We start from the raw sequence: 115,343 nt of genomic DNA, 5'->3' as shown, positions 1-115,343 counted from the left end.
CTCACCCTCTACCTCTACTGAGATTGTTTCTCCAGCCTCTAGCTTGGGCACAACTGCCGAAGCGTCTAGGGCCGCCAGCACCTTACCTAATGATTTAACTTTAGCCCCAAAGATGGAACCTGCCACTTTGAAATTAGGCTTTAAGCTAAAGTTTAAATACTGGTTCAAATCCTTGGCAAACACAACCTCCTTAACATTTAATTCCTCTTGAATTAAGGGAAGCATGTATGCTATTAGTTGTTCATATTTACCGTCAATCAATATCTTTTGGACAGGTTGTCGCACCTTGATTTTCACCTGTTCCCTTGCCGCCCGGCCTAAACCAACTAGGTTCCTCACCAAATCCATTCTATATTCCAATTCCTCGTCGATTAGCCCTAAATCGGCAACAGGATAATCTGCCAGATGAACTGATAGCTCATCTGTCAAACTTCGATAGAGTTCTTCAGCAATATATGGTGCAAAGGGAGCTACTAATTTAGATAGTCCCACAAGTATTTCATAGGTTGTATTGTTGACAGCTTTCTTATCGTCAGTTAACTCTGACTCCCAGAAACGTCTGCGCGAACGTCTAATGTACCAATTGGAAAGATCTTCATTAACAAACTCCTGAATCTTTCTCACCGCTTTGGTCAGATCAAAAACACTCAGATCTGACTCAACCCCTTGGAGAAGGCTGTTATACTTTGACAATACCCAGCGGTCAAGCTCTGGTCTGTCTGAGTGGGCAATAAAGAAATCCCGGGGATCCAGCTTATCCGTCGAAGCGTATAAGGAAAAGAACGCGTAGACATTTCTCAAAGTGCCAAAAAACTTACTTTGTACTTCCTTAAGCCCTTCAATATCAAATTTAGTCGGAATCCAGGCTGGTGAAACATGAAGTAAATACCACCTTAAGGCATCTGCTCCGTATTGATCAAAGAGCTCAAAAGGATTTACTGTATTTCCTTTAGACTTAGACATTTTGTGTCCGTCTTTATCCAGAATTAAGTCGTTAACCAATACTCGCTTATAGGGAGCTACTCCTTTAATAAAGGTAGAGATAACGAGTAGAGAATAGAACCATCCTCTCGTCTGATCAATTCCTTCACAAATGAAATCCGCCGGGAAGAGTTGATCAAAGTTTTGGCTGTTTTCAAAGGGATAATGGTGCTGAGCAAAAGGCATTGAGCCACTGTCAAACCAGCAGTCAATAACGTCCGTCACTCTAGTCATTGTCCCGCCACATTTTGTACATTTAAGGTGAATATCATCTACAAAGGGCCGGTGTAATTCGATGGTCGTTTCATCCAGTGCCTCCACGGCATTATCAACTAGTTCTCTTCTTGAGCCTATTGATGTGGTGTGTCCGCAAGCGCATCTCCAGATGTTAAGGGGCGTTCCCCAATATCGGCTTCTCGACAAAGCCCAGTCATTAGCGTTTTCTAACCAGTTGCCAAATCTTTTTTCACCGACATAATCCGGATACCACTCAACACTGTTATTGTTTTCTACCAATTTGTCTTTGAACTTAGTCACTTCAATGTACCAGCTGGGTTTAGCATAATACAGGAGTGGGGTCTGACATCTCCAGCAGTGTGGATAATTATGCTCCATCTTTTCTTTTTTAAATAGCTTTCCTTCAGCATGTAACCACTTGATAATTTCTAAATCTGCCTCCATAACAAAGTTCCCTGCCCAAGGTGTGGTCACAAACTTTCCAGTTTCATCCACAGGCTGAAGCACCGGCAAATTATATCGGCGTCCGGTATTATAATCATCCTCCCCAAAGGCTGGAGCGGTATGAACAATTCCGGTACCGTCTTCAGTTGTTACATAATCCCCTACGGTGACAAAAAAGGCTTTCTTATCTGCCTTTACAAAAGGCATCAATTGCTCATATTCCACATACTCCAGGTCTTTTCCCTTGATCTCTTCTATTACTTCAAACTCTTCACCCAAGACCTTATGGGACAGAGTCTTAGAAACATAATAGATCTCCTTATTCTGTCTAACCTTTAGGTATACCTCTTCAGGATTTACGGTTAGTGCCACATTGGAGGGAAGAGTCCAGGGCGTTGTTGTCCAGACCAGAAAATATTCCTGAACATCTTTGCGCTTAAATTTTACTACAACTGTGTTACTCTTAATTACTTTATAGCCTTGGGCTACTTCGTGAGAAGCTAATCCCGTTCCGCAGCGGGAGCAATAGGGCAAAATCTTATGTCCTTCGTAAATCAAACCTGCTTTAAAAAATTGATCTAAGATCCACCACACACTCTCAATATAATTATTATCCAAGGTAACATAGGGATGATCTAAATCAATGGAGTATCCCATGCGCTTGGTCATCTCTCGCCATTGCTTCTCATAGCTAAACACAGATTCTCGACACTTTTGATTAAAATCAGCAATTCCATAGGCTTCAATTTCCTGCTTGTTAGAAAGCTTGAGCTGCTTTTCAACCTCTATTTCCACAGGAAGACCATGAGTATCCCAGCCAGCTTTACGCTTGACTTGATAACCCTGCATCGTCTTGTACCTACAAACGGAATCCTTTAACGTTCTGGCGATAACGTGGTGTATCCCTGGTTTGCCATTGGCCGTAGGAGGACCTTCGTAAAAAACGAAAGGTGTTTTTCCTTCCCTGATTTGAATACTTTTACTTAGTATCTCCTGTTCATCCCAAGAATTTGCAATTTCGCTTTCCCTTTTAGCCACCGTCAGATCCGAAAGAGGTTTAAAATTAGACATCATCATCTTCCCTTCTTATTTGAACAATGTGTTGACCTAGTCATGCTGGATAAAAACATCAAAAAGTCCCTAAGTCAATGACTTAGGGACGGATTATCCGCGGTACCACCCTTTTTATTAACAGATATAGTTAACTACCTATTAATCGCTTAAAACATGTAACGCATGCCTACGGAGCAGCTTAGATTCCTTCAGCCACCCAACTCCAAGGTGATCTTCACAAAAACCCTTCGTCATAATCTTTCAGCCTAGGATTATGTCTCTAAAAACCCAGTTTTTTTGTTACTATCCTTTTCATCATTGTTGTTAATATTTTTCCCAATATCCAAGTGATTAAACCTAATATTGTTTTATAATATTCCAGCTACATGAATATTGTCAAGAGCTTTCAATGTCCAATCCCCTTTTACTTCCGCCTTTTAAGAAGTTCTCTGCTAACCTCAGCTACGCTGACCCCTCGCTCTTCCAGCATCACTAAGACATGATAGAACAAATCCGAAACTTCACACCTTATCTCATCCGGATCAGAATTTTTAGCAGCAATAATCACTTCTGCACTTTCTTCTCCAACCTTTTTGAGGATTTTGTCAATTCCCTTTTCAAACAAATAGGTGGTATAAGCCCCTTCAGGACGTTCTAAGTTCCTAGAGTGAATAACATCCGTTAAAAGTTCTAGAGTCCTTCCCAGTGTTAGCTCAGGTCTTACCTCCGGTTCCCCGATCTCTTTAAACCCTTCGTTAGTTAAATCATAGTGGAAACACGAGAAGTAATTTTCATGGCAAGCCATACCTGTCTGCTTCACAGTGAGGAGTAATGTGTCCTTATCACAGTCAAATTTGATGTCGACGATCTCCTGAAAATGCCCAGATGTTTCCCCTTTCAGCCACAAGGATTGTCGGCTTCTACTATAATAGCAAGCCTTCCTCTCTAGTAGGGTTCGCCGTAAAGACTCTTCATTCATATATGCCAGCATTAAGACTTCTTTAGTCTCTACATCCTGGACAATGGCAGGCACAAGGCCCTGAGCATCCCAGCGGATCTTCGATAAGTCTAAAGCTTGAATTATATTTCTATCCATAGGGATCTTCCTTTCTCCATTTATAATTAACCACTTAAGCTTGTTAGTTACTTATGACTAAGTATCAAATTATATCATTTAGTCCTGAATCAGGATCGACTAATCTACTTTTCTTATCGGAAGTATCTATGGGTTTATAAATTACACAAGTTTTCGAAAATCGAGTTCCATGTCAGGCAAGGCCACGAACAAGGATTCCCCGTTCCGCCAAAAACCGTTTAACCTCCTGAATACTGTACTCCTTATAATGGAAGATAGAAGCGGCTAAGACTGCGTCGGCTTCCCCTAAAGTCAAGCCTTCTGCTAAATGTTCTAAGGTTCCAACCCCGCCGCTGGCAATAACGGGCAGGGATACAGCTCTGCTAACAGCACGAGTTAATTCTAATTCGTAACCAATCTTAGTCCCGTCACGATCCATGGAGGTTAAAAGGATTTCCCCCGCCCCTAGAGCTTCTACCTCAGCAGCCCACTCTAAAACATCCTTACCTGTCGCTGTTCTACCTCCGTGTATGTACACCTCCCATTGACCCTGTGCTGTTTTTCGTGCGTCAATAGCTACAACAATACACTGACTTCCGAAGGCATGAGCACCTTCCTGAATGAGTCTGGGAGTTTTTACTGCAGATGTGTTTAAAGCTATTTTATCTGCTCCTGCCCTGAGCATGCGGCGAATATCCTCAATAGTACGCAAGCCTCCTCCGATGGTAAAGGGTATAAAAACTTCCTCGGCGGTACGACGTACTACATCTACCATGGTTTCTCGATTATCTGAAGAAGCGGTTATATCCAAAAATATCAGCTCATCGGCACCTTCTCGATCATACAAAGCTGCGAGTTCTACGGGATCTCCTGCGTCACGCAATTGTACAAAATTCGTTCCCTTGACTACACGCCCGTCATGGACATCTAAACAGGGAATGATACGCTTACTTAACATGCCATTCCCCTCCTTAGCTATCTTTAGCAACAATTGTTTGTGCTATATCTTTAATCTTCTCATCATTAGCTTTTCCGGCGGCAGCCGCTAAAGCTTCCTTTAAGGTAAAAGCCCCACTGTAGAGAGCTTTTCCAGTAATGGCCCCCTCGATGGAAACTCCCTTGAGCACCTGGGCCTGTAAGTTGCTCAGATCGGCTAACGTAGAAATTCCACCGGAGGCAATCACGGATAATCCAGTCTCCATGGCCATTTGTACTGTACTCTCAATATTCGGACCCTGGAGCATTCCGTCTCGTGAGATATCCGTAAAAACGACACTCTGAATTCCCACTGCTTTCATAGCCTTTCCTAAATCGACAGCTCGCATTTCGGTTGTTTCAGCCCAGCCTTGAACCGCGACTAAACCATCTTTAGCATCGATCCCTACAATGACTCTTTTTCCATAGCGATTTGCTGCTTCCGCCACCAACTCCGGATTTTTGACAGCAATGGTCCCAAGAATAACCCGCTCAACACCCAGCTCTAACAGTTCTGTGATCCGCTCCATGGTGCGGATTCCACCGCCTACCTGTATTCTCATAGAAACACTTCTGACAATGTTCCTTATGGTTTCGTCATTCATTGGCTTTCCGGAAAAGGCACCATTCAAATCCACCATATGTAAATACTCGGCACCTTGACGTTCAAATTCCTTAGCGACATCCACAGGGTTATCTGCATAAACCGTTGAATCTTCCATCCTCCCTTGTAAGAGGCGCACCGCTTTTCCCTCTTTCAAATCAATGGCTGGAAAGAGTATCATCTTCATTCACCCACTTTCCAAAATTCGTAAGGAGCTGAAGTCCCCAAGGACTTGATTTTTCCGGATGGAATTGCGCTCCCCAGACATTGGCCTTACCTACAACGGCGGGAAAAATAACCCCATAATCACTTGTGGCAATAATATCCCCCTGATCGGCAGGCTCTGCATAGTAGGAATGTACAAAATAAAAGTAGGATTCATTGGGAATCCCTTCTAGTAATCGGGAGGATTGTTCCAGCTCTAAACTATTCCAGCCCATGTGAGGAACTTTCCTTCCCGCTGGAAATCTTACCACTCGGCCAGCTAAAAGTCCAAGTCCTGCGTACTCCCCATGCTCCTCCCCAACCTCAAACAGAATCTGCATCCCTAAACAGATTCCTAAGAAAGGGCGCCCAGAGCGGGCGAACTCGATTAATGGCTCAATCCACCCTCCGACTTTTAAGGCCTCCATGGCATCGGCAAAGGCCCCTACTCCCGGCAGGATAAGTCCTTTTACTTTGCTTAGCTCGTTTGGCGAAGCCATAATAACTGCTTCGAAGCCAACTTTCTCCAAAGCCTTTTCAACGCTCCTTAAGTTGCCTCGACCATAATCCACAATTCCAATCATCTATAAAACTCCTTTGGTTGAAAGGATTCCGCTATATCTATTGTTCTGACGCAGAGCTAGTCCCAGTGCTCTCCCCACACCTTTAAAAGCTGCCTCAAGAATATGATGCCGGTTTTTCCCTGATAGTTTAATGACATGGAGTGTAAGGCCGCTATGTACCGCTAGTGCTCTGAAAAACTCTTCAGCCATCTCGACGGGAAACTCTCCTACCATGCCATCGGAACAATCCACATCCCAAACCAAGAAAGGTCGATTGGAAAGATCTAAGGCCACTTGAACGAGGGCTTCATCCATAGGAAGGAGAGCTTCACCAAGGCGTTCAATCCCCACTTTTTCGCCGCAGGCCTCTCTAAGTGCTTGCCCCATTACGATCCCGCAATCTTCGATGGTATGGTGAGCATCCACCTCTAAATCACCCTTGGCTTCTATGCTTAAATCTAAATAGGCAAATCTGGCAAACGCCGTCAGCATATGATCGAAAAACCCAATCCCTGTCTTAATATGGGACTCTCCAGTCCCATCTAAATTCAGCCGTACAAGGATTTCTGTTTCCTTAGTTTTACGTTCAACACAAGCTTCTCGCATTTTTCTCTCCTTTCTGCTACGTCAATCTTCGCACATAATAATCTACTTTAGTCCCTCGTTAATCTCCCGAATTACTCGTATAAACCTCTCATTCTCCTCCGGCAGCCCTGCACTGATCCGCAGACACTTACCTAGAATAGGGAGGGAACCCATGTTTCGAATCAGAAAACCTCTTTTCAGCAAATCTGTTGCCCATCTATCCGGATCTGCAGGTTTAAAAAGAATAAAATTCGCCTGGGTAGGATACACAGTTAAGCCAGTAAGCTGATCCAAAGCTTCATACAATTTTTTAGTTTCTTCCTTAATCAGTTGAATTTGAAGTTTATATTCCCTTAAATAATCCAGCGCTAAAATACCCGCTCTCTGGCTGAACAAATTGACATTAAACGGCGGTCTCACTTTCTCAATTAAAGCAATGGTTTTAGGTTGCCCAAGTAAATATCCTAGACGCAGACCTGCCATTCCAAAGGCCTTCGAAAATGTCCGCATGATCACTAAGTTAGGATAGTTTTCAATCTCTGGAATCAGAGTTTGCTCTGAAAACTCTGCGTAAGCCTCATCGACCACGACAATTTTACCGCTTTCTTTGACCAGTCTGAGAATATCTTCCCTCGGAAAAAGCGAGCCTGTTGGGTTATTAGGATTGCAAACAATGATAACTTGAGCACCCGGAGCCTCTGCTGCTTTTAACATTTGCTCAGCATCTAAATCAAGGCCGTTTAACAAAGGCACAGGCACAACAGCGGTCTCTGTTAAGCGAGCATATATTTGATACATGCCAAAGGTCGGAGGATGGATAATCAAAGATTTGTCTGCGCCACCAAATGTAAGTAGTATCATTTGAATTAACTCATCCGAGCCATTGCCAATCATTACACTTTCCGGAGCGGTTGACGTATACTGAGCAATATGCGTCTTAAGCTCCTGACCCATTCCATCCGGATAACGGTTAAAAGCAAATTTCTCAGAGAGCAGTGCTTCCCTCATTTTGGCTGGCCACGGAAATGGGTTTTCATTCGCATCTAGCTTTATACACTCCGGTAGATATTTCGTTTCATAGGGAACGAGCTCTCGGACTGCTGGCCGAACATATATATCAAGGTTGTTTAACCGGGATTCCATTGAACACATCTCCTTCGGTTCTTAGTCTTTAAACCTAGCTTCTACGGCACGAGCATGGGCTTCCAGGCCTTCGCTGCGAGCGAGTAAGGCGATCTGCTGAGCGTCTCTCTTTAAGGCCGCTTCAGAATATCCAATGACACTTACTTTCTTCATAAACATATCCACATTTAATGGAGAATAAAAGCGCGCGGAACCTCCCGTTGGCAGGACATGGTTTGGGCCTGCAAAGTAATCTCCAACGGGTTCCGGAGAATACCTCCCCAGAAAGACGGCACCGACATTACGGACTTGCCCTAACCAAGAAAATGGCTCCTCTACTACGAGTTCAAAATGCTCTGGCGCAATTTTATTGGCCAAATCCATCCCCTCTTGGAGATTGGAGACCAGAACCGCAGCACCATATGCCTCCCAGGACGCTCGGGCAATCTCTGCACGAGGTAATTCTTCAAGCTGCCTCTCCACAGCAGCGATAGTTTTTTCCAGTATTTCTTGACTGGATGAAACTAAAATTGCTGAGGCGAGCCTATCGTGTTCCGCCTGAGAGAGTAAATCTGCCGCTAATTCTTCCGGACGTCCGGTCTCATCCACTAGGATTAAAATTTCGCTTGGCCCCGCCAGCATGTCAATATCCACTGTTCCGAAAACTTGCTTTTTGGCCAAAGTCACGTAAATATTCCCTGGTCCTGTTATTTTATCCACCGGAAAGATAGTCTCAGTACCATAGGCTAAAGCAGCAATCCCTTGAGCTCCACCGACTTTGTATACTTCAGTCACCCCTGCTTCCGCCGCAGCGACTAAGACCTCCGGCAGAAGAGTTCCGTCCGTCCTTGGAGGACTTACCATTACGATTTCTTCAACTCCGGCTACAACAGCTGGCAGTGCATTCATCAAAACTGACGATGGGTAGGAAGCTGTACCTCCGGGAACATAAATACCCACTCGCTTGAGCGGGAGTAAGAGTTGACCAAGCACGCTTCCATCTGAATTCGGCTCCAGCCAGGAGGTTCTTTTTTGCTTTTCATGATAGCTCAGAATATTTGTCTTGGCAGTACGAAGGGCCCGTAAAAAATCCTCACTCACGTCTTTATAGGCCTCTTGAATCTCCTCAGCTGTGACCCGCAAACCACGCTGCCGCAAGTTCACATGATCAAATTCCTCGGTCAGTTTATAGATTGCCTCTTCCCCATCCTTCTGAACCAGCTTGATTATTTCTGCAACACGTTGCTCAAGTGTTTCATCATCTCCATAGGATTTTCGGGTAAGTCGGTTTAAATCAAGTTCATTTAGATTCTCAATCTTCATTAAATATTCATACCTCCCTTAATCAATGAACCAGGGCCCTATTTTGCCGAAACTTCAGCTTGCAGACATCCCCTTAAAGCTGCTACTAAATCTCTAATTCGCTCGTATTTCATTCGATAGGCCACACGATTAGCAATTAAGCGAGTAGTTGCTTCAAGAATCGGAGCCACTTCAACCAAGTGGTTTTCCCGCAGAGTTTTTCCTGTGGAAACGATATCAACAATCATTTCTGACAAATCAACACAGGGCGCTAGTTCCATATTGCCATGCAGTTTAATTGGAGTTACCTGCATACCAATACTACTAAAAAATGACTCTGTTACCCGAGGAAACTTTGTAGCTACCCTTTGATGATTCAATAGACTTAAATCATACTCTCCGCTGGGGAGTTTTGGAGGGACACTTGTCTCCAACATTGCGACTACAAAACGACAGTAACCAAATCTTAGGTCTAATAATTCCGCTACGTCCTTGTTTTCCTCAAGTAAAGTATCCTTGCCCACGAATCCAAGGTCTGCAGCCCCATATTCAACATAAGTAGGAATATCTGTTGGCCGGCAGATTATTATCTTAACTTTATTGTCTGGCAAATCATAGAAGAGCTTTCGTGAATCCTCGTTAACATGACTACACTCTATCCCAACTTTACTCAACAATTGAGTCGAATCAATTAACAACTTTCCTTTTGGTAAAGCGATCGTTAAAAAATCTTTATCCACCAAGGTATCCCCTCTCAAAATCCAGTAGCATAAGAACCAATGCATTATTTTAACGCTTTAGTTAGTTAAAGTGTTAATATATTAATTATATCAATCTCTCTTTGCTCTGGCAACCCCTTTGGTACAAATAATAAAAGTTTAAATCCTCAGATATCTTTGTAATCAATTATGAAAACACAAGGACAGAGGCTCTGTTCGTAAAAACAGCCGCCCCTGTCCTCTGGACAATTTACATTTTTACTGAATAATTCAGAAAGCCAAGTGATCATCCGCCAAGTTAATTTCCTCAAAACGCCTCATTAGTTCAGCTAGAATCTCATTAGTAATGTATCTTTCGCCTGTTTCTGTGGTCTTCATAAAATCAATAGTGTTCAAGAGACCCAGGCAGCCTCGATTCTTATCATCTATCTCTGCAAAAGTTTTCATTAAATACGAACCTAAGTCCTGCTTTTCTTGTTTTACTACATCCCAACGCGCCATAGTCGGTACAAACAAACGATAGGATTCTCGTTGCTCTAAATCTTCACCTATTTGACTCTCTGACAATCCTTTTAGCACAAGTTTTTCACGCCTTATTTCTCGGTCCAAATTAAATCGATCATTTAAGCGCTTCAAAAAAAGAATTGCCAGTACATATTCTTTGAATTCCTCAGCATCCTTATCCCCTCTTAAAAAGTCGCAGGTTTCATCAATGAACCCTTCAAGCTGATCTAAAGATAGTTTATCACTCATGCTTTATTCTCCCCTCTTCGAAAAGATTAATCTCCCATTTCCATTCCAAGAGTGCGTGCCGCCAGCAATAATGGATCATTAAGTGGGACAAGTTTAATTTGGTTGACAGCCTCCTGAAGGGGAACCTGCACAATCTCTCTTCCTTGAAGCGCAACCATAATTCCAAATTTCCCTTCCAGGGCGGCGTCAACCGCCGCCGCACCATAGCGAGTTGAAAGAACTCTGTCATAGGCATTAGGGGACCCTCCTCGTTGGAGATGTCCAAGAACCGTCACCCGGGTTTCCATTCCATAATGCTCTTCAAGATCATGGCCTATTTTGGCGCCAATCCCTCCCAATTTTATGGGGTCAACTCGTCCCTCCATCAGGCGTTCGAGTACCATTTCGCCCCCCAATGGCTTAACACCTTCCGCTACGACGATAATACTAAATTTTTTACCTTGCTTAGCCCTTTGTTGAATACTTAAGGCAACTCGGTTAAGGTTATAGGGAATCTCCGGAATGAGGATGACATCTGCACCTCCCGCGACCCCGGCATACAAGGCGATCCAACCTGCGTAACGACCCATGACTTCAAGTACCATGACCCTATGATGGGATTCCGCAGTGGTATGTAACCGATCTAAAGCTTCTTGGGCTGTATCCACTGCTGTTTGAAAGCCAAAGGTTTGATCTGTAGCCATTAAATCGTTGTCAATGGTCTTAGGAATTCCGATCACTTTAAGGCCCTTATGCACAAATTTCAAAGCGATATTCAAACTCCCATCCCCGCCGATGGCTAACAAGGCATCAATCTCTTGTTTCTGAAAATTACGAATCACATCATCTGAACGATCTACAGCTTGATTGACTCCATTTAGTTTGGTTTGATAAGCAAAAGGATTGTCTCTATTCGTAGTACCCAGAATCGTACCTCCTCTAGGCAAAATCCCTGAAACATCCTTCAACCCAAGAGGCATAAAATCCCCCTCTACAGCACCTCGAAAACCATCCCTAATTCCTAATACTTCTACTCCATATCCCTGAGCGCTTTTAGCAATTGCCCGAATCACCGCATTAAGTCCGGGGCAGTCTCCTCCACCTGTAAGGACTGCAAGTTTTCGCACTGTTACACCCCATTTTCTAGTGTATTCCTATTACAAACTATTATATATCATTCCTGCCTAATAGTATTCTCTAGACAGGGACTATTCTTCTATCGTCTAAGAAAGTACGGAGTAAATTGCCCGTTCACACCCATATTAAACGCACGAAATTTCCTTAATACTCTTTTGGAGAGCCATCGACTTTGCCTTCTCCTCCCCCAAGACTCCCAGAGCCATCTCCACTCGTTTGCCCTGAGCTCTTAGTTCCCGGCACCGACGAATAATTTCCTTAGCATCAGATCCATAAACTAATATATCTGCTCCCTCTACCACCGGAATTGGAAATTGTTCTAACAAATTACCGAGGTGTATAGCAAAACCGGTTGCCGGTTGTGGAACGCCAAAGTCAGCGTATAAATCATCGTAACGTCCCCCTTCTACCACAGGAAAACCTATTCCCGGTACATACCCTTCAAAAACGGCTCCGGTGTAATATGAGAAGCCTCGTAAAATACCTAAATCTAAGGATACATTTGCTTGAACACCAAAATCATCCAAATATTGGTAGATCTTTCTTAAGCTTTCTACAGCGTGCTGAATTGCTGGTTGCTCACTCCAACCCAGGACTTCATCGAGAATCTCCTCCCCTCCACGAAAATGGGGCAGGCGAAGTAATAGCTCCTGAACACGTTCCGGTAAACCACTTTGTCTCACACAGCTTTCCACACCAACCATATCTTTACGAGCCAACACCTCTTCCAGCTTAGCCTGCAGCTCTTTCTCAATTCCCGTTTCCAGCATAAGTCCAGCAAAGATACCCATATGTCCCAGGTTAAACTGGTAATTTTTCAGACCTAAGCCAGCCATCGCCTCAACTGCCAGAGCAATCACTTCTGCATCGGCAAGCTCTTGGTCAGACCCCACAAGTTCAACTCCTACTTGTCGAAATTCCCTGTGTCTGACGTTAGAGTTCCGATAAACATCTGCACCATAACATAAGCGTAATGGAAATTCGCCGCCACGCATGCGTGTGCTTACAAGTCGCGCAATAGGTATCGTTAGCTCTGGTCGAAGAGTCAGTATATGCCCTTCGCGGTCAAAGAATTTATATAATGAATCCTCTTGTTCAACATCTGGTTGAACACAAGCAGAATACTCTAGGGTAGGGGTTAAGACCTTTTGATACGACCATTGCTTAAATAGCTCTAGACTTCTTTCCTCTAAACCCTCTTGGACTGAGATTTCTTCAGGAAGCAAATCCCGCATCCCTTTTGGAATACGCAAACCTAAATTTGTTCTAAGCATTATGATTCTCCTTCACTTGCACCTATTTTTTCACTTTGTTCCTTTAAACGTCGTAATATAAGTTGATATCCGTCTGCTCCAAAATTCAAGCAACGTTTTACCCGGCTTATTGTCGCGGTACTTGCTCCCGTCACTTCCGTAATTGCAGTATAGGTCTCGTTCTTTTGCAGCATCTTAGCAACTTCAAGGCGTTGGGCCAGGGCTTTAATCTCTGCAACTGTTGCAATATCTTCAAAGAACCGATAACACTCTTCTTTGTTTTTTAATAGCAGAACTGCTTCAACTAAAGCATCGTTTAAGGGATTCTGTAAACGCTCATCACTTGACACGGCATACCCCTCCTCAGTAAAACAGTAATCACTGTTCTCCTTTAATCTATTAAAGCGTTGCCATATTGTCAAGTTCTTTTCAAGAATTTCCTCCAATATACCTATTGCAAACCTCATCTTCTCTATGCTAATATATAGACATTCCATGGTACACTAATGTAATAAAACCTCATAGAAGACTCTTATTCAGAGTAGGTGGAGGGACTGGCCCGATGAAACCCGGCAACCGGCTTAGATGCACGGTGCTAACTCCTGCAGAGAAATCTGGGAGATAAGAGGAAAACCGAATGGCACTCCGCGGGTTTTCTTCGCGGAGTTTTGTTATGTATAAATACCAGTGAATAAGCGTCCAGCAAGATTGAGGAGGTGCACATGTGATTCAGATTAAACAACTAGTTAAGAAATACTCGTCCCCTCAGGGACAAGTCATGGCTCTTGATGATGTATCTTTAAACATATTACCCGGAACGATTTATGGCATAATCGGATTGAGCGGCGCCGGAAAAAGCACCCTTGTCCGTTGCTTAAATCTACTTGAGAAACCTTCAAGCGGCCAAATCATTGTTGCCGGGCAAGAATTGACCGCTCTTTCAAGCAAAGAACTTCGGAAAGCGCGCCAAAATATCGGTATGATTTTTCAACACTTCTATCTCCTTCAATCTCGAACAGTATCGGAAAACATTGCCTTCCCTTTAGAAATTGCCGGAGTTCCCAAAACAGAGATCTCTATGCGCGTTAAAGAGCTTCTTAATCTAGTAGGTCTGGAAGAAAAAGCAACAGCTTACCCCGGGCAGTTAAGCGGTGGTCAAAAACAACGAGTCGGTATTGCTCGAGCTCTCGCCACAAAGCCACAAGTTCTTTTGTGCGACGAGGCAACTTCTGCCTTAGACCCGCAAACCACCCTTTCCATCTTGAACCTGCTTCGTGATATTAATCAGAAACTTGGTTTAACGATCGTTATGATTACTCACGAAATGAAAGTTGTCAAGGAAATCTGTACCCATGTAGCAGTTATTCACGCAGCTCATATTGTGGAAAATGGCCCTGTCGAGTCTGTCTTTATAAAACCTCAGTCGGACATCGCTCGTCAATTTGTCTCGACAGTTTTTCCAAATGACCTTCCAGCCGACCTATTGAAAGAACTGGCAACTCACCGAGACTCAGAAATTGTTCGCATTCAATTCCTTGGCACACGTGCTTCTGATCCAATTATCACTGATTTGCTTAGAACCTGTGAAGTTCGAGCTAACATCCTCTATGGAAGCATCGATCATTTAAGATCCACACTTTTTGGCACATTAACCCTTGAACTTCAAGGCAGCCCTGAACAGCTCAAGGAAGCTCAACACTATTTAACATCCAGAGATTTAAAAGTGGAGGTGATTAAACGTGAGCTTTGATATAGGAAGTCTTCTCCACGGTTCTGGTTCAGTTGGGGATCTTCTTCAGCTGATTATACCTGCTACAGGGGAAACCCTTTATATGGTCTTCGCCTCTACAGTTCTCGCTTACCTGATTGGACTACCTTTAGGCATTATCTTAGTCGTCTCGTCGCCAGGCCATATTTTACCTAACCCATGGGTAGAGCGCACTTTAGGAACCATCATCAACATTTTCCGTTCCGCTCCATTCATTATTCTATTGGTAGCTTTAATCCCCTTTACCCGCTCAATAATCGGAACTTCTGTTGGCACAACAGCCGCTATCGTTCCACTTGTGATCTCCGCCGCCCCTTTTGTCGCACGTGTAGTGGAAACCTCTCTCAAAGAAGTTCCTTACGGTGTGATTGAGGCAGCACTGTCAATGGGGGCCTCTCCTAAACAAATCATTCAAAAGGTTCTTCTTCCTGAAGCGAAGGCTTCACTGATTCTAGGCGTCGCCATCACGACGATTAGTGTCATCGGTTACACCGCAATGGCCGGTACTGTTGGCGGAGGCGGGTTAGGGGACTTGGCCATACAATATGGCTACAACCGTTTTCGAACCGATGTCATGATTGTCACGGTCATCATTCTCGTCGTGATTGTTCAGATTATACAATCCCTAGGAACGACTCTGGCACGCAAGCTTACTCATTAGGTTCAAGACTACCCAAGTTATCCGGATTCAAGCAACAAGATCTCTGTCATCCCAAGCAATGGCAAAAACCAAACAAATTGGAGGAGAAAAAAATGTCAAGAATTAAGAACCACCGCTATTTGACCCTTTTAGCCACTGTTTTAGTCACCTTTTCACTTATACTCTCAGGCTGCGGCAGTAAAACTGAAGCTCCCAAAACCGGATCTGATACACCTACTGCCAAAATACTTAAAGTTGGTGCAACTCCAATTCCTCATGCTGAAATCCTCGAATTTATCAAGCCCGCACTGCTCAAAGAAGGTGTCGAACTACAGATCGTTAGTTACACAGATTATGTCCGCCCTAACTTAGATTTAGATTCTGGAGATATCGACGCAAACTTCTTCCAACACACTCCTTATCTGGACTCTTTTAATGCCGACCATTCCTTAAAGAATGTCTCAATTGCCAACGTCCACATTGAACCGATGGGTGTCTACTCTAAAAAAATAGCCAAACTTGATGAGCTGAAAAACGGCGATACCATTGCCATTCCTAATGACCCCTCAAACGGTGGCCGCGCTCTTGCTCTACTTTCCAAAGCAGGTATTATCAAACTAAAAGACGGAGTTGGGATTAAAGGAACAGTCAATGATATTCAAGACAACCCAAAACAGCTGAAAGTCACTCCTCTTGATGCCCCACAGCTTCCCAGAGTACTCCAAGATCCTAAGATTATTGCAGCAGTAATTAATACAAATTATGCTTTAGAAGGCGGGCTCAACCCTCTTAATGATTCCATCATTATGGAAGACAAAGAATCTCCCTATGCAAATATCCTTGTTGTCAAAGACAGCCGCAAAGACGATCCTGCTTTACAAAAGCTTGCTAAAGCGCTCACCTCCCCTGACGTCAAAAAGTTCATTGAAGACAAATACAAAGGTTCTATTGTTCCAGCATTTTAAATGAGCTTTCCCTGTTCATGCAGGGACAGGAACGACTCCTGACTCACATATTAAAGCCACCCCATCTGGGGTGGCTTTAATAGTTAATTGGGAATTTCACTATTACAGTTGTACCTGTATCCTGTGAATCAAAATTAATGAGGGCTTTATGACGAACAGCTATACTTTGGCATATTGCAAGGCCTAATCCGGTGCCACCTTCTTTAGTAGTTAGGAATGGGGTACCCAGCCTATCAAGTATTTCCGGATCAACTCCACGACCCTGATCTCTAACTTTAAGCACAATGCACTTTTCTTGAACCGAAGAACTGATGGTCAGAGTTGTGCCTGCCGGAGTGGCTTCCAATCCATTCCTGGCCAAGTTCAAAATCAGCTGCCTCAGCTCATTCCCATTGCCAAGAAGGTCGGGAACCTCTTCTAATTCAAGGACTATTGTTTTATCTTGATTAAACGCATCTGAGTTCAAAAGAGGAGCCAGGGTTCTCACGATATTGGAGACATTAATAGGCTCAAATGCCACCGACTTATCTCTGGCCAAACTCAAGAAATCAGTTAGGATCAAATTCGCTCGATCTAGTTCATCGGTCATCAGCTGAAAGTAATCGTGATAAGCTGAGGTTTCTGCTTTAGATTGGAGCAACTGTAAAAAACCACGCACTGTCGTGAGGGGATTCCTAACCTCATGAGCAATGCCGGCAGCCATTTCGCCGACCATATTAAGTCTTTCTAAACGTGCCAATTCACGATCGGCATTCCTTCTGTCAGTAACATCAATAAGCACTTTAAAAACTAACCTCGATCCATCAGCATCAATAAAGGGTTGAGAATAAACCTCATATATGCGACTATCAGACACCATTTCTCTCCACATTGGGGTAAGATTCTTTAAAATTACCGCAGACATGCAATCATGGCATGGATCCGGCAACCCTACTATTACTTCATAGCAGAGCTTGTCAATACATGAACCAAACTTTGCTTGAAAGCTATGGTTGGCATAGCGTATTTTATGATTTTCTTCTTGAAGATAGATTAAACCAGGAAAACTGTTAAATAGTGAATAAAGACGGCGATGTTCGTCCTCGATAGCCTTTTCCATCTTTCGTCTTTCCTCAATATTCCGAAGAAAGATTGAGATTCCGCTTGCTGTTGGATAAATGCTGACTTCTGTCCATTTTCCTGTTGTATAAGCATAGGTCTCAAACCTAGTCGGAACCCCATCATTCATAACTTTTAAACAAGCTTCGTTAATTCTTCGATTGGATTCTTTATGAACTTCCCAGTAATCAGCACCGACAAGATTGCCATCAAAGCCATTGGTTTCCCGAGCTTTAACCATAGCCTGATTAGCATAGGTTATAACCCAGTCGCGATTTACTGCTTTAAAACAATCGCCGATGCTCTCTAAAATATTAAACATTTCTTGATTTGCTCTGGCTAATTCGTTTTCAGCATTTTCCTTCTGTCTAATCTCGCTTCGAAGTTGCTCATTGATCCTTTCCAATTCATCGGCACGAAATTTAACTAATTCCTCTAAGCTTTCACGATACTGACTCAATTCTCTTTGTTTTAGCTCACTATCTGTAATATCCCAGGTTGAGATAATCCGAAAACGCCGAGATTTCACTTTCACTTCGTGATTATTAATTCGCACCGGAAAATGACTTCCATCTTTCTTAACGTGCACCGAATTGTAGTCGTATCGATCATCGTTATATATCCTCGGGCCAACTTCTAAGAGATCATTCTTGCGCCCCGGTGCACAAACTAAACCATACATGGATTTGCCAATTAATTCAGCTGGGCTATATCCATGCATTTCTGCATAACTTTTATTTACTTTGAGAAGTTTTCCACTTTTAACATCGACAACTGCCATTCCCCAATTAACTTCTAGAAAGAGACGATTCCAAATCTCATTTTCCCATTTAAGATCCGCTAAAGTCGCTTCTAAAAGGGCGATTCTTTGTTTCAATTCCATGATTTGGTCATTTGACATTATTCATACCACTCTTCTGATTTAGATTGATGGTCAGTCCATGGAAACTGTTTTGGCATATTCGCACTCGCCATTATGTCTTTCTTCGACAAATATCCCCTATTTTCCTTCTTTTTAATATATTCAAATATATTAAAAGCTAAAATCTAATTAATTTTTAAAATCCTGATTGTTTACCTGTCATAGTATTTACCTTTAATTTATAAAGAGTGATCCCTTCCAACATTGTATCTGAGGGAAAGGGCTTGTCATTTGCATAGTGCTCCATAATGATTTTCATACTTTCTCGCTTACTGATTATATCATCAATGAACTCTACCTCTCCGAAACCAATGACACTTTGATATCGCATAGTCCATTCACACCCCTTTTCACTGGGAACTATTTGGGTGTCAATCTCAACTTCAAAACAAGCCTGTGGATTTTCACGTAGAATCGAAAGCTTTAGTCCATCATTTGCAGAATGAAAATACAATACCTTGTCTAGATAACCGAAGTTTATCGGAATAATATAGGGCATGTCCTTATAGGATACAGCTAATCTACAGACTTGTGCCTTCTTTATGATTTCATCCATCAAATTTTGGTCAGTTATTTCTTTATCACTTCTTCGCATTTCTTACCTCTTCTCCAATATTATACACTTTTCCAGACTGTTAGGGCTGTAGCAAGTTCTTGAAGGTCATCATTCTCAAGGATAACATGCTGATAAATAGGAGTATTAGCTTTTGATTCCGCTTCATGGCATTTGGAGCGAATACTCGAACCATAGGTTGCTGCTTTTCGATAAGTGATCTTCATAGCTGCAAGATAAGCATTTTGATAAACATCTTCAGGAACAACCTCTAACATCCACTGAAGATAATTTGCATTATTGACATGACCATTGGTATCGATATCACTCCTTCGGACAGTAAATATCTGTTCATTATCTACAGCTTGAGCTTGATCACCTACTTCATGAATTTGAAACTGATTTGCAGCGTCTTCAATTACTCGAATTGGATCAATTCCATAAGCTTCTTGAAACTCCTGGGGTATTCTGGAAGGACGCTTACTTTCAGTATTATAGAAAATCCACAAGGATGTTGCCTTCCCAAGGATTTCTTGATTGTTATCCTTTATTAAAAAATCTCTATTTGCATAAAACCTTTCGAATCCTGAAGACCATGTTTCAATCATAACCTTTTCACCTAAAACCGGATAACGGTTCATCTGAAGAATCCATTGATTTAAAATCCAGGCTTGCTTTTTAGCCTGTAACTGTTTTATTCCCTGTCCAATTGATTCCGAATGGGAAATTGCAGCATCTTCTAAATAATGCAGTATTGCTAAGGGTGCGGCCTGCTCCTTTGGATTTACTTCATGATAGTGAACTTCAAATTCCATATTAAATCGTTGATTTATCATTTCTTTACCCACCTCGTTTAGCCTTTTCTAACTTCTAAAGGAGTCGAACTTGGGCAGAAGTTAGTTATAACTATCCCCTTTGAATTGTGTCTTATAAATCTGTTGATAGAGACCCTCTTTGCGAATTAATTCTTCATGGTTCCCGCTTTCAGCAATAGCCCCATTTTCAATAACAAAGATCTGATCCGCTGCTAAGACAGTTGATAATCTGTGGGCAATGACAAAGCTTGTCCTATCTTTCAGCAAGGGAATCATAGCCTTTTGAATGTACATTTCCGATATTGAATCTAATGAGGATGTAGCTTCATCAAGAATGATAATTCTCGGGTCTCTTAATATAACCCTTGCAATAGATACCCTTTGCTTTTCTCCACCGGATAACTTAACCCCTCTATTTCCGACGATTGTTTTATAGCAATTAGGCAGAGTCATAATGAAGTCATGAATATAAGCTGCTTTACAAGCCTCGACTATTTCTCCTTCGGTGGCATCTTTCTTACCATACCTTAAATTTTCCTCGATAGTATCATTGAATAAGTAAGGTTCCTGGATCACTATCCCAATCTGCTTCCTAAGCGACTCTAACGTGACATCTCTGATATCATGTCCGTCAATTTCTATACTTCCTTTATTCACATCGTATAACCTTGGAATAAGATTTGTAATGGTGGTTTTCCCAACTCCACTTGAACCAACTAAGGCTACCATTGTACCTGGCTTTACAGAAAAACTAATATCTTCGAGGACCTTAACCTTACTGTTATAGGAAAAATATACATTCTTAAATTGTACTTTACCGCTAATCACCTTCAGTTCATAGGCTCCGAGCTTATTTTTAATTTCTTGTTCAAGATCTAGATACTCAAAAATTCTCTGGAATAAGGCTAATGATCTTGTGATATCGATGTGTATATTGGATAGTTGGGAAACAGGTGCATAAAGCCTCCCCAGCAAGGCTACAAAAGCAATAATACTTCCGATGGATATCTCACCTTTAATAAACAAGTATCCGCCATAAAAATAAATCAGCATCGGCCCGACGGCAATAAAAGTTGTAATTGTCATTCTAAACCAGCGTCCTACAACGGACTCTTTTATTTGTAGACTAATAACCTCATTATTAATTTTTGTAAATCTTTCTAATTCATCCTTTTCCTTGGTGAAAAGCTTTGTGAGTAGTGCCCCACTAATACTGAAAGCCTCTTGAATAATCTGATTAAGATCGCTAATTTTTTCTTGGCTCTTAGTAGCTAACTTCCAGCGAAGTTTGCCTACTTTCCTGGTTGGGATGATAAAAGTAGGCAGAATAATCATTCCGACAATTGCCAGCTTCCAATTCATCAATGTCAGTGCGGCGGCAGTCGAGATAAGTACAACTATACTGGTTATAGCATTGATAACGGTTGAGTTAAAAATATCCTGGATTCCCTCTATATCACTTGTTATTCTGGTAATAATCTCCCCGGGCCTTGCTGCAGTGTAGAAATTCAAAGACATATTCTGCAAATGACCATACATTTGATTTTTCATAGTTAAGATTATATGTTTAGAAATCCAAATACTGAGATATGACTGAGCTACTTGCAAAAGTCCTAAAATCACCGTAACCCCAATGGATACCAGAATCAACAAACTTAAGTGAAACAGATCTTTCTGCGGCAAAGCAATGTCAATAATATTTCTGATTAATATTGGGGGCACAAGACCTAGTATTGAACTAGTAAAAATTATACTAATTACAAGCAGCATGTTTTTCCAATAAGGCAAAAAGTAACTCAATATTCTGGTCAGCATTTTCCTTGTAACTTTGGGCATCTGTATTTCTTCATCTGCAAATCTTAATTTGCCGATCCCTTGTCTCATATATCAACAACTCCTAAGTAATCACCACCGACAGTATTCTATAATTATAGCATAGTTTTCCCATTGCAAAGGCACCTCAGCCTCAAACATACTATGTCCTTCAATTCTAAAACTCAATGACTAAAATCAAGGCGCCATTTGCCTTACGTTTGTAAACGTGCAATGGCTCCTTGATCAAATTAGTATAAGCTTTCGGGGGAACAAAAGAGACCTCTTAACATAATCTATTCAAAATGAACTTTTAACTGAAAGTTAGCCGCGGCTAACCTCTAACTGAGAAAGAAGATTAGCCAGATTTGAAAAAAGGGGGTACATGGGTGTGAAAAATGCAGAACGAATCAATTCATTATCAGATTTATCTCTAGGTTCGGCCTGTCAAATAGTTTCCTTAGAGTTAAGCGGACTTTTACGGCGCCGTATACTTGACTTAGGAATCGTCCCTGGAACCTTGATCCGCAGTATACGCAGAGGGCCATCAGGTGATCCAACCGCTTATCTGGTAAGGGGGACACTTATTGCACTACGAAGTGAAGACGCTTCCCAAATTCTGGTAAAAAAGCTATCGAACGGAGAGGAATGTGTATGATTCTGTCTGCAGAAAAAAAGAGCCTACTATGGCAAAATTATTTTGGAGTTCCAATTAGAAACGATCAATTAAGCATTGCCTTAGCCGGTAATCCAAATGTAGGAAAAAGTACAATTTTTAACGCCTTAACTGGGCTCCACCAACATACCGGTAATTGGCCAGGAAAAACGGTGAATAATGCTCATGGCAGTTACCAATATCAAAAAAAACCCTTTTTAATCGTCGACTTGCCGGGTACTTATTCTCTATTAGCTCATACGGTTGAGGAACAGATTGCCCGAGATTTCCTGTGCTTTGCGAACCCTGATGTTACAGTAGTAGTTTTGGATGCTACTTCCCTAGAAAGAAATCTAAATTTAGCTCTTCAAGTTTTTGAGATAACACCTAAGGTTATTGTGTGTTTGAATCTAATGGATGAGGCTAAAAAGAAAAATTTAGTCATTGATGTTCCTTCGTTAGAACGTGAATTAGGGGTGCCTGTCGTTGCAACCGCTGCTCGGCAAGGAAAAGGCCTTGCAGAACTCCGCGAGAAGATATTACAAGTTGCTACCGGATTACTACAACCGACTCCTCGACAGATAAAATATTCTTCAGATGTTGAAAGCGCTCTAAAAGAGTTGCTGCCGTTGGTGGAAAACATTACCAATAATAGCTTGTCCCCGCGTTGGATAGCCTTAAGGCTTTTAGACGGAGATCAGAACTTCCTGGAGAGTCTAAGCAACTATCTGGATATTGATCAAGTCTCATTTCAGGATTGGGAGGAATCCAAATGTGCGCAATAAGTTCTTCTAGAAATCTTAGTGAGGCTTATGGTCAAGCTGAATATGTTCGCAAAACCTATCGAAATTCCTTCAGCGATCAGATTGTTGCAGATATTTATGGAAATGCAGAGCAAATTACCAAGCATGTTCTTACAAACAAAGGACGCCACCGAATTGGCTTTGATCAAATCATTGATAATCTGGTCACTTCTAAATGGTTCGGATACCCTCTCATGATCCTGCTATTGGTGGGTGTCTTTTGGATAACTATAGAAGGTGCGAATATACCCTCAGGGCTCCTTGCCAGCGTGCTCTTTGCCTTTCAGGATCAACTAACTCTTTGGTTTCAGTGGTTAGGTGCCCCGGATTGGGTACATGGAGTTCTTGTTCTAGGAGTTTACCGTACTTTAGCCTGGGTTGTTGCAGTTATGCTGCCTCCTATGGCCATCTTTTTTCCCTTATTTACCTTATTAGAAGATTCCGGTTATCTACCGCGAATAGCTTTCAACCTGGATCATATCTTTAAAAAAGCCAAAGCCTGTGGCAAACAGAGTCTGACCATGTGCATGGGATTCGGATGCAATGCGGCTGGAGTCACTTCATGCAGAATAATAGACTCTCCTCGTGAGCGCTTAATCGCAATTCTGACCAATAATTTTGTTCCCTGCAATGGTAGATTTCCGACATTGATTGCCATCACTTCAATTTTTATAGGTGGGGCTATTGCCTCCTATTCGGGAATAATCAATGCCTTGGTGATATCAGGAATAATTTTGCTGGGTATAGCTGTTACATTAACTGTCTCCTGGTTACTATCAATGACAATATTAAAAGGTGAACCTTCTTCTCTTGTCTTGGAATTACCCTCATACCGTCGTCCGAAAATTGGAGCAGTGATCTATCGTTCAGTGATTGACCGTACCTTATTTGTACTAAGACGCGCAATCATCATAGCAGCTCCCGCAGGCGCCGTGATTTGGATTCTGGCTAATGTCTATATTGGAGAACTGAGTATTCTTTCTACTGTGGCTCATGCCCTAAACCCATTAGGAAAACTTATTGGCTTAGATGGATTCATCCTCATGGCCTTTATACTTGGACTACCTGCAAACGAGATTGTCCTGCCGATTCTCATCATGAGCTATCTTTCCACTGGCTCTTTACAGGATTTTTCAAGCTTAGAGGAGCTTAGGAATGTTTTGGTTAGTAACGGCTGGACCTGGCTTACAGCAGTTAACGTCATGTTGTTTTCCCTATTGCATTGGCCTTGTGCTACTACTCTCCTCACTACCTACAAGGAAACCGGCAGTAAGAAATGGGCCTTCCTATCCTTTCTAATTCCAACACTCATCGGATTTTCCGCTTGTTTTATTCTAACTCAAGTGGTTCGTTTGTTCGGTTTAGCCTAGAACTTACTCTTTGGTTTTACTGGAAGACGTGATGTATTCCAGTAAAACCTCATACCATTTGGGATTTTCATTTAGGAAGGTGACAATAGCTTGAATAGATCGAATGGTGGCTTCTGATAGATAATGTTCCATGGCCTCAGCCTCTGCCGCAATATCACAATCAGTATTAATAAGTACTAGGAATTCCTGTAATAATTGGTTGCGCTTAACCAAGAAATTCCCCAGCTTTTTCCCTTTTTCGGATAGATTTATTTCTCCATAGCGTTGATAGTAAATATACTGACCGCTTCTTAATTTACGTAAAGCTTTAGTTACAGACGGCAAAGAAACCCCTAGTTTAATGCTAAGATCAGTTACTCGAACTGTATCTGTGGAAAGAGAGAATCGATAAATTTCTTCAAGATAGTCTTCTAAGCTAGGGGTAAGAGTTCCCATCTTTGCTCCTTTTCAACGGTATGTTTATTATCATACTTATGCAAGATCAGCTCGAAACTTTCCATCCTAGGATCCCAATAGCCAGCACATACTAAAACAAAATCTTAGGATTCTTCCGTCATTATTGTCTGACTCTTCTGCTTCTAATTAGGACAAGTTAAATTCCTTGGATAGAACCCAATAAAAAACACACAATAAACGACAGAACTAATTAGATAATAATCTACGGAGGAGGCACCTTCGATGAATGACTCAGATAATAAGACCTTAGTTCATCCTGGATTTCGCCGAATTTTACTCACAAACCCCACTGAAGAATCTTTAAATACAATTATCCAATACGAACTTTTTGATCAGATTACCCCCCCATTGAAAGAAGATATCCTTTGTCTCTTACCTGCTTGGGAACAACAAGCCTCTGACGGGAATGAGGTTCTTGCCGCCCTCATTCTCCACATGACCCAAAAAACCCATAATTTTATGGCTAACGAAAAAATGATTCAGTCAAATCTTTTGCGCATCCGAATTTTAGCTTCTACTCCGGGCTGTATCTCTTTTCCAATTCTTGAAGTCCAAGAACACCTTGGGCAATTCTTGAAATCAGCAGATATTCTAGCTGATCTACCGGAATTTAATGTGGTATCGTTTTCCGCAAGCGAAATTAAGCCTCTTTCCACAGATTTGACTCGTTTTGCCCTTGCTCCTCACAGCCGCCGTTACATACAAAATCTGTTTTACTCTGAACGCTGTGAAGCTATCCTTTCTGTTTTAGCACATATTGCTAAGAATTACCCTATCCTATCTATCTGTCGTCAAGCTTATGCACTTATGCTTTCACTGGATAACCTCGACACCTGGGGTAACCATCCCTTTTGTGTTCGCCTTATAGCAAATCGCTTTTGGGATACCAAATTAAAAAAGCTGGCTAAAGCCTGAGTACTATCTTATTTTGATCTTGAAAATATTTAGATAGGCCCTAGTTTTGGAAGGAAGTGAATTAATGGAATTAATCAAAGAGCTTCTCGTCGTGGTGGGACGGATCTTTACAATAATACCTTTGCTTTTGATTGTTACTCTATATATGGGAAAGCGTGCTATAGGGGAACTTCCAGTTTTCGACTTTCTGGTTATTATTACTTTGGGAGCAATAACAGGTGCTGACCTAGCTGACCCCAGCATTTCTCACATCCATACTGCAGTAGCAATTATTATAATCGGTCTTTTTCAAAAGGTCATAACCAACTCAGTAATTAAGCATCGAAAATTTGGACACTTAATTACCTTTGAGCCTACAATTGTAATTCAAGACGGACAATTGATTATGAGCAACCTTAAAAAAATTCGATTTTCCATCGACAATATTCTGCAGATGCTTCGTGAGAAGGATGTCTTTAATATAAGTGATGTACAGATAGGCATTATAGAGGCAAACGGTAATTTATCTGTTTTAAAACATGCAAATAAAGATTTAGTTACCCTTGAAGATATGAATCTAACAAAAGTAGGCTCTTCTCTTTCCTACCCTATCATTATCGACGGTGAAATCTATGGAAATGTCTTAAAGAAGCTTGATCTTTCCGAAGACTGGCTAGAGCAGCAATTAGCCACGCTGAACATTAAAACTCCCGCAGATATTTTCTTTGCCTCTGTAAATAATGATAACGAACTTCACGTTTCTTTAAAAAGCTTTATGGAAGACAAACAAAATATTGTTCCCATTACAAACTAACTAGCCCTTAAGCATAATTACTCAGAGTTTCATAAATTCTTTTCAACAATTTTTACAAATTTCACGTTGGCGTGGGATCTTATCTAAACTTGCCCCCCAATCTCTTGCAAGCAAAGACAAAAATGATAGAATAAGGTATGGCAACATCAAGGAGGTGAATCCACGTTGGATCCTAACCTTATAACAAGTAAGAATATGATTATTAACATTACACAAAACGCCTTAAAATTCCTCCAGAAGGCCAAAAAAAATAACCTTTACATAAAACGTCTGGTTGTCACACAATGCTGTATCCCCCTTTCCACTCCTCCTACTGTACGAAAAGGAAGTCCCAGAAAGCCTGAAAACTACTACCAGTTTTCTACAGATGGGATTACTGTTTTCTACGATCGTGACCTAATTCACAAATCACAACTTACTATCGATACTGAAGGATTTGGTTTTTCCGAACGATTAATGATTTCTGATTGGATTATTAAATACTAAAGTCGGCTTTATCAGCCGACTTTTTTCATCCTATTACTGGATCTATCTAAATTTAATGTTTCATTTCAGAACTTGCAAACTCATTTTATAGTCATAGATAAGCTCATTAAACTCCTCTGGAGTTCCGCTTTCCCGAACTAACCTTTGGGCCTTTTTCAATAAGTATTTATGTACATCTTCTCTGCCAATCAGAAACTTAATCATTTTCTTCATGTTTACATCATTAGTTAATTCCAGATGTTGCTTATATAAGCGAATCGCTCTTGTTTCTGCCTGTATATCCATTTGCAAAAGTTTATTGAGATCAAAACTCTGATCGATGTGCTTAATTTCCCTCAGAGCATCTTGAGCATTCAGTAAGGTTAATGGTGGCCCTCCTAATTTACTTACGGCTACCGAAATTAACTCCATATGCCCAAATTCTTCCGCAGTGATAATGCCTAACAACTCACGGATATGCCGGTTAGATATAAAAGATCTTTGGTGAAAGTATTGTAGGGCAGAAGATAATTCACCATCTATCCCTGAATAATGTTCTATGAGCAATTTGGCAAATGCCGGATCTTCTCGTTCAACATGAATCGGATAAAACAAACGCTTACTATAATTAAACATTCCCTTCTCACCTTCTTATTAAGAGTCCTGCCTTTATTATATGGTGATAGACTTGGCGAGGTCACACTTTCCTTAAGGTGTTCATACACTAATCTCGAGGAAGTGAAGACGAGTGTGGTTAAGTTGTCCTAATTGTCAGAGCCTGGATCACTTGAGTAAATGGATTCAATATACGGCTCAAACCCTAAAGATCAACATAATACCGGCGGCAAAAAGTCCAATTTATGTGTGTCCAAAATGTTTTAATACCTCACCGAGTAGAATCTTACCCCGGATCAGCCATTAAGCAGCAGTTAAACCCATTACAACATATCTAAGAAATTCCCAGTAGCTATGCTAGCCCCAAGACAGTTAAATTTCGGGCAAAGAAAAAGGATCTTACCTTCGTTAACAGGCAAGATCCTTTTTCTCTGTAATTTTTCCATATAGGCAAGGACCAGAAAAGATCTTCGGAAATCAAGTAACGAAAGGTCATACATCCGAACAATAAAAATCCCCTCCATTTCGATAGAGGGGAAAAGAAAGAAGGGGAGAAAAATGAGAAGAATTTATATTAACCGCTAAAAAACGGATAATCATTGTCTACTGAGTTTAGTATAGATGATCACTGTTACATTACCATGAACTTTGTGTGAAGAATGTGTTAAACATAAAAATGGAAATTTTAGTTCAACCCTTTAACTCCAATATCTCTGCGAAAATGGGCTTTGGGAAAATCGATTTTATTAATCACAGAATAAGCTTTTTCACGAGCCTCTTGCAAGGTTTTACCCTCCGATGTTATGCCTAAAACCCGGCCCCCATTACTTACAAGCTGGCCTTCATTAATTCCGGTTCCTGCATGAAAGACTACTACATCCGGATCATTTTCTTCAGGTAATCTGATCGGTATTCCTTTTGTGTAAGTTGCTGGATAACCCTCCGCAGCCATTACAACACAAACTGCAACCTCTTCTTTCCAATCTAATTGAACCTTAGAGAGATTTGTTTCTGTACATGACCAAAGAATAGGCAGAAGATCTGATTTAAGTCGTTTCATTACGACTTGAGTTTCTGGATCCCCAAAACGAACGTTGTATTCCAGAAGTTTAGGTCCCTGCTTCGTTAACATAAGCCCTAAAAATAATACACCTACAAATGGGGTTCCTTGCTCTTGCATAATCTTGAGGGATGGCAAAACAAGATCGTGCATAACTGTTGCTTCAAGTTCTGTCGTCCAGATTGGTGGTGGGCTGTAAGTCCCCATACCTCCTGTGTTCAGTCCTAGGTCACCATCTAAAGCTCGTTTGTGATCCTGAACAGGAACCATCGGCAAAGCTGTGACTCCATCTGAAAAACATAGCAAACTTACTTCCTGTCCTTCTAGAAACTCTTCAACCAGCAGTTTTTTGCCGGCAGAACCAAAATTGCCATCCATTATTTCATCCACTGCTTGAAGAGCAGTTATCAAATCCATTGCCACTATAACTCCCTTGCCGGCGGCTAATCCATCTGCTTTTAAGACACAAGGAGCCCCAATGGTTTCGATATACTGTTTGGCCTGGATTGGATCTTCAAAAACTTGACACTGTGCTGTTGGGATATTAGCACTTTGCATAATCATCTTTGCAAAGGATTTACTGCCTTCCAACTGAGCGGCAGCCTTTGAGGGGCCGAAAATTCGCAGACCTGCCTCCTGAAAAGCATCTACTACGCCTATACTCAAAGGATCCTCCGGACCAACAACCGTTAGATCAATCTTCTCATTAACTGCAAATTCCACTAGTGCCCCAATGTCATGTGCGGAAATTGGAACATTCCAGTACTCAGTGCCGGCATTTCCCGGAGCCACATATAAACGTTCAAGTTCAGGGCTTTGGGCCAACTTCCAAGCCAGTGCATGTTCACGACCACCGCCGCCGATAATTAATACCCGATGCTTCTTCACCGTTTCACCCCACTTGTCATTTAGCAGAAACTATCGTTCCCAAAACAAGACTGAACTAAATCAATTGAAAATGTCAACTAATGCTGAAAATGTCTGCGATGGGTAAAGACCATGATCATATTTAAACGATTTGCTGCTTCAATTACTGCCTCATCCCTAACAGATCCTCCAGGCTGAACAATTGCGCGAATCCCGGCACGAGCAGCCTCTTCAATAGAATCCGGGAACGGAAAGAATGCATCTGAGGCTAAATAAGCTCCGTTAGCGGCATCTCCGGCTTGATCAAGAGCTATCTTAACAGAGCCCACCCGGTTCATCTGCCCGGCTCCAACTCCCAGAGTATGCTTGTGATCAGCTACAACGATAGCGTTTGACTTAACATGCTTGACAATGCGCCAGGCAAAATCAAGGGCGATCAAATCTTCTTCCGTAGGTTTTTGTTCTGTCACAAACTCCCATTCAGATACCGGAGTTGTCCCTCGATCAATCTCTTGCACAAGGTAACCGCCTTCAACACTTCTATAAACCCAACCGGACATAACTTTGCCCAATTCTCCTCTACCTACCACAAAGAGTCGTAGATTTGTTTTAGAGCTAAGAATCTCTTGTGCTTCAGGACTAAAGTCCGGCGCAATAATAACTTCATAGAATCGTTCTTTAAGTGCTTCAGCACAAGCTGTATCTACTACACGATTAAAAGCGATAATCCCGCCAAAAGCAGAGACAGGGTCTGCGGCAAAGGCACTTTCATAAGCCTCAAGAGGGGTCTTGCCCATTGCCACTCCACAAGGATTCGTATGTTTAATGATTGCAGCTGAACAAGTTTCAAATTCCCGCACGAGCTTCCAGGCAGCGTTCATATCGATCCAATTATTATAGGATAGTTCTTTCCCTTGAAGTTGTTTTCCGTTGGCAAGTGTCCCTACCCCAGCCTCAGCATTGATATAGAAGGCAGCCTTTTGCTGTGGATTTTCACCGTAACGAAGTTCTTGAACTTTTTGTGCAGTTATACGCAGTGTCTCCGGAAATGTATCCGGTGGTTCAAGTTGCCGCTCTAAGTACCCGGCAATTAGACGATCATATTCAGCAGTATGGGAAAAGGCTTCAGCAGCCAGTCTCTTCCTCATACCCGCGGGAACTGTTCCTGCTTCTCGAAGCACACTTAATACTTCTTCGTAAGATTCTGGATTGACGATAACCGTAACCCGTCCGTGATTCTTAGCTGCAGCGCGCACCATCGTTGGCCCACCAACATCAATGTTTTCTATAGCTTCCTCAAAACTAACTCCAGGCTTAGCTATAGTCTCCCGAAATGGATAAAGATTAACAACTACTAAATCAATATATTTAATTCCGTTTTTTTCCATTTGCTCCATGTGTTTGACACTATCGCGAGCCAAGATTCCCCCGTGAATTAACGGGTGGAGGGTCTTAACTCTGCCATCTAGAACTTCAGGAAATCCAGTGACCTCACTCACATATTTGACGGGAATATTAGCCTCATCTAATGCTTTATAAGTTCCTCCGGTAGATATTAACTCAAAGCCGATATCTACAAGTTCACGGGCAAAGGAAACAATACCCGTTTTGTCTGAAACACTTATGATTGCTCTTCGCTTCATCTCAATTCCTCCTGTTGCAAAATCTGTACTCTTCGTCCAGACCGTTTCACTTGTCCTAAGGCTAGCAAGCGAACGACTTCCGGATAGAGACGGTGTTCCACCGCTAAAATTCTCTGAGACAAGCTCTCTTCCGTATCCTCTTGGAGCACAGGTACGGCTTCTTGTAAAATAATCGGACCACTATCCAAGCCTTCATCTACAAAGTGTACAGTACAACCACTTACTTTAACCCCATATTCAAGTGCCTGGCGTTGAGCATGCAGACCAGGAAAAGCAGGTAATAAGGAAGGATGGATATTAAGGACGGGAAAAGAAACTTCCCTCATAAACGAGGGACTCAGAACCCTCATATACCCAGCCAAGAGTAAAAGTTCCACCTCATTTTCACCCATCCAATTTAAGATATCTGCCTCTTGGGCTTGACGATGGAGGTACTGATTGCTGGGAAAAACACGACTTGGGATTCCCGCCTCTTCAGCGCGCATAAGTGCGCCGGCCCCTGGAGAGTCCGATCCAACTGCCACAATCTGGATAGGCAGACTGCCACTTTGATAGGCTTTGATTAGTGCTTGGAGATTACTCCCTCGGCCCGATGCCAGTATTGCCGTCCTCATAAGCCACCCCTTCTCCCATTATGACACTCCCTAAAACAAAGCTGTTTTCACCCAATTCATCGAGTTTCTGTCGCACCAGACTCTCATCTTCCGCACGTACAACAAGGACAAAACCAACTCCCATATTGAACGTCCGATACATTTCTGGCCAGGCAACATCTCCTAAACGTTGAATCAGCGAAAAGATTGAAGGACGCGCCCATTTTGTAGTATCAATTTTAGCCCCCAGACCTGCCGGCAAAACCCGTGGAACGTTATCTGTTAACCCACCTCCAGTAATATGAGCCATTCCAAGTATCTCTACTCCAGAAAGAAGGGATAAAATCGATTTAACATAAATTCGGGTTGGGCGCAGTAAGGCATCTCCCAGAGATTCCCCTAACTCAGGGAATTTTTCATCTAAGGAATAGGGGGCAAAGATTTTTCGGGCTAGGGAGTACCCATTGCTATGTAGACCGGAAGAAGGCAAACCGATAAGGATATCTCCTACACGAATTTTTGAGCCGTCTATTAACTTATCTTCATTCACCACTCCCACCGAAAATCCTGCTATGTCATATTCATCTTCTGCATAGAAACCAGGCATTTCCGCAGTTTCTCCTCCAATTAAGGCACAACCAGCCATTTCACACCCTCTGGCAATCCCCTCAACAACCTGGGACAGCCTTTGCGGCTCGACTTTACCTACGGCTAGATAATCAAGAAAGTATAAAGGCTCCGCCCCTTGTACTAAGATATCATTGACGCACATAGCGACTGCATCTTGCCCAATCGTATCATGTCGATTCATTTGAAAAGCGAGGCGCAGCTTCGTACCTACTCCGTCGGTTCCTGAAACGAGGACTGGATTTGGGTATTTAGCCAAATCCAGTTTAAAAAGCCCGCCAAAACCGCCTAATCCGCCGAGAACCTCTGGCCGAAGAGTCCGAGCAACCGCTGGCTTTATACGTTCTACTACTTCATTCCCAGCTTCAATATCAACACCCGCATCTCGGTAAGAATATCCCAAGATTAATTCCTCCTACCCTTAATGTGTCAGAGCTTATAGCATTAACTATACTCTACCATAGTAAGTTAAATAATTAGTCCAAAGGACTTTCAGTCTTAGGATCAGTCTCTTAATCCCCGAGACTGGCCATTCCCTTCAGAATATGTTCTGAGATTCAAAGTTCTTTTTACCTCTGTTTAAGTTGGAAACGGGGATAGGATAGGATCCATTAAAACATGCCAAACAGACAGACTCTGTCCCTAAAGCGCGAAGCAAGCCCTCCTCAGAAATATAGTGCAATGAATCGGCTCCAACATACTTTCGAATACCTTCAACATCTAATTTGTTGGCAATAAGCTTTTCCCTTTCTGCGGTGTCAATACCATAGAAGCAAGGGTAAGCAACCGGAGGAGAACTGATTAAAAAGTGTACCTCTTTGGCACCTGCATTCTTGACCATTTCAACCAACTTGAAACTAGTAGTTCCTCGGACAATAGAATCATCGATCATTACAACTCGTTTATCTTTAAGCACGCTGGTATTGGCATTGAGCTTAAGACGAACCGCTACTTCTCTCATAGCCTGTGTGGGCTGAATAAATGTTCTGCCCACATAACGATTTTTAATAAGTCCCTCTCCAAAGGGTATTCCCAGGGCTGTAGCATACCCTAGAGCTGAAGCGGTGCCAGAGTCTGGAACTGCAATTACAAGGTCTGCATCTATAGGACATTCACGTGCCAATTCGATACCCATCTGCCGCCGACTTTCGGCAATATTTAACTGATCCATCGTACTATCAGGTCGAGCAAAATATATATATTCAAAGGCACAGGACGCCTGCTTAGTTTTTAACAGGCCTGGGCGTGAGTGCAAGCCTTCTTCATCGATTATTATAATTTCACCGGGTTCCACATCTCTCACAAACTCTGCCCCTATTGTATCCAGAGCACAACTTTCCGAAGCAAGGCAATACCGCCCCCCCAGCCGTCCAATGCATAAAGGACGAACACCTAGCGGATCACGGATTCCAAAGAGTTTATCCTCAGCCAAAATAACCAAGGCATATGCTCCGCGTAGATCCATCATAGTCTTAATCAAGGCATCTTCTAAGGAATCCCGACGGTAGCGGGTTATAAGATTAATAATCACTTCACTATCAACTGTTGTTTGAAAGACTGCACCATTTTTACCCAGTTCTTCTCTTAGATCTGAGGCATTAGTCAGATTCCCGTTATGCGCTAAGGCCATCATCCCTTTTTGATAGTGAACCACTAAAGGTTGAGCATTAGCCAACAAACTTGATCCTGTCGTGGAATAGCGTACATGTCCAATTGCCATTTTTCCCTTCAGACCATCCACTATTCTATCGGAAAACACTTCCGATACCAGGCCCATTCCTTTATGCACGTTAATGCTCCGTCCGTTCGAAACTGCGATTCCGGCACTTTCCTGCCCGCGGTGCTGTAAGGCGTAAAGCCCATAATAGGTAAGACGGGCAACCTCCTGATCAGGAGCATAGATTCCAAAGACTCCACATTCCTCTTTCGGTTTGTCCTCTCCAAATTCGAACATTTTCGGCCCCTCTCTCCTCCTTAGTTCGAGCATGCGGCGAGGTACCTTAGAGTATTTCCTAAGCGAGTACTTCACCGCGTTATTCTCAGGGATGAAACCTTCCTAAATCCAACTTGACTTCTAAAGCTTTATTTTATACCGTCTTTTAGTCTAAGCAAGAACAGCCTTTACTCGGCGGTAAACTTCCTGATACGCTTCTTCAACCTTTCCTAAATCACGACGGAAGCGATCCTTATCCAGCTTTTCGCGGGTTTCAATATCCCAATACCGACAGGTATCCGGGGAAATTTCATCTCCAAGGTATACTTTTCCATCGCGGATCCCGAATTCAAGCTTAAAGTCAATTAACTCAATGCCTGCTTTTACTAGAATAGACTGTAGGATTGAGTTTACTTTTAAGCCTAATGCTTGAATTTCTGTAGCAATATCCCTACTCGCCCAGCCCATTGCCTCAACATGGGATTCATTAACCAACGGATCCCCTAGGGCATCATCTTTGTAATATAACTCAACTACCGGATGGGGAAGCACGAAACCTTCCTCTACTCCTAAACGCTTTGACAAACTTCCGGCAACAATATTGCGAACAACTACTTCTAGGGGAATCATTTGTAAACGGTGAACAAGCATATCTCTATCACTCAATAAATTAACAAAGTGGGTTGGAATGCCGGCCTTTTCTAATTCTACAAAGAATAACGCAGATAGCTGGTTGTTAACTAACCCCTTGTCCATGATTTGACCCTTTTTTTCACCGTTGAAGGCTGTCGCATCATCTTTATAGGCTACCCAGAAGTATTCATTTTGATCAGTATCATAAACCCGCTTAGCTTTTCCCTCATAACGCAATTCTAACTTTTCCATAATAGTTACCCCTCTCTTAGTCGTCAGTTATCTAAATTTCAACCTTTAGTTCATCGTTGTTTGCTTGCTCTTTAACTCCATTTTGATTCTATCTCCGTTTGTCTAAATAAGCTCTAAACGCTGGAAAATGTCGGCTACATGCTTGGTATGATACCCATAATCAAAGAGTTCGTTAATTTCCTTTTCATCTAAATATTCCCGTATCTTCGTGTCTTTACTTATTAGGTTCTGAAACTGCTCTTTAGTATTCCAGGCTTCCATAGCATTGGTTTGTACCAAAGCATAGGCTGCTTCGCGACTAACCCCTTTATCAACTAAGGCCAACATGACACGTTGAGAAAAAATCAGTCCACAGCCCTTATCAATATTGACCTTCATTTGCTCTGGGAATACATTCAGTCGATCTATAAGCTGCGTCATCTTGTGGAGCATATAATCTAAGGCAATTGTGCTGTCCGGTAAAATCATGCGCTCCGCTGAGGAATGAGAAATATCTCGCTCATGCCATAAGGCTACATTTTCTAGTGCTACTTGAGCATTGGCACGAATGACTCTTGCCATGCCACAAATACGCTCAGGAGTAATCGGGTTTTTCTTATGCGGCATTGCCGAAGATCCCTTCTGTCCTTTTCCAAAGGCCTCTTCTACCTCATGGACATCCGTTCTCTGTAAATTACGAAGTTCCGTTGCTATTTTATCTAGAGTACTTGCAATGCCAGCAAGGGTTGTCATAAAAAAGGCATGTCGATCACGTTGGATGATTTGTGTCGAAATCAAGGCCGGCTTTAGGTTAAGTGCCTGACAAACATGGGCTTCTACTTGTGGATCAACATTAGCGAATGTCCCTACTGCACCGGAGATTTTACCCACTCTGATTTCCTCCCGGGCAAAGGCTAAGCGCTGCTTCTGACGTCTGATTTCATCGTACCACAAAGCAAATTTCAACCCTAGAGTGATGGGTTCAGCATGAATTCCATGAGTACGGCCCATCATAAGTGTATCCCGATGTTCAATGGCTCTACGGCGCAGAACCGCTTCCAGCCCTTCAAGTTTTGTCAGCAAAATCTCGGAGGCTTCAACTAATTGCAGGGAGAGAGCTGTATCAAGGATATCCGAAGAAGTTAGACCAAGATGAATATGTTTAGCTTCATCTCCCACGTGCTCTGCAACATTGGTCAAAAATGCTAAGACATCATGCTGAGTAACTTCCTCGATCTCTTGTACCCTTTCCCAAGAGAATGCAGCCCTCTTTCGAATGATTTCAACCGCCTCATTCGGAATCTTCCCTAACTTAGCCCATCCTTCGCAAGCGGCAATCTCGATTTTCAGCCACAATTCAAGACGATGCTCATCTGTCCAGATCCCTCCCATTTCCGGAAGAGTATAGCGTTCAATCATATTACTGTCCCCTTTATCCCTTCGCTTACCATCTTCTGCAATGCTTCGTCCTTGGCCTCAATGTCTATCATCATTTTTGCCCGATAGTTTTTCACCTTGTCATTTAGAGGTTTATCCTGAGAGGCTAGAATTTGGACAGCGAGCAAAGCAGCATTTTTGGCAGCACCAATACCAACCGTTGCAACGGGAATCCCAGGGGGCATCTGAACGATAGAGTAAAGGGCATCTATACCCTGCAGGGATCCGCTACTTAGTGGGACACCTATTACAGGCAATGTAGTGGCTCCTGCAATAACCCCAGGCAAATGAGCGGCTAATCCTGCTGCCGCGATAATTATTTTTCCACCTTGAGTTTCAAAAGCTTTTACCCAGGCTACGGTTCTCTCCAATGTCCTGTGGGCAGAGGAAATCTTAACTTCGAAATCAACTTCAAACTCACGGAGAACTTTTAAGGCATCTTCCATGACTTTGTAATCCGAATCACTACCCATAACAACCCCAATTTGGCTCATTTCTTTCGCCTCTTTCATAGTATGTTTTTCAAATTGCAAAAAAGCCCAGGCCTAAGGCAGATCCCCCCTTTTAAACAGAGTGAAACCTACCCGCCTGGGCTTTTATCCCTTCGGTGTAATTTGATCGCAATCAAACCTGTACCACTCGGACAATGCAAATCATAGCCCTAGGTACACTTTCGCTCATAGTCAGGTCATTTACGGCGGCCTGGTAGAAACTTGCGGACCATATCTCCGCGGATATATGAACTCCTTATGAAATTTTCTAAGTTCATTTTACAAGAAGGTTATCTATAGGTCAATAGAAATTCCGAACAATATTAAATGTTTTTCAAAAAACGTTCGACAGGGTGAGGGGCATGAGATTAAATAACCATCTCTATTTACACCATAAACTTGGTTTACGAGCACATAATGCCACAGCTTTAGTAATGATGTTCAAATCATCACAAGTTGTGGCATTTTGGAGACATTTTCGAGTTAGACCAATAGACTTTTTCAAGCAATGAAAGTTGTCTGAAATCAGTGTTTTTCCAACTCCTTTTAAAGTTTTTGAGAGTCTGCTGATTCTTCTGTTTTATAGATCGAATCCTTGGAAGTAATCCTATACTCCCCATTACCATTTTGAGTGATCCGGGAAATATGGCGAACCGGCAGCTTACAATTATCACAATAACTATGAGCAAAGTATTTTTTTGCTTTTGTCATTTCTCTAGTTTTTGGCAAGATATTATCACATTCAGGACAATGTATGCTCACTTTTGCTAATAAGGCTTTGAGCTCTCGAATCTTTTCCTCATTTTCTTTTTGTACTTTTCCCCAATCAATTATTGAATTAGATTCATCAAACACTTCCTTGAAAATTTCTGCTGTATAAAATGCATCACTCAAAGCATCATGAAATGGTGATGTTTTTTCAATCTTTAAGCTTTCAACAGCACTTTCCAGGCTCGGTTGCATTGTTAGACCTTCACGCTTCATATAGATCTGTTGGATATTTATGTATTTATCAAAAGACAGCGAATCTATGCCAAAAAACAAGCAATTATCTCTTAAACCCAGCATATCATCATGCCCCCATGAGCATAAAACCGGATCCTTATCAACCCAATCACAAAAGCTCTTAATTGCTTCATTAAAAGATTTGCCTTTAATAACCATGTGTGAATTAATATTTGTTTTTTTCTTAACATAGGGATTAATTCTTTTATAAACTACAGGTCGAATAATTGAATTGAACTCCCCAATGGCCTCCAGATTTTCGTTTAGCTTTACCGCTCCAATCTGGATAATTTCACTTTTCAAAGAAGGATTTGCGTAGTCTCCTTCGTTAAACTTGAAAAACATATTAAATTCAAGGTCAAATACAATATAGTTCATTTTGCCCTCCTCTGCTAGTCTATTATAATCCCTTTAAGAGATAAAAGCACTTAACTAGTCCTTATTTCCATAATATATCCAGTATTATTGCAATAAAAGTACAGCTACCGTACTTATGAATTGGAAATAAACAAGCCCAGTTTATCTGAACATAAAATATTGAACCACGTACAAAGCCTAAACTTTAGAACATATGATCTACCTTTTGATTGGCAGCAAAAAAAAGGACACCTGCAAGATTGGATTCTCTTGTGGTATCCCTTTGTAACTATATTCTTGTTTACCAAAAGCTTAATTGTTGATAAGAAACAACCCTTTGGTATTGATTAAGCAGCTTGTCTAATTGTTGACTAACCTCAACGACTTCACTATCAACAAGGTTACGAGTAAGTTCGAATTTATTGAGTTTCTGACGTAATGCCTCAATTCTTTTCAAAAGTTTCTTTTCCACACGGATTCCTCCTGAAAATCTCTTCTCAAGAAGATTTTATTGCTTTAAAGATGAATTAGCAAGAATAAATTATCCATTAATAGGTAATCATTTGTCGTAATATGGTATTCCTTCCACATTAATTCCATAATATCAGATACTAAGCTATAATCTATATTTTATGCCTGTCGAAACCCAGACAAGGGCAGTTTAATGATGAATGTTGTGCTCTCGGGCCCGGTTTCCAGGCTAATTGTTCCTCCATGTCGATAATAGTGTTATGTTCGACACAGGCTTAATTCAAGTCAACCCATCTCACCTGATAATTGAACAACCAAATACTTAAAGCACCCTCAGGGTGCTTAGTAACTTCATATGGTTATACTCACGTTTTGCCTTTTGACCATCTCTCAACTATTGCGTAGAATTTTTCGGAATCAATTGGTTTTGCTAGATAATCATCCATCCCTACATCAATACATTTTTCCCTGTCACCAACTAAAGCGAAAGCAGTAGTAGCAATAATCGGAGTATGCTTATTAACTTCCCGCTCCATATCCCTAATAATTCTTGTAGTCTCATAACCACTTATATCAGGCATCTGAATATCCATGAATATGATATCAAAACATTCCTTTTTCATTATTTCTATGGCTTGTTTGCCATTAGTTACTATTGTTAAGGCAATATTTCTCCTTTCACAGAGTTTCTTCATAACTACTCCACTTACGTAATCATCTTCAACAAGTAAGGCCGTTGAAGAAGTTGCAGTCACGTTAAGAGTATCTTCATTGTTAGTATTATTGATCTCTGTGTTATCCATTGCCGCCTTAAAGATTGCACTAAAAGAAAAGCAGCTACCAACTCCTAGCTTACTCTCCACACTTATTTCTCCATCCATCATGTTAATAAGTTGTTTCGATATCGCTAGACCTAACCCTGTTCCTCCATACTTCTTGGTTACAGAATCATCACCCTGTGTGAAGTAGGTAAACAGCTGCCCCACTTTATCGTCTGCAATGCCTATCCCTGAATCATTTACCGAGAATACTAATTGCAATTTATCCTCAAATACTTTGCCCTTAGCTATTGATAATTCGATGCTTCCCTGTTCCGTGAACTTTATAGCATTTCCTAAAAGATTAAATAACACTTGTTTAAGTCTATCAGGATCGCCTATCAGGCGATTGACTATTGTTCTCTCAATATAGGATTTATATGAAATCCCTTTTTGCTTTACAAGAGTTTCCATTACTTTGTTAACATGATTAACTAACATATTAATATCAAATTCTTCCTGACTTAACCTAAGCTTACCCGCCTCGATTCTTGATAAATCAAGGATATCATCGATGATCTTTAATAGGTCATCGCCACTAGCTTTTATAATAGTAGCCATTTCCTTTTCCTCATCTTTTAGATTCATTACAAGTAGTTGAGCCATCCCCAGAATACCATTCATTGGGGTTCTAATCTCATGGCTCATATTTGCAAGGAACTGGCTTTTTGTTTTATTGGAAGCCTCTGCTTTTTCCATTGCTTCTCTTAGTGATTCTTCATATTCTTTGAGTTTGGTTATGTTATTAGCAATACCAACTCTCTTTATAATTTCACCGTTTTCGTCACGAATTGGAAAAGACCTCGTCCAAACCCAGCGAATATTTCCATCAGGTTGGATAATTCTATACTGTTCATCAAACAACCCTTTTGAAATGTATTTGTCCTCCAAACGTACTTTTACAATTCTATCTTTATCTTCAGGGTGTATAGAGTCTATATAAGAAAGAGGGTTTTCATACATACTTTGGCATGTTTTACCCGTTACTCTCTCGTACGCCGAACTAATATAAACGAACTGCCCATTCTGCTGAATATAAATAACTTCACCAAGGTTTTCGGCAAGTTCTTTGAATTTTTCTTCACTTTCTTTTAGCTTGAGTTCACTCAATTTCCGCTGGGTTATATCTTGGATTACTCCGTAACTGCGAACTGGTAATCCAGAAGCGTCAAACTCATGCCTTACTTTTTCATGAACCCATATTATCTCGTTATCCTGTCTAATTAACCTAAAATCAAATTCGCATTCACTCCCGTTTAATAGCACTTGCATGATATTTATAACAAACTCTTTGTCATCAGGATGAATTGACAACAAGAAGTCATTAATGGTGGGTATAAATTCCTGTGGCTCAAAGCCACCTATTCGAAACATTTCATCAGACCAAAGACAGTCCCCAGTCATAGTATCAAATTCCCAATATCCTAATTGTGCAAATTCCTGTGCTTCTAGTAATCTCTCCCTTAATTTTAAGCAATCTTGTTCCATTTTTCTCTTTTCTGTGATGTCTCGTCCTGCCGAATAAACTAGACCTTCAGTCCAGTCAACCCTGGTATTCCATGATAACCATTTATAAGTCCCATCTTTACATCTATGATGCAGTTCAAAACTTGAGGAATCATTTTTTTCATTGAATAAGGTTTGCATTGTATTTTTAATGGCTATTACGTCTTCATCGTGTAAAAAGACATGAAGAGTTAAGCCGACAATTTCTTCGCTACTGTAACCTATTACATTCTCAAACGCGGGGTTTACGTACTTAAATACCCCTTCCATATTGGTTATACATAATAGTTCAGGGGTTAAATTCACCATATTCTCATAGTTCTTGTTACTCAAGCTAGAGTTGTCCAATCTAGTTCCTCCAATTCTCTGACAGGGTTTAAGCTCTTAACTAAATCAGAAAAGCAATACAACTCCACTTTACTGCCCATTTACAAGTCTTATTTTAAGAATATAATTCGACACGATTCCCCATAAAACCTTCCTTTACTCCCTTCAATCTAATTTTATTGAAGTATCAGAATGCAGCAATCATCACTGCCCTTTCGCTAATTTATCTTTTAGCTTTCAAGTGTCTTGTAAGCCGGTAACAACAAAACAGGTGGCTATGATGACGCCAAAAACTGACTGAAATCATAACCACCTGCCAAATACTCATACACCCATTAAACCCTTGAAAATCTAGTGTTTATGCTACATCTACCCTACTCCCACTCAATGGTTCCAGGGGGCTTTGAGGTGATATCATAAACCACACGGTTGACACCTTCGACTTCGTTGACAATCCTTGAGGATATGTTATGCAGAAGCTCATAAGGGAGTCTGGCCCAATCTGCCGTCATGGCATCTTCGCTGGTAACTGCTCGGAAAATGATAGGATACTCATAGGTTCGACCGTCTCCCATGACACCGACACTTTTGATGGAAGGGAGAACAGCGAAGCTTTGCCATAAATCACGGTACATGCCCGAACGGCGAATTTCTTCAAGAATGACTGCATCTGCTTCACGCAAAATATCTAACTTTTCACGTGTTACTTCTCCAAGAATTCGGATTGCCAGGCCAGGCCCTGGGAATGGTTGCCGCCAGACAATCTCCTCACTCATCCCTAATTCAATACCTAACTCACGAACTTCATCTTTAAAAAGCATGCGTAATGGCTCAATAAGTTCAAATTTCATATCTTCCGGCAAGCCGCCAACGTTATGATGACTCTTAATTGTTTCAGCTGTATCCGTTCCACTTTCCACAATATCCGGATAAAGGGTACCTTGAACCAAGAAATCTACTTGCCCCAACTTCGCTGCCTCTACTTCAAAAACACGAATAAACTCATTGCCAATAGCTTTACGCTTAGTTTCCGGGTCAGACACCCCTTCAAGCTTTTTCAGGAAACGCTCGTGGACATCTATAAAAACTAAGTTAAGCTTAAACTGCTCTGTAAAAATCTTTTTTACCTGTTCAGCTTCATTTTTACGCATAAACCCATGATCAACAAACACACAGGTTAGCTGATCGCCAACTGCACGATGTACTAAGGCTGCAGCTACGGAAGAGTCTACTCCACCACTCAAAGCACAAAGAACCCTTCCCTTTCCAACCTTAGCTCGTATCTCGGCAACCTGCAGCTCGATGAAAGATTCCATCGTCCAGTCTCCGGTACATTTACAAATATCAAAGAGAAACTTCTCTAACATCGCTTGTCCATCCGGGGTATGCTTAACTTCCGGATGAAACTGAACACCATAGAAATGACGCTGTTCATTCATCATGGCTGCAACTGGAGTATGATTAGTATGAGCAGCAACACTAAAGCCCTCCGGCAAGGTTTGGACAGAATCTCCGTGGCTCATCCAACAAGGACGTTCTCCTCCCAAGTCCTGCCAAAGGTCTGTTGCCTTATCGACTGTAAGCATTGTTTTCCCATATTCTTTTACTTCGGGGTGTTCAACACTACCTCCTAATTGTACGGTCATTAACTGCATTCCGTAGCAAATCCCCAGTATGGGAATCCCTAGTGAATATATTTCTAAATCGACTGTAGGGGAATTCGGCTGATTGACACTTGCCGGTCCGCCGGAAAAAATTATCCCCTTAGGCCGACGAGCCTTTATTTCATCGATAGGGGTTTTATATGAAATCATTTCAGAATATACATGTGCCTCTCGCACTCGCCGAGCTATTAATTGATTATATTGTCCTCCAAAATCCAATACCAAAATGACTTCTTCTGTCACGATTATTCAACACCATTCTTGTTTATTTAAATTAATTAAATGATCTCATACGCTTCTTGTTTTAATACTCCAACATAAGGCAAATTGCGATATTCCTCATTAAAGTCCAAGCCATACCCTACAACAAATTCATCAGGAATTGAAAAACCATTGTAATCAGGGGTAACATCTGCCTGTCTGCGCGCAGCCTTATCAAGAAGTGTAACCACTTTGACACTTAAAGGATTTCTTGCTTTAAGATTTGCTTTTAAGTATTTTAGGGTTAGTCCGGTATCAACAATATCTTCAATAATTAAAATATGGACATCGTCAACGCTTCGTTCTAAATCCTTAAGAATCCTTACTACTCCAGACGATTGAGTGGACGCGCCATAGCTTGATAATGCCATAAAATCATAGGCCAACGGCAATTTAATCTCTCGAATAAGGTCCGACATAAAGGGCACTGCCCCTTTCAAAATCCCTAGAACTAAAAGATTCTTGCCTTCATAATCTCTAGTAATTTCTGCCCCTAATTCTGCTACACGTTTTCCCAATTCTTCCCTTGATATCAGCACTTTCGCAATATATTCTTCCATTTAAGGCACCTCCACTATCCTATAAATTCAACAACTGAAAAACTCATGCCAAAACTATACCAGAGGCTTGCCCATTGTGCAAACGCTTTTATTACTTTAATGTTATTTAATTTAAAGAAAACTACAGGATTTAACGTTATTTAAGTTTTTGATCAGTCAAAAAAACATAGCAAGCAGTATGCTTAAATATTTGCATACTGCTTGCTATTAAACTTAGAACTCCTTTTTAAATGTTAGGTGCCTGAATATCTATCTTCTTACCAATATCTTTAAACTCGAGTGTCATCGTCATGGGGTCGGACTTGGCTTTATTTTTCGCTTCAATAGCCGCTTTGACTATTGTTTTATCTGATTTGCGAATGTAAAGCGTATACTGAAAATCCGTCCAAAATACCTCCATCATTTGATTCTGTACACTAGGTTTTAATTGGCATACCCATACTCTATCACCATTTACTTTCTCTTGACCTCTAAGCATCACCTCTCCAATCTCTTTCATCTGAAGCGAAGATAAGGGATTGAGCTCCGCCAGAAAGACTTCCTGGGCTGCAGGAGCGTTAGCAAAACGAACCCACTTTTTACTGAAAGGATCTTTACTATAGGTAGAATCACCAATTTTTATCATCTCTACCTCGCTCCCGACTAGCTGACCCATGATTCGAATGTTCCCACCGTCCTTCTCCCCTTGAATCTGAGTAAGTACGCGATCTTTCCCCTCGACCCATTGGTGCTGGGTTAAACTGTAGCGAAAAGAGGGCGCTGCGTTTAGTCGTTCTAAGCCGTGCGTGACCATATCGATGGGTTCTGGCTGCCAAAAAAAGCGTCCTAGAAATACCCCTATCAGCACGATGCTGATTCCGATGAGTAACCAAATTCCTCTTTTCTTCATCACATGCCCCCCTGGCGGAGTTCTTACCCTACTTATATGTGTACTTAGCTTGCCCTATTCCAACATAAGTACGAAGGGCATTCACATTTACAATACTGCACTGTATTAATAAAAGTACCTAAGCCACAGAGAAAGGGCTTAAGTACTTTGTTAAATCCTATTGCATTATCAAATGTGAGAACAGCTTATGATTGTTATACGCTTAAGTCAACATGTTGAATTGTTCCTGCACTACCATTTTCCCTAAGAAAAATTCCTGTTTTTTGAATTTGGGCATCGAGCTGGTTACTGGTATTTTTTAAGGCAAAGCTCGTATTGACATTTCCCAGATAGATAGCTCCAATTCCCTTTTCGCCAAGAGCTAATAATTGATCATTACCCTCAGCATCCTTTGTCGAGATACGCAGTTTTTCGTAAATAGCATCATTCTCATCGATCCAGCCATTTTCGTCTAAATCATAATTAGCTAGATCAGAAAACCCATCTCCGCTGTTGGGCCCAAAAAGCTCCTTGCCATCGTTGATAATTCCATCTTGATTAAGGTCTAAGGCTAAAAACCCGCTGCCAGGTCCGACGAAGGATATTTGATCCAATGCTCCATCGGCATCAATATCAAACGCATATTTTTTCTGTGTAACTGATGCGCTTGCTGAACCATAGTTGATAACTAGCGGGTCAATTAAGGCATCACCTGCACGGACACTAATGTCATTCCTAGACATAAAATCTCGGCTAAGGTTTAATTGCAGATCTAGTTTGATTTCTTTGCCATCTTCAGTTTTTACCGCTACATGAGCTCTAAAGGATGTACTTTCCGTCTCATAATGAGTCGTACTTTTATTATAAATAAGTCCCCACCCTACGCTCTGCGGCAGCTGTAAGCGCTGGATTGTCATAACCTTTGGGTCTTGGATGTTAAGGAATAGATTGGGATCCTTAAGCTCAACCTTTTGGGGTATCACAAACTTAATCCTTTTGCCTGTTAAGGCTTTAAATAACCTTTGGATAAGCTCAATCCTTCGTTCATCCGACTCGCTAAGCTGAAAAAGAGAATCTGCTTCACTATGGGATTTGCTCACCTCAGTTTCCTCAGACATCTGAAGATATTTAGCCTGTTCAGATATTTCTACCGTATCGCTCTCCAGCTTGGTAAAGTCAACTTGGTTAATCGTATTCCCTCTGTTATCCCATGTTTTAAGGGACTCTAGACTCACAGTTGCTTCAGAATAACTATGCTGGCTGCTCATAGCTACATCTGAGCTTGCAATTCTCATAAACCCACCTCCTGCCAATCATCATTAAAGTCTAAACTGCCATTTTAGTTCTTATCGGCACATAAATGCTGTGAATTTATAGTAAATATTAATGTTTTGTTGCTTTCGACACAACATATCATGTAAGCAGAATTATCGACATCTCCTATCAATTAAACCATGTTTATTAATGATTGTATTCAGAATCATAACATGTAACCTTAGTTCAACAAGTTTCAATACTAACTGTTCGATTTTCATTATTTAGACAGCATCGAAAAAAAACCAGTTACCATAAAACGTCAGACATCATTCCTTAAATTCAGGAAATACTGGTGTTTAATAGTTAAATATTCAAGGAGGAGTTCATGTTGAGCCACAAAGATCAGGCAACAAGAGAAGCTTTAGCAAGTGAATTAGGAGAACTTAAAGCTAAATACTCTCAATTGGAAAAAGCATACACAGAGTTAAGGAACCAGACTTTAACGCCACAAAACATGAAACCTGACAATACAGTTTACCAGGAGGCAAATATAGCGGCCTTGAGCGAACTAGGACATTCTTGATGAATGGAAATAGTCGTTACAACGACGGAAAGAGGCTCCACAATAATTCGCAAATTATTGTGGAGCCTCTTATTTTGGATTCAAATGTGGTCAAAACATAAGCCTTCTAGGGACTGATACTGTAGACTGGCTGATACCAAAGGTTTCAGGACAATCTTACATCATGCCGCCCATGCCACCCATACCACCCATACCACCAGGCATAGCACCTGCTCCGCCATCTTTTGAAGGCAGGTCAGAGACTAAGCATTCAGTGGTCAAGAGCATAGCAGCAATTGAACCAGCATTTTGCAGAGCTGAACGGGTAACTTTAGCTGGGTCAACAATACCGGCACCAATCATATCTTCATAGACTTCTGTTACTGCATTGAAGCCAATTCCTCTTGTACCGGATTCGCGAACCTTTCCAACAACAACGGAACCTTCGTGTCCGGCGTTATTGGCGATTTGACGAAGTGGCTCTTCGAGAGCGCGACGAACAATACTTACACCAGTTGCTTCGTCCCCAGTTAAGCTGAGTTTATCCAAAGCCTGGATTGCATCAATCAGAGTAGTACCTCCACCGGATACAATACCTTCTTCAACAGCAGCACGAGTAGCAGCTAAAGCATCTTCAATTCGGAGTTTCTTCTCCTTCATTTCAGTTTCAGTAGCAGCACCAACTTGGATAACTGCAACCCCACCAGATAATTTTGCTAAGCGCTCTTGGAGTTTTTCACGATCGAAGTCGGAAGTGGTTTCATCAATCTGACGCTTAATAGCTTCAACACGCTTTTTGATGTCTTCGGTGTTTCCAGATCCTTCGACAAGTGTAGTTTCCTCTTTGGTTACGCGGACTTGGCGTGAACGTCCGAGCATTTCAAGTGTCGTGTTTTCTAATTTGAGGCCTAAGTCTTCAGTGATAACAGTTCCACCTGTCAGAACTGCGATATCTTCGAGCATAGCTTTACGGCGATCACCAAAGCCAGGAGCTTTAACTCCGACGCAAACAAAGGTTCCACGCAGTTTGTTAACTACGAGAGTAGCCAGAGCTTCTCCGTCGATATCTTCAGCGATAATCATTAGTTGGCGACCAGCTTGAACTACCTTTTCAAGGACAGGTAAAACGTCTTGAATTGCACTGATTTTCTTATCAGTGATTAAAATGAAAGGATCATTGAGTACAGCTTCCATTTTTTCTGTGTCAGTAATCATATAAGCGGAAATATAACCGCGGTCAAATTGCATTCCTTCAACAACTTCAAGCTCAGTGGTCATGCCTTTTGCTTCTTCAACAGTGATAACGCCGTCTTTTCCGACTTTTTCCATAGCCTGAGCAATCAGATCACCAATGGTTTTATCACTAGCGGAGATAGAGGCAACTTGAGCAATAGCTTCACTTGTTTCTACGAGTTTAGCATTAGCCTTGATGTCAGCCACAACAACTTCAACTGCTTGTTCAATCCCACGTTTAATGCCCATTGGGTTGGCGCCTGCTGCAACATTCTTAAGACCTTCACGAATAATTGCTTGTGCCAAAACTGTAGCGGTTGTTGTACCGTCTCCGGCAACATCATTGGTTTTGGTAGCAACTTCTTTGACAAGCTGAGCTCCCATATTTTCAAATGGATCTTCTAACTCAATGTCACGGGCAATGGTAACCCCATCATTAGTAATCAGGGGAGATCCGAACTTCTTATCGAGAACGACATTACGTCCTTTTGGTCCCAAAGTTACGCGAACAGCTTCAGCTAGAGCATTAACACCGCGTTCTAAAGCATGACGAGCGTCTTGATTGAAAATAATTTGCTTTGCCAACGTATATTCACTCCTTAAAAATTTTCTTATTCAATTAACCAAGAATGGCTAAAATATCGTTTTCTTTGAGGATTAAGTATTCTTCACCGTCATATTTGACTTCGGTTCCAGCATATTTTGAATAAATTACGCGGTCACCCACTTTGACCTCTAAAGCAATGCGTTCCCCTTTTTCCACTTTTCCAGGTCCAACAGCGACAATTTCACCTTCTTGTGGTTTTTCCTTAGCGGTGTCCGGCATAATGATACCGCTCTTTGTTTTTTCTTCCATCGGGAGTGCCTTAATAATTACCCGATCTGCTAGAGGTTTAATGTTCATGAAGAAAAGTCCCTCCTATTTTTTGTATTTTTTTATTAAATACTTGTTAGCACTCGACTCTATTGAGTGCTAACAATATATCTATAATAATATGCAAGGGGGTGCGGGAAAGCAACCCCCCTAATGCCTAAAAAATATAGATTTATGCTCAATTTGCTCATTAAATCTTATAATTGCTTTTGTTTTCATGCACTTGTTAATTTAAAGGGCTCAACCCCTCTCCCCTTGCGCATCTCCGTATTGTCTACCCACTATAATTACCAGATTAAGAACCTTCTATGCATGAATTTTATTCTAAACTTAATTTTAATTGTCTCTCTGACACATTCTCATAAAGATTCCCTAATACCTCCTGAACCTTAGGTTTTTTCAGATTAAGCAGGTAAATTTTGGTTTTTCCTATCCTCAAGTTTGGATCAGGATGCTCTTTTTCTCTGAGAATATCTTCTTTAAGCATATAGCGAATAAACTCTTTCACTTGTGAGATTGAACGTCCAAGAAGTTCTGTCAATGCCGATCTGGCTTTTGTTGATGCTACGTAGGGTAAACGAATTTGAAGTGTTCCAAGGATCTGAATTCCTTGTTCCAAATCTTGTTCAGGTTGGTACTCTGGCTCATGTTTCTCTTGCAAAATCCACTGTAAAAGGTCATCTTCTTCACAATAGGGCTGCAAAGCATGATGAACACTTCCAGAAACCCCAATCACCTTAACATCTTTCCCCCAGGCTCTTATTTTCCTTAGTAATGAAAGAAAGTCTCCATCTCCCGTCAGAAATAAGAACATATCAAAGGTGGCTGCTCTTGTCAGCAAGATTTCTTGTGCTTCGAGCATTAGCTCCAGATCTGCTGCATTACGACGAAGCTCAGTGCTTGAATAATTATTTTTGCCATAAACATGCCGTGTGAAAACATTAGTTTTCTCAAAGCTTGTTTGGGTTCTCCAAAATTCCTCACGATCAAAGTTAGCGTATAGATAAATTGCCATTAAATAAATATCATTACGATCTGAATAAAGTTGCAAGAACTGAACTAACTGTTCCGGTGACAGGTCAAACCCTCGGTCTAATAAACTAGTCCATATATTCTCATAATCTACAAATGCTATGGCTTTCAAAATTATCACCTCACCAGCCACTATCTCCTCTACTCTACTTTACGTAAATCTTTGGACAGACGTGACAAGCTTCGGTATCAATGCCAACTTGTTAACAAAAATTATTAAGAGTGTCTAGAAGATTATTATGACAATAACAAGAGATTGGCATAATGCCAATCTCTTGTTATTGTGTTGCGTTCAGCCTCTATTTTTAGTTAATTTTGGGCAGTTGCGCTGTTGAGGCACATTCACTAGCTTCCCCTTTGAGAATTTGAATCCCATGAGGTATCGCCGGCGCGATAGCTGCAAAACACTCACGTACTGCCTTAGGACTACCTGGCATATTAATAATCAAGGTTCTCTTCCTAATAACTGCAATAGCCCTGCTTAACATGGCCTTTGGCGTTACCTTTAGGCTTTCCATTCTCATCACCTCTGCAATGCCAGGAACCATACGATCAGCTACGGCTAGGGTAGCCTCTGGGGTTACATCTCGAATCGAGAATCCTGTTCCACCAGTGGTGAGAATCAAATCCAAGTTGAGTTCATCTGCCCATTGACACATGGTTGCTTCTAATTGTGCTTGGTCATCGGGAAGCACTATATACATTACAACTTCGCCATCAATTTCTTGAACGAGCTTGCCAAGGGTAGGGCCTGAGAGATCCTCCCTTTCTCCACGGGATCCTTTATCACTAGCTGTGATTATTCCAACACGAAGCATTACTCAATCACCTCAATAATGTCTCCAACTCGAACAGCGCCACCCTCCAGAAGACGAATAAAAATTCCTTCTTTGGGCATAACACAATCTCCGGCTTGATGGTAAATCGCACATCTTGTATGACATTCTTTGCCGATCTGGGTAACTTCCCCTACGCTTGTAGCACCTATCTTCAGCTTAGTGCCAATTGGCAGGGTATAAAGTTCTATTCCCTCTGTGGTTAGGTTCTCTGCAAAATCCCCAGGCACTACCTTCAAGCCTTTCTCCTGCATCGTCTTTATGCTCTCTATAGCAAGCAGACTAACCATACGATGCCAATCTCCTCCATGAGCATCCCCTTCAAGCCCGAAATTGACCTTTAAGATTCCTTCACCTACATTTTTTTTACGCATTCCTTTTCGTTCACTTGTACAAACAGCTACGATTTTCCCCACCATAAAGCCCCCTCAACTAAATTGTTATATCGGAAACTTACGCATCTGGAGCTCTACTTCATATGCGTTGGTTGAACTTAGGCATGTCTTACTTGCAATTTCTCCCTCTATAATGCAAGCGATTGGCAGTTAATCATGTATATAATGCCCGCTTTTCCCGCCTATTTTCTCCACCAAATAAATATCTTTAATCATCATATTCTTGTCAATTGCTTTACACATATCATAGATGGTCAAGGCAGCCACACTTACAGCTGTCAATGCCTCCATTTCAACCCCGGTTTTGCCATGAACTTTCACACTTGCCTCGATGTCTATTTCACCAGGCTCTACAAATTTAAAACTCAGTTTAGCACCGGTAATCGCCAATGGATGGCACATAGGAATCAACTGGGATGTCTGCTTGGCCGCCATAATTCCAGCAACTTGGGCCACTCCCAAAACATCTCCTTTAACAATTAAACCTGAGCGAATTCTCTCCAATGTCTCGGGTTTCATAAGTATCTTTCCCTGAGCAACAGCAACTCGTGCTGTCTCAGCTTTATCACTGACATCCACCATACGAGCGCGGCCTTCCTCATCAAAATGTGTTAAATCCTCCACTCTATTCACCCTCCGATCTGAGACATTACGCGTGTATCTTGCCACGCTTCGTTGTTCATATGATGCTCTGCAGGTTTATGCCATACCGCCTGAGCAAACAATTTCATAATCTCCTGGTCGGAGATACCTGACCGCAAAACCTCTCGAAAATCAACTTCATGCTTGCTGTGCAGGCATGGTCTTAATTTTCCATCGGCAGTTAAGCGCACCCGATTACAAGTATTACAAAAATGGCGACTTAAGGCACTAATAAAGCCGATACTCCCCTTAAAACCATTGGGTCGAAAATACTCTGCAGGTCCTCCACCGGGAATGTCCTTAATGGGAATATCATCCTCAAGTCCTAGCAGTTCCTTCATTTCCTGAATAGGGACAAAATCTGACCTTTGTTCGGAGCTAACCCCAATCGGCATTAGCTCTATAAATCGAACGTGAAGGGGATATTGCTTGGCCAGGGTAAGAAAGCTCGGCAGCTCATCGGTATTAAATCCCCGGACAACCACCACATTAATTTTAACTGGATTAAGGCCCGCCTCAAGGGAACGAAAAACCCCTTGAATAACTTTTGAGACGTCACCACCACGCGTGTTTTCGTAAAAACGATCTCGATCCATGGTATCTAAGCTAATATTAATGCGCTGAACCCCTGCTGACTTTATATCAAAAGCCATTTCCGGAAGTAACAATCCGTTAGTAGTTAGCATAAGATCATCTACGCCCGGTAGTTGTGCACTTTCCTGTAAAAAATCTAAAATACCCTTGCGAACCAAAGGTTCACCACCTGTAACTCGAAAACGGCGGAAGCCTAATTGTGTACTTATCCTCATTAATCTTAAAATTTCTTCGAAGGAAAGGATTGAGTCATGAGGCAGCCATTGAACTCCTTCAGCCGGCATACAATATTGACAGCGAAGATTACAACGGTCTGTGACAGAGATTCTGAGATATTCAATTCGCCTAAGATATTGATCTTGCATTAAGACTCCTCTTTCTCAGATTGTTATTTTTAAACAACAAAAAAACCCGCGGTCTGCAAACAACCGGGGATTAATTCCACCTGTCGACAGACTCCTTTCCAGCAGGAGATATTACAGTTTCCCATAATACCCGAGTGCCTAATGACACTTGTCTGGTCACCATTGCATATGCTTTAGGTTACCCAGCTTCGGAGTAATTCAATTGTTTTCCCTTGAAGTAATAATTCGCCACTTAAAGCTAATTTCCTTTTTTGGATCTTCTTTAAATAGCTCGTTTTTTATGATTTCATTATTTTCTATTTATCCTATCGAAAAAACATTTAGGTTTCTTTAATAATATTGTACACTATAAGAAAGGCTATGTCCAAGGAGGATTTATGACAAATGAAACCGTTACCCATACCATTCTTAAAGCCAACGGAGAATTATTAGAATGGCTAGAGGATACAGTTGTTCGTGAAATTCCACTAACCGTCCACTATAACAGTGAGGAAATAGCAACATTATTGTGCTCTCCTTCTCAAATTGAAGAGCTTACACTTGGTTTTTTATTTAATGAGGGATTTATCCAAGTTCCCGAAGACGTCTACGAAATACGACAAGATCCTGAAAACTTCATGATTTGGGTCGAAGGCAGGCCCTGCGTTTTACAAAAAGAGCTAATGAGTAAACGATACGTTTCTGCTTGTTGTGGTAAAAGCCGAGCGTCCTTTTGCTTTGCCAATGATGCGTTGATGGTTAAACCAATAACCTCCAACTATCGCATCTCTCTTCAAGAAGCTTATAGTTATGCAAAATTCCTACAGTCTTATCTCCCGCTTTTTGCAAAAACAGGAGGGATTCACAGCGGCGGAATAGGCTGCCAAGGAGAAGTCCTAATGACAAGTTACGATATCGGCAGACATAATGTTTTTGATAAACTAAGTGGGGAAGCTTTTCGCAAAGCGTTAAATCTTGAAAACCATGTGGTTTTTTTCAGTGGTCGAGTTGCCTCAGAAATACTACTTAAGGTTGCCAAAATGAAAGCACCTATTCTTATTGCCCGCGGTGCTCCAACGGATATGGCTCTTTCCCAGGCAGCTGCTCTAAACATTACGGTTCTGGGATTTGCCAGGGATCAACGGGTAAATATTTATACTTGCCCTGAACGTATCATGTGTAACTCTAAATGAATCTAAATAGGGGTTATGGTCTTATTGATATGAGACCATTCTTCAGGTGTATTTACGTTGCAAAACGCCTTTGTTAAATCTGAAAAACGACCCATTTCCTTTTCATCCACATACTTAGCTGAACATACTGGGTAGAAATCAATAATCTTCAGGCGGTCTGCCTCAAGATTATTTTTTATTGCACTCAGACAACGCCGATGATAAAAAGCATGCAATGGATGAAGGCCAGACTGAAGTTTTGGGACGACTACATCATAATCCAAACTCCACCTTGCTAAAAAACGAATAAGTTCTATTTCCAAAAACGGCATATCACAGGCTACAAAAAATACGACATCATGCTTCGCTGCTTTAAGACCTTGATAAAGCCCCTCCAAGGGACCTCGACCTATAACCTCATCCCCAATAACCGGCAACTCATACTGGGTAAAGAGTTCAGGCCGATTACTACTGATTAACACCTCAGGAAATAAAGTCTTCAAGACCTTAAGACTTCGTTCTGCCAATGACTGTCCTTCTATCTCAAGAAACGCCTTATCCTTTTTCATCCGTGAGCTTTTTCCACCCGCTAATAAAACCCCGGTTGCCTGCAACTTTGGAGCTTGTATTTCGGATTTTAGAGTATTAATTTTTGAAGACCTCCTCATATTCCTTTAGCGAGAAGCGAGTGAGAATTTGTTTACCTACAATGGTTACCGGAACTCCAATCAAATTCGTTACCTTTCGCAATTCTTTTAAATTCTTCGGAATCAGGATATTCTTCTCTACAAACATAATTCCTCGTCCAGTGAGGAATCGTTTAGCTCGTGCACAATATGGGCAAAGGGGTAATGTATACATTACTATTTCTTGTTTCAAAAACCCTCACTCCCCCTATCATTAAAAACGCATATTCTATATTCAATGTACCATATTCAAACTTCTATGTCACGAGCGTGTTGAGGGGACGGTCCTTTTAACACACTATATTGTGTGTTAAAAGGACCGTCCCCTCAACACGCCAGAGTAAAGGGACCCTTACGGGTCCCTTTAGTATCTTAGCTAACCTTGGAAATTTTTACACCGCATACTTTATACTCATAGGTTTTGGTAACTTTGTCATAAGCACCATTGGTTAAGACATTGGTTGGTGAATCAAAATAGTGAAGTGTCATGAAGACCATACCTTCTGGGACTCTATCGGTAACTTTAACTTTAGTTTTCAGCTCACCACGGCGTGATGCTACTTGGACTACTTCTCCATCTTCAATTCCCAGCTTCTTAGCGTCTGAAGGATTAACCTCAGCAAGCTCTTCAGGAGAATGGATGCCCAATGAAGGTGAGTGTTGGGTGAAAACATTATAGTGTGAGAGTTTACGTCCGGTATTGAGCAAGAAAGGATATTCCTCATCGGGCAATTCAGCAGGCAGCTGATTTTCTATAGCCATAAAGAGTCCTTTACCCCGGTTAAACTTTCCTTCATGCAGGAACTTGGTACCTGGGTGCTCTGCATGGGGTACAGGCCATTGCAGCCCTTGTGTTCCCAATCGCTCATGGGTTATCCCCGCAAATTGTGGGGCGAGCTTTGAGATTTCCTCCATGACATCTGCAGAGGATTCATAGTTGAAGGGGTAACCCATACGAGTAGCCAGCTCACAAATGATCTCTCCATCTGTCTTAGCATTTCCAATAGGCTTAATGGCCTGATTTACCATTTGTACCCTTCGCTCAGTATTTGTGAAAGTACCTGTCTTCTCTGCATAACTAGCACCAGGTAAGACGACATCCGCTAGTTTTGCTGTTTCAGACAAGAAAATTTCTTGAACAACAAGGAAGTCTAATGCCTCAAGACCTTTGCGAACATGGTTCGCATCGGCATCCGTAATGACCGGATCTTCTCCCAAGACATACAGAGCACGCAGATCCTTACTAACTGCAGCCCCAAACATATCAGGAATCATAAAACCAGGATTCGGATCAAGGGGAACTCCCCAAGCTGCTTCGAACTTGGCCCGTACTTCGGGGCTGGCAACCTGTTGGTAACCGGGATAAACATTGGGAAGTGCTCCCATATCACAGGCACCCTGTACGTTATTCTGCCCGCGCATTGGGTTAACCCCTGAACTCTCCTTACCAATATTTCCCGTCAGCATAGCCAGGTTTGCCAAACTCATAACATTATCCGTTCCACAGGTATGCTCAGTGATCCCTAAGGTATAGAAGATTGAAGAGCGTTCAGCGGTAGCATAGATTCTGGCAGCTTCTTCAAGCTGTTCTACGGGAACTCCCGTTACTTTACTTACTACTTCCGGAGTATATTCCTTTACTGCTTCTCTAACTTTTTCAAAGCCTTCTGTTCGTTCAGCAATAAACTCTTTATTTTCCCACCCGTTAGCCAGAATAATGTTCATGATTCCGTTGATCAAAGCAATATCCGTTCCCGGTCTCAGTCTCAGCCAAACATCTGCATCCTCGGCAAGATTGATGCACCGAGGGTCAGCAACAATCAGTTTAGCGCCTTTGGCCAGGGCTTGTTTCATTTTTGTTCCGATTACCGGATGAGCTTCTGTCGGATTAGAACCAATTACAAACATCGCCTTAACATTAGGAATTTCATTAATTGAGTTAGTCATCGCTCCGGATCCAAATGAGGTGGCCAGACCGGCCACAGTGGGAGCGTGTCAAGTCCTTGCGCAGTGATCGACATTGTTTGTGCCGATTACCGCGCGCATGAATTTTTGCATCAGATAATTTTCTTCATTTGTGCAGTGAGCTGAGCTTAAAGCAGCTATAGAGTTGGGACCATAGGTCTTTTTAATCTCTCCCAACTTAGAGGCGACCAAATCCAGAGCCTCATCCCAATCTGCCGGAACCAGTTCTCCATTTTTCCTAATTAATGGTGTGGTTACACGATTGTCGCTATAGATCATGTCCATTCCAAAACGGCCTTTAACACATAAAGCTTTGCCATTCACCGGTGCCTCAGGATTAGAAGTTACCCCAATGACTTTTCCGTCTTTAACATTCAAATCAAAGTTACAACCTACTCCACAGAAAGGACAAGTCGTTTGGACTTTGGATACTTCCCAAGGACGCCCTTTACCGACCATTTGCTTTTCAGTCAGTGCTCCGACTGGACATACTGAAACGCAAGATCCGCAAAAATCACAATCGGACTCTTTATAAGGCAGATTGAAAGCAGGACCTACTTGTGTATCAAAACCTCTAAAGGAAAAGTCTAGAATGCTTTTTCCTTGAATTTCTGTACAAGCCTTAATACATTTTCCGCATAAGATACATTTATTGGGGTCTCGCAGAATAAAAGGATTACTGTCATCAATTGGCAGACAGCGCTTCTCCCCTTGATAGACCTCACCGGTTACCCCATAGTCATAGGCATATTCTGCTAAAGAACAATCTCCCATCTTCTGACAGGTCATGCAATCTAACGGATGATTGGCAACAAGTAGTTCCAAGATAATTTTCCGTGCTTGGCGAACCTTAGGATTTTGTGTCTCTACCTTCATACCCTGTGCTGCTTGAGTAACACAAGAGGGGGGAAGATTGCGCATCCCTTCGATTTGAACCACACACAGACGGCATGCTCCCGCAGAGGTTAGCTCCGGCGCATGACACAAGGTTGGAATAGGAATATTATTCATACGACAGGCATCAAGTACGGTGGTACCTTTAGGTACACTGACTTCACGTCCATCAATTGTTAATGTAAGCCACTCCAAAGTATTCACTCCTCTCAATAGTTATACTTATGCTCTGCTGATCGCTCCAAACTTACACTTGTCCATACAAGTTCCACATTTAATACACTTATCTTCATCAATGACATAGGGAGTATTGGTTTTCTTATCGCCTGAAATGCAGTTCGCGGGACAGTTTTTAGCACAAAGGCTGCACATTTTGCATTTCTCGGTATCAATAGTATAACTCAGAAGGGCCGTACAGTTGTGAGCCGGACATTTATGGTCATGAATGTGCGCCTCATACTCATGCCTGAAATACTTCAAAGTCGCCAGAATTGGGCTTGGTGCAAACTGACCTAATCCGCAAAGAGAGGTTTCCTTAATGGTATAAGCAAGATTTTCTAAGGTATCAAGATCTTCCTCTTTACCTTCTCCCTTCGTGATCCTATCCAGTATCTCATACATCCGCGTGGTTCCCTCACGACATGGAGTACATTTCCCGCAGGATTCTTTCTTTGAAAAGTTTAAGAAATAACGGGCAATATCCACCATACAAGTGGTCTCATCCATGATAACCAGTCCGCCTGAACCCACCATTGCTCCAGCTTGGGTCAAAGTATCATAATCTACTGCCAAATCAAGCATGTCCTCAGGCAAACAGCCACCGGAGGGGCCACCGATTTGAACAGCTTTAAATTTCTTGCCGCCCTGAATTCCATCTCCAATGTCAAAGATGATCTCTCTGAGAGTTGTTCCCATTGGAACTTCTACCAAGCCTGTATTGTTAACCTTACCTGTTAAAGCAAAGATCTTCGTTCCTTTACTTTTTTCCGTACCAAATTGTGTATACCACTCTGCACCATTGCGCAAAATATGAGGAATATTGGACCATGTTTCAACGTTATTAATATTGGTTGGTTTGCCCCATAGCCCGCTAACCGCCGGGAAAGGAGGACGAACCCTAGGCATTCCGCGTTTTCCTTCGATAGAAGCCATCAAGGCAGTTTCTTCTCCACAGACAAAGGCTCCCGCTCCGGCAAAGACATTAAGGCGGAAATTAAAGCTGGAACCAAGAATATTATCTCCTAGATAGCCAGCCTCTTCTGCCTGCTTAATGGCAATTTCCAAGTGCTTAATGGCTAAGGGATACTCTGCCCGACAATATACATACCCTTCATCAGCTCCGATGGCATAGGCACCAATGAGCATTCCCTCAATAACCGAATGGGGATCTCCTTCAAGAACACTGCGATCCATAAATGCTCCCGGATCCCCTTCGTCAGCGTTGCAAATAATATACTTTTTATCACTGGGAGTTTGACGGCAAAAACCCCACTTTAAGCCGGTAGGGAATCCGGCACCACCACGACCCCGCAGGCCAGACTTCTTAACTTCTTCCATGACCTCTTCAGGCGACATTTCTTTAAGAGCTTTTTGGATGCCCTTATAACCGTCCCGTTCCGTATAATCCGTAATTTTCTGAGGATCAATGACACCACAATTGTGAAGTACAATTCGATGCTGCTTTGAGAAAAAATTAATATCTGACATTAAGCTGACAGGTTTTTGAGTTGTCTGATCAATCAGCAGAAGCCGCTCAACCCGTTCTCCCTTGATAAGCTCTTGGGATACGATTTCCTCGACATCCTCTTTAGTAACACGGGTATATAAAATGTGCTGGGGTTCAATAACCAGCGTTGGTCCTTTTTCGCAAAAACCTTGACATCCCGTACCAACAACACTTACGGTCTCTTCAAGTCCTTGTCGCTTGATCTCCTCTTTCAAGATATCGATGATCGGAAGTGCTCCTGATGAGGCACATCCGGTTCCTGCACAAACTAGAATCCGTTGGTTCTCAGCCATCCCTTTATCCCCCTACTCGTATTTAGCCAATATCCCGGCAATGCTCTCCGGTACTAAACGTCCATGAACCTCATTGTTAATTGATATTACCGGTGCCAGACCACAAGCCCCTATGCAGGCCACTACTTCCAAGGTAAAACGTCTATCCTCTGTTGTTCCTCCATCTGAAATCTTTAATTCCTTTTCAAGAGTTTCGACAATTTTGGCTCCGCCACGAACATGACAAGCAGTTCCCAAACAGATATTGATTAAATTACGTCCCACAGGAGTTAAGCGAAACTGGGCATAAAATGTAACTACACCATAAATTCTGGCTAACGGGATACGCAGGGCTTTACTAATGTGTTTTAGCACATGAGCAGGCAAATACCCATAAACCTCTTGCGCTCCTTGCAAAACTGGGATAAGAGGTCCGTTCTGATGTTTATGCTTATTAATTATTTCTTCCAGCTGGATTTGCTTAGGATCTACTAGCTCTTCACACGCAGTGCACAAAAAAATCCCCCCTATTGATTTGCTATTGTTCCAAAATTGTAGACCGTTTTTTCCGTGACTAATTTAGTCATTTTAGCATCATGCTTATCAACAGGTACTTGGTCAATAATCTGACATTCAAAACCAAGGGCTACCCTGGGTGTCAAGCTCTTTAACCGGGGAAAAAAGCGATCATAAAAGCCTCCCCCATACCCTAAGCGATTTCCCTGCAGGTCAAATCCTGCTCCGGGTACAACGACTAAATCAATCTCTAAAGGATTTACCTCCTCATTTGTCAGTTTTGGTTCACGAATTCCCCAAGCTCCCGGCTCAAGATCTACCGCTAGATTGCTGACTTTCAGAGGAAGAAGTATCCCCTTAGGCGCACAACGAGGTAATATTAGCTTTTTTTCACACGCAATTACCGCTTCCGCTGAGGCAGTTGTTTCGACTTCATCGCGAAAGTTAAGGAATAACATCACTGTTTGTGCTGTTTTGAATTCCGGCAGGTCTTCTAACTTTTTCCGGATCAAAAAACTTTTATTGCTTCTCTCTTGCTCTCCTAAAGCGGCCCGTTGCTGTAAACACGATTTGCGCACTTCAATCTTTGAACAATACGATTCTTCATTCATCTTTGAGCTACCCCTTTGGTAAAATCTCGTGCATTTAGAATTATTCGATTAATCTAGGCAAAATCCTTCCCCAAAAAATTAAAATATTTTGTTAATAACTTTAATATCTGCTACTTATATCACTCATAAGTTCTATTTACATTATCCATTCGTTCTTTTGAAACCCACAAAGTTATCCACTTATAAAATCCTATTATTGCGCCTTGTTCTTAGGTTATCCACATTATCCACAGGGTCTGTGGATAATACTATCCCAAAACCAACAGATCCTGTATAGAACAGCAAAGCCGCCATAATAAGTTATCTACAGACTTATCCACATTGTCCACAGGTCTACCTTATCCACAGAACATATGCTTCCTTAATAGAGCATTATTGTTTTAGTTGTTTAGCCTGGGAAAACTAAGTCCGGGAACTGCGTTTAGAGTCCAGGGTGCAAAGTCTCCCACTAAGTAATGATAATATCCGGCCGTTGCTATCATAGCCCCATTGTCAGTACAATAAATAGGCTCTGGATAGACCAGACGGATCCCTAGCTTTACTAAAGACATTTCTAAGGTTTCACGCAGCAGCTTATTAGCTGCAACTCCACCTGCTAGGAGCAGAGTCTTAACCCCCGTTCTTTTAATAGCCATTAAGGTCTTGCGTACCAATACATCGACTACCGCTTCCTGGAAAGAAGCTGCAATATCCGGAACACTTAAAACCTCTCCACGCATCCGAGCTGAGTTCAAGGTGTTTAAGACGGCAGATTTCATACCACTAAAACTAAAATCCAAACTATCCGCCTCCAGCATCGCCCTGGGAAATTTAAAAGCCTGAGCATTGCCCTCTTGACTCACCCTTTGGATCTGAGGACCTCCCGGATAACCTAACCCTAAAGTTCTAGCTACTTTATCTAAAGCTTCTCCCGCTGCATCATCTCGAGTGTACCCCAATACTTCATACTTCCCATGACCTTCAAACAGAATCAAATGGGTATGCCCGCCGGAAACTAATAAGGCTAGCAGGGGGAACTGCAAGTCTTTATGCTGAATAAAATTAGCGTAGATATGAGCTTCCAGGTGATTAATTCCAATCAAAGGTATCTTCGATGCGTAGGCCATAGCCTTTGCTCCGGAAACCCCAACTAATAAGGAACCGACTAGTCCGGGACCATAGGTAACAGCAATGGCAGACAAATCTTGAAACGTTACCTTGGCCTCATCAAGAGCCTGCTGAACAACTGGTCGAAAATGCATGCTGTGCTCTCGTGAAGCAATTTCAGGTACAACTCCTCCATACTTTTGATGAGTAGATATCTGTGAGGAGATAACATGACTCCGAAGATCCTCGCCATTCGCCAATACGGCTGCCGATGTCTCATCACAGCTAGTTTCAATTCCTAAAATTATAACTTTGCTCTTTTGATTCCCAGTCATGCCTTATTCACCGCCATTCCTAATTCTGCCCACATAATTAAGGCATCTTCTCCTGTATCCGCATAGTACCCTTTTCGAACTCCAGCGGTAGTAAACCCCAAGCGTTGATATAAGGACTGGGCTGGGCTATTCGATTTTCGAACCTCAAGTGTCATGCGTTCCATTCCCTCATCTGCCATTTTAGACATAACAGAACGCATCAAAAACTCTCCCCATTGTTGCCCCCGATAATTCGGAGCAATTGCTACATTTGTAATATGACCTTCGTCAAGTATAAACCAGAGTCCCATATAACCAATTACTTTGCCATCTAACTCTAAGCAAGAATACCTTGCATATTCATTATCTTTCAACTCCGCTTTAAAGGCTTGTACGGACCAAGGTGTAGAAAAAGAAGCAATTTCAATTTCCATTATTGCCTCGAGATCTTCCACAAGCATGGGACGTATAATCCCGTTATTCATCTTTCCCGTTCCTCCGCGCTTCCTCTTTCTTCGCCCAATTTACCTCTGCCTCTGAAAAGCGGATATAGTAGGGTTCAACCAGTTCCCCTTCACCAATTTCTTTCCACCTTTCCCAGACGGCTTGGGCAGCATAGGCACCTCGAGGCAAACTTATATAGTCTGGTAAAATCACGGCTCTCTCACCTAATACTTCCTCAATTCTTTCCTTAGCCTTACCTGCAGCATCCCCTACAAAACAAATCGAACAATTCAATCCTCTTAAATAATCCAGCCATTGTTCAGTTGCCATAGCTTGCGGTGGTGTTAAACAATCAGCACGTTCTGCCCCTGACCGCCAATGATAGCGTGCAGTATACCACTCATTTTTCCGTGCATCTAATATGGGAACAATGTCCTCAGTTCTTCCCTTACCGGCCCATGCCAAAGCATCTAAGGACACTACGGCCACAAGCGGAAGATTAAGAACCTGGGCTAATCCCTGTGCTGTTGCAATTCCAATACGAATACCTGTAAAAGAACCGGGCCCCCGCACTACACCGATCATCTCAAGATCCTGGAGAGACCAATCCGCAGCTGAAAGTAATTGATCGAGCATGGGGATAATTCGTTCCGAGTGAGTTTTTGAGGTGTGTAAAAAACCCTCACTAACTAATTGTCCACCTTCCGCTAAAGCTAAGGCTGTAACCTTTGTTGTAGTATCTATGGTTAAATATTTCATTGGATCACTATAACCTCCTGTTATTTGCCAAAAAGTTTAAGCGTTGCTCCCACCTAGAGTCATTAGAATACACAATGATCTCACGGGGCATTTCTCCACTTCCATGGATTTCAACATTTAAGCGATCATCCGGCAAATAATCCTCCGCAATTTTTGGCCATTCTATCAGACAAATCGCATCTTCGACAAAGGAATCCTCAATTCCAATGACCTCAGCCTCTTCGGGGTGCTGTAATCGATAAAGATCCATGTGAATCAAGCGAATCTCTGTTCCATTTGCTTGACCATTATATTCATGAATCAAAGTGAAGGTTGGACTCGTCATAGGGCCAACGATTGCTAGCCCCTCCCCCACTCCCTGAGCAAAAGCCGTTTTACCTGCTCCTAAATCCCCAATCAGAGCAACCACATCTCCTCCACACAAAAACCCGGCCAGTTGTTTCCCCAACTCACGTGTATCCTCAACTGTTATACTTGTAAATCTTTGCTCCATTTTTTCCTCCTGATTACAATGGCTTTATTATATAGCTTCCGGCTTTACAATCTTTCCATTAATGATGACGTAGAGTGGGTTGGCCTTGATTGTAAAAGGATGTTCAGACCAAATAACAATATCTGCATCCTTCCCGACTTCTAAAGTTCCGATACGATCAGATACCCCTAAGATCTCTGCTGCATTAATAGTTATAGCCCGTAAAGCATCTTCCTCATCCATCCCTGCTTTACACGCTAAAGCTGCACAAAGAGGAAGTTGTTCAATTGGAGTGACAGAATGATCCGTCATAATTGCTACCTTGACTCCAGCCTTAGCTAAAATTCCGGGGGTTTGGAAGGATTTATCCTTCAGCTCGACTTTAGACCGATTGGTAAGTAAAGGTCCTACGACAGCAGGATATCCCTGTTCCGCTAGTTCCTCTGCAATTTTGTGTCCTTCAGTACAATGTTCTATGACCAAGTCTACATTGAACTCTCGGGCAATGCGAATAGCTGTCATAATATCATCTGCACGATGAGCATGAGCTCGAAGGGGGATTTCGCGATTTAATACCTTAACGAGAACCTCTAAGCCCAAGTCTCTCTCCGGGAGCTTATCCGGATCTGCTTCACCTTGCTCCAACTTATCCTTATAGGTCTGGGCATCCACTAAGGTTTGACGAAGAAGTGCTGCAGTTCCCATCCGAGTCATAGGCATTTTCTTTTGTTCTCCATAAACCATCTTAGGATTCTCCCCGAAGGCTATCTTCATTCCCGCAGGATCACGCACTATCATTTTGTCAACAATCTCCCCTGCAGTTTTCATAACCACCCCGGTACCTCCAATTACGTTGGCACTCCCAGGTACGGTAAAGACTGCAGTCACTCCACCTAGACGAGCATCTCTAAAACCCTCATCTTCAGGGTTAATCCCATCAATAGCCCGCATATCCGGTGTGACGGGGTCTGTCATCTCATTAAAATCTTCTCCTTCCCAGCGGTAGATCTCTTCTCCAATCCCCACATGGCAATGAGCATCAATAAATCCCGGCAAGACGAGAGCCCCCCCAGCATCAATCACTTCTGCATCTTCAGTAACGTTCAGATCGATGGTCTCACCAAGGGCAGCAATTTTCGCCCCTTCAATAAGGATATACCCCATAAATTCTTGCCCAGCCATAGTTTTAATCAGACCATTTTTTATATAAAGCTTCTTCATACTTAGTCTACTCCTTCAATTTACACAATTAATAAGCCATTCAGACTTTAAATATCTAATTCACACCAAGTTCAGCCTTCCATCTTCTTGTCCAGTCGAGGTCCATTTTCTCAAGCCGTTTTTTTCTCAGGTTTTCCTTCATAATCCACCTAATGTCTTTATCATCATGCGCCAACCATTTTTCCATATATTTCTTTCCTTCTTCTGGAGCTGCTGCAACTACAACACTCCAACCATATCCTAAGGATTTTCTGAGGGTTTTAAAATCATTGGCTTTCCTATTTTGTTCATTTATAATGTCAGATGTAATTTTATCTAGAACTTGTAAAACAACATTGATATCTTCTAGCTGATTAAGAAGCTTTGGTTCACATAAAGCAGCTACCACTGAACGCTTTTCTAAAAGGCTCCCCTCACTCCACTCAGCCATCTCATTCAAAAGAACATCAATATTCGACTCTCCAATTCGTTGTAATGCTATCGCTACCCCTTCTCTTATCCTCCACCTTATATCGGAAGAAAATGAGCGCAATAGTTCAAGAAGTTCCACACGTCCTTGAGAAATCAAACTCCCTAAACCAACAACGCCACATATGGGCAAAAACTCTTCTGCAGAACCGAAAGGAGCCATGGCTGAGTCTAGGGAAAGATAGTTCATAAATCTCTCTTTTGTCCCTTCTTCAGCAACTGCCTCGATTAATTCAAGATTTGCTCTAGGTCCAGGCAGACAAGATTCAGCTAATAAATATTGATCCCAATCTTCTAATTCCCGGAGAACACTTCTATATATATCTACTTTTCTCAAAACCTCTCACCCCTCGCACCATCTGTTTATTATATTTAATAAACATTCACAAAGACGCTTGGTTTTCACCGAGCGTCTTTAACCTCTCAAACAGATGAAGCATTCGCCAAAATATCTCTCATAGATAGACTTACTCGTTCTCTTACCTTGTCGATTCCAATAACACGTACTTTAACGATATCACCGACAGCTACCGCTTCCATAGGATGTTTAATAAACTTATCACTCAATTGGGAAATATGAACCAGGCCATCATGCTTGACACCAATATCCACAAACGCACCGAAATCTACGACATTTCGAACTGTTCCTTCTAGAATCATACCTTCATTCAGATCTTCCATATGAGTTATGTCCTTCCGAAGCAAAGGTCGCGGTAAGTCCTCCCGAGGATCTCGTCCGGGTCTTTGTAAGGCATCTAAGATATCTCGTACAGTGGGTACTCCTGCACCAAACCTTTCAGCAAGCTCATTCGGGTCTAGAACAGCAAGTTTATTTCGAACATCCGTAAGGCGTTCCCTCAAATCTGCAGAGGTATAGCCAATGCTTTTTAAGATATCTTCGGCAAGCTGATAGGATTCCGGATGGACAGGTGTATTTTCTAAAGGATTAACCCCATCCGGCAAACGAATAAATCCAGCGCACTGAATATAGGTTTGTGCTCCAAGTCTTGGGATTTTCTTAAGCTGATCGCGGCGTGTAAATTTCCCGTGTTCATCTCGAAAAGCAACAATATTTTTTGCCACTGCTGGCTTTAAGCCGGCGACATATTGGAGCAGAGATGCTGAGGCAGTGTTTAGATCAACGCCCACTACATTAACACAGGATTCTACGACCCCATGCAAGGACTCTTCTAACCGTTTAGGCTGGACATCATGCTGATATTGGCCTACTCCCACTGCTTTTGGTTCGATTTTTACGAGTTCAGCTAAAGGATCTTGAAGCCTTCTAGCAATGGACACTGCACTTCGTAAGGAAAGATCAAAGTCCGGAAATTCTTCACCTGCTAATTTAGAAGCCGAATATACGGATGCACCAGCTTCACTAACCAAGGTGAATTCTACAGGGATTCCATCTTCCTGAATCATTTCCGCTACAACCTCTTCCGTCTCCCTTGAGGCAGTACCGTTCCCGATAGCAATAATATCTGCACTATACTCTTTAATGGCTTTTCGCAAAATTTCTTTGGCCTCTTCTCGTTTACCCTTTCCTGTATGCGGATAAATCACCCCTACTTGATAAAGCTTTCCGGTTTCATCAACAATCGCCCACTTGCATCCTGTTCGAAAGCCGGGGTCAAGCCCTAAGACCATTTTTCCTCGAACTGGAGGTTGAAGTAATAGCTGACGTAAATTAGCTGCAAAAACCTTGATGGCTTGCTCCTCTGCTTGAGCAGAGAGTTCAGCTCGAACTTCCCGTTCAATAGAAGGTTCAATCAATCGCTTATACGAATCTAAGGCGGCTTTTTGTGCCAGAGCAGCAGACTGTCCGGTTTTCACATACTTCATTTCAATGATTCTACGGATTGTGTCCGGCGGAGTTTCAACTCTAACAGATAGGAATTCTTCCTTTTCCCCACGATTCAAGGCCAGAACTCGATGAGGAGGAATCTTCCGAACAGGCTCCCGATAATCATAATACATCTCAAAAGGAGAGCGTTCTTCAGCTTTCTTCGCCTCAGCAACAGCTACCAGATCTGCAGTTTTAAAAGTTTGCTCGCGAATTCTTTTACGAAGATCTGCGTCATCGGCAATGGTTTCTGCAATAATATCCATCGCCCCGGCTAAGGCTTCCTCAGTAGAATTGACCTCCAGCTCCTCATTTAAGTATTTTTCCGCTTCTGTCTGAGGATCCCCTCTAATATATTGTACCAGCAACCACTCAGCTAATGGTTCAAGCCCTTTCTCCTTGGCAATTGTTGCTCTTGTACGGCGTTTTTGCTTGTAGGGTCTATAGAGGTCTTCGACCTCATGAAGTACCATGGCTGTAGTGATTTGAGCTGACAATTCTTCTGTAAGCTTGCCCTGTTCGCCGATAAGGCGAAGGACTTCAGTTTTTCGTTGATCCAAGCGACGCAAATAGTCTAAACGTTCAACGATATTTCGCAACACGTTTTCGTCGAGTTCCCCTGTTGCTTCCTTTCGATAACGGGCAATGAAAGGGATCGTATTTCCCCCATCCAGTAAGTTAACAGCCTCTTTAACTTGATTAGGCTTTAGACCAAGTTCTTTGGCAATGATAAGATTGAACTCCAATGATAAATCCTCCCTAACCCAATACTAACACTAGCATAATAACATTCACTCATTATACCATTGTTCTCCAACTGAATAAAATCTCCACTCTTCTTAACATGAGAGATATTTATATAATAAACAAGCCGTGAAGGACCTAAACTCTCCCTCCACAGCTTTAACTTAATCTGACAAGTAAACTCGGGGCTTCGGTTGAGATTCTGCCCCACCGTCTAGTCAACCCTGATGCATGGCGTATGAATAAGGAAACACCCACTTACAAGAAGTGGGAGTCACTGATTGATTAAGTTTTTGGAGTCCCCTTTCGCAGCTCTTCTGTGGTTTCTCTCCACTGTTCTCTCGCGAATCTAACTACTTTTGGTTCCTCATCGGCGTTTTTATGTTGGATGACCTTCCCAAAATATAAAACCGCCTTTTTGTATTGTTCTAAACGACGACTTATTTCCCCAATCATAAATAGAACTTTAATTTCTGACATCGAAGTATTCACAAAATCCGTGTGAATGAAGGAATCTTCATAAGCCTTTAGAGCTAAGCCTAGAAAACGCTTTTCTTGCTCCTTATCATCAGCTGTCCTATATAGCCAGGCCAAACGCAAGCTAAGACCGGCCAAAACAGCATTTTTTTCTTTCTTAAGAGTACCGGACAGGATAGCTAATTTATAGGATTCCAATGCTTGTTGAAAATCCCTAGCCTCACCAAAGTTTCTCTTAGTCCAATGCTTAGCTATGTGGGAATTAATAATTTCCTTAGTACCTAAAGGAAATTGATCTGAAAATTCTTCAGAAAATGCGAAACCACATTCCGGGCAGACACTGACATAATAAAAATGCGGATTGTAATTGCCTTCTCGAAAATGCGGACAAAAGTCACTGTCAGTTTTATACGGAACTGAAAAACGCGAACGCACTTTCTGGGTATTAAATGAAGAACCGCAGAAAAGGCAAGTTAACTTCTTCTCATAAAACGGATTTATTGAAGTCATTAGACTCCCCCTTGTCTCAGAATTTCTGGATAAAACACTTGTGGCATAAAAAAAACTCTTAATTGACAAGCATCAATAAAGTTCTCCTCCAGATATATAACACCCACTTAAAAAGCGGGTGTTTATACCATTCAATATGCTATGAAAAACATTTTGAATTCGAACAATTATTCAAGAGTATTTTACCATATTACTCATAGTTTTTAAACCACATCACGCTCCTTCGAAAATCCATAGTAATTATAATTAAAATTTACCTACTGAATCAGTTTATACGGAGTTAAAAAAAGACACCGCTTTAGCAAACGGTGTCACCTACTTTGAGTCCGGAATTTAAGGTAATTTGTTTTTATTTAGAGTATAACTGTACAGCTAAAGTAATCTGTAAACTGCATTATAACTTGAACATTGTAACGCTGCTTTGAAAATCCGTTGCCATCTGAGCCAGTGAGGTTGCGGATCTACGTATCTCTTCCATAGATGCACTCTGCTCTTCCGTCCCTGCTACTACATTCTCAAGGGTGCCAGCAATTTCTTTAGGAATATTGGCTACATCTAAAATCGATGAAACAATAGTCTCGGTATTTGCTCCAACCTGACGAATTACATCGGCAACCACTTGCGCTTGTTTTGAAAAATCGTTGACCCCTTGCAATATCTCTTGAAACGCATCTCCTGCCGAATTAACCATTGTTATACCTTCATGCACGGCAGCAGTTCCATCTTTCATTGTTAAGACTGCCTTGGTAGTTTCTTTTTGAATTTCCCCAATTAGTCCACTGATTTTTCCGGCAGCATCACTTGATTGTTCGGCAAGCTTTCTTACCTCTTCAGCAACTACGGCAAACCCTCTTCCTTGTTCTCCTGCCCTTGCGGCTTCAATAGCTGCATTCAGAGCAAGCAAGTTGGTTTGAGCGGCAATGTTGGTTATCAAAGCAACAATTTGACCGATTTCTCCGGATTTTCCACCCAGACTGTTGACTACATCAGCTGCCTCTGAGACCTTGATTTCAATGGCTTGCATCTCATCGACTGCTTTTCTAACGACATTATTTCCTGTTGCCGCCATTTCAGAGGTCTTTTGTGAACCTTCGGTAACCTTTTGGATATCCTGAGTAATCATGTGCATATGAACCGAAACCTGTTGAGCTGAATCTATGGTAGCATCAACACCTGTCAGTTTTTGTTTCACCCCATCAGAAACTTCTTGGATAGAGTAAACAATTTGTTCCGTGGTTCTACTGCCCTCATCCGCACTAGCCGTCAATTCTTCCGAAGAGGCTGCCAATTGCTGGGAGCTATTGACAACTCCTTCAATAATCCCTTTAAAATTCTTCATCATCATGTTAAGATTCTCGGTCATTTGTCCAAATTCATCCCTGGAGCGAACCACCATGTTTTGGCTCAGATCCCCTTGAACTATAGAAGAAGCAAATTGATTGACCATCTTGATATTGTTAACGATAAACCGACTGTATAAGAAAAGAACCGTTCCGGTAACCACAATTGCCAACCCGATTAGAATCATCATCCTATGCAACAGATCCTTTAATGGAGCTAATAGCTCACTTTCAGGAACATCAATTGCCAGAATCCAACCAAACTTTGGAACCTCTGCGTAGTAAACCTGCCTTGCCCCTTGGTCGTTGTAACTAAAGGTACCCGTCTTCTCAACCATCATGTTTTTTACTGCTTCTTGCAAGCTAGGGTTCTCTTCTTCAGTGATTTTAATGTTCATAATCTTGTCAGGATTTGGATTAGCTAAGTACTTACCTTCTTTATTTAAAAGATAGATGTCAGATTCAATATCTAAGTGAATATCACCAATTAACTTTTGCAAAGTTATAAAATCAATTCCGCCAGTAATCGTTCCTTTAAAGTTCCCATTGTTATCATAAAATGGCACGTTATCTGTTAAAATTGTTGTTTTTAAATCTTCATCAAAATACGGATCTGTCCAGATCGATTTCTCCGTTATACCTTTACTTATTGTATACCAAGGTTTTGTAGGGAAATCATATTTAGGATCTGCAAATTCATTCGTAAAGATAACTTTACCATCCTTGTCCTTATAGACATAGGGGCCAAAGTATTGAGTTTCATTATTATAGGCATAGGGTTCAAACCAAACACCCGCTCCAAATGTCACACTATTAGCAGTGATGATTTTCTGTAATAAACTTGCGTATTGGTCAGTGGTGATACCATTGCCAACAGATTCAACTGTGCGAGCTAAGCCTTGAAGTAAGGTGTCATGTGCGGTTAATTGTTTTTCAATATCCGTAATCGTTCCATTCAACTGAGCAGTCATTTTATTTTGGATTTCGTCTTTCAGAAGAGTTTCTGAATACTTATAACTAACTACAGACATGGCCACAAGAGTTGCTAATACCAAGGGGAGAATAGTCACCATTGTTTTCCCACTAACATTAGAAATCTTAAACAATCTTTTGAACAACCTCTTCCTCTCCATTCTATATAATGATTATCAAAATAAGAGCTATACCATCTATAGCCTAAAGACAGACAGTTATTTAAACTAATATCCCTCCAATCATTCGAAGAAAAAAATGTCTACCTACGAATCCCTAGCAGATAGACATTTAGCAGTATAATTTCTCCACCGACTCATTTGTAATGATATAAATACAAAGTACCCCCCTTGGCCTTAGTCGCTTCCAATGGGCGTGAGAAATCTTATATACAAATATTTGTTTATACTTTTTCGACAATAAATCTTATTTTCCTTTAATTTTTTTCATTTTATAGATCTATAATAATTATACCCCCCATAAGCAAATAGAAGGCGATATGACAGGACGTCATATCGCCTTCTATTGATTATAATGTACCTAATCAAAAGAGATAGAGAAGAGGTTCAGTAGTCTATAATTTAATCTTCCTATTTAAAAACTGCTGAATCCGCAGTACAGCTTCCTGCAGAACTTCCTCATCTTGAACCATTGCAATTCTTACAAAACCTTCACCATGCTCACCAAAAGCTACCCCTGGCACTACAATTACACCTGCGTCTCTAGCTAAATCCATGGCAAAGGATACCGAATCTTGTTTTGTAGGCACAGGTGCCCAGATAAACATTGAGCCTTGGGGTATTGGCATTTTCCATCCCGCTGAAGCACAACCCTCAATTAAGATATCCCGTCGTCTTTCATAAGCCTTCTGATTCTCTACAATTGAGCCTTGTCCATTGCAAAGAGCATATGCACCTGCAGCCAGTACCGGTGCAAAGACACCATAGTCGATATTAGATTTGAGTTGAGAAAGAGTACCAATGACACTTTCATTTCCTACTACGAACCCTAATCTTGCTCCTGCTAAATTGTACGTCTTGGAAACAGAATGAAATTCTATTCCGACTTCTTTTGCCCCCTGCGCTTGAAGAAAACTTACAGGCTTAAAGCCCCCAAAAGCTAATTCGGAATAGGCGGCATCATGACAGATGAGAAGATCATATTTTTCTGCGAACTCAACAACCTCTTCGAAAAAAGGCAAATTCGCTACTGCCGCTGTAGGGTTATTAGGATAGTTCAAAAACATAATTTTAGCCTTATAAGCCAGTTCAGGATCTATCTGCTTTAAATCCGGTAAAAATCCATTCTCCTCTAACAGTGGAATCGCAATCTTTTTCCCTCCTGCCAGCATTAGACCAGCTGTATAAATAGGATATCCGGGATCAGGAATTAATGCCAGATCCCCCTGATCAATATAAGCCAAAAAAATGTGAGCTAAACCATCCTGAGACCCCATGAGTGGCAATACCTCTGTTTCAGGATTTAAAATAACTCCAAAACGATCTTGATACCACTGAGCACAAACTCTGCGGAATTCCTCCGTCCCTCGGGTTAGGGTATATCCATATTGGTCTTCTTCTAGAACCCCTTGACTCAGTACATTACGAATTTCAGGGGATGGGGCTCGGTCAGGACTTCCAATACTTAAATTAATTAGACTCTTCCCATCTTTCTCTAATTCTCTTTTTAAATTATCCATTTCCGTAAAAACAGACGCACCAAGACTTTCTAGACGTATGGATGGTATTGGCATATTAACAACTCCGTTCTTATGTAAAGTGTAAAGGGGACGGTCCTTTTAACACACTTATTTAAGTAAGTTAAAAAGAACTATTCCTTTAACGTTTCATCAATGCATACCTTCTTATTTTATCACGTAAACTGTGTACTCATAAAGTATAATATTGTATTTCCAAGGCTCTTTAGCCGTGTTAGCCTGAATGATTAATTAAATTATGCTATAATTATTAAATATTAACTATTTGAGAATACTCTGATCTAAAGCTATTGGAGATTCAAGAAGGGAGCTTCATAAAGTTATGGCGCTAATGAACGAAAATTATCTAAGGTTACCAGGAAGTTATCTATTCTCGGAAATCGCTCGCAGAGTTAATCAATTTAAAAGCGAAAACCCAAATGCAGATATTATTAGATTAGGTATTGGGGATGTAACCCGTCCACTTCCTCCTGCAGTCACTGAAGCAATGAAGAAAGCAGTAGATGAAATGGGGAAGGCTGAGACCTTCAGAGGGTATGGACCTGAACAAGGGTATGATTTTTTAATAGAAAAAATTATAGAAAATGACTATAAAACTCGGGGAGTAGACCTCTCTCTCGATGAAGTCTATGTCAGTGATGGAGCTAAGAGCGATACAGCAAACTTCCAAGAGATCTTTGGTACAGGTAATATCATGGCAGTAACAGATCCAGTCTATCCGGTTTATGTGGATAGCAACGTTATGGCAGGACGAACAGGGAACTTCAATGGGGAAAAGGGGCAGTATGAAAGCATAATCTACCTTCCTTGTACAGAGGAAAATGGAATGAAACCTTCTCTTCCTACAACCCATGTAGATATGATTTATCTTTGCTTCCCTAACAATCCGACAGGAATGACCTTAACCAAAGAGGAACTAAAACAGTGGGTAGATTACGCCCGAGAGAATAAATCGATAATCCTTTATGACTCTGCCTATGAAGCTTTTATACGTGAAGAAGGCGTCCCTCGCACTATCTTTGAAATTGAGGGTGCCCGTGAAGTCGCTGTAGAGTTCCGAAGCTTTTCTAAAACAGCAGGCTTCACAGGAACACGTTGTGCATATACCGTCGTCCCAAAAGAAGTCATGGTCTATGACTCCGAGGGTAAGGCACATAGCCTAAATAAGCTCTGGCTAAGAAGACAAACTACAAAGTTTAACGGAGTATCTTACCCGGTTCAAGCAGCTGCAGCGGCAATTTATACCCCGGAAGGGAAACAGCAAGTAAAAGAAACCATCGATTACTATATGGAAAATGCCCGAATTATCCGCGAAGGTCTAGCGGAGGCAGGCTATGAAGTCTTCGGCGGAATCAACGCCCCCTATATCTGGATGAAAACGCCAAAAAACATGGGTTCCTGGGAGTTTTTTGACAAGCTCATGAAAGAAGCCAACGTAGTCGGAACCCCTGGTGCAGGCTTTGGAGCTAATGGCGAAGGATATTTCCGCTTAACAGCCTTTGGTACTCGTGAGAATACAGTGAAAGCTATCGAACGCATAAAAACTAAAATGGGAAGCTAAGAAAAAAACCTGTCGTTAGAAATCTAATGACAGGTTTTTTTAATTAGTCAACTTTCTTCCGTTACATGAAATAAGAGAAAGATCTGTTCATGTTAACCTTACAGCATTCACTTAACAATTAATTGGCAATGTCTTAATCTCTATTTGACCTGTTGACACACTCATTGTAATACTTCTACTTAAGTATCCCCCGATTTGCTCATCGAGAATTTTTAAGTTCATAGCTAACAGAGTCTCTCGAACTGCCTTAATATTCCTTTGGCCAATCTTAAAATAATCATCCACCCTTAACGAGTCAGCTCCGCCAAATAACTTGACTTGTAAATCTCGAAGTTGGCATCCATATTCCAAGCGCAATCTATCAATCATTATGGGTATTCCCGAAGTTGCATAGTAGATCGGTCGGCGCTGTCCTTCCTTCTCATTAACAGGATGAGGTAAAGCAATATGAATCATCCCTGCCAGATGGTTATCAGGATTATAAGCTGTCACTGCAACACAAGATGCCAATGCATACGTCTTGATGAAATCTTCCCGTTTCTCTGCGATGCCATATTCGCCTATCCCAACAATTTTATCCACATTCTTCCTCTCCGTCCCTCTAGACCCTGAGGGAGTGATATTGCGAAGCGAACCCTTTAGGCAGAGTCGCGTCAATCGCCCTTCGATTCCGAAGTGCCAGAACGGCACGGGTTCACTCCAGGTATTACCCTGAGGTTTGCCGTTCTCGCTTCGGACTCAAGGGCGCTAGCGACGGCGCTGTGGGTGACCGGAGCAATATCACTCCCTCCCGTTCCTCCCCGTTCTCTAGCCCCGAGGGTGTGATATTGCGCAGCGAACCCTTTAGGCAGAGTCGCGTCAATCGCCCTTCGATTCCGAAGTGCCAGAACGGCACGGGTTCACTCCAGGTATTACCCTGAGGTTTGCCGTTCTCGCTTCGGACTCAAGGGCGCTAGCGACGGCGCCGTGGGTGACCGGAGCAATATCACACCCTCGCTAATCTAAATTTTTCTTAAACTTCTTAGCTGCGATTCCCACTAAAATAAATGCAAAGGCACACAATATGAGGGTATCCTGCCAAAGATACTCCATTCCTACTCCTTTAAGGAAGATTCCTCTCACGATTTCCAAAAAATAAGTTAAGGGAAACAAACCTCCTAAGATCTTTAAGAAAGTCGGCATGGTTTCCCGAGGAAAGATGAATCCTGACAATAGAATCGAAGGTAATATCAAAATAAACGTCATTTGCATTGCCTGTAGCTGAGTCCTGGCAACACTGGATATTAAGAGCCCAATAGCAAGAATCGTAAACAAGAAGATCGTTGATAACAGTACTAGCAGTGGGATACTTCCTGATGGTATAACTCCAAACCAAAAAATTCCCGTAGCTAAAATTAAGGTCAAAGAGACAAAGCCTATGAACACAAAGGGAAGCAGCTTACCCAACAACAACTCAAGAGAACGGATAGGGGTTACGACCACCTGTTCCATGGTTCCCCGCTCCTTTTCCCGCACAATAGAAAACGAAGTTAACATAGCGATAACATTTTGCAAGATCAATCCGATTAAGGCTGGAATGTTAAAGACCATGGATTTCATGTCCGGATTATACCAAACTCTGGTCTCGACATTTAAGGGCATGCTCGTCCCTGCCACTGTACCTCTGGCGGCTAGACGTACCCCCTGAATCTCGAGGGATTTATTAAGCCCCAGCATTTGAACCGCTGACATAGCTGCTCGTGCCACAGTGGGATCTGACCCGTCGACCAAAATCTGTACATCGGCCTGTCCATTATCCTTCTGTAATTCTTTGCCAAAGTCAGGCGGAATGATAACTGCTACCCGAGCTTTTCCGCTATCTAAATAACCTTCAATCTGTCGATAGCCTTGAATAAATTCATCGGGATTTAAATACTGGGTACTTCGCATTGAGGCAATAAACTCTCTGCTATCGGCAGTCTGTGATTGATCCCAAACTACAGTGGGTAAGTGATCGACATCCGTATTGACGGCATAACCAAATAGGAGCAGCATTCCTATAGGCATAGCGATAGCCATAATTAAACTGGCACGATCTCTTCTTATATGAAGGAATTCTTTTCTTAGTACTGCTAAAAAGCGCACCCAGGAAAATCTCCCCATTAACCTCTTCCCCCTTTCTTGAAGGCTTGATTACGGGGATCATCTAAGGCTTCATTTTCTACATAATAGATAAAGAGATCATCTAAACTATCCTTCGCCTCTTTCTCTCTCATTTCGTCGGGTGACCCAAATGCAATTAACCGTCCATAAAAAACAAACCCAAGGTAATCACAAGTTGCTGCTTCATCCATATAGTGGGTACTGACAAGTATGGTTATTCCTTCTTTAGCTAACTGATGGATTAAATCTAAAAAAATACGCCGTGAAACCGGATCTACCCCTGCAGTAGGTTCGTCCAATATGAGCAACTGGGGACTATGCAGTAAAGCACAAGCCAAAGCTACTCTCTGCTTCCATCCACCGGAGAGGGCTGAGACAAGCTGAGTCGTACGCTCAGTCAAGCCAATCCGTTCGATAACCCGAGCCTTCTGCTCCTGTGCCGTTTTTCCATGTAAACTATAAACCCCTGCATAGAAGTCAAGATTCTCTTTTACGGTTAGATCATCATAAAGACTAAACTTTTGGGACATATAGCCAATGCGCTGTTTGATTTCTTCTGATTGAGTCAGAACGTTATAACCAAGTACTGTAGCTTTTCCCTCTGTAGGAACCAAGACTCCACATAACATTCGGATCAGCGTTGTCTTTCCTGCCCCATTGGGTCCAACAAAACCCATAATAGCTCCGGCAGGAAGTTGAAAGCTTACTCCTCGAACAGCTGTATACGAACCAAACCGTTTAACCAGACCCTGGCAATCAATTGCTAAATTCATTTTGCCCTCACTCCTTTACTCCAGGGTTACATCTGCCGGCATACCCGCTTTCAGCTGGTCTTGACCTTCTATAACAGCTATTTTTACTGCATAAACGGTGGTCGTCCGTTCTTCCTTCGTCTGCACATTCTTTGGAGTAAATTCCGCTTGATTACTAATGTATTGAATCTGTCCCTTAAACTTTTTATCAGGGTAAGCATCAGCGATAATAGCAACAGTTTCACTCATTTCTATCTCACCAAGCTTCGCTCCAGGTACATATATTTTAATCCACAAGTCGTTAGGATTTAGTATCGTTACCAGGGTTGTGCCAGGATTGACAACTTGGCCTACCTCGACATTTTTATAGAGAACCTGACCATCAGCGGGGCTCTTAATAGTAAGCTTATTTAAACCTAGTTCTGCGGTTTTAACAGACTGAGCTGCAATATCAACCGCCGCTCTCTGAGCCTGAATGGTGGGTTGAGTATAACCGGCAAGTGCCTGATCTAAACCGGCTTGGGCTACCTTAACACTCTCTTGGGCCCCTTGATATTGGGCCTTTAAGGTTGTGACTTTATTTTGCTGAGCTTCAACAACCTGTTGACTAATAGCACCACTCTCCTGGAGTTTTTGATTTTTTGACAGATTATCTTCCTCAAACTTAAGATTGGGTTCTAATGCTAAAAGATTAGCATTCGCCTGGCTTACTAGATGTTCAAGCCGTTTTATTTCTTCTGCCCTCGCTCCGCCTAATAGATCATTAAGTTTAGCTTGTGCTTGGGTTTGTTGGCTCTTGGCAGTATCCAAGGAAATCTTCGCCTGACTGTCGTCTAGTTTAGCAATAATATCTCCCGTTTTAATAACCTGACCTTCGCTCACTAATAATTCAACAATTTTGCCGCCCAACTCCGGCTGCACCGAAAGTTCAGTTCCTTCAATCGTCCCTGAAAACAGGTTCGACTCTGCAGAACGGTTTAAATAGCGATCCCCTAAGACCGACAGGGCAATAAAAACTAGAACAATGACTACAACTACTGCCTTTTTTTTCATTTTTTCTCCTCCTGTTCCTTGAACTTAGCTAATCAATACTCCCCCATAATTTCTAATTCATCTAACTTACGTCTTATTTGATAAGCAAACCATTTAAGAAAAGTTCAAGAATCTGATCGGCGGCCTCGTCAATGGTTTTCTCCGGCGAGAATCCAGGGAAAACATGATTGAATATCCCATAAAACAAAACCATCCCCATAAAACTCCGCATCATAGCCGGAAATGGGATCGGTTTAAAAACCCCCTCTTCAACGCCCTTATTAAACCAAGGTTTAACGATGTTTATGCCATCTCCTAAAATCCCATTCGACAAGGCCTCTCTGACTTCATCATGGTACTGAGCTTCAGCAAACATAAAACGGACAAGACCATCGTTCTCTTTGATTAGCTCCAAGCGATTCTTTAAAAAACAGCGAAAGAATTCTACAGGATCTTCTTGTTCCTTATCGAGAGATATAATCCCAGTAAGGATTTTTGGTTTGAGAACAGCGATTAATAATTCCTTCTTGGTAGCGAAATGACGAAAGATGGTTCCTTCCGCAACTCCAGCTGCTTTGGCAATTTCCGCCGTTGTAGAGCCATTATAACCCTTTTCAGTGAAAATATTTAATGCTGCCTCAAGGATATCTTGACGCCGCTCTTCTGTGGTTTTCTTCTTACTTTTCTCCAATTGTTCTGTTTCACTAATTGATTTCATAACGCCCCTCCAAAGAACTCAAGATAATCTACAAATAATATGAGTGATTACTCACTCCTATGATACCATATACAATATCCATGTCAATAACTTAATAGACAACTTCCTCTTTAATTAGCCTTAAAAAGAATCAGGGTTTATTACGACTGATTTAGGAATTTTTTGATTCTGAAAGAATCGATAAGAGCATGGACAGCATTTATATTGTTAAGGTCTAAATTTGTAAGCTGATTAATGTGATTGATTCTGTATATTAGTGTGTTTCTATGTACGAATAATGCCTCTGCCGTTGCTCGGAGGCCCAATACCTCAGTTTTCCAATCTGATGTTGTAAAATAATACTAAATAGTCACTAACCTTATTATCTCCTATTACTTACTATAAAAAACACAGAGCTTTTAGGGTAAAAATTTGAATATTTAATCTACTTTAAATTTCTTTGTCATTTTACTCTTCATGTACCTTAGGTGTGTTAAACTATTAATAACCTAAAAATAGGATAATTCAAGTTTAACAAAAAGGATTGTGGTTTAATTATGTTTCGTTCAAAACTATTACTTATTTTCCTTTTATGCACAACCTTGCTAATTGGCTGTGCACCTCAAAGTTCTTCTAATCAAACCCTACCGGATAAACCCAAAGAAATCAACGCTTCCTATGTCTTCCGGCCTATCAACATCCCTTCAGTTGTCGCTAAGGAAAAGAAAATGTTTGAAGAGGAGTTTGCGAAAGACGGTATAGAATTTAAGTGGCACGATATACCGGCCCCAAGCAATCAATTAGAAGCCTTAGCTGGTAAATCACTTGATTTCTCCACGAGTCTTAATTACGTTTCGGTTATCTTAGCAAAAGCTAGCGGGAATGATATCAAAGTCATTTCCTCCTACTCACGCTTTCCCAAAGGAATAAGTCTCGTTGTAACCCCTAATGGATCTATAAGCTCTATTGCAGACCTTAAGGGGAAGAAAATTGCCCTACAAAAAGGGACTATGCTTCACGAAATGTTAATCCGTGCTCTGGCAGAAGTAAATCTAACAACTCAGGATCTAGAACTTGTAAATATGGATTCAACAGCCGCAGCTACAGCTATTGCAACAGGTCAGGTTGATGCTACAATTCTGCCTGAACCACTACTTTCCAAAACCGTTGCCACGGGTAAGGTTAAAAAATTACGCTCAGCAGAAGGACTTATTTCCGGTTTGACAGTAATTGCAGTTCGCAGCGAATTTGCCCAGGCTCAACCCGAACTAGTAAAACGCTTCTTAAAAGTTCATAAAGTCTCCGTCGACTGGAGCAAAACAAACCTTGAAGAAGCATTCGCAATGACCGCAACGCAAAATCAACTTGATATTAAGGGTGTGAGAAGCCTTTACCCCGCGTTTAACTTTGACATGAGCCTTAATGACGTTAAGTCCGACTTGCAAGAATCTGCTTCCTTTTTGCAAAAGGAAGGAATGATCCGACCTGATGTTGACATTAATAAACTTGTGGAGGACTTAGTTGATCCAAGTTACCTACCCACAACGTAGCTTATGGAGGTTTTTATGAAGGCTTCCACAAATACTCCACGAGAAAAGCCAAAAACTTTGTCGGAAGGGTTAACTAGCTCAATGAGGGCGCGGTTTTTGATAAAACTGTTTCAAGGATTAGCTCTTCCTGTGATTATTTTAGTAATATGGGAAATACTCAGTGCCTTGGGGTGGCTGAATGTCTATCTCCTTCCCCCTCCCTCTCAGATTTGGGATCGTTTATTAACCATCGCTAGTAATGGACTGCTGATAAAGCATATAGGCACCAGCCTATACCGTGTTGGTATCGGCTTTAGCCTGGCTCTCTGTCTGGCTCTTCCACTTGGTTTCCTGCTCGGCCTATTGCCAGGGGTACGTAGTTTTTTATCACCCAGCCTGAGCTTTTTTCAACAAATTCCGGCTATTGCTTGGATTCCCATGTTTATCCTCTGGTTGGGCATTGATGAAGCTTCGAAGTTTGCCATTATTATGTACTCAGCCTTTTTTCCAATCTTTCTTAATACCTTACATGGCATTGCTAGTACAGATACAGAACTTAAAGAAGTAGCCTACACTTATGGTCTTTCTCGCTGGGGTTTAATAACCCAAGTATATCTTCCGTCAGCCGCTCCTTCTGTCTTTATCGGCATGAGACTGGGCCTTAGTTATTGTTGGCGCTCTTTAGTAGCAGCAGAATTACTCGGTTCTTCCCAGGGTATTGGTTATCTGATTCAGGAGGGCCGTGAAATGGCTCAGACAGATTTGATGCTTGGTGGGGTACTGGTTATTGGGCTTGTCGGCCTATCATTAGACTTTGCTTTTCGCCGATTGGAGACTAAATTTTTACCGTGGCAAGAAAAGAAAGAGATTTATTCAAGAAAATAGTGTTTTAGGAATTATATTAAAGAGGAGTAAGCATCAATAAGACGCTTACTCCTCTTTAATTGTTTTACACTCATACAAGTAACTAGATTTTTTTCCGTGCCACATAACTGGTATGAAGTAATTTATGCGCTAATTCTCCGTATGGTTCACCTAAATAATCTTTATAGAGACCAATAATAGCTGGATTTTCGTGGGACTTTCTTAACGGCTTGGAGCGATCCTCTCGATATAATCCTTCTGCTCGTGAGGATAGAATTTCTAAATTTCCATGGTGATAAGGTTGTCCGCCGCCGCCAATACATCCTCCCGGACATGCCATGATTTCTATTACATCATAATCACTTTCGCCCGCTTGTATTTTCTCGAGAATTGTTCGAGCATTTCCTAACCCATGAACGACTGCAGCCCGATAATCCCGACCAGCAATTGGTACAACGGCCTCTTTCAGTCCATTCATTCCTCGCAGAACCTCAAATTCTACTTTCTCCAGGGTTTCTCCGGTGAGTACCTCATAGGCTGTTCTTAAAGCAGCTTCAAGAACCCCGCCAGTCGTTCCGAAAATTACCGAAGCGCCTGTCGATTCCCCTAAAGGATGATCGAATTCTTGGTCTTTTAGATGGTCAAAATGAATGCTGGCTTCTCTGATCATACGTGCAAGTTCCCGGGTCGTGATAACAATATCCACGTCGGCAGTTTCTGCCCCTTGGGAAAGTTCCGGACGTGCTGCTTCATATTTCTTAGCAACACAAGGCATAACTGAGACAACTGTGATTGTTTTAGGGTCTATGCCTAAAGTTCTCGCATAATAGCTTTTAATCAAGACTCCTAACATTTCATGCGGAGATTTACAAGTTGAAGGAATATCCAGTAAATCTGGAAATTGATGTTCAAAAAATTTGACCCAGGCAGGACAACAACTGGTGAGAAGCGGCAGGCGTCCGCCATGTTGTATGCGGTGGACTAGCTCTGTTGCTTCCTCCATAATTGTTAAGTCAGCCGCAAAATCCGTATCAAAAACTCTGTCAAAGCCAAGCCTACGAAGGGCAGCCACCATTTTGCCGGTTACAATCGTCCCCGGATCTAGTCCAAACCCTTCACCTAAAGCAACCCGTACTGCCGGTGCTGTTTGTACAACGACAAATTGATTGGGATCGTTAAGAGCCTTCCAAACCTTATCAACCTGGTCTAATTCTGTTAACGCACCAGTCGGACATACTGCAATACATTGTCCACAGAAGGTACAAGCAGTTTTGCTAAGCGGTAAATCAAAAGCTGTTTTAACGACGGTTTCAAAGCCGCGGCCTACAGCAGAGTAAACACCTACCGTTTGTACTTCGTTGCACATCGTTTCACAACGGCGACAGCGGATGCATTTATTTGGATCTCGAACAATAGAGGAACTTGACGTATCGATTTCGAACTCTGATTCGTCACCTTCATAAGAGATATGGCGGACTCCTAATTCTGAGGCCAATGATTGGAGATCACAGTCTTGGTTTTTAGCACAAGTTAAACAAGATTTTGGGTGATCGGAAAGGAGCAGTTCGACCATTGCTCTTCGGGCTTGGATAGCACGCAATGAGTCTGTTCTGACTACCATGCCGCTGGAAACTGGAGTTGAACATGAGGAGGCCAAATTGCGTCGTCCCTCTATTTCAACGACACAGACACGGCAGGAAGCAATATTGTTATTATAGTGCATTTCGTTAAGCTTTAAGTAGCATAAAGTTGGAATATCAATGTTTACGGTTCTAGCGGCTTCTAAAATAGTCGTTCCTTCCGGTACTTTAAGCGCTATGTCGTTGATAGTTAACTGTATATCCATATGGAGTCCTCCTTTAGGGATACCTTAATGGCAGATGATTGCTCCGACGACACGACATTGTTCCATACATGCCCCACATTTTAGGCAACGTTCTTGATCAATAACGTGACGTTTTTTAGTTGTGCCAGTAATACAATGCATTGGACATTTCTTAACGCAAAGGGAACACCCAACGCACTTATCTGTGATTTCGTATTTGAGCAGGCTCTTACAAACGCCTGCAGGACAGGTCTTGTCAACAACATGGGCAATATATTCTTCCCGGAAATACTTTAAGGTGGAGAGAATGGGATTGGGGGCACTTTGCCCTAAACCACAAAGAGCTGTGTCTTTAATGATATGACACAATCTTTCCATGTTGTCTAAATCCTCTAACGTCCCTTTTCCGTCAGTGATCTTCTCCAGGATTTCATGCAAACGTTTGGTACCAACCCGACAAGCTGTACAGCGACCACAGGATTCGTCCATCGTAAACTCTAGAAAATACTTGGCGATATTGACCATGCAATCATCTTCATCCAAGACTATGAGTCCACCCGAACCCATCATGGAGCCTATAGCTGCCAGAGACTCATAATCAATAGGGGAATCCAGATATTTGGTCGGAATGCATCCGCCCGAAGGACCTCCGGTTTGAGCCGCTTTAAATGTTTTATGCTGCTTAATTCCCCCGCCAATATCAAAAATGATTTGCCGAAGTGTTGTGCCCATGGGAACTTCTACGAGTCCTACATTATTTACTTTACCTGCTAGAGCGAAGACCTTAGTCCCTTTGCTTTTTTCAGTACCAATATTAGAAAACCATTCTGCTCCCTTGAGGATAATCGGCGGAATGTTGGCCAAGGTTTCTACATTGTTAACGCAAGTGGGTTTACCCCACAAACCTTTTTGAGCCGGAAATGGCGGTTTTACTGAAGGTTCCCCCCTGGCCCCTTCAATGGAATGAATCAGCGCCGTTTCTTCACCACAGACAAAGGCACCTGCTCCATATTTAAGCTCGATCTCAAAGCTAAAATCGCTGCCTAAAATTCCTTTTCCTAGTAAACCATATTCTCGGGCTTGCTCTATAGCAATTTTTAAGCGATGAATTGCTGCTGGGTACTCTGCCCGAACGTAGATATATCCCTCGGATGCTCCAATGGCTGCACCCGCAATAAGCATAGCTTCTAAAACGCTATGGGGGTCACCTTCCAAGACTGAGCGGTCCATGAAAGCACCCGGATCTCCTTCGTCAGCGTTACAAATAATGTATCGCTGGTCCGCTGGGCTCTTACGGGTAAACTCCCACTTTGAACCTGTGGGGAATCCTGCACCACCACGCCCCCGCAGTCCACTTTGCTTAAGAACATCTATAACCTCAAAGGGCTTCATAGAAAAAAGAACTTTGGATAAGGCTTGGTAACCATCTGCGGCAATGTATTCGAGGATATTTTCCGGCGCAATATATCCAACATTGCGAAGAGCTATCCGAAGTTGTCCGTTGTAAAAGGGGATGCTTTGAGCAAAACGCTCTTTAGTCTCAGGATCCATAAAAAGTAAGTGTTCTACTATCTTTCCTTGCAAGAAGTGTTCTTCGACAATAGTTGTTACATCCTCACTAGAGACCTCACAATAAGTTACGTTATCCGGGAAAATTTGAATCATCGGGCCCTTTTCACAAAAGCCAAAACAGCCAGGTTGGAAGACTTTAATCTGTTCAGACAGTTCCAATCTGTTCAGTTCTTCTTCTAACCGTTGGGCAATTCCCGGACTTCCCGAGGAATGGCAACCTGGTCCTCCACAGACCATAACATGCCTTACCGGCCCTTGAGTTTTTTCGCTTCCAGCGGAATCCATAATCCGTCTTGTTTCAAGGAGTTTAAGGCTTTGAGCTTGTAATTCATTCAATGCATCAATACTTTTGAGTTTCATATGGCTTTCCCTTCCTTCGGTGACGCTTCTCAGAGCGTATACTGGGGACGGTTACTTCTAAAAAAACAGGGTAAATTGAGATATGGATCTATCCTTCTGAACGGTACTTCGCTAAAACCTCATTTATGTCTTGTGGCTTTTGCATGCGTCCATGCACTTTGCCATCGACAATCATGACTGGAGCGAGACCGCAGGCTCCAACACAGCGCAATGTCTCTAAGGTAAAGAGATTATCAGGAGTTGTCTCTCCGGCCTTAATTTTAAGCTGACTTTCAAGTTCTTCTTTTAATTTTTCTGCCCCCCGTACGAAGCAAGCTGTACCCGTGCAGACATTAACAACATGTTCCCCACGAGGTATCATCGTAAAAAATGAATAAAAACTTACTACACCGTAAACTGTAGCGGAAGGTATATCTAACTTCTGAGCAATATGCCATTGCACATTGTCAGGCAAATATCCATATATTTCCTGAGCATGATGAAGAACTGCGATAAGATTTTCCTTTTTGTGGGTCAGACCGTCAATAAAATTATCCAGCTTTTGGGCAAATTGATTAGGTGTACCGGCTTCACACATGATAATCCTCCTTCATATAAAGATTTTTATTACCCCGTTTCTCACCTCTCTTCTTTTACTTCTTCAAAAAGTATCCTCTCAGATAAATCGAAATTGTTTGTCAATTTCGATTGCTGTGAACAGTTTACCTCGCTATTGGCTTACTGTCGTGTTTATGAACATTAAATAAGCGTTTTATCAATAAAGAAAATTAAGTTAATTAAGAAAATAACAATCCTTTATCCAAATCAAATTAATCTTACATTCTTATCCTGAGAAAACCCCCCAGCTTTGTTGTACGTAATACAGATACTAATGACGCTTTTCCTTTATTTAACATTAAAATAGACTCCGCCTATAATTCAGTGCGAAGTCTATTGACGAGAGTCTTATTTCACTGCGGTATAAATAATTTGACGGGTCTCCCTACTGTTCCATATTTCTGCTCAGATTTTAGTACTCCGCAATGCTCAAGAAATTCAAGATAGCGCCGTACTGTCACCCTAGTAAGCTTAACTCCTTCTGCAACTTCCTCTGCAGAGAGCGGACGTTTATTTGCCTGAAGAAATTGTACTATTTGACCAAGAGTGGCTTGATGTAATCCTTTTGGTAATCCTGCATCTCCTATACTCCCTGGGAGTTCGAAGTTGGGCGGAGGCATATAGGTTGGAGTTAGAATTACCGTTTCATTCGGGGTATTGCTAGAATTAATGCTGTTTATTCGATTCATTTCCGTAGTCAGAGATTGGATCTGCTCTACCATTTGGTTAAAGGCATCCTCAAGTTCTTCAATTTCCTTCGCTCCAGACACTTTAACCTTCTCAGTAAGGTGTCCGGTTGCTACGTCCCGAGTCCCTAACATGATATTGTGCAAAGGGTAAATGATAACTTTCTGGAGAAAGAACCAAGTAATAAACGCTACCAACAGAGTCAAGGCAAGTCCCATTCCTGCCATTGTAACTAAAGACCGAGTGATTATTTCATGTTCATAAGCATGAGATATTCCCACATAAAAAATGCCAATGATGTCGCCATTTTCCGCACGTAACGGCACATAACCTGTTTGATACCACTGTCCGACTACATCGGCTTCTCCTACATAGGTTTGACCATTTTTGAGAACCGTCTGCACAATATTTTCAGAAACCTTAGTACCAATTGCTCGTTCGTTATTTGAACCACGTATCGTTGTAGCAACTCGGGTGTCTCTGAGGAAAATGGTTACTGTATCCCCTGTCAAACTAGATAAATGATCCACCAAGTCATTGTTTAAACTAATTTTCTCCGTCCCTTTATATAGATTTCCGTCATTCTCTGACCACACTCCGGGATATGTCTTATCAATAATCTCCTCACAGGTAGCCAAATCCGCTTTCACCTTAATTATTGCTGCCGCCACTGCTCGATCCTTCATATATATTCCAAGAACTACGAGAAAACAAGCCGCCAGTAAAAAAAGCGATGACAACAACATAATAAGGATTTGATTTTTTAGCGAACGCACAAAGTTCCCTTCTTTCTGTCTTAATCAATAAGAGAGTTGGTAATTAGGATTATTCGCGAACGGAATCAAAAAACCTTTAATTTTAGGAGAAATTGATTGAGAAAAATGAATCTTCGATTTTTATTGGTTAATTTCCATAAATTTCATGTTAATTATTTTAGTTTTCTAGCATTATCCGATTAAATTATAAGCAAACTAAGACCACAATGTTGTTTAATCAACATCTTAAGACCAATTAATATATATCCTGTCTTCCTGACCAATTCTGGTCGACACAATAAATTATCGAAATTTGTTTGAATTCTACATTAAAGGAGGAACTACTCAATGAACTGGAAGAAACCATTTATCGCTTCAATTATTTCTCTTACTTTTTTAACAGTACTAGCTATGGGGTGCAACAAGACCGATGAAACTCCAACACCTCAACCAACCGGACCCCAGTTAACCGGTACCCCTCAAGTGTCCTATGCAGGGGATGATGCATGTAAGGCCTGTCATACCGAGACCTTTGAAAATGTAACTCATACAAAACATCACGCCGCCTTTAAACCACTTGCCGATTTTCCTTTGGAAAAACCGTTAGGCGAAATTACAATTTTTGATGCAGCTAACAAAGATAAGCCAACCTCAACGACTCTTGATTTATCCAAGGCGAAAATATACGGCGTAATGATGGACGATTACGTAATTGCTGAAATTCCAGAATCAGCAGGATTCAAGGAAAAAATTTATCGAGTTGGTGCGGTTCATAAAACAAATGACAAGTGGACTGTTGAAGCTCCCAAACAGGCCGATATGGATAAAGATGGTAAAAACGACTGGACTGCTGAAAGTTTTACTTGCGGAAAATGCCATGCTCCCGGAATTGAAGTTGGATCTCCCAGTTACGGCGTATCTTGTGAGTCTTGTCATGGTCCAGGCGGAAACCATGTAAGTGCTACCGACAAAAAAGGAACGATGAGCTCTGAAACTGCAAAAGAATCTTGCTTGACTTGCCATGAAAGTAATCCTTCCAAGGATGCTCAAGGAAACTTCATTGCAAACACACACTATGGTACACGTAATTACTTCGCTAGCAAGCATGCTCAGAGTTCACAATTAAACCAATGTCTGACATGCCATACAACTCATAAAGCTAACACTAATGGTTCTCTACTGCCGACTGACAAACCGACTGACAACTGTGTCAAGTGTCATGCTGGTAAAACCTTTGATCTAGATAAACTTATGTGGAAAAACCCAACTGATGAACGTGGACACTTCACTCGCGATCATAGCTTTGGAGCTATGAAATATGAAGACCTGCAAGATGACCCTGCTACTAAACCTATTGAGATCAAAAATCCTACAATGATCGAATTGATTAAAAAGCAGCTGCCAGAACTGGCCAAGTAGAGCCTAAAGTCTGAAAGAGCCAAAGGGATAGAAATGCAATGTACGCATTTCTATCCCTATTTTTTATGAACGAAAAGCAGTCATGCTTGTCCCAAATTGGACTGCGTTGGGACAAGCATTAATATCTAAATTCACTCCCCTTCGGCAGGAATATTTTATGACAATGTAGAAGGAATAATTTACATATCTATCTTTCGCGACATAACAGAGCTTAGGAGCATACTACCTGAAACTTTTTCCCTGTCTAAATTAACACGCACATACATTTCAGCCTTGAGTTTAATAGCCTTGCTTACGCTTGCTACATTCTTTTCAATGCACCAAGTTATTTCGACTCAATCTGATAGTGCGCTGCTTGTTAATATTAGCGGGAGCCAACGCTGGCTATCTCAAAAAGCAGCACTTCTTAGTGTTGAACTAGTTTACAGTTCAAATACTAGTGATCGCAAGCAGATTAGAGAGCAATTGTCGGAAACAATAGCTCAACTACAGTTAAATCACCAAACCTTAATTGAAGGTAGTACTCATATATTCCATCGCATTGCTTATCACCGCAAATGCAAGAGATGTATTTTAGCCCACCCGTAAATATGCACACTCGGCTTAACCGCTACTCATCTGAAGCCTTGGCCTTAGCCCAGGATCCTGAACACTTACTTACTCCCAATAACTCTCATCTAATATATCTGCTTCAAGAAAATGGAGATATCCTGGAATCTCTGGATCAGATAGTATCTTTGCACCAGAAAGAAAGTGAAGCTAAAGTTCATCGACTTAGGCTATTAGAGATTACGAGTGGCTTAGTAATTCTTATAACCCTCGCTTTTCTTGGATTGTATATTTTCCGACCTTTAGCAAACACTCTACTTATGGAAAGATTTCAGTTAGAAAATGCCAACCAAGAACTCAGTTTTCTTTCCTCCATTGACGGATTAACAGGAATAGCTAACCGCCGTCACTTTGATCAGTTCCTTAACCAGCTATGGTTACTGGCGACACACAACAGAGAACCTATCGCACTTATATTATGTGACATCGACTTCTTTAAGGCGTATAATGATACTTACGGCCACTTGCAAGGGGATGAATGCCTTAAAGAAGTCGCAGCATCCTTAAAAGGCTCTCTTAAACGCCAAGGAGATTTTATCGCACGTTATGGGGGAGAAGAATTTGTGGTTGTTCTCCCAAATACCACTGTGGAGGGTGCCTTAACTGTCGCTGAGACCTTACGTGTTAGTGTGGAAAGTCTAGAAATACCCCATCGTCTTTCCTCTATTACACCTAAGGTTACGATTAGTTTAGGAATAGCTGTTGGGCAAGCTAACCTCGCTAATTCTCCCACACCTCTAATCGAAGCTGCGGACAAAGCCCTTTATCAAGCAAAACAGAACGGACGTAATTGCTTCAGATTAGCCGAGGCTTAACATTATTAAAAGATTACTGACTCAACAAAACAAATTCAGGAGGTCGTATTATGAGTTTTACAGTTAATAAAAATGTACAATGGGTGGGTAAAATTGATTGGGAGTTGAAAAAGTTTCATGGTGATGAACTCTCTACACACAACGGTTCCAGCTATAATTCATATCTAGTTCGCGACGAGAAGACTGCCTTAATTGATTGCGTATGGACGCCCTTTGCCAAAGAATTTGTAGCAAATCTAAAGAAAGAAATCGATTTAAACACAATCGATTATATAATTGTTAACCATGGAGAACCTGACCACAGTGGCGCTTTACCTGAGCTAATGAGGGAAATCCCTAATACTCCAATTTATTGTACCGCTAATGCCATCAAATCCCTAAAAGGGCAGTATCATCAAGATTGGAACTTCGTACCCGTTAAAACCGGAGATAAACTGAACCTTGGTTCGAAAGAGTTCGTTTTTATTGAGGCTAGAATGCTCCATTGGCCTGATACCATGTTCACCTATTTAACCGGAGATAATATTTTGTTCAGCAATGACGGTTTCGGACAGCATCTGGCTTCAGAGCACATGTTTAATGATTTAGTTGACCAAGCAGAGTTATATCGGGAAGCTCAGAAATATTTTGCGAACATTTTAACGCCATTTAGCAATTTCGTCCGCAACAAAATTACCGAGATCTTAGGCTTTAATCTGCCAGTAGATATGATTTGCCCAAGCCATGGTGTTATTTGGCGAGACAACCCAATTCAGATAGTCAATAAGTATGTAGAATGGGCATCGGATTATCAAGAAAATCAAATAACGATTGTTTACGATACTATGTGGAACAGTACCCGGAAGATGGCAGAGAATATCGCAGCCGGCATAAAATTAAGTGACCCAGATGTTACAGTCAAATTATTTAATTGCAACTCTACTCATTCCGATAAGAATGATATTATTACCGAAATCTTTAAATCCAAGGCAATTCTAGTCGGCTCACCAACCATTAATAAGGGTATCTCATTTGCAGTTGCCGGAATCCTAGAAATGGTTAAAGGTTTAGGGTTTAAAAACAAAAGAGGAGCCGCTTTCGGCAGTTATGGTTGGAGTGGTGAGAACACAAAACTTATTTCAACTGAATTAGAACACGCTAAGTTTGAATTACTCAATGAAGGGTTACGGGTAACCTGGAATCCTGATGAAGATGCACTAATTAAGTGTCAAGAATTTGGTCAGAGTATCGCAGAGGCACTTAGATAAACAGACATTCTAAAGCATAAACAAATAGTAGACACCCACTTTTACTTGTAAGTGGTGTGTCTACTATTTGTTTAAATCGAAAAATTTTGTTGATAGTACATAGCCTAAGCTCAACATTTGGAATGAACTGCTACAACTGCCAATTTAGAGTCGCCCTCATTCCTCTCAGACTCCAGGGATCGTTCTCTCCATTTTTTCCATAGTCTTTCTGAGGCTTCTACTGCAACGGGGTCAAATTGTATACCTTTATTTAAGACAACCTCATCCCAGCATTCTTCCCAAGACAAGGCCTTGCGATAGGGCCTTATCGAAGTTATCGCATCGACAGCATCAGCGACTCCAATTATTCTTGAACCTAGTGGAATTCTGTTTTCATATAAGCCACCAGGATAACCTTTCCCGTCCCAGCGCTCATGGTGATGCAGCACAATTTCAGCGATTTGCTTAAGACCCTTTGATTTAGCCAAGATTTTATAACCAATTTCTGGATGGTTTTGTATCTGGGCCCACTCATGGGGAAGAAGTCTCCCTTTCTTATTTAGTATGTTTTCGGATATACCCATCTTGCCTATGTCATGAAGGTGTGCCGCAATATGAAGATTTTCTAATTCCTGCCCTTTTAGTCCCATAGCGCGTCCTAAATCATAGGACATATCCCCTACCCTAGAAGAATGACCGCTAGTGTACAAATCTTTTGCTTCCAGAGCAGCTGCTAGACACTCAATGATATCGTGGAAGTGTTGAGGACGAAATAGTCTTTGAATGAATTGAAACATACCTTTCCTCCACTAGAGATTATCTATAGCCGCTTATCTAAGATATTAGTAATTATACAATGACTTTTTCTTCAAGTTCATCCAGCAGTCTGTCCAATGAAGCACCGCTGCTGCTATGGCTTCTAAACACGGGAATTTTCTTTCTCTTTGCTTCTTTTACTGCAGTATGAATCATTTTGTGAGAGACTGTTGATGTGAATAAAACAATTCCATCAGGAGATCCGATTACTTTATCGAACTTGGTAGGCATCTGTGTATAGACTTTTACATTGTGCCCCCGCTTACTGCAGATACCCATATACTCACTATGCATTCTGTCATGACCACCAACTAACACGATACTCATTGTTTCCGCCTCCTAACAAAATTTTTCTCATTCTAATAATTTTTCATTTTTCTATTTATAACCTATACTTTTTGTGTACAATTACACTGACTTTGAGTGCAGCCGCTGCAGCAACTTTCTCCTTTTCTCATTCCGCTAATTGACCTTACAATGATTAACGCAGTCACTACTGCGATGCAGCTTCCGATAAACCAATTAATCATTTAACTCACCCATCCCTTAATTAATTAGCTAAAACCCAGCAATTTTCCAATTTGGAAGATTAAAAATGCAACAAGCCATGCTACCCCTGTTGAGTATCCTATAGTAATCATTGTCCATTTCCAGGAATTCATCTCCCGTTTAATGGTTGCAAAAGCTGCCATGCAAGGAAGATAAAGTAAAGAGAAGGCCATGAAGGCGTAGGCGGTTAATGGAGTAAATACCGTTTGCAGAGCCGTGATAAGATCCGTTGAGCTTTCAGTAGCCTCTGCCACACCATGCAGGATACCCATTGTCGACACAACCGCTTCTTTGGCGATAAACCCAGTAAGCAGAGCAACAGCAGATTGCCAGTCTCCAAAACCTAGCGGAGCAAAAAGCGGAGCAATAACACCACCTATTGAACCGAGCATACTGTCAGCTGGTTCCGAAACCGCTTGGAACGAATAGTTAAAGTACTGTAAAAACCAGATTATAACAGCCGCCGCAAAGATTATCGTCCCTGCCTTTTTGACAAATCCTTTACCACGATCCCACATATGGATCATCAAGCCTTTTAATGTGGGAATTCTATAGGGAGGCAACTCCATTACAAAAGGCGCTACCTCTCCTTTAAGGATAGTCTTTTTAAGCAAAATTCCTGACAAAATGGCCACAATAATGCCTAAAATATAAAGGGAGAATACTACCACGGTCTGATTCCTGGCGAAGAAGGCAGCTGTATACAAAGCATAGATGGGAAGCCTAGCTCCACAGGACATAAATGGGACGAGCATGATCGTCAAGCGCCGATCCTTTTCATTTTCCAAAGTCCTTGCACTCATGACCGCCGGAACGGTGCATCCGAAACCTATCAGCATGGGAATAAATGATTTTCCACTTAGGCCAAGCTTTCTCAGGAGTCGATCCATAACAAACGCTGCTCTTGCCATATATCCAGTGTCCTCTAGAACGGATAGAAAGAAAAATAAGATCATGATTTGCGGCACGAATACTAACATACTTCCCAAACCACCAATAATCCCGCCTACAATAAGATCCTGCAACCATACAGCTGCTCCTGCTCCTTCAAGGGCGGTCAAAACAAAGTCTGCGATTGTTTCGTTCACCAACACGTCAACAAAGTCAATGGTAGAAGAGCCGATGGTACCAAAGGTTATAGAGAATATTCCAAACATCAGCGCTAGAAACAATGGAATTGCTAATATTCTATTGGTCACAACTTTATCAATTTTATCTGAAATGGTTAGGTCTGAGTTATCTGCTTTTTTCTTAACAACTTTGCGTGCTACGTTCGTCGTGAATTGATATCTGCTGTCGGCAATAACTGTCTCGATATCCATATCAAAGTTCTTTTCTAGTCTTTCCTGATACGCTTTAAGCCTTATTAACAATGAAACTGGAACCTTCAATGTTTCTTGAACTTTCTCGTCCCCTTCCAATAGCTTTAATGCCGTCCAGCGGGGATTTTGCACTTCACTCTCTAGTTCCGGTAAAATTCTGCTTTCAATTTCCTCAATACTTGCTATGATACTTTTATTATGTATTTCTTGTAGCTGTGGAGAACTATGGCCCGAAGCTGCTGTTTGAGCTACACTAAGAGCTCTATCCAAAAGTTCTTTTACGCCCTTTCCTTTGCTCGCAGTGATTGGCACCACTGGTAGATTCAGTGAAGATTCCAGGGTAGCCAGATCAATCTTATCCCCTTTGGCATCTACGGAATCCATCATGTTTAGAGCAACAATAACATTTACCCCTAATTCGATTAATTGGGTGGTCAGATATAGGTTTCTTTCTATATTAGTACCATCAACGATATTGATCACAACATCTGGCATTTCATTAACAATGTAATCTCTGGCTATGACTTCCTCCATAGAATATGGGGATAATGAATAGATCCCCGGAAGGTCGATAATCAGAACATCCTCTTTTAACCTTTTAGCCTTTCCTTCTCTTTTTTCAATAGTAACTCCAGGCCAGTTTGCAACATACTGAGTGCTCCCAGTAATTTCATTAAACAAAGTAGTTTTTCCACAGTTCGGATTCCCCACTAATGCAAACTTTAACGACACTACTCCACAACTCCCCCCAAGATGCCGATAACCATTCTCACTTAGATTTTAAAAAAATTACTCCTCTTTAAGCAGGAGCAACCCTTATTCTATTATAATATTTTGCGCTTCAGCCTTCCTCAGAGTTAATTCGTACCCCCGAATATTGACTTCTATTGGGTCGCCAAGTGGCGCTACTTTCCTTACCAATACTTCTGCTCCCCGGGTCACACCCATATCCATTAACCGTTTCTTTACAGGACCCTTTTCACCTAAGACTTTAACAATCAGGCCTTTTTCACCTGTTTTTAACTCCTTTAAAGTTCTTTCCAAAATATTTACCTCCTCTAAAACCTCATGCATGTACCATTACTTGCTGAGCAACTCCCCTATTTAAGGCCAATCTAGATCCTTTGATGGCCACAATTAGATTGCCGCTAAACTCGGAAATGACTGATATCGTAACTCCAGGAATAATCCCCAGACCTTCCAGGAACTTTTTAGTTGTTTCTTTAGCTCTACATGCTTCAACTACAGCCTCTTTACCCGGTGATAACATAGTTAAAGGCATTCTTCCCACTCCTTATTGCAAAATGTTTGCAATTGATAATCAGTATCAGTGTCTTTAGGGCTTATGTTATCACTAATCTCCTTATACGTCAACGAAAAATTTTAGATAAGTCCTTGGCTAAACACAAACAAAAAGCTCTGGAAGCCAACCTCTTCCAGAGCTCATTTAACCTTACTATTTAAATGTTATTGTAATATCCACGATCTCAGGGGTATTACCGATTCGAATCGGAGGCCCCCATGTCCCATAGCCCGATGATACTATGAGTTGAAAGTCCGCTTTATGCAGATATCCCCAATCCTGTTCAAAAACTTTCTGTGTAATAAACTGAATGGGAAATAGTTGACCATTGTGAGTATGCCCAGAAACCTGAAGATCTACTTTTTGTTCAACCGGTTCTTCCAAATGAGAGGGTTGATGATCCATTAATATAATTGGCAAAGAGGGATTTATCCCCTGCATCAGAGTTGCTAAGCTTTCTCGCTTCGTTCCATTAAAGCGTGATCCCGATAAATCATCTCTCCCTACAAGAGTGAAACTCCCCCCAACCTCTTCCGAACTATCCCTTAACACTTTTACTCCTGCTTCATTTAGATATTTTATTGCCTCATTGGCATTGCCGCCAATATATTCATGGTTACCCAACACAGCAAAACTCCCATAAGTCGATGAAAGCCTGCGGAAATTATCAGCAACTTGCTGTTTATTTTTGGATTCAATATCTTCATCAAACACATCTCCCGCCATAAGAATCAAGTCGGGTTTCAAATCATTAACTTTGTCGACCAACTTGGTAAGACGATCATTCTGAATAATTGTTCCAAGATGTATATCAGAAACCATGACAACGTGAAGTTTCTTTAAAGCTCCTGCTTGTTTTGTAATTGTTAGATCATAATGGTTAATTTGTGGATGACGGGCATTCCAGGCTCCATAGCTAATAATTCCTATTACTAATACGAAAACAACCAGCCCCAAAACAGGGTTCAAACTCTGTTTGATTCCTAATGGTACAAGATTGAGCCAACGGTTCAACACACGAAGAAGATCTAGCAACAATATTATTAGTAGAAAGTAGAGCATACAGGCCATCCAATAAGCCCCTATGACAGTTAGTATTTCATGTAAGACGATTGGAAGAAATTTTTCCAATAACCTACTGAATAAGTAAGCTGAGGAAATCAGCAAGAAGATTGTCCAATAAACCTTGGGATTAAAAAATGGAACATAGCTAAACAGCGCCTGCCATCCACGCAGACCTATGTAGTAGTTGAGCCCACCATAAACTAAAAGAACCATAGTAACAACTATCATAAATCCAGGATTGACCATTCAGAAAATACCCCCACACATACATTGAATCCAGGTTTTAACATAATCTACAATGGGTATTATACAACGTTTCCCTTTTCAAGTCATATGCAATTTTAAAGGCACCAATATTTTTCTGTGTTCTATTCCCTCATGGGTAGACGGAAAGACCCCACAAACAAAGTCTAGGCGATTATTACATCTCCTAGACTTTAATCCGAATGCTATTATATTGTTTTCACCTCATATAAATGATTTCTTCGTCCTTTGCGATGACCAAATTTTTCTGACGAAGAGGAGCAAAACTCATCAATAAATTCCTGAGGCAGTTTCTTAATCAGTAATACCGGTATTTTAGATTTATTCAGGACACTATGTGCTAAACTTCCGTGCATTAGGCCCTTAAAGCTGCTCGGCCCTCTTGTACCCATGATGATCAATTCATGTCTCTGTTTGGTGGAATAATCAATAATCGCGTCTACGATATCCGGAATATTTGAATTAGCAAAGATAACTCTTTGATTGACATTCTGCCCTGTCTTAAAGAATATTTCATTAATTTTAGCTATAATCTTAGAATCTTGACTCGCTTTATTAACTTCTGGTTTCACCGAGCAGAGGTCTGATGACCAAAATCCCATCAAATTGTATTCGTTCTGTATAGATACCCCCTCAATACTCTCTTGTGCATGTACGATAGTTAGAGACATATGAGGTATTCTGTTTAGTAAATCTGCTGTGTAAACCGCAGCTGACAAAGAATGAGGGGTACCGTCAAAATAAAGAAGTACCTTAAAGAGATTTCCTTGATTCATCTATATCATCACCTCGATCTATGAAATTTATGAAAGCTAAATTAAGCAAGATCACGCTGTACCGAACTCAGCGAGTTTACTTTTGAGGCCTGTTTGTATAGAACAATATACCGAATTATCATCAATACGCCTATAGTAGCACCACCGTACAGAGTAACTGTAGCTGCCAAATCAAGAAAACCAGCCACTCCATTAGATAGGTTCATCATGTGCAGGTCAGTCAAATATTTGGGAATAGCAAAGGCTCTACTTAGAGCAGACATACCAATTACCATAGCCATTACAAATTTAATTTGCAATTCGGTAACCATTTTAGTGGCGTTGGCCCCAATATGGAGTCCTAATAGAGATCCTAAATATAACAGCAAAACCAGCCGAATATCCACAAAACCATTCATAGCATACTGAAAGGAACCTGAGGCACCTGAGAAAATAGCTAGGAATAATTCTGTCCCTGCAGCCACCATTGTAGGGATACCCAGCAGATATATCATGGCCGGAACTCCAATGAATCCTCCTACACCTACGGTTCCAGCTAACCAACCGGTTGCTAAACCGATAATCGCAACGAGCCATAAGGATACACGAACATTAGCAACTTTAAAATAGATCATAGGTGGAATATTTAAACTTGATAATTTAGCAGCTAATCCCGACGGTTCACTTGAACCCTTATTAGAGTTTGGCTTAGAAATATCTCTTAAAATAAAAACCGAAAGACCGGATAACAGAACAACAAAAACTACACTAATATACAAGTTCGAACCTTCCTTGCCCATACTGGCGAAAATTGACTCATTTAGAATAACTGCTAACCTAACTCCAAGTAAAAGAAAAGCTACCATGAAGACGCCGAGCTTGACATCTACATTCCCCATCTTAGAGTGCTTCCTGGCCCCAACCATTGCCTTACCAAATTTGTGAGCAAGATTTGTACTTACTGCTGCGATACCGGGAACCCCCAAGGCCATCATGCCTGGTGTCATTACAAAGGCACCACCGCTTCCTAAAAAGCCACTTAATGTCCCTCCTAGAAAACCAAGTCCTATCATAGATAGTCCCGTTTTCGGGGTAATATCTATAAACCGCATAACCTCTCCAACTAGATTAACTGCTTCTCCAGCCATTGGTGAAACCCCCTTTCTAATGTTTGCTTTCTAAGCCTAGTATGCTTAGAGTATGAGATATCGCTGTCCCGTACAAAAATGCGATTCCGATGACGGTGCCTAAAAGGCAAACTGCTGGAATTATACCTTTGCTTAAATAAAAACCATTTAATTGATCAATGTTAAAGAAAATCAATACATACGCACAGATCGATAACCCCAGATAGACGATAGTTTTTAAAGAGCTCGTTTTTGCCGCTCCACTCATACCAATCTCTCCTTTGTGATTTAGTAAAAAATAACCTGGACTTAAAGAGATATCCCCCCTCCTTGGTTTGTGATATAATTCTCTATATAGCAAATACTGTGCCAACGTCAATTAGCTGATATTCTATGCATTTATTATGACCATTAAAAAAAGAAGTGTAGCAAATGCTATACTTCCCCATAAAGAAAGCAACTATAAATTCTTTGATTAACCAGCTTTTTCCTCTGTATTGCTTAGATTATTAGATGTTTCCTCGGAATTCCGCCTACATGTATCTTTTGCTACAGCTAAATGTATTATATAATTCAACTAATAGAACCCACTGGTAGTTGGAGGTGGCTTTGTTTTGGGCATCCATAAGGATTTCCTATCGTCGTTCAAGAGAAAAAGTCTTACCAATCAGCTGGTTACAATCATTGCATTTATTATGCTTATCCCGTTATTAGCCTTAATGTACGATATTTTCTTTGCTTCTCAAACTGACCAAGTAATTTTTTTTGATAAGGAACAGAGACTGGCGGCTTTAGTAAAAAGCACTAATCAAGAACTCTCTGTAAATCTTGACTCTTTGGGGTTTGAACCTGAAAGTTTATCCCCCAACCTTCTACACAACGAGTTTACAAAAGTTGTAGAACCATATATTCCATCAAATTCTGGTATTCGCTTCGGTTTATATGTTCCGCAAGCAGAAAAGATTACAGTATTGGGTTTTTTACATAATTATCGAAACCTATCCCCCGACGAAGAAACCCAGAGAGAGAAAGAAATATTCGCCAGTACCAAATCCGGCCTTGTAGCTGCAGAAATGGGTAAAGAGCCGCTCTTTCGAATCTCCGGGTCTTTTGATGATCAAGTTGTAGAATACATTTCGCCCGTTGTCCTTAAAGGGAAAGTAGTTGCAGTTATGTGGGCCGGGGAACGCCTTAACCCATTTTTTTATCAAAGCAGCTTCTATCGAAAATTGCTCCGCTATTCTACATTAGGTGTATTAGCCTTCGTCATGTTTGCTACTCTAAGAACAATACGCAATATCACCACTGGAGTAGATCGCTTAAAACAAGGGTTACACCGTATGGAATACGATATACACCACCTATTACCTGAAATGTCTGGTGAATTGGGCGAGGTGGCTCGGGCTGTTAATCGCATGGCCGAGAACTTAAGTGAAAAGGAACGTTTGGAAGATCAACTAAGGCAATCTGAACATCTGATAGCTCTAGGACAATTAGCTACAGGTGTAGCTCATGAATTACGTAATCCAATCGGTATTATTAAGACTTTAGTCGACCTAATGAAACAGGAATATTCTCAGATGAGTGGTATCGAGGAATACACCCGGGCAATAGATGAACAAGTGGACAGACAAGACACTGTAATTCAAGAACTGTTAGACTTTGGACGTCCGACTAAGGTTTCTATTCGAGAGTGTTCTATAAATGATCTAATCATGGGAGTCCTATCATTTTCAGCAGCAATGTTGAGAAAGCAAAAGGTAAAAGTTCAACTTCACCTAGATCCTAAGCTCCCACAAATCTTGGCGGATACCGAAAAACTTAAACAGGTATTCGTAAATATTATAGTAAACGCTGCTGAAGCTATGCCCTCCGGAGGTAATTTAGATATTACCACAAAACAAACGGATGATATGGTTATCGTTAGTTTAGCTGATACAGGCGAAGGGATCTCGGGAGATGATATTCATAGAATATTTGACCCCTTCTTTACTACTAAGCAAGCCGGTACCGGATTAGGCCTGTCTATCTCTTATCAAAGCATTAAGCTGCATGGTGGAATGATCGAAGTGGACAGCACTCCTTATAATGGCACAACCTTTACAATTAAACTACCAGTGACACCCTAATTCTGCTTAGGAGAGTGATATTCTTGATTCCAAGAATTTTGGTAATTGATGACGAAGAGAGAATGTGTTGGGCCTTAGAGAGGGCGTTAAGTCACGAGGGATATCAAGTTGTTACTGCAACAAGGGGTTTACAAGGTATTGAATTGGCACTTGAAACCGAACCATCTACGGTTATACTAGATTTGAAGATGCCTGATATTGATGGCCTAGAAGTTTTAAAAAGGCTCAAAAATATAAACCCAAATATGCCGGTGATTATGATTACTGCTCACGGAACGATTGAGACTGCCATTGAAGCTATGAAAATTGGTGCTACCGATTATATAACCAAACCTTTTAAACTGGATGAATTAAAAATCCAAGTAAAACAGGCTTTGCATTTATCTAATTTGGAACATGAAGTAAGTTACCTGCGTCAAGAGTTAGGCGAGAAATACGGGAAAATGATTGGACAAAGTGATGCCATTAAAGAAGTTGCCCTATTAATACAGCAGGTTGCCAAAACTAATGCAACAGTTTTGATAACCGGTGAAAGCGGAACCGGTAAAGAGGTTGCAGCTGTAGAAATCCACAAAGCCAGTAACCGCGCAAATATGCCCTTTATAGCGGTGAACTGTGCCGCCCTTCCTGAACACCTGTTAGAAAGCGAACTATTTGGGCATGAAAAGGGGGCTTTTACCGGCGCGACAACTAGAAAAAAAGGCCGTTTTGAGATGGCTGATAAAGGTACAATCCTCTTAGATGAAATCGGCGACATGCCAATAAGCATGCAAGTAAAATTACTCAGGGTTTTACAGGAAAGATGTTTTGAAAGAGTCGGGGGAACTGAAACAATACCAATTGATGTAAGAGTCATTGCTACCACTAATGCTGAACTTTCCACAGCCATTGCTAATGGAACCTTTAGAGAAGATCTCTATTATCGCTTAAATGTTATGCAAATCAAAATGCCGCCTTTAAGACTGCGTAAAGACGATATCCCTCTCTTAGTTAATCATTTCTTAGGAAAATTTGATCCTTCCCATACAAAGAAGATCTCTCCTGAAGCCATGAAAATTCTGACTCGATATGATTGGCCAGGTAACATAAGAGAATTGCAAAATGCCATTGAAAGACCGCTCATTGTTTGCCAAAACAATGAAATTCTGCCAATACATCTGCCTAGCGAGTTACTAGAGAACTTTGAGAAGGCTACTTCGGATCCTATCATCAATCTTCCTGAAGGAGGTTTCTCTTTAGAAGAGTTAGAGAAACGTCTAATAATTAAAGCCTTAGAGAAGAATAATTATAACCAGACCAGGACAGCAAAGTATCTGGGCATTTCTCGTCCAACTCTCCTATACCGCCTAAATAAGCATGGCTTAAACTTTAAGTAACAACTTAAGCGTTTTCAAACTTAACTCAAAGAATTACAATCGATAACTAAAGAAACTTATAAAAGCAAAGGAGGTTTATATGTCCATTTCATCCATCAGTTCAGAAGCATCATCCTTACTGAATAGTCACTATATCGAAAACAATAAAAGCTCTACGAAGAGCAAAGAAGAAGGGATAATCGACAACCAAAGCACTATAAGCAGTGACCCCAACACAAGTTATGATGGTGACACTTTTACCAATTCTACCACTTCAAGTAACCTTTCGTCAGACTCAGGGAAAAGTGGACAAGGGCCTGAAAACAAAAGTCAAGGCAATGATTCAAGTAAGGCAACCTCAACAACCTCTAATTCAAGAAATTCTAGTCCGACTACCTCTGTTCCAGGACTAGCCGATTCCTCTAAGAGCGGATCTTCAACTTCGACAGAGGCGTTGTCAACCTCAAGTGAATATACTGCTGCAGAAATCTTGGAATATGATACAAATGGCGATGGTCAGATTGATTCGCAAGAAGCAATAGCAATGAAAAGAGATTTAGCCAAAAAGATCCAAGAAGAGTCTACATTCCTAAAGGATGATGCCATAGAAGCCTATGAAACAGCCAAAAATCAATTCTCAACGATTAGTGGATCTTCTTTTGAAAATTTAATTTAACTTGTTAAATTTCAGAGAAACGGTTGATATACGAAGTCTCTAAGTAACAAAAAGGGCATCATCAAATTAAAAATTGATGGTTGCCTTTTTGTTTTGAATTTATCAAATTAAACTTAAGAATTTAAACTTGCTTTTTAAAGATATTGAGATACAGTATTAATAGTATTCACTTAAGGGGGGGCCGTCATGACAAGGAAAAAAAGAAGTCTGGCAGAAAATGTAGCAGATAATATCCTGGCAATGATTACTATAGATAAGAAATTCAACTCAGGAGACAAACTCCCTAACGAAATTGAACTATCTGAAGTTCTACAAGTTAGCCGTACTACGTTACGCGAAGCTATCCGTATTTTAGTAGCACATAATGTTTTAGAGATTTATCGTGGTAAAGGCACCTTTGTTAAGAATAATCTTGATTTGAATGAAGATTTAGGCCTCAAAGAACTTTCCACACTCCAACCAGACATAAAGGATCTCTATGAAATGCGTCTGATCTTTGAGCCTCAATCAGCCTATTACGCAGCTAAACGGGCCAACGATAGGGAACTCGAACGAATTTTATATTATGGCAGACTCGAGGAAGAATTAATTCTAAAAAAGGAAGATCGAACCGAGGCAGAGCAAGCATTTCACAAATCCATAGCTAAGGCGACCCACAATGAATTTATGAATCGGCTGATGCCTATCCTCTATCAAGCGATTGATAAGGGAGTTCTATTATCTGACACAAATGAGGAAATGATTCAAAACACTTTGAATGATCACCGTATGATTATGGAGTTTTTATCAAAAAGAGATGCTGAAGGAGCAAAAACCGCAATGAAACTCCACATAATACACGCTATGAGAGGCTTTGGAATCACTGAATAATAGATTATAGTTAAAAACTTATAAAATAATCTGCCCATAAAAGATAGTCAGAACACTGGATGTTCTGACTATCTTTTTTACATTTTTTCTCATAGATCATACTCCGAATGAACAAACTAAAGTAATTTCATGTTCACATAGCTTGAACCAATAAATTACAAGGGAAGGAACCACTCAATGAATATTTCTCTAGCTGATATTCAAAATGCCAAAACTACTCTCCAAGGAGTATCCTATAAAACAGCTTTAGTCTTTAATCCTCGTTTAAGTAATATGAGTGGTAATCAGGTTTTCGTCAAGATGGAAAATCTTCAACGCACCGGGTCTTTCAAGATTAGAGGAGCGTACAATAGAATTGCTAACTTGACTGACCAAGAAAAGGCACAAGGTGTGATCGCATCTTCGGCTGGCAACCATGCTCAAGGGGTCGCAGTAGCCGCCGCAATTTACGGAATCGACGCAAAAATTGTCATGCCTTTGCACGCTCCCCTTTCCAAAGTAACTGCCACACGCAAGTATGGTGCAGAAGTGATTCTGCACGGCGAAGCCTACGATGAGGCCTACAATGAAGCACGACGTATTCAGTCAGAAACCCAAGCAACATTTATACACCCCTTTAATGACCCATTGGTGATTGCCGGGCAAGGAACTATCGCCTTGGAAATCCTTGATGATCTGCCTGATGTCGAAGTCGTCGTCTTGCCAATTGGTGGAGGCGGATTAATATCAGGTGTTGCCCTGGCACTCAAAACTATAAATCCAGCCATCAAGATTATCGGTGTGCAAAGTAAAAATAATCCTTCGATGCTAGAATCAATTAACAATAAGCACTTAATTACAATTAATGGAACTCCAAGCATTGCTGATGGGATTGCTGTTAAAACGCCTGGTGAACTTACTTATGAACTTGTAAGTAAATATGTTGACGATATAGTGGCCGTCGATGAGGATGAAATAGCCAGTACAATGTTATTGTTCCTAGAGAGTGCTAAAGTTGTTTCCGAAGGCGCAGGGGCCGCCGCTGCTGCGGGAATAATACATAGGTTGTCACATTACAAAAATCGCAAAATTGTTGCAGTTCTAAGCGGCGGCAACGTCGATGTTAATATTCTAGCTCGCACCATTGACAAAGGACTCGTTAAAAATGGTCGGAAGTGCTTTCTTACGACTGTTATTAGTGACCGACCCGGTGCTCTAGCCCAACTCTTACAGTTAATAGCAAGTAAGGGAGCGAATGTGCTTGCCGTTTCACATCGGCGAGAAACCTTAGATATACCCATCAGTTTTGCAAAGGTAGAACTGGAGTTAGAGACCATCGATGCAGCTCAAGTAATGACCCTCAAAAAACTCCTCGAAGAAAATTATTATCGCGTAATAATACAGTGAACCCCTTCTACTAAAGGGTACATAGAGACTTAGAGGGACTCTAACTCCACCTAAGCAAAATAAAAAACACCCGCTTAAGAAACAGGTGTCTTAGATTGATTGGAATGCAAGGAGTCTATCATAGCCACGTTCTTTAACTGTTGAGAACTCCCTCGAAAAATAACAAAATCCCTATATATAAGAGAAAAGGAGAGGAGAGGAGAGGACTTCCTCTTCCTTTTCTTCTCTACACTTTTGATATTTTCCTCTTTTAGTATTAGTAATGTTCTAACTCATAATGAAAAAATAAAGCAGTACAATGATTCCCAATATAATTCTATACCAACCGAAAGCCTTGAAGTCATTCTTCTTAATGTATCCCACTAAAAATTTGATGGATAATATTGATACTATGTAAGCAACTACCATTCCAGTTAATAAAATTACAAGTTCAGCATTAGTAAACACTAAACCAAATTTTAACATTTTGAGAAGGCTAGCCCCAAACATAATTGGAATAGCTAAGAAAAAGGTGAACTCTGCAGCAACCGTTCTGGATGTACCTATTAAGATAGCCCCCAAAATAGTTGCACCTGACCGGGATGTGCCCGGAATTAGAGCCAAAACTTGAAATACTCCAATGATCATAGCGGTTTTATAGGTGATTTGCGCTAAATTATTGATCCTTGGCCTCAAATTCGAGTTTCGATTTTCGATGACGATAAACAGTATCCCGTACAAAATTAACGTAACAGCAACAGTCTGATAGTTATAAAACTGAGCATCAATCTGATCATCAAACAACAGACCAATAATTGCCGCTGGCAGACAGGCAGTAAGAATTTTTAACCATAGGATGATTGTATCGTATTTTATAGATGCCTTCTTTGTAAACGACACTGGGATTAACTTTTTCCAATATAAAACGATGACCGAAATAATTGCCCCAAGTTGAATAACAACAAAGAACATCTCTTTAAAAGCTTCACTCATATTAAGCTGTATAAACTGGTCGACTAAAATCATATGCCCCGTACTACTAATAGGCAGCCATTCTGTGACTCCCTCAACGATACCCAGAATAATCGCTTTCAAAATCTCAATTAATAACATTTCTTAAATCTCCTTTTAACAAAAACATCGAGCCTCATTAGTGATCTATACCTAATAACTTCTCAGATATTGATATTTTCTTGTGCAGTGGATCTATTCAAGTTTTATGGACGAGACTATATCAAGTTTTGAGGATTTTAGGGCAGGAATTATTGAGGCTATAATCATTAGAATTATACCACCGAAAACGTATATTATATAGGAACTTATCGGGAAATGTATGTTCTTTGAGTTGTTTGTTCCAGCTAAAATAACAATCATTAAGGTTCCTGCTATTACGCCTAAAATTCCTCCTATCGCACCGCCTGTAAGGGCTTCAATAAAAATCATCTTAACTGTTTGAACTTTACTCATTCCTATTGATTTGAAAACAGCAAGAGAACGTTTACGGACAAGAAAACTTATTAGCAGATTGTTCAATACTCCAAAAACACCAATGACGATTGCTAGAATCGAAAAACCCGACATCAGTAAAGTTACTTGTTGATTGGAACTCAAATATTCTTCTTGAAGTTTGTTTTTTGTCTGTAAGTAGGGCTTTAGTCTTATAAATTCTTCCTCGATTTTTTTCAGCACATCCTCAGGATTTTTGGATGTCTTAATATAAATACTTGAATAATACTTATACTGCATGTCAGCTTTGAAAAATCTTTGAGATATCAAACCAATATTTTTACTTGTTGCAAAATCATCGAAGAATCCAATCACCTTGTAGCCCTTTTCGCCACTTTTTAATTTTAAGTTTACCAGATCCCCTTCTTTTAGATTCAACTTTTCTCTTAATGTATGGGTTATTAAAATATTGCGACCTTCATCAAGCCTTTCAAAGGTTTCATCAATATCTCCATTCATCTCGATATTCCAGAAATCTAAAATTTTGCTTTTATCAATCCCTTTAAGGCGAGATATCCGATCATTTCTATCTGTCAGTTCTACTCCATAAGCCTCATAATCCCCATATACTTCTTGTACCCCATCAATAATAAGTAATCGCTTCTCAATATTTCTATCTGCTTTATTCGTGTACATTTCGATATCATATAAAGAATTCTTGAACTGATCTGTTATGCTTATGACATTATCATAGCTGGCTGTATTGATTAGAAGTAAGCAGGCTATGCCTATTGCCAGCATAGAAATATTATTAATAATGTTCTGATTCTCTCTCAGATTTTTAGCCGCAAGTATACCTATGTTCCCAAAGATAAAAACATACAAGGTTTCAAAGATCTTTACAAAAACGGAAGTAATATAGGGTACAAGCATTACGATAGCAGTAAGAGTCATTATCATTCCTACGCTGCCAAAGATCGGCCTTAAATCCTGTGCTTCAATAAAGGAAGAAGCCAAAGCAACAACCATAAATACTAGGCCCAGTATCAGCCATAACCTTTTTCGTGTAGTATTCTTTTGCACAGAGTTTAGAACGATATCCTTGATTGGGATTTTAGATACCTTTAAGATAGGGATGATTGAGCTGACAAAACAAAGAACTACTGCCATCATAAAGGCAAGCACAAAATTCAATCCCGAAAACTGAATTGTAGTTTGAAATTCCATTCCTTCAGAACCATTGACCATTCTACTTAAGGCATAAGACATAAGATATAAGATCCCTACTCCTACTCCACAGCCTAAAATGCCGCCAACGATACCATAAAGAAGACTTTCTCCTAATAATAAGAAGTTTGTCATCCTTTTGGTAGCCCCAATACTTCTAAAGGTTCCTATGATTGGAAGCTTTTCTGTCGTAATCACCTTAAATGATGAGTAAATAATGAATATGCTCATAAAAAAAACAATGGATGACAACATCAAAAATACAGCGGATATCATCAAAGTTTCCTGTTTTATTTCTTCAAAAGGGAATAGTTCAAACACCCTGTAGTCTTTATAGTCATTTGACAACAGCTGAATCATTTCCTGTTTATCTTCAGGCTTAAGTAGCTTAATATAGACTGTCCCTACCTTACCTCGTGCATTATTATAATTACTTAAGAAGTCCCTGGGTACTATTACAGGGATTGATTTTGAGGTCGCTTTAAAAAAGCCCGTCGAGGAGCCTATTCCACTGACCGTGAACTTTTGTCTAGAGCTTTGTTGTCCTTGTCCGAATTCCAGTTCCAGGCTGTCTCCTACATTCAATTGATACTTTTCTGCAGCTGATTTACCAATGAAGATCTTCCTGCCCTCAAAAGGATATAAATTATGCTGTTGCTCAATTGTAAAGGGGTTCATTGCTTGGACATCTCCAATAGATGCTCCTGTCAAGTTAATGCTTATTTCTTCATTCCTATTGGGTTTGAAAACTGCATTTTCCTGAATTTCTCCAATAATATATTCTGTACGATCTTTGTATATCTCTGCTTTATTCATATAGAAAAACGGGGAAGAGGATTTTTCGGTGGGCGTAATTATTATATCTGCGTTACCAATTGAATCTTTAATTCCCTTGATAATCATTTCCTCTATACTCCCTGAAATAGCTATTGAGGCAAAAAAAACTCCCGAGGATAATACAATTGATAAAACGATCAGAAAAGTCCGCAGTTTCTTTTCACCGATACTTTTAAATATAAACTTGAGGATTATGCCCAATCTTATCACTCCTAAAGAAACTCCCCAGTCCTAAACCAAGAACCTTCGTAGCACCTTGATTATTCTTTTGCATCAACCTTTGTACTATCGAAACTTATCTTTACACCGACATTAAATTCAGGAAGCAGAAAGTCATCTGGATTTTCAATGGATATGCGAACAGGAATAGTCGTTTCATTGTTTTTCAGAACTGCTTTCTCTGCAATAAATAAAACTTTTCCGTTGTAAGTTCGTGATTTATCGGCGTCCGGGCTTATGGTAACTTCTGCGCCGATCTTTACATCCTTAATGAATTCTTCTGCCACATTTGCCTCAATCAAAACGCTGTCTTTATTGAGAATACTCAAAAGTTTTTTCTCCGGGTCAATAATTATATCTCCCTGAGTGCAGCCAAGATCAGTGACTACTCCATTGGGAACATCTGCGATAATCTCATTACCCTGTATGTAGCTTTTGTTCATCTTTTCCTGCATTGCTTCAAGTTCAAGCTCCTTAGAGGTAACTTGAAGGCTTTTCTGATCAATTGACGTTCGAAGTTGGTCTAGCTCTTGCTGGATTTTTTTCCTAGTGTTTTCTTCCGAAAAAACTGCATCGGCAACGGCTTTTTCTTTATCATTGACCGTTTGCTGATACTCATTGAGCTCTTTAAGGGATAAAGCACCTGCAGCATACAAAGATTCTCTGGCCTTTAAGTCCTCAAGAGCTTTACTAAGTAAAACCTGGGCATGTTTGTGATCATTTATATATCTCATAATTTCTGGATCAGCGCCTTTTTCTAAACTACTTCTTTTCGTCTCATAATCCCTATTTAAACCAGCCAATTCAATTTGTAATATTTTTATATCAAGTTCCTTGTTTCTAATTTGGGTCAGATAGTTTTGAGAGTTTAAGCTAACCAAAACATCACCCTTAGAGACTCTTTGCCCTTCTACAACGTTAATTTTGGAAACAACTGTCAGGAAATCGATAGTTATCGTTTTAACATCTGTAGACTTAACCGTGCCAAAAGCTTCGACTACCTGCGTAGTTTCAACTTTTGTCACGTTTTCTTCATTATTTTTTACGGGTTCTTTACTACACCCTGATATCGTTAAGATCAAGGTGAGTCCTATCACTAATACTTTTTTCATCATTGACATACCTTCCCATCCCTTAGGTTGATGATTCGTTGACCATAATCCGCAGCTTCTCGGGAGTGAGTAACCTGGATAATAGTTCTTCCTCTTTCCAGATTAATGCTCTTCAAAAGTTCCATAACCTCTGTTCCCGTTTTGGAATCGAGATTTCCTATTGGCTCATCTGCTAAAATAATTTCAGGCTCGTTAATTAGCGCTCGGGCAATAGCTACTCTTTGCTGCTGACCTCCCGACAATTCCTTAGGAGTATGGTTTCTTCTATCTGAAAGACCTACAATTGTCAAAATCTCATCGAGCTCCTGCTTATAATTTTTTGTTTTTTTACCGTCTAGTAAGATTGGCAGCAAAATGTTTTCTTCAACACTCAAATTAGGTATTAGGTTATAAAATTGAAAGACGAATCCTATTTCTTTTCTGCGCATGGAGCTTTCTTCTTTATCCTTCATTTTAGAAATCTCTTTGCCATTGACCCTGATGCAGCCTGAGGTTGGTTTATCAAGCCCACCTATCAAATATAAAAGGGTACTTTTCCCCGAACCCGATGGTCCCATAATTGAGACAAACTCGCCCTTGTGAATAATTACATTAACATCTTTTAAAACCTCCACATCGACTGTTCCTAGCTTATACATCTTACTTAAACTTACTGTTTCAATAGCTGATTCCATTTCGCACCTCATTAATCGAAAATTGACCATAGCATACCGACTCTTATCTTTTTCTTTAAGCACAATAAGAGTTAAATAAATTATATCTAATTAGACGAGAAATCTTGGCCTGATACTTCACTTAGTTGGGGAATAGTTATTTTTTTCTTACTTTGGTTTTGAAGATTTACAAAAACTCCCTAAGTTATATTCTAGGCCGAGTCTATTGATTTTTTCTAAACAGTTTATTAATAAAGTATTAACGATTTTAACTAGGGCTTGCTATGAATCGTGATTTACTCCCCCGTCGAGGAAGAGAGGCCAAATGGTGCACCGGTGCACCATTTGGTTTAACACCATAGGCACGGTTTTTGACGCCAAAGGCTGTTTTTCCATGCACATTTATTAAGACACTACCCGTAACCCTTAGGAAGTCTAGACTTTTCAATAAATTAGCAAGCTCTAAATAGAGGGTGGTTACCTTAGTCGACAGTGAACTCATTCAGCTAAAGCTGAACATCGAGACTTCGGCGAGGGAATAAGAATAACACCAAAAAAAGTCTGGTGTTATGGTGGTGGCTTTAATTGACCATTGAGAAGCATCCCCTGAAAGCGCTTGCCTACTGCTTAAGGCTTGCCAACCAAGTAAATACTTCTTTTTCCTGCTCGATTAAGTCTTTTTCCTCTAATCCCTCTTGGTCGAGCTTAGCAAAGGCTTTCACTAAAGCACTGCCGACGACAACTCCATCACAAATTTTTGCTAATGCACGGACTTGTTCGGCTTTCTGAATCCCAAAACCGACACAACGCGGGATTTGAAGGCTGTCCCTCAAGCTTTCTATAAACACGCTAACGTTGTCAGGGATTTCAACTTCTCCTCCGGTAATCCCATTACGCGATAGAACATAAGCAAATCCTTCGGTTACCTGAGAGACGGCCTCAATATCTTGCTCACGGCTAGTTTGGGCAATCATCGGGATAAAAGACAGTTTGTTGCCGACACTTTTTTCCGTTCTTGTTCTAAGCCCTTGACCTTCCCTCCAAGGTAAATCCGGTAAGATAAATCCATCGACTCCGGCCTCAACTGCATCTTCAACAAATCGATCCCACCCATAGTGAAGAAGTGGGTTCAGATAACTCATCAAAAGAAGGGGGGTGTTGTGAGTTTTACGAAATTCCTGTACCAGTTCTAAGGTTTTTTTCACCGTCATCTGAGCACTCAAAGCTCTCTCAGCAGCAGCTTGAATCACCACCCCATCGGCCATTGGATCACTGAAGGGAACTCCCAGTTCTAAAATATCCACTCCGTGATCAGCCAGCCCCCTTAGGCGTCGCAGACTGACCTCTATGGTAGGATCTCCCGCCATAATATATGAAATCAGACGAGTTACTCCTGCAGGTTTAGTTTGAAAAACCGCCTTAAGTCTCTCACTCATGATCTGCTCCTCCTTCTAAATACTGAGCTAAGGTTTCTACATCTTTATCTCCTCTTCCCGAAAGATTAACTACGATCACTTGATCTTTCGAGAGTCTGGGGGCAAGTTTAGCGGCATAGGCGATGGCATGGGCACTTTCCAGGGCCGGCAGTATTCCTTCAGTCTGACAAAGTAAGGAGCAGGCATCTAACGCTTCTTGATCCGAAATGCTGACATAGTCTGCTCGCCCTGTTTCCTTCAAGTTGCTGTGCTCTGGTCCCACGCCGGGATAGTCAAGTCCGGCAGAGACAGATGTGGTTACAACAATTTGTCCATCATCATCTTGCAGCAAATAGCTATAAGCTCCATGCAAAACACCTGGTTCACCCAAACACAGTGTCGCAGCATTTTCCCCTGTCTTATTTCCTGTTCCCCCTGCTTCGACTCCAATTAGTCTTACCTCAGGGTCTGGAATGAAAGGATGGAAGATACCAATGGCATTACTCCCTCCCCCAATACAGGCAATGATCGCGTCTGGAAGTTTTCCTAATTCCTTTAAGGCTTGCTCCCGGGTCTCATGTCCAATTACTGCCTGAAAATCTCGAACAATTGTTGGATAGGGATGTGGTCCGGCTGCCGTCCCAAAGCAATAAAACGTCTCCTCAACATTAGTCACCCAGTCCCGCAGTGCTTCATTAATAGCATCTTTTAGAGTACATGATCCATGAGTCACAGTGCGAACCTCTGCTCCCAATAACTTCATCCGCAAGACGTTTAACTTCTGTCGGCGTACATCTTCTTCTCCCATATAAACTATACAGGGAAGAGCAAATAATGCACAAGCCGTAGCAGTAGCTACCCCATGCTGTCCTGCTCCTGTCTCAGCAATCACTCTTTTCTTACCCATAGCTTTAGCGAGCAAAATCTGCCCTAAAGTGTTGTTAATTTTATGTGCACCGGTATGATTGAGATCTTCCCTTTTAAGATAAATTCGTGCACCACCCAATTGTTCCGATAAGCGCTTGGCTTCATAGAATAAAGATGGTCGTCCAACATACCTTTGTAACAGCTCTCGAAACTCTTTCTGAAAGCTCTCATCTTGGCCAGACCTCAGGTAGGCCTCTTCTAATTCTCGCAAAGCAGGAACTAAGGTCTCTGGAACATAGGCACCTCCATATGGACCAAAATGCCCCTTTGTTTCGTAGCCGCCATCAGACAGTACATGTAACTTTTCCTTAACCATTTGAACTCTCCTTTCTTATTACAATAAAAAAGAGCCTTCTGTCCTAAAAGGACGGAAAGCTCCGTGGTACCACCTTAATTCGTATAAGGCAATTGTTTTCCCCCAAATCCAATCAACGAACCCATTGGACTTAAGCAAACAATCTACCAAATACCTTAATCTATCAGGTACGGAGAACACAATTCTCGATACCTTTGTCTCTGTAACGGGAAACCCCCGGAATCACCTACTAACTTTAACGGTTTTCGGATCACACCTCTGAGAACCATTCTGTCTAAGAGACTTGTATCAGACTCTCACCACCTCTGACTCGCTAAGACACTCTCATAAGACATACTATTTCTCATCATCAGTCATTTTATATAATATTCAAATATAATACTAGTTATTATATGCCAGGTAATTACAGCTGTCAATATAACTGGATCATTATAACTTTTGAATGTTTCCCAGTAGCTGATTCAGCATGGCCTTAAGCTTTATGGCTTCCTCCACCCGGATTCCTGTATTGCAAAACATCTTTTGCGGTAGATCACTAAAGGTTTCCTGCAGCATTTTTCCTTTATCAGTCAAGAAAACTTTAACCACTCTCTCATCGTCTCTATCCCTTACTCTCTCTACCAGTTGAGATTTTTCAAGTTTTTTCAGAAGAGGGGTAAGTGTTCCTGAATCTAGCAAGAGCTTGTTCCCAAGCTCAGAGATGTTGAGTCCATCCTCCTCCCATAATACTAAGAGTGTAATATATTGAGTGTAGGTTAGTCCCTGAGAGTTCAGGTATGGTTTATACAAGGCAATAATTTCTTTTGAACATGCATAAAGAGCAAAACACAACTGATTGTCAAGTTTGAGCATTTCCTTCTCGTCCCAGTTCAAGTTACAAGCACTCCTCAATCGAGGATACCATGCTGTCCGGTGAGACAGTGGGCTCAAAACGGCCTGCTATTTTTCCGTCTCTGCCGATGAGGAATTTTGTAAAGTTCCATTTAACAGAGTTATCGGAGAACTGCTTTCCGTATTTCTGTTTGAGCATAAGTTCAAGGGCTTTGTTTTTAAGGCCTTTACCTAACCCGTTAAAGGTTGTGTTTTCAGTAAGATATTGAAAGATTGGATCTGCATTTTCATCCCGTACATTTACCTTTTCAGTAAGCGGGAAGGTAACCCCATATCTTATCTTACAAAACTCCTGAACCTCACTATTCGTCCCTGGCTCCTGCTCAGCAAACTGGTTACAGGGGAAACCGATCACTACTAAACCTTGATCTTTATAAGTTTCATAAAGTTTCTCTAATCCCTCATATTGGGGAGTAAAGCCGCATTTGCTGGCAGTGTTAACAATCAACATTACTTTACCTTGAAAATCAGAAAGAGAGACTGTTTTACCTTCGATGGACTGAAATGAATAATCATAAATAGACATGCTAGTCACCCTTTTCGTTTATATTTTTTACAATTTAATTGTACACAATACACAATGGAATAGCAAATAGAAATATTTACCTCGCCTTACCCTTAATCAACCTTTTCAATACAGATAAGTTCCGGGGGACTATTAATCTGGTTTGGGAAGCAAATTTCAGAGACATTATAGTCCTTCTGATGCATTGTTGTGGTGAAATTTTTTAAAGCTTCCTTTTCAAGTTTGCCATTCTCATGTCCTGAGTATACAACTATTAGTATTATTCCATTTGGTTTGAGCAACCCCATAGATCTCTGAACAGCTTCAATGGTAGTCTCTTTATTCGTGGTAATAGCATGATTCCCTTTAGGCAGATAGCCTAAATTAAAGATCACCAATCCTACATTTCCCTTGACGTATTTATCAATATTCTGGTGACCATCAAGTACTATTTCAGTTCTTGCTAGTAAGTTGAGTTCTTGAAGTCTCTTTCTAGTAGTTATAACGGCCTCTTCTTGGATGTCGAAAGCATAAACTTTTCCCTTCTCGCCAACTAAACTGCATAGAAATACCGTATCATTTCCATTCCCCATGGTACAATCAACAGCAATATCTCCTGGGGATAATTTCGCTCTACAGATTATCTTAGATATTTGGACGGCATTTTTAAAAATATTGTTCATTATCTTCAGTATCTTCTCCTCTATTCAATCTTACGGCATAAGTGTAAACTGGTTCGTTGGACATAAGTTAAAGTTTGGCTGGTATGCAACTAAGGTTATTCTTTCAGTGA

General features: G+C 41.2%; 109 protein-coding genes, 3 riboswitches and 2 other annotated features (1 of these 114 running past the window's edge). Of the genes, 23 read left to right on the top strand and 86 right to left on the bottom strand.

What is annotated here, in order from left to right; all coding sequences use genetic code 11:
* From ileS to BLS16_RS03200, 13 genes are all read right to left on the bottom strand, one after another.
* Window positions 1-2,733 carry the 5' portion of an isoleucine--tRNA ligase gene (gene ileS / locus BLS16_RS03260; protein WP_092329942.1) on the bottom strand. 369 nt of this gene lie to the left of the window's left edge, so the window shows 2,733 of its 3,102 coding nt (coding positions 1-2,733); it begins with the start codon at window positions 2,731-2,733; its stop codon lies beyond the left edge, outside the window.
* Between the two features lie 81 nt (window positions 2,734-2,814).
* Window positions 2,815-3,040, bottom strand: a binding site (T-box leader).
* Window positions 3,041-3,139: 99 nt separating this feature from the next.
* A complete protein-coding gene (hisIE, locus tag BLS16_RS03255) occupies window positions 3,140-3,811 on the bottom strand; it encodes a bifunctional phosphoribosyl-AMP cyclohydrolase/phosphoribosyl-ATP diphosphatase HisIE (RefSeq protein WP_092329800.1) in 672 nt (223 codons plus the stop codon).
* Window positions 3,812-3,983: 172 nt separating this feature from the next.
* Window positions 3,984-4,748, bottom strand: a complete 765-nt coding sequence (gene hisF / locus BLS16_RS03250) for an imidazole glycerol phosphate synthase subunit HisF (RefSeq protein ID WP_092329798.1) — start codon at window positions 4,746-4,748, stop codon at window positions 3,984-3,986.
* Window positions 4,749-4,761: 13 nt separating this feature from the next.
* The gene (gene hisA, locus BLS16_RS03245; protein ID WP_092329796.1) at window positions 4,762-5,550 is read right to left on the bottom strand and encodes a 1-(5-phosphoribosyl)-5-[(5-phosphoribosylamino)methylideneamino]imidazole-4-carboxamide isomerase; all 789 of its coding nucleotides are present in this window, start codon (window positions 5,548-5,550) and stop codon (window positions 4,762-4,764) included.
* Window positions 5,528-6,157: an imidazole glycerol phosphate synthase subunit HisH gene (gene hisH / locus BLS16_RS03240; protein WP_092329793.1), complete on the bottom strand. Its 630-nt coding sequence runs from the start codon at window positions 6,155-6,157 to the stop codon at window positions 5,528-5,530. The genes hisA and hisH overlap by 23 nt, the downstream gene beginning before the upstream one ends.
* Complete coding sequence (hisB, locus tag BLS16_RS03235; protein ID WP_092329790.1) at window positions 6,158-6,742, bottom strand: imidazoleglycerol-phosphate dehydratase HisB; 585 nt, start codon at window positions 6,740-6,742, stop codon at window positions 6,158-6,160. It abuts the gene before it with no gap.
* A 42-nt stretch (window positions 6,743-6,784) separates the two neighbouring features.
* Window positions 6,785-7,864, bottom strand: a complete 1,080-nt coding sequence (gene hisC / locus BLS16_RS03230) for a histidinol-phosphate transaminase (protein WP_092329789.1) — start codon at window positions 7,862-7,864, stop codon at window positions 6,785-6,787.
* 21 nt (window positions 7,865-7,885) lie between these two features.
* Complete coding sequence (hisD, locus tag BLS16_RS03225) at window positions 7,886-9,166, bottom strand: histidinol dehydrogenase (RefSeq protein ID WP_092329787.1); 1,281 nt, start codon at window positions 9,164-9,166, stop codon at window positions 7,886-7,888.
* 38 nt (window positions 9,167-9,204) lie between these two features.
* Window positions 9,205-9,885: an ATP phosphoribosyltransferase gene (gene hisG, locus BLS16_RS03220; protein WP_092329786.1), complete on the bottom strand. Its 681-nt coding sequence runs from the start codon at window positions 9,883-9,885 to the stop codon at window positions 9,205-9,207.
* A gap of 249 nt (window positions 9,886-10,134) precedes the next feature.
* A complete protein-coding gene (locus BLS16_RS03215) occupies window positions 10,135-10,617 on the bottom strand; it encodes a type I restriction-modification system subunit M N-terminal domain-containing protein (protein WP_092329784.1) in 483 nt (160 codons plus the stop codon).
* 26 nt (window positions 10,618-10,643) lie between these two features.
* Window positions 10,644-11,723, bottom strand: a complete 1,080-nt coding sequence (locus BLS16_RS03210; RefSeq protein WP_092329782.1) for a 6-phosphofructokinase — start codon at window positions 11,721-11,723, stop codon at window positions 10,644-10,646.
* Window positions 11,724-11,858: 135 nt separating this feature from the next.
* The gene (gene hisZ, locus BLS16_RS03205) at window positions 11,859-13,007 is read right to left on the bottom strand and encodes an ATP phosphoribosyltransferase regulatory subunit (protein WP_092329779.1); all 1,149 of its coding nucleotides are present in this window, start codon (window positions 13,005-13,007) and stop codon (window positions 11,859-11,861) included.
* Entirely contained in the window at window positions 13,007-13,336 is a 330-nt protein-coding gene (locus tag BLS16_RS03200; RefSeq protein ID WP_034600492.1) for a YerC/YecD family TrpR-related protein, read from the bottom strand. The genes hisZ and BLS16_RS03200 overlap by 1 nt, the downstream gene beginning before the upstream one ends.
* Before the next feature lie 179 nt (window positions 13,337-13,515).
* A riboswitch (SAM riboswitch) is annotated at window positions 13,516-13,614 on the top strand.
* Between the two features lie 96 nt (window positions 13,615-13,710).
* Here BLS16_RS03200 and BLS16_RS03195 point away from each other — a divergent pair.
* The 3 genes from BLS16_RS03195 to BLS16_RS03185 all read left to right on the top strand — a co-directional run bounded on the left by BLS16_RS03195 (window position 13,711) and on the right by BLS16_RS03185 (window position 16,359).
* The gene (locus tag BLS16_RS03195) at window positions 13,711-14,736 is read left to right on the top strand and encodes a methionine ABC transporter ATP-binding protein (RefSeq protein ID WP_092329776.1); all 1,026 of its coding nucleotides are present in this window, start codon (window positions 13,711-13,713) and stop codon (window positions 14,734-14,736) included.
* Window positions 14,726-15,415, top strand: coding sequence for a methionine ABC transporter permease (locus tag BLS16_RS03190; protein ID WP_176786050.1), 690 nt, complete (start codon window positions 14,726-14,728; stop codon window positions 15,413-15,415). The genes BLS16_RS03195 and BLS16_RS03190 overlap by 11 nt, the downstream gene beginning before the upstream one ends.
* Window positions 15,416-15,507: 92 nt before the next feature.
* Window positions 15,508-16,359, top strand: a complete 852-nt coding sequence (locus tag BLS16_RS03185) for a MetQ/NlpA family ABC transporter substrate-binding protein (RefSeq protein WP_092329773.1) — start codon at window positions 15,508-15,510, stop codon at window positions 16,357-16,359.
* Window positions 16,360-16,435: 76 nt separating this feature from the next.
* Here BLS16_RS03185 and BLS16_RS03180 read toward each other — a convergent pair whose 3' ends face one another.
* From BLS16_RS03180 to BLS16_RS03165, 4 genes are all read right to left on the bottom strand, one after another.
* On the bottom strand, window positions 16,436-18,358 hold the full coding sequence (locus tag BLS16_RS03180; protein WP_092329770.1) for a PAS domain S-box protein: 1,923 nt from the start codon (window positions 18,356-18,358) through the stop codon (window positions 16,436-16,438).
* Between the two features lie 157 nt (window positions 18,359-18,515).
* Complete coding sequence (locus BLS16_RS03175; protein ID WP_092329768.1) at window positions 18,516-18,974, bottom strand: pyridoxamine 5'-phosphate oxidase family protein; 459 nt, start codon at window positions 18,972-18,974, stop codon at window positions 18,516-18,518.
* Window positions 18,975-18,994: 20 nt separating this feature from the next.
* Entirely contained in the window at window positions 18,995-19,768 is a 774-nt protein-coding gene (locus BLS16_RS03170) for an acyl-[acyl-carrier-protein] thioesterase (RefSeq protein WP_092329766.1), read from the bottom strand.
* Window positions 19,769-19,828: 60 nt separating this feature from the next.
* Window positions 19,829-21,631: an ABC transporter ATP-binding protein gene (locus tag BLS16_RS03165; protein WP_092329764.1), complete on the bottom strand. Its 1,803-nt coding sequence runs from the start codon at window positions 21,629-21,631 to the stop codon at window positions 19,829-19,831.
* Between the two features lie 313 nt (window positions 21,632-21,944).
* Here BLS16_RS03165 and BLS16_RS03160 point away from each other — a divergent pair, with 313 nt between their 5' ends.
* From BLS16_RS03160 to BLS16_RS03150, 3 genes are read left to right on the top strand one after another with little or no spacing between them, the layout of a single operon-like run.
* Entirely contained in the window at window positions 21,945-22,217 is a 273-nt protein-coding gene (locus BLS16_RS03160; protein WP_092329762.1) for a FeoA family protein, read from the top strand.
* The gene (locus BLS16_RS03155; RefSeq protein WP_176786049.1) at window positions 22,214-22,999 is read left to right on the top strand and encodes a FeoB small GTPase domain-containing protein; all 786 of its coding nucleotides are present in this window, start codon (window positions 22,214-22,216) and stop codon (window positions 22,997-22,999) included. The genes BLS16_RS03160 and BLS16_RS03155 overlap by 4 nt, the downstream gene beginning before the upstream one ends.
* A complete protein-coding gene (locus BLS16_RS03150) occupies window positions 22,987-24,387 on the top strand; it encodes a nucleoside recognition domain-containing protein (RefSeq protein ID WP_092329761.1) in 1,401 nt (466 codons plus the stop codon). The genes BLS16_RS03155 and BLS16_RS03150 overlap by 13 nt, the downstream gene beginning before the upstream one ends.
* Before the next feature lie 3 nt (window positions 24,388-24,390).
* Here BLS16_RS03150 and BLS16_RS03145 read toward each other — a convergent pair whose 3' ends face one another.
* Entirely contained in the window at window positions 24,391-24,822 is a 432-nt protein-coding gene (locus BLS16_RS03145) for a metal-dependent transcriptional regulator (RefSeq protein WP_092329755.1), read from the bottom strand.
* Between the two features lie 243 nt (window positions 24,823-25,065).
* On the opposite strand from BLS16_RS03145, the gene BLS16_RS03140 reads away from it, so the two are divergent.
* From BLS16_RS03140 to BLS16_RS03130, 3 genes are all read left to right on the top strand, one after another.
* Window positions 25,066-25,758 carry a hypothetical protein gene (locus BLS16_RS03140; protein ID WP_092329754.1) on the top strand — a complete coding sequence of 231 codons (693 nt, stop codon included), beginning with the start codon at window positions 25,066-25,068 and terminating at the stop codon, window positions 25,756-25,758.
* Window positions 25,759-25,822: 64 nt separating this feature from the next.
* Window positions 25,823-26,551: a DUF421 domain-containing protein gene (locus BLS16_RS03135; protein WP_092329753.1), complete on the top strand. Its 729-nt coding sequence runs from the start codon at window positions 25,823-25,825 to the stop codon at window positions 26,549-26,551.
* A gap of 165 nt (window positions 26,552-26,716) precedes the next feature.
* Window positions 26,717-27,037 (top strand): CC/Se motif family (seleno)protein, encoded by a 321-nt coding sequence (locus BLS16_RS03130; protein ID WP_092329752.1) that lies wholly within the window; start codon window positions 26,717-26,719, stop codon window positions 27,035-27,037.
* 60 nt (window positions 27,038-27,097) lie between these two features.
* Here BLS16_RS03130 and BLS16_RS03125 read toward each other — a convergent pair whose 3' ends face one another.
* The 16 genes from BLS16_RS03125 to BLS16_RS03050 form a co-directional block, all read right to left on the bottom strand.
* Window positions 27,098-27,652, bottom strand: a complete 555-nt coding sequence (locus tag BLS16_RS03125; protein WP_092329751.1) for a manganese catalase family protein — start codon at window positions 27,650-27,652, stop codon at window positions 27,098-27,100.
* 664 nt (window positions 27,653-28,316) lie between these two features.
* Entirely contained in the window at window positions 28,317-29,579 is a 1,263-nt protein-coding gene (purD, locus tag BLS16_RS03120; protein ID WP_092329750.1) for a phosphoribosylamine--glycine ligase, read from the bottom strand.
* 77 nt (window positions 29,580-29,656) lie between these two features.
* Window positions 29,657-31,201, bottom strand: a complete 1,545-nt coding sequence (gene purH, locus BLS16_RS03115) for a bifunctional phosphoribosylaminoimidazolecarboxamide formyltransferase/IMP cyclohydrolase (protein WP_092329735.1) — start codon at window positions 31,199-31,201, stop codon at window positions 29,657-29,659.
* Entirely contained in the window at window positions 31,198-31,815 is a 618-nt protein-coding gene (gene purN, locus BLS16_RS03110) for a phosphoribosylglycinamide formyltransferase (protein WP_092329733.1), read from the bottom strand. Before purN ends, purH begins: the two co-directional genes overlap by 4 nt.
* Window positions 31,778-32,824 (bottom strand): phosphoribosylformylglycinamidine cyclo-ligase, encoded by a 1,047-nt coding sequence (gene purM, locus BLS16_RS03105; protein ID WP_092329731.1) that lies wholly within the window; start codon window positions 32,822-32,824, stop codon window positions 31,778-31,780. Before purM ends, purN begins: the two co-directional genes overlap by 38 nt.
* 135 nt (window positions 32,825-32,959) lie before the next feature.
* Complete coding sequence (purF, locus tag BLS16_RS03100) at window positions 32,960-34,375, bottom strand: amidophosphoribosyltransferase (RefSeq protein ID WP_092329729.1); 1,416 nt, start codon at window positions 34,373-34,375, stop codon at window positions 32,960-32,962.
* A gap of 150 nt (window positions 34,376-34,525) precedes the next feature.
* Entirely contained in the window at window positions 34,526-35,239 is a 714-nt protein-coding gene (gene purC / locus BLS16_RS03095) for a phosphoribosylaminoimidazolesuccinocarboxamide synthase (RefSeq protein WP_092329727.1), read from the bottom strand.
* A 102-nt stretch (window positions 35,240-35,341) separates the two neighbouring features.
* Window positions 35,342-36,637 carry an adenylosuccinate lyase gene (gene purB / locus BLS16_RS03090; protein ID WP_092329725.1) on the bottom strand — a complete coding sequence of 432 codons (1,296 nt, stop codon included), beginning with the start codon at window positions 36,635-36,637 and terminating at the stop codon, window positions 35,342-35,344.
* Window positions 36,634-37,149, bottom strand: a complete 516-nt coding sequence (purE, locus tag BLS16_RS03085; RefSeq protein ID WP_092329722.1) for a 5-(carboxyamino)imidazole ribonucleotide mutase — start codon at window positions 37,147-37,149, stop codon at window positions 36,634-36,636. The genes purB and purE overlap by 4 nt, the downstream gene beginning before the upstream one ends.
* Before the next feature lie 166 nt (window positions 37,150-37,315).
* A riboswitch (purine riboswitch) is annotated at window positions 37,316-37,417 on the bottom strand.
* Between the two features lie 275 nt (window positions 37,418-37,692).
* Window positions 37,693-38,529, bottom strand: coding sequence for a 3'-5' exonuclease (locus BLS16_RS03080; protein ID WP_092329719.1), 837 nt, complete (start codon window positions 38,527-38,529; stop codon window positions 37,693-37,695).
* A 280-nt stretch (window positions 38,530-38,809) separates the two neighbouring features.
* Window positions 38,810-38,980, bottom strand: coding sequence for an aspartyl-phosphate phosphatase Spo0E family protein (locus BLS16_RS03075; protein WP_092329716.1), 171 nt, complete (start codon window positions 38,978-38,980; stop codon window positions 38,810-38,812).
* Between the two features lie 364 nt (window positions 38,981-39,344).
* Window positions 39,345-41,651, bottom strand: a complete 2,307-nt coding sequence (locus BLS16_RS03070; RefSeq protein ID WP_092329713.1) for a PAS domain-containing protein — start codon at window positions 41,649-41,651, stop codon at window positions 39,345-39,347.
* 353 nt (window positions 41,652-42,004) lie between these two features.
* Window positions 42,005-43,537: a glutamine-hydrolyzing GMP synthase gene (gene guaA, locus BLS16_RS03065; RefSeq protein WP_092329710.1), complete on the bottom strand. Its 1,533-nt coding sequence runs from the start codon at window positions 43,535-43,537 to the stop codon at window positions 42,005-42,007.
* A 35-nt stretch (window positions 43,538-43,572) separates the two neighbouring features.
* Window positions 43,573-44,115, bottom strand: coding sequence for a hypoxanthine phosphoribosyltransferase (gene hpt, locus BLS16_RS03060; protein WP_092329707.1), 543 nt, complete (start codon window positions 44,113-44,115; stop codon window positions 43,573-43,575).
* Between the two features lie 226 nt (window positions 44,116-44,341).
* The gene (locus BLS16_RS03055; protein WP_034600465.1) at window positions 44,342-45,004 is read right to left on the bottom strand and encodes a cbb3-type cytochrome oxidase assembly protein; all 663 of its coding nucleotides are present in this window, start codon (window positions 45,002-45,004) and stop codon (window positions 44,342-44,344) included.
* Between the two features lie 194 nt (window positions 45,005-45,198).
* Complete coding sequence (locus tag BLS16_RS03050; protein ID WP_092329704.1) at window positions 45,199-46,278, bottom strand: hypothetical protein; 1,080 nt, start codon at window positions 46,276-46,278, stop codon at window positions 45,199-45,201.
* A 347-nt stretch (window positions 46,279-46,625) separates the two neighbouring features.
* Between BLS16_RS03050 and BLS16_RS03045 the strand changes: the two genes are divergently transcribed.
* Complete coding sequence (locus BLS16_RS03045; RefSeq protein WP_242876170.1) at window positions 46,626-46,823, top strand: hypothetical protein; 198 nt, start codon at window positions 46,626-46,628, stop codon at window positions 46,821-46,823.
* Window positions 46,824-46,979: 156 nt separating this feature from the next.
* On the opposite strand, the gene groL is transcribed toward BLS16_RS03045, so the two are convergent.
* The 7 genes from groL to moaA all read right to left on the bottom strand — a co-directional run bounded on the left by groL (window position 46,980) and on the right by moaA (window position 52,773).
* A complete protein-coding gene (gene groL, locus BLS16_RS03040) occupies window positions 46,980-48,620 on the bottom strand; it encodes a chaperonin GroEL (protein ID WP_092329701.1) in 1,641 nt (546 codons plus the stop codon).
* Between the two features lie 34 nt (window positions 48,621-48,654).
* A complete protein-coding gene (gene groES, locus BLS16_RS03035) occupies window positions 48,655-48,939 on the bottom strand; it encodes a co-chaperone GroES (RefSeq protein ID WP_014901676.1) in 285 nt (94 codons plus the stop codon).
* Window positions 48,940-49,228: 289 nt separating this feature from the next.
* Entirely contained in the window at window positions 49,229-50,053 is an 825-nt protein-coding gene (locus BLS16_RS03030) for an NYN domain-containing protein (protein ID WP_092329923.1), read from the bottom strand.
* A gap of 193 nt (window positions 50,054-50,246) precedes the next feature.
* Window positions 50,247-50,759: a molybdopterin adenylyltransferase gene (gene mog, locus BLS16_RS03025; RefSeq protein ID WP_092329698.1), complete on the bottom strand. Its 513-nt coding sequence runs from the start codon at window positions 50,757-50,759 to the stop codon at window positions 50,247-50,249.
* Entirely contained in the window at window positions 50,759-51,193 is a 435-nt protein-coding gene (locus BLS16_RS03020; protein WP_092329695.1) for an MOSC domain-containing protein, read from the bottom strand. Before BLS16_RS03020 ends, mog begins: the two co-directional genes overlap by 1 nt.
* A 129-nt stretch (window positions 51,194-51,322) precedes the next feature.
* Window positions 51,323-51,796 (bottom strand): cyclic pyranopterin monophosphate synthase MoaC, encoded by a 474-nt coding sequence (gene moaC, locus BLS16_RS03015; protein WP_092329692.1) that lies wholly within the window; start codon window positions 51,794-51,796, stop codon window positions 51,323-51,325.
* 5 nt (window positions 51,797-51,801) lie between these two features.
* A complete protein-coding gene (moaA, locus tag BLS16_RS03010; protein WP_092329689.1) occupies window positions 51,802-52,773 on the bottom strand; it encodes a GTP 3',8-cyclase MoaA in 972 nt (323 codons plus the stop codon).
* Window positions 52,774-52,848: 75 nt separating this feature from the next.
* Window positions 52,849-52,979, bottom strand: a riboswitch (molybdenum cofactor riboswitch).
* A 171-nt stretch (window positions 52,980-53,150) separates the two neighbouring features.
* On the opposite strand from moaA, the gene fdhD reads away from it, so the two are divergent.
* Complete coding sequence (gene fdhD, locus BLS16_RS03005; RefSeq protein WP_092329686.1) at window positions 53,151-53,945, top strand: formate dehydrogenase accessory sulfurtransferase FdhD; 795 nt, start codon at window positions 53,151-53,153, stop codon at window positions 53,943-53,945.
* Between the two features lie 2 nt (window positions 53,946-53,947).
* Here fdhD and mobA read toward each other — a convergent pair whose 3' ends face one another.
* The 16 genes from mobA to BLS16_RS02925 form a co-directional block, all read right to left on the bottom strand.
* Window positions 53,948-54,592 (bottom strand): molybdenum cofactor guanylyltransferase, encoded by a 645-nt coding sequence (gene mobA, locus BLS16_RS03000; RefSeq protein WP_345788508.1) that lies wholly within the window; start codon window positions 54,590-54,592, stop codon window positions 53,948-53,950.
* On the bottom strand, window positions 54,570-54,803 hold the full coding sequence (locus BLS16_RS02995; RefSeq protein ID WP_092329683.1) for a glutaredoxin family protein: 234 nt from the start codon (window positions 54,801-54,803) through the stop codon (window positions 54,570-54,572). The genes mobA and BLS16_RS02995 overlap by 23 nt, the downstream gene beginning before the upstream one ends.
* A 179-nt stretch (window positions 54,804-54,982) precedes the next feature.
* Entirely contained in the window at window positions 54,983-57,664 is a 2,682-nt protein-coding gene (gene fdhF, locus BLS16_RS02990) for a formate dehydrogenase subunit alpha (RefSeq protein ID WP_092329680.1), read from the bottom strand.
* 27 nt (window positions 57,665-57,691) lie between these two features.
* Window positions 57,692-59,488 carry an NADH-quinone oxidoreductase subunit NuoF gene (gene nuoF / locus BLS16_RS02985; protein WP_092329677.1) on the bottom strand — a complete coding sequence of 599 codons (1,797 nt, stop codon included), beginning with the start codon at window positions 59,486-59,488 and terminating at the stop codon, window positions 57,692-57,694.
* 12 nt (window positions 59,489-59,500) lie between these two features.
* Window positions 59,501-59,983, bottom strand: a complete 483-nt coding sequence (nuoE, locus tag BLS16_RS02980; RefSeq protein ID WP_092329674.1) for an NADH-quinone oxidoreductase subunit NuoE — start codon at window positions 59,981-59,983, stop codon at window positions 59,501-59,503.
* Between the two features lie 11 nt (window positions 59,984-59,994).
* Entirely contained in the window at window positions 59,995-60,594 is a 600-nt protein-coding gene (locus BLS16_RS02975; protein ID WP_092329671.1) for a 5-formyltetrahydrofolate cyclo-ligase, read from the bottom strand.
* Window positions 60,595-60,974: 380 nt separating this feature from the next.
* Window positions 60,975-62,015 carry a tRNA (adenosine(37)-N6)-threonylcarbamoyltransferase complex transferase subunit TsaD gene (gene tsaD / locus BLS16_RS02970; RefSeq protein ID WP_092329668.1) on the bottom strand — a complete coding sequence of 347 codons (1,041 nt, stop codon included), beginning with the start codon at window positions 62,013-62,015 and terminating at the stop codon, window positions 60,975-60,977.
* Complete coding sequence (gene rimI, locus BLS16_RS02965; protein WP_092329665.1) at window positions 62,012-62,479, bottom strand: ribosomal protein S18-alanine N-acetyltransferase; 468 nt, start codon at window positions 62,477-62,479, stop codon at window positions 62,012-62,014. Before rimI ends, tsaD begins: the two co-directional genes overlap by 4 nt.
* A complete protein-coding gene (gene tsaB, locus BLS16_RS02960; protein ID WP_092329662.1) occupies window positions 62,472-63,197 on the bottom strand; it encodes a tRNA (adenosine(37)-N6)-threonylcarbamoyltransferase complex dimerization subunit type 1 TsaB in 726 nt (241 codons plus the stop codon). The genes rimI and tsaB overlap by 8 nt, the downstream gene beginning before the upstream one ends.
* 7 nt (window positions 63,198-63,204) lie before the next feature.
* Window positions 63,205-63,690: a tRNA (adenosine(37)-N6)-threonylcarbamoyltransferase complex ATPase subunit type 1 TsaE gene (tsaE, locus tag BLS16_RS02955; protein WP_092329628.1), complete on the bottom strand. Its 486-nt coding sequence runs from the start codon at window positions 63,688-63,690 to the stop codon at window positions 63,205-63,207.
* A 27-nt stretch (window positions 63,691-63,717) separates the two neighbouring features.
* Complete coding sequence (locus tag BLS16_RS02950; RefSeq protein ID WP_092329625.1) at window positions 63,718-64,890, bottom strand: amidohydrolase; 1,173 nt, start codon at window positions 64,888-64,890, stop codon at window positions 63,718-63,720.
* Between the two features lie 55 nt (window positions 64,891-64,945).
* Window positions 64,946-65,695, bottom strand: a complete 750-nt coding sequence (locus BLS16_RS02945; RefSeq protein WP_092329622.1) for a hypothetical protein — start codon at window positions 65,693-65,695, stop codon at window positions 64,946-64,948.
* An 86-nt stretch (window positions 65,696-65,781) separates the two neighbouring features.
* Entirely contained in the window at window positions 65,782-67,950 is a 2,169-nt protein-coding gene (locus tag BLS16_RS02940; protein ID WP_092329619.1) for a Tex family protein, read from the bottom strand.
* A gap of 283 nt (window positions 67,951-68,233) precedes the next feature.
* Window positions 68,234-68,935 (bottom strand): DUF2225 domain-containing protein, encoded by a 702-nt coding sequence (locus BLS16_RS02935; RefSeq protein ID WP_092329616.1) that lies wholly within the window; start codon window positions 68,933-68,935, stop codon window positions 68,234-68,236.
* Window positions 68,936-69,329: 394 nt separating this feature from the next.
* Entirely contained in the window at window positions 69,330-71,393 is a 2,064-nt protein-coding gene (locus tag BLS16_RS02930; RefSeq protein ID WP_092329613.1) for a methyl-accepting chemotaxis protein, read from the bottom strand.
* A gap of 428 nt (window positions 71,394-71,821) precedes the next feature.
* Window positions 71,822-73,000, bottom strand: coding sequence for an aminotransferase class I/II-fold pyridoxal phosphate-dependent enzyme (locus BLS16_RS02925; protein ID WP_176786048.1), 1,179 nt, complete (start codon window positions 72,998-73,000; stop codon window positions 71,822-71,824).
* Window positions 73,001-73,286: 286 nt separating this feature from the next.
* Here BLS16_RS02925 and BLS16_RS02920 point away from each other — a divergent pair, with 286 nt between their 5' ends.
* Complete coding sequence (locus tag BLS16_RS02920) at window positions 73,287-74,525, top strand: LL-diaminopimelate aminotransferase (RefSeq protein ID WP_092329610.1); 1,239 nt, start codon at window positions 73,287-73,289, stop codon at window positions 74,523-74,525.
* A 111-nt stretch (window positions 74,526-74,636) separates the two neighbouring features.
* On the opposite strand, the gene BLS16_RS02915 is transcribed toward BLS16_RS02920, so the two are convergent.
* The 6 genes from BLS16_RS02915 to BLS16_RS24815 all read right to left on the bottom strand — a co-directional run bounded on the left by BLS16_RS02915 (window position 74,637) and on the right by BLS16_RS24815 (window position 79,474).
* The gene (locus BLS16_RS02915; RefSeq protein WP_092329607.1) at window positions 74,637-75,107 is read right to left on the bottom strand and encodes a chemotaxis protein CheD; all 471 of its coding nucleotides are present in this window, start codon (window positions 75,105-75,107) and stop codon (window positions 74,637-74,639) included.
* A 414-nt stretch (window positions 75,108-75,521) separates the two neighbouring features.
* Window positions 75,522-76,667, bottom strand: a complete 1,146-nt coding sequence (locus BLS16_RS02910) for an ABC transporter permease (protein ID WP_092329604.1) — start codon at window positions 76,665-76,667, stop codon at window positions 75,522-75,524.
* Window positions 76,667-77,440 carry an ABC transporter ATP-binding protein gene (locus tag BLS16_RS02905; protein ID WP_092329601.1) on the bottom strand — a complete coding sequence of 258 codons (774 nt, stop codon included), beginning with the start codon at window positions 77,438-77,440 and terminating at the stop codon, window positions 76,667-76,669. Before BLS16_RS02905 ends, BLS16_RS02910 begins: the two co-directional genes overlap by 1 nt.
* 15 nt (window positions 77,441-77,455) lie before the next feature.
* Entirely contained in the window at window positions 77,456-78,472 is a 1,017-nt protein-coding gene (locus BLS16_RS02900) for an HlyD family secretion protein (protein ID WP_092329598.1), read from the bottom strand.
* A 73-nt stretch (window positions 78,473-78,545) separates the two neighbouring features.
* A complete protein-coding gene (locus BLS16_RS02895; RefSeq protein WP_092329596.1) occupies window positions 78,546-79,169 on the bottom strand; it encodes a TetR/AcrR family transcriptional regulator in 624 nt (207 codons plus the stop codon).
* 140 nt (window positions 79,170-79,309) lie between these two features.
* Window positions 79,310-79,474: a helix-turn-helix domain-containing protein gene (locus tag BLS16_RS24815; RefSeq protein WP_092329593.1), complete on the bottom strand. Its 165-nt coding sequence runs from the start codon at window positions 79,472-79,474 to the stop codon at window positions 79,310-79,312.
* 231 nt (window positions 79,475-79,705) lie between these two features.
* On the opposite strand from BLS16_RS24815, the gene BLS16_RS02885 reads away from it, so the two are divergent.
* Both BLS16_RS02885 and BLS16_RS02880 read left to right on the top strand, forming a co-directional pair.
* Window positions 79,706-80,698 carry an ABC transporter substrate-binding protein gene (locus BLS16_RS02885; RefSeq protein WP_092329591.1) on the top strand — a complete coding sequence of 331 codons (993 nt, stop codon included), beginning with the start codon at window positions 79,706-79,708 and terminating at the stop codon, window positions 80,696-80,698.
* A 96-nt stretch (window positions 80,699-80,794) separates the two neighbouring features.
* Complete coding sequence (locus tag BLS16_RS02880) at window positions 80,795-81,562, top strand: ABC transporter permease (RefSeq protein WP_242876169.1); 768 nt, start codon at window positions 80,795-80,797, stop codon at window positions 81,560-81,562.
* Between the two features lie 82 nt (window positions 81,563-81,644).
* On the opposite strand, the gene BLS16_RS02875 is transcribed toward BLS16_RS02880, so the two are convergent.
* The 4 genes from BLS16_RS02875 to BLS16_RS02860 form a co-directional block, all read right to left on the bottom strand.
* Window positions 81,645-83,387: an NADH-dependent [FeFe] hydrogenase, group A6 gene (locus tag BLS16_RS02875; protein WP_092329586.1), complete on the bottom strand. Its 1,743-nt coding sequence runs from the start codon at window positions 83,385-83,387 to the stop codon at window positions 81,645-81,647.
* A 24-nt stretch (window positions 83,388-83,411) separates the two neighbouring features.
* On the bottom strand, window positions 83,412-85,298 hold the full coding sequence (locus BLS16_RS02870) for an NADH-quinone oxidoreductase subunit NuoF (RefSeq protein ID WP_092329583.1): 1,887 nt from the start codon (window positions 85,296-85,298) through the stop codon (window positions 83,412-83,414).
* Window positions 85,299-85,386: 88 nt separating this feature from the next.
* The gene (locus BLS16_RS02865) at window positions 85,387-85,875 is read right to left on the bottom strand and encodes an NADH-quinone oxidoreductase subunit NuoE family protein (RefSeq protein WP_092329581.1); all 489 of its coding nucleotides are present in this window, start codon (window positions 85,873-85,875) and stop codon (window positions 85,387-85,389) included.
* A gap of 373 nt (window positions 85,876-86,248) precedes the next feature.
* A complete protein-coding gene (locus BLS16_RS02860; protein WP_092329578.1) occupies window positions 86,249-87,358 on the bottom strand; it encodes a cache domain-containing protein in 1,110 nt (369 codons plus the stop codon).
* 327 nt (window positions 87,359-87,685) lie between these two features.
* Here BLS16_RS02860 and BLS16_RS02855 point away from each other — a divergent pair, with 327 nt between their 5' ends.
* The 4 genes from BLS16_RS02855 to BLS16_RS02845 all read left to right on the top strand — a co-directional run bounded on the left by BLS16_RS02855 (window position 87,686) and on the right by BLS16_RS02845 (window position 91,427).
* Window positions 87,686-88,756, top strand: coding sequence for a cytochrome c3 family protein (locus BLS16_RS02855; protein ID WP_092329575.1), 1,071 nt, complete (start codon window positions 87,686-87,688; stop codon window positions 88,754-88,756).
* A 315-nt stretch (window positions 88,757-89,071) separates the two neighbouring features.
* The gene (locus tag BLS16_RS24155) at window positions 89,072-89,344 is read left to right on the top strand and encodes a type IV pili methyl-accepting chemotaxis transducer N-terminal domain-containing protein (protein WP_242876171.1); all 273 of its coding nucleotides are present in this window, start codon (window positions 89,072-89,074) and stop codon (window positions 89,342-89,344) included.
* 2 nt (window positions 89,345-89,346) lie between these two features.
* Complete coding sequence (locus BLS16_RS02850; RefSeq protein WP_242876168.1) at window positions 89,347-90,180, top strand: GGDEF domain-containing protein; 834 nt, start codon at window positions 89,347-89,349, stop codon at window positions 90,178-90,180.
* A 50-nt stretch (window positions 90,181-90,230) separates the two neighbouring features.
* Entirely contained in the window at window positions 90,231-91,427 is a 1,197-nt protein-coding gene (locus tag BLS16_RS02845; RefSeq protein WP_092329573.1) for an anaerobic nitric oxide reductase flavorubredoxin, read from the top strand.
* Window positions 91,428-91,537: 110 nt separating this feature from the next.
* Here the strand turns inward: BLS16_RS02845 and BLS16_RS02840 are convergent, their stop codons facing one another.
* The 9 genes from BLS16_RS02840 to BLS16_RS02800 form a co-directional block, all read right to left on the bottom strand.
* Window positions 91,538-92,203 (bottom strand): HD-GYP domain-containing protein, encoded by a 666-nt coding sequence (locus BLS16_RS02840; protein WP_092329570.1) that lies wholly within the window; start codon window positions 92,201-92,203, stop codon window positions 91,538-91,540.
* 52 nt (window positions 92,204-92,255) lie between these two features.
* A complete protein-coding gene (locus BLS16_RS02835; RefSeq protein WP_014901636.1) occupies window positions 92,256-92,549 on the bottom strand; it encodes a DUF2325 domain-containing protein in 294 nt (97 codons plus the stop codon).
* A 227-nt stretch (window positions 92,550-92,776) separates the two neighbouring features.
* Window positions 92,777-94,825, bottom strand: a complete 2,049-nt coding sequence (gene feoB, locus BLS16_RS02830; protein WP_092329568.1) for a ferrous iron transport protein B — start codon at window positions 94,823-94,825, stop codon at window positions 92,777-92,779.
* Window positions 94,826-94,909: 84 nt separating this feature from the next.
* Entirely contained in the window at window positions 94,910-95,137 is a 228-nt protein-coding gene (locus BLS16_RS02825) for a FeoA family protein (RefSeq protein WP_207649720.1), read from the bottom strand.
* Window positions 95,138-95,159: 22 nt separating this feature from the next.
* Window positions 95,160-95,375 carry a FeoA family protein gene (locus BLS16_RS02820; protein ID WP_092329563.1) on the bottom strand — a complete coding sequence of 72 codons (216 nt, stop codon included), beginning with the start codon at window positions 95,373-95,375 and terminating at the stop codon, window positions 95,160-95,162.
* 174 nt (window positions 95,376-95,549) lie between these two features.
* The gene (locus tag BLS16_RS02815) at window positions 95,550-96,707 is read right to left on the bottom strand and encodes a metallophosphoesterase (protein ID WP_092329560.1); all 1,158 of its coding nucleotides are present in this window, start codon (window positions 96,705-96,707) and stop codon (window positions 95,550-95,552) included.
* Window positions 96,708-96,913: 206 nt separating this feature from the next.
* Window positions 96,914-97,501, bottom strand: a complete 588-nt coding sequence (locus BLS16_RS02810; protein WP_092329558.1) for a universal stress protein — start codon at window positions 97,499-97,501, stop codon at window positions 96,914-96,916.
* A 41-nt stretch (window positions 97,502-97,542) separates the two neighbouring features.
* Window positions 97,543-98,628, bottom strand: coding sequence for a sulfite exporter TauE/SafE family protein (locus BLS16_RS02805; RefSeq protein ID WP_092329555.1), 1,086 nt, complete (start codon window positions 98,626-98,628; stop codon window positions 97,543-97,545).
* Between the two features lie 16 nt (window positions 98,629-98,644).
* Window positions 98,645-98,875 carry a hypothetical protein gene (locus BLS16_RS02800; RefSeq protein ID WP_092329552.1) on the bottom strand — a complete coding sequence of 77 codons (231 nt, stop codon included), beginning with the start codon at window positions 98,873-98,875 and terminating at the stop codon, window positions 98,645-98,647.
* 427 nt (window positions 98,876-99,302) lie between these two features.
* Here BLS16_RS02800 and BLS16_RS02795 point away from each other — a divergent pair, with 427 nt between their 5' ends.
* From BLS16_RS02795 to ilvA, 5 genes are all read left to right on the top strand, one after another.
* Complete coding sequence (locus BLS16_RS02795) at window positions 99,303-100,736, top strand: sensor histidine kinase (RefSeq protein ID WP_427846364.1); 1,434 nt, start codon at window positions 99,303-99,305, stop codon at window positions 100,734-100,736.
* Between the two features lie 23 nt (window positions 100,737-100,759).
* On the top strand, window positions 100,760-102,112 hold the full coding sequence (locus BLS16_RS02790; protein ID WP_092329550.1) for a sigma-54-dependent transcriptional regulator: 1,353 nt from the start codon (window positions 100,760-100,762) through the stop codon (window positions 102,110-102,112).
* A gap of 79 nt (window positions 102,113-102,191) precedes the next feature.
* Window positions 102,192-102,767 (top strand): hypothetical protein, encoded by a 576-nt coding sequence (locus BLS16_RS02785; protein ID WP_092329548.1) that lies wholly within the window; start codon window positions 102,192-102,194, stop codon window positions 102,765-102,767.
* A 186-nt stretch (window positions 102,768-102,953) separates the two neighbouring features.
* On the top strand, window positions 102,954-103,637 hold the full coding sequence (locus tag BLS16_RS02780; RefSeq protein WP_092329546.1) for a FadR/GntR family transcriptional regulator: 684 nt from the start codon (window positions 102,954-102,956) through the stop codon (window positions 103,635-103,637).
* 177 nt (window positions 103,638-103,814) lie between these two features.
* Entirely contained in the window at window positions 103,815-105,023 is a 1,209-nt protein-coding gene (gene ilvA, locus BLS16_RS02775) for a threonine ammonia-lyase (RefSeq protein ID WP_092329543.1), read from the top strand.
* A 267-nt stretch (window positions 105,024-105,290) separates the two neighbouring features.
* On the opposite strand, the gene BLS16_RS02770 is transcribed toward ilvA, so the two are convergent.
* The 10 genes from BLS16_RS02770 to mnmM form a co-directional block, all read right to left on the bottom strand.
* Window positions 105,291-106,115: an undecaprenyl-diphosphate phosphatase gene (locus BLS16_RS02770; protein WP_092329540.1), complete on the bottom strand. Its 825-nt coding sequence runs from the start codon at window positions 106,113-106,115 to the stop codon at window positions 105,291-105,293.
* Window positions 106,116-106,208: 93 nt separating this feature from the next.
* Complete coding sequence (locus BLS16_RS02765) at window positions 106,209-108,722, bottom strand: ABC transporter permease (protein WP_242876167.1); 2,514 nt, start codon at window positions 108,720-108,722, stop codon at window positions 106,209-106,211.
* 50 nt (window positions 108,723-108,772) lie between these two features.
* The gene (locus BLS16_RS02760) at window positions 108,773-109,852 is read right to left on the bottom strand and encodes an HlyD family secretion protein (RefSeq protein ID WP_242876166.1); all 1,080 of its coding nucleotides are present in this window, start codon (window positions 109,850-109,852) and stop codon (window positions 108,773-108,775) included.
* Window positions 109,843-110,517, bottom strand: coding sequence for an ABC transporter ATP-binding protein (locus tag BLS16_RS02755; RefSeq protein WP_092329533.1), 675 nt, complete (start codon window positions 110,515-110,517; stop codon window positions 109,843-109,845). The genes BLS16_RS02760 and BLS16_RS02755 overlap by 10 nt, the downstream gene beginning before the upstream one ends.
* Window positions 110,518-110,764: 247 nt before the next feature.
* Window positions 110,765-110,998 carry a hypothetical protein gene (locus BLS16_RS23400; RefSeq protein WP_176786047.1) on the bottom strand — a complete coding sequence of 78 codons (234 nt, stop codon included), beginning with the start codon at window positions 110,996-110,998 and terminating at the stop codon, window positions 110,765-110,767.
* 118 nt (window positions 110,999-111,116) lie between these two features.
* Window positions 111,117-111,932 carry a tryptophan synthase subunit alpha gene (gene trpA, locus BLS16_RS02750; RefSeq protein WP_092329531.1) on the bottom strand — a complete coding sequence of 272 codons (816 nt, stop codon included), beginning with the start codon at window positions 111,930-111,932 and terminating at the stop codon, window positions 111,117-111,119.
* Window positions 111,925-113,154: a tryptophan synthase subunit beta gene (gene trpB, locus BLS16_RS02745; RefSeq protein WP_092329529.1), complete on the bottom strand. Its 1,230-nt coding sequence runs from the start codon at window positions 113,152-113,154 to the stop codon at window positions 111,925-111,927. Before trpB ends, trpA begins: the two co-directional genes overlap by 8 nt.
* Window positions 113,155-113,198: 44 nt before the next feature.
* Window positions 113,199-113,513, bottom strand: a binding site (T-box leader).
* A 70-nt stretch (window positions 113,514-113,583) separates the two neighbouring features.
* The gene (locus tag BLS16_RS02740) at window positions 113,584-114,006 is read right to left on the bottom strand and encodes a MarR family winged helix-turn-helix transcriptional regulator (RefSeq protein ID WP_092329917.1); all 423 of its coding nucleotides are present in this window, start codon (window positions 114,004-114,006) and stop codon (window positions 113,584-113,586) included.
* A gap of 22 nt (window positions 114,007-114,028) precedes the next feature.
* Complete coding sequence (locus BLS16_RS02735) at window positions 114,029-114,571, bottom strand: glutathione peroxidase (RefSeq protein WP_092329526.1); 543 nt, start codon at window positions 114,569-114,571, stop codon at window positions 114,029-114,031.
* A gap of 92 nt (window positions 114,572-114,663) precedes the next feature.
* Window positions 114,664-115,233, bottom strand: a complete 570-nt coding sequence (mnmM, locus tag BLS16_RS02730) for a tRNA 5-(aminomethyl)-2-thiouridylate-methyltransferase MnmM (RefSeq protein ID WP_092329523.1) — start codon at window positions 115,231-115,233, stop codon at window positions 114,664-114,666.
* Window positions 115,234-115,343: the final 110 nt, after the last annotated feature.

Source organism: Desulfosporosinus hippei DSM 8344, from assembly GCF_900100785.1.
In the GTDB taxonomy this organism is placed as follows: domain Bacteria; phylum Bacillota; class Desulfitobacteriia; order Desulfitobacteriales; family Desulfitobacteriaceae; genus Desulfosporosinus; species Desulfosporosinus hippei.
This window is presented reverse-complemented; position numbering and strand designations above follow the sequence as displayed.

Coding starts and splice junctions, on each gene's coding strand:
- BLS16_RS02900 (WP_092329598.1), bottom strand. CDS start 78,472: ATGAAAAAAAAGGCAGTAGTTGTAGTCATTGTTCTAGTTTTTATTGCC.
- BLS16_RS03150 (WP_092329761.1), top strand. CDS start 22,987: ATGTGCGCAATAAGTTCTTCTAGAAATCTTAGTGAGGCTTATGGTCAA.
- BLS16_RS02795 (WP_427846364.1), top strand. CDS start 99,303: ATGCTTATCCCGTTATTAGCCTTAATGTACGATATTTTCTTTGCTTCT.
- BLS16_RS02840 (WP_092329570.1), bottom strand. CDS start 92,203: ATGTTTCAATTCATTCAAAGACTATTTCGTCCTCAACACTTCCACGAT.
- hisC (WP_092329789.1), bottom strand. CDS start 7,864: ATGGAATCCCGGTTAAACAACCTTGATATATATGTTCGGCCAGCAGTC.
- BLS16_RS02740 (WP_092329917.1), bottom strand. CDS start 114,006: ATGCTCAAACTTGACAATCAGTTGTGTTTTGCTCTTTATGCATGTTCA.
- ilvA (WP_092329543.1), top strand. CDS start 103,815: ATGAATATTTCTCTAGCTGATATTCAAAATGCCAAAACTACTCTCCAA.
- BLS16_RS02875 (WP_092329586.1), bottom strand. CDS start 83,387: ATGGATATACAGTTAACTATCAACGACATAGCGCTTAAAGTACCGGAA.
- BLS16_RS03055 (WP_034600465.1), bottom strand. CDS start 45,004: ATGAAGAAAAGAGGAATTTGGTTACTCATCGGAATCAGCATCGTGCTG.
- BLS16_RS03140 (WP_092329754.1), top strand. CDS start 25,066: ATGAATGACTCAGATAATAAGACCTTAGTTCATCCTGGATTTCGCCGA.
- BLS16_RS03080 (WP_092329719.1), bottom strand. CDS start 38,529: ATGAACTATATTGTATTTGACCTTGAATTTAATATGTTTTTCAAGTTT.
- hisB (WP_092329790.1), bottom strand. CDS start 6,742: ATGCGAGAAGCTTGTGTTGAACGTAAAACTAAGGAAACAGAAATCCTT.
- BLS16_RS02935 (WP_092329616.1), bottom strand. CDS start 68,935: ATGACTTCAATAAATCCGTTTTATGAGAAGAAGTTAACTTGCCTTTTC.
- BLS16_RS23400 (WP_176786047.1), bottom strand. CDS start 110,998: ATGAGTTCACTGTCGACTAAGGTAACCACCCTCTATTTAGAGCTTGCT.
- BLS16_RS03155 (WP_176786049.1), top strand. CDS start 22,214: ATGATTCTGTCTGCAGAAAAAAAGAGCCTACTATGGCAAAATTATTTT.
- BLS16_RS02770 (WP_092329540.1), bottom strand. CDS start 106,115: ATGTTATTAATTGAGATTTTGAAAGCGATTATTCTGGGTATCGTTGAG.
- BLS16_RS03135 (WP_092329753.1), top strand. CDS start 25,823: ATGGAATTAATCAAAGAGCTTCTCGTCGTGGTGGGACGGATCTTTACA.
- hisA (WP_092329796.1), bottom strand. CDS start 5,550: ATGATACTCTTTCCAGCCATTGATTTGAAAGAGGGAAAAGCGGTGCGC.
- BLS16_RS03125 (WP_092329751.1), bottom strand. CDS start 27,652: ATGTTTAATTATAGTAAGCGTTTGTTTTATCCGATTCATGTTGAACGA.
- BLS16_RS02855 (WP_092329575.1), top strand. CDS start 87,686: ATGAACTGGAAGAAACCATTTATCGCTTCAATTATTTCTCTTACTTTT.
- hisZ (WP_092329779.1), bottom strand. CDS start 13,007: ATGCTTAGAACAAATTTAGGTTTGCGTATTCCAAAAGGGATGCGGGAT.
- hisD (WP_092329787.1), bottom strand. CDS start 9,166: ATGAAGATTGAGAATCTAAATGAACTTGATTTAAACCGACTTACCCGA.
- BLS16_RS03165 (WP_092329764.1), bottom strand. CDS start 21,631: ATGAGACAAGGGATCGGCAAATTAAGATTTGCAGATGAAGAAATACAG.
- purC (WP_092329727.1), bottom strand. CDS start 35,239: ATGGAAAAGTTAGAATTGCGTTATGAGGGAAAAGCTAAGCGGGTTTAT.
- BLS16_RS03045 (WP_242876170.1), top strand. CDS start 46,626: ATGTTGAGCCACAAAGATCAGGCAACAAGAGAAGCTTTAGCAAGTGAA.
- BLS16_RS02735 (WP_092329526.1), bottom strand. CDS start 114,571: ATGTCTATTTATGATTATTCATTTCAGTCCATCGAAGGTAAAACAGTC.
- mobA (WP_345788508.1), bottom strand. CDS start 54,592: ATGAGGAGGTCTTCAAAAATTAATACTCTAAAATCCGAAATACAAGCT.
- BLS16_RS03180 (WP_092329770.1), bottom strand. CDS start 18,358: ATGTCAAATGACCAAATCATGGAATTGAAACAAAGAATCGCCCTTTTA.
- purB (WP_092329725.1), bottom strand. CDS start 36,637: ATGATTGAACGCTATACTCTTCCGGAAATGGGAGGGATCTGGACAGAT.
- BLS16_RS02910 (WP_092329604.1), bottom strand. CDS start 76,667: ATGGGGAGATTTTCCTGGGTGCGCTTTTTAGCAGTACTAAGAAAAGAA.
- BLS16_RS02845 (WP_092329573.1), top strand. CDS start 90,231: ATGAGTTTTACAGTTAATAAAAATGTACAATGGGTGGGTAAAATTGAT.
- BLS16_RS02925 (WP_176786048.1), bottom strand. CDS start 73,000: ATGCCAATACCATCCATACGTCTAGAAAGTCTTGGTGCGTCTGTTTTT.
- BLS16_RS02865 (WP_092329581.1), bottom strand. CDS start 85,875: ATGTGTGAAGCCGGTACACCTAATCAATTTGCCCAAAAGCTGGATAAT.
- tsaE (WP_092329628.1), bottom strand. CDS start 63,690: ATGGAGCAAAGATTTACAAGTATAACAGTTGAGGATACACGTGAGTTG.
- purN (WP_092329733.1), bottom strand. CDS start 31,815: ATGAGGACGGCAATACTGGCATCGGGCCGAGGGAGTAATCTCCAAGCA.
- groES (WP_014901676.1), bottom strand. CDS start 48,939: ATGAACATTAAACCTCTAGCAGATCGGGTAATTATTAAGGCACTCCCG.
- BLS16_RS02895 (WP_092329596.1), bottom strand. CDS start 79,169: ATGAAATCAATTAGTGAAACAGAACAATTGGAGAAAAGTAAGAAGAAA.
- BLS16_RS02870 (WP_092329583.1), bottom strand. CDS start 85,298: ATGAAACTCAAAAGTATTGATGCATTGAATGAATTACAAGCTCAAAGC.
- moaA (WP_092329689.1), bottom strand. CDS start 52,773: ATGCAAGATCAATATCTTAGGCGAATTGAATATCTCAGAATCTCTGTC.
- BLS16_RS03050 (WP_092329704.1), bottom strand. CDS start 46,278: ATGAGAATTGCAAGCTCAGATGTAGCTATGAGCAGCCAGCATAGTTAT.
- rimI (WP_092329665.1), bottom strand. CDS start 62,479: ATGAATAACGGGATTATACGTCCCATGCTTGTGGAAGATCTCGAGGCA.
- BLS16_RS02905 (WP_092329601.1), bottom strand. CDS start 77,440: ATGAATTTAGCAATTGATTGCCAGGGTCTGGTTAAACGGTTTGGTTCG.
- BLS16_RS02785 (WP_092329548.1), top strand. CDS start 102,192: ATGTCCATTTCATCCATCAGTTCAGAAGCATCATCCTTACTGAATAGT.
- mnmM (WP_092329523.1), bottom strand. CDS start 115,233: ATGAACAATATTTTTAAAAATGCCGTCCAAATATCTAAGATAATCTGT.
- purF (WP_092329729.1), bottom strand. CDS start 34,375: ATGTTCGAATTTGGAGAGGACAAACCGAAAGAGGAATGTGGAGTCTTT.
- BLS16_RS02805 (WP_092329555.1), bottom strand. CDS start 98,628: ATGGCTGGAGAAGCAGTTAATCTAGTTGGAGAGGTTATGCGGTTTATA.
- BLS16_RS03215 (WP_092329784.1), bottom strand. CDS start 10,617: ATGAGTGATAAACTATCTTTAGATCAGCTTGAAGGGTTCATTGATGAA.
- BLS16_RS02850 (WP_242876168.1), top strand. CDS start 89,347: ATGCACACTCGGCTTAACCGCTACTCATCTGAAGCCTTGGCCTTAGCC.
- BLS16_RS02950 (WP_092329625.1), bottom strand. CDS start 64,890: ATGAAGAAGCTTTATATAAAAAATGGTCTGATTAAAACTATGGCTGGG.
- tsaB (WP_092329662.1), bottom strand. CDS start 63,197: ATGAAATATTTAACCATAGATACTACAACAAAGGTTACAGCCTTAGCT.
- nuoF (WP_092329677.1), bottom strand. CDS start 59,488: ATGGCTGAGAACCAACGGATTCTAGTTTGTGCAGGAACCGGATGTGCC.
- BLS16_RS03175 (WP_092329768.1), bottom strand. CDS start 18,974: ATGCGAAGAAGTGATAAAGAAATAACTGACCAAAATTTGATGGATGAA.
- BLS16_RS02800 (WP_092329552.1), bottom strand. CDS start 98,875: ATGAGTGGAGCGGCAAAAACGAGCTCTTTAAAAACTATCGTCTATCTG.
- hisF (WP_092329798.1), bottom strand. CDS start 4,748: ATGTTAAGTAAGCGTATCATTCCCTGTTTAGATGTCCATGACGGGCGT.
- BLS16_RS02760 (WP_242876166.1), bottom strand. CDS start 109,852: ATGTCAATGATGAAAAAAGTATTAGTGATAGGACTCACCTTGATCTTA.
- purH (WP_092329735.1), bottom strand. CDS start 31,201: ATGAAGCGAAGAGCAATCATAAGTGTTTCAGACAAAACGGGTATTGTT.
- mog (WP_092329698.1), bottom strand. CDS start 50,759: ATGCTTCGTGTTGGAATAATCACAGCTAGTGATAAAGGATCCCGTGGA.
- BLS16_RS02835 (WP_014901636.1), bottom strand. CDS start 92,549: ATGAGTATCGTGTTAGTTGGTGGTCATGACAGAATGCATAGTGAGTAT.
- trpB (WP_092329529.1), bottom strand. CDS start 113,154: ATGGTTAAGGAAAAGTTACATGTACTGTCTGATGGCGGCTACGAAACA.
- hisH (WP_092329793.1), bottom strand. CDS start 6,157: ATGATTGGAATTGTGGATTATGGTCGAGGCAACTTAAGGAGCGTTGAA.
- BLS16_RS03160 (WP_092329762.1), top strand. CDS start 21,945: ATGGGTGTGAAAAATGCAGAACGAATCAATTCATTATCAGATTTATCT.
- BLS16_RS02920 (WP_092329610.1), top strand. CDS start 73,287: ATGGCGCTAATGAACGAAAATTATCTAAGGTTACCAGGAAGTTATCTA.
- BLS16_RS02780 (WP_092329546.1), top strand. CDS start 102,954: ATGACAAGGAAAAAAAGAAGTCTGGCAGAAAATGTAGCAGATAATATC.
- hisIE (WP_092329800.1), bottom strand. CDS start 3,811: ATGGATAGAAATATAATTCAAGCTTTAGACTTATCGAAGATCCGCTGG.
- BLS16_RS24155 (WP_242876171.1), top strand. CDS start 89,072: ATGCACCAAGTTATTTCGACTCAATCTGATAGTGCGCTGCTTGTTAAT.
- BLS16_RS02815 (WP_092329560.1), bottom strand. CDS start 96,707: ATGGTCAATCCTGGATTTATGATAGTTGTTACTATGGTTCTTTTAGTT.
- BLS16_RS02820 (WP_092329563.1), bottom strand. CDS start 95,375: ATGCCTTTAACTATGTTATCACCGGGTAAAGAGGCTGTAGTTGAAGCA.
- BLS16_RS03185 (WP_092329773.1), top strand. CDS start 15,508: ATGTCAAGAATTAAGAACCACCGCTATTTGACCCTTTTAGCCACTGTT.
- hpt (WP_092329707.1), bottom strand. CDS start 44,115: ATGGAAGAATATATTGCGAAAGTGCTGATATCAAGGGAAGAATTGGGA.
- fdhD (WP_092329686.1), top strand. CDS start 53,151: ATGACAAATGAAACCGTTACCCATACCATTCTTAAAGCCAACGGAGAA.
- BLS16_RS02885 (WP_092329591.1), top strand. CDS start 79,706: ATGTTTCGTTCAAAACTATTACTTATTTTCCTTTTATGCACAACCTTG.
- purE (WP_092329722.1), bottom strand. CDS start 37,149: ATGAGCCAAATTGGGGTTGTTATGGGTAGTGATTCGGATTACAAAGTC.
- BLS16_RS03145 (WP_092329755.1), bottom strand. CDS start 24,822: ATGGGAACTCTTACCCCTAGCTTAGAAGACTATCTTGAAGAAATTTAT.
- BLS16_RS02975 (WP_092329671.1), bottom strand. CDS start 60,594: ATGAATGAAGAATCGTATTGTTCAAAGATTGAAGTGCGCAAATCGTGT.
- trpA (WP_092329531.1), bottom strand. CDS start 111,932: ATGAGTGAGAGACTTAAGGCGGTTTTTCAAACTAAACCTGCAGGAGTA.
- BLS16_RS02810 (WP_092329558.1), bottom strand. CDS start 97,501: ATGAATCAAGGAAATCTCTTTAAGGTACTTCTTTATTTTGACGGTACC.
- BLS16_RS02755 (WP_092329533.1), bottom strand. CDS start 110,517: ATGGAATCAGCTATTGAAACAGTAAGTTTAAGTAAGATGTATAAGCTA.
- BLS16_RS03170 (WP_092329766.1), bottom strand. CDS start 19,768: ATGATAAATCAACGATTTAATATGGAATTTGAAGTTCACTATCATGAA.
- tsaD (WP_092329668.1), bottom strand. CDS start 62,015: ATGACTGGGAATCAAAAGAGCAAAGTTATAATTTTAGGAATTGAAACT.